A 114,650-nucleotide genomic window follows, 5' to 3' on the forward strand; every position below is an offset into this window, starting at 1 on the left:
AGGACCACGCCCATGCTTTGATCGCCTGTGCGCGCGTGCATGAGGTCCCGGCGCGCTATGTCTCGGGTTATCTCTTTGCTGATGCCTCGGGTGCGGCGCATGAGGCAGCGCATGCTTGGGCCGAGCTTTTCGTGCCGGGCCTTGGCTGGGTGGGCTTTGACCCGGCCAATCGCTGCTGCCCGGATGATCGCTATATCAGGCTTGGCTCGGGCTTTGATGCCAGCGCCGCCGCACCCATCCGCGGCATCGCGCGCGGCATGGCGGGCGATGGCGCATTGGATGTGCGGCTGTCCGTCGTGGCCGCGCAGCAGTAAGAGCGCGGACGGACAGGGCGGCGTCATTGGCCCGTGCACTGCGAAATGCTGTGGTGCGGCGACCCTACGTCGGACCCCTTGTCACGCAGCGGCAGTTGGGGTTTTCTCGGGCCGGGCAAGGCGCTAGCTAAAACGCTTGGTGCAGTATCAAGCAGGCTGAGGGTGAGATGACGTATTGTGTGGGACTATTGTTGAACGAGGGTATCGTCTGCCTGTCGGACACGCGCACCAATGCTGGGCTCGACAATATCTCGACCTATCGCAAGATGTTCACCTTTGAAGAACCGGGCGAGCGGGTGATTGTGATCATGACCGCCGGCAGCCTTTCGGTCAGCCAAACCACTTTGGCTTTGCTGCGCGAGGCGATTGATGCGCCCGATGCGACGCCTGAGACCAGCATCATGCTGGCACCCACCATGTTGCAAGTGGCCGGAATTGTTGGCGACGCTCTCGCCGGGGTGCGCGAAGAGATCGACCACAAGCTCTCGGCCAGCCAGGGGGCGAGTGCGAGTATGATTGTGGCGGGGCAGCGCAAAGGGGGCGCCATGCGGCTCTTCTTGATCTATCCCGAGGGCAATTTCATCGAAGCCACCGAGGACACGCCCTTCCTCCAAATTGGCGAGCATAAATACGGCAAGCCGATCCTGGACCGGATTGTGCGGCCCGACAGCTCTTTGGCCGATGCGCAAAAGGCAGTGCTTTTGAGTATGGATTCGACCCTGCGCTCGAACCTCTCGGTGGGGATGCCGCTGGATCTTTGCGTGATTGAGCGCGACCGCTGTGTCATCACCGAACGCCGCCGGATTGAGGCGGGGGATCCGCAATTCCGTGCGATGTCCGAAGCTTGGTCCAACGCATTGCGCGAAGGCTTCCAACGTATCCTCCTTTAAACACGTGGCTGCGCGCCGCCCGATCTAAGCCCTAAGCCCTAAGCCAGCGAAGACCTGCCGATCACAGAGTGTTGTGAGGGCATACGGGAACCTTGCCGCCATCTCAGCGTTTCCAGCCGAGCATTGCTCTGCCGGTTGCCTGTCCTTTTGGCCCCCGAGGCAATGCCATTGATATTCTTTGGTGTTTTGGGTGGTTCATGGATCTGCAGCTTCTGAAAACCTTTCTGGAAGTGGCCGCGACGGGCTCTTTCGGGGCGGCCGCGGGTCGGCTTTTCGTCACGCAATCCGCGGTGTCCTTGCGCGTGCAGCGGCTGGAGGATGAGCTTGGCCGCGCCTTGTTTGAGCGTGGCAATGGCGGGGTTGCCTTAACCGCAGCCGGCCGCGAATTCCGCAGCTCTGCCGCGATGATCCTGACCAATTGGGAGCAAGCCCGGCAACGGGTAAGCGCGCTTGATGATATGCCGGCCTCGATGGTGATCGGCGCACAAGGCTCGCTTTGGCCCCGCTTTGGCTTTGGCTGGCTTGACCGGCTGCGCGCAGCATTGCCGCAGGTGCAGATCCGCGCCGAAATGGGCCGCAATGAGGCGTTGAACGAGACGCTGCTCTCGGGGGCGGCGCAAGCGATGCTGTGCTTTGAGCCGATGAACCGGCCCGGTCTGGTCAATGAGCGGCTGATGGAGGATCGGCTGGTCATGGTCAGCTCTTGCCCCGATGCCACGATAGAAAGCGTCGGCGACAGTTATGTCATGGTCGATTGGGGCCCTGAATTTTGCCGCTTCCACCATGAGGCCCTGCCGCAGCTTTCCGAGCCGCGATTGGTTTTGGCCTTGGGGGCCGTGTCGGCCTGGTATCTCGCCAGCAGGTCTTTGGCTGCTTACTTACCTGAGCGTTATTTGCGCGCGCCTTTGGGGCAAATGGACAGCGATGAGGCCGCGCAATCTGGGGCTTTGCTGCGGGGGGAGCCGCGCGAATTGGCTCAATTCGGGCCGCGCCAGCTTTATCCCGTGCAAGGCGCGCCCAGTTTTACCCAGACGGCATGGGTGGTTTGGCGCGAAGATATGGCGCAGCAATTGCGCAATGTTGCGGCCAAGACACTGTTCGACACGGTGAAATGCAGCGAAAAAGCCGCTTTTAACCAGTTCGAAATGCACTGAAACAGTCCGTAACACGCTGTTATTGGCCGCAACGTCCTGAATTCACTGCATACATATCTGTTATCGCCGCTCAAAACCGGCGACGGCGACATTGCCAAAAGATTCAAGAGAGGGGGTCACGAGAAATACTTGGAGGGGGTGTCAAGTATTCCAAAAGTTTCCATTCATCCACCCCTGACATACCTCAGTGTCACACAAGTGCAGTGCCCGATTGGTTCTGCGTTCCGAGTGAAAGGATTACGTTATGAAAGCTATCAAGCTTGTTTCCGCATCGGTTCTGGCACTGGCCATTGCCTCGCCGACTTTCGCCCAATCGATCCTGGTTGGTGCAGACTCGGTGGATGACCGCATCGACGACATCGAGCGCGATGTTTCTGAAGATATGGCGCGCGCCAATGACAGCTACCGCTATGGCCAGCCCGAAGGCCAAGACGGTCTGACCGGCAGCGTCTCTTTGGGCTTCTCGGGTAAAACCGGCAACAACGAAAGCCAAGACCTCGCGGTCGGCTTCCGTATCCGCCACGTTGGTGGCCCGCTGGTTCAAACCATCGGCGCAGTTCTGGACTTCCAAGAGTCTGACGTCGCTGGTGTAACCACCAAGACCAAAGAAGACATCTTCGTGGTCTATGATGCGAACTACTACGTCAACGACCGCTTCTACATCTTCGGTCTGGCTCGTTTGGACCAAGACGGTCTGGCTCAGGACGCTCTTGTCCCCGCTGACGCTGTTTACCGCGAAGGCTTCATTGGCGTTGGCCCGGGCTACCGGATCATCAACACCCCGGACATGACCTGGCGTGTGCAAGCGGGTGTGGGCATCAGCTACACCGCCTATGGTGACGACACTTCGGTGACCGAATCCGCTGGTATCCTGGGTTCGCGTTTCTACTCGAAGATCAACGAGAACGTCTTCTTGACCAACGACACCGACATCATTGACTCGGACGTTGGCCTGCGCGCCAACAACGACTTCGGTGTGAACGTCAAGCTGTCGGATACCTTCTCGACCCGGATCAGCTACCTGACCGAATATAACGAAAGCCGCGCGATCCGCACCGACAACCGTCTGGGCGTGTCGCTGGTGATGGGCTTCTAAGCCCAAGCCCATTCGACGCCTAACGTTGATTCAAGGCTAAACTTAGGGGCAGGGAAACCTGCCCCTTTTTTCATGGGCTACGAAGAGGGAGGGGAGAATTAGGATCGGAAGCTGTCTGTGGACAACATCTTGCCTTTAAAAGCGGGATAAGGTGGCGGGCCCGCAGCGGCCGTGAGGGCCGGGGTTTCCCGAGAGCCAGAGGTCTCAGGTGGGCGCCAGATACCCGGACCAGGATCCGGGCAGAGCCAGCCCCCATTCGGTTGCTTATCGGCCACTGGAAATTGGGCCCGAACACGAGAAGAGCAGCACCCGCCGTTCGTGAATGTAAGCACCGCAACCGCCCGCCGCAAGGCGCGATGCAAAGGCCACACGATCTGGACAAAAGTTCTCTTTTCGTTCATGTATTTTTTATGCGCAATCCGACACTCTCTTCGCATCTGACCAACGAACCAGCCTTGAGCGAGGCCCAGGCCGGGGCACCCAAAGGGGCCGAGGGGCTTGGCGGTGCAGATCCGGTGCTTGAGGCCGCTCTGCCATTGCTGCCGGGGCAACGGTTGGCGCGAGGGGTGGCGCGGGGCCTGCGCGATCTGGGCTTTGCTTGCGTGGACGAGCTGGTCTTGGCCACCGGTCTTCGGGTCGATCTGATGGCGCTTGGCCCCAAGGGTGAGCTGTGGATCATCGAATGCAAATCCTCACGCGCGGATTTTCGGTCAGATCGGAAGTGGCAGGGGTATCTGGACTATTGTGACCGCTACTTCTGGGCGGTCGACAGTGCCTTTCCGCAAGAGCTTTTGCCAGCAGAGACCGGTCTGATCTTTGCCGATGCCTATGGGGCCGAGGTGATGCGGATGGGCAGCTTGACCCCTTTGGCTGGGGCGCGTCGCAAGGCCGTGACCCAGCGCTTTGCAAGGGTGGCGGCCTTGCGCTTGCAAGGTTTGCGAGATCCCGGTCTGCCCGATCCGGGGGCGCTGGATTTGGCCGCCGCAGCGGCCAAACCGGCTTAGCGGCGCTTGCCGCGGGTTGCTGCCATCTCGCGGGCTGCTTCGGCTGCGATTCGCAATTCTTCTGCGATTTCCTCGGCTTCGTCCGGATCGAAGTCCAGCGGCAGCTCGATTCCACCATCAGCTTCGATATAGATTCGCACCATGCCCTGATCGGTCGGGCCGATCTGGATATCAGCCGAAATATTGCTTTGTTTGTTGATGCTCATGTCGGCCTCCAGGCTGATCTGACCGGCATTCCGGCCTTTAAAATGGGGCTAACGTGGCTCTGATCGGGGTGCAAGCAAAAATGCCTGCAATGTTCTGTCGAGACGCTCTTGCAATCCCCGCACGAGGGGGCTAAATCCGCCTCGTGTGCAGCTTTAGCTCAGTTGGTTAGAGCGCTAGATTGTGGATCTAGAGGTCCCCCGTTCAAGCCGGGGAAGCTGTACCACCTCCCTCCCCACTATTGGTGTGAACATAGCGCATTGCGCAGTAGCCAATGCTGGTGCGCGCATTTTTATGGGCCGCCGTTCAGACGAGTCTCGGCGCGATGCATGGGTTTACACCTAGTAGTTGAAAATTACTCGCAGCGCTCTCCCTGAGATATTGCAGCGTTACGTTAGGGAAATTAATCTCAGAAGCCATCTAACACGATGGATTCGCTTGATGAAACTTACCTCTACATTTCTCAGTTCTTTGGTGGTTTTCGGTGCAGCCTCCTCGGTCCAAGCCCAAGACTGGGCTTCGTCCGTCGAGACCGGCTTCTTTGCAACTGATCGCTTCAGTGATGATACCGATATCGGAGAAGCACCCTTCTATGGGGTCTATATCGCTGCTGACACGACCCGCGACTTTGGCGCTTTGAAGTTCAGCTTGGATGCCCGTCTTGAACTTATGTCTGACAAAGGCATCGATGACGTTTACCAAACCGGCCCGCTGCACACCGGTGTGATCGGCGCGCATTTGGGTCGTCAGTTGGGTGCCACCTATCTTGGCGGCTATGCGGCCTTTGGCCTCTTCGACGGTTATGACAGTGAAGATCCGATGAAGGGCTACACGATTGGCGTTGAGGCCGAGCATCAGCTTGTTTCTGGCATCAGCCTCTTTGGCCAGGTCGGCTATGCCGAGGCGATTGGCGATGAATACGACAATGAGTTCAAAGGCACCTCGGCCCGTATCGGTGTGGCGGGGGATCTGAATTCGGCTGTCAGCTACCAGCTGGCTGCGGAATATGCCTATTCCGCCGATTGCTTTGAAGACTGTGGCGACCAATGGGGCCGCTACACCGCGGTCTCGCTGGAAGTGTCTTATGACCTGAGCGAGAAGATGGAGCTCGTTGGCGTGGCACGTCACGCTAAGATCACCGCCAATCGGGAAAACAAAGCCGAAGAGACCAACCTCTATGTCGGCGTCCGCATTCCCTTTGGCGCGACGAAGCGCAACAATCTGACCACCCCGATGGGGGCCTTCCAAGGCGCGGGCTGGATGCAGCCGCTCGATTGATCCTTATGATCTTAATCGCGGAGAAGGGGGCCAGTCGGCCCCCTTTTTCTTAAGCTTCGGTCGGGGCGACAGTCCCTGCCCAAGATGTCGGGTTCAATCCGCGAGAGGCTGACGATATGTTCGCCCCCTGACCTTGGAGGATTCGAATGACCAGTGCCGCCATGCCCCGCATTTCCCAGATCATCGCTGCCGAGATTGGCGCTGCCGCCTCGCAGGTGAATGCCGCGGTTGAGCTTTTGGATGGCGGCGCCACCGTGCCCTTCGTGGCCCGTTACCGCAAAGAGGTGACGGGGGGGCTGGACGATACCCAACTGCGCAAGTTGGAAGAGCGGCTGTCCTATTTGCGTGAATTGGAAAGCCGCCGCGCGGCGATCCTTGAGTCGATCAATGGTCAGGGCAAGATGACCGAAGCTTTGGCAGGTTCTATCGCCAAAGCCGTCACCAAGGCCGAGCTTGAGGACATCTATCTGCCCTATAAGCCCAAGCGCCGCACCAAGGCGATGATCGCCCGCGAAGCCGGGTTGCAGGGCTTGGTCGATGCGATCTTGGCCGACCGCTCGGCGGATCCTTTGGCTTTGGCGGCAGGTTTCCTGACCGAGGGCTTTGCCGATGCCAAAGCCGCGACCGAGGGCGCGCGCGACATCTTGGCCGAAGGTCTGGCCGAAGATGCCGCCCTTCTGGGGCGGTTGCGCGATCATATGCGCAAGGTCGGCCGTCTGACCGCAAAAGTTGTGGCGGGTAAAGAGGCCGAGGGCGCGAAGTTCTCGGATTATTTCGCGCATGACGAAGCCTTTAGCGGCGCGCCGTCGCACCGAGTGTTGGCGATGTTGCGCGGCCGCAATGAAGAAATCCTTTCGGTGGATCTTGAGATCGACGCCGAGGCCAAGCGCGGCGAAAGCCCGGCCGAACGTGCTTGTGGCGCAGCCTTGGGCGCGGCGGGGCAGGGTGCTGGCGACCGTTGGCTGCGTGATGCGGCGGCTTGGGCGTGGCGGGTGAAGCTGAAAACCTCGCTCTCGCTTGATCTGATGGGCGAGCTGCGCGAGGCAGCCGAGGCCGAAGCGATTCGAGTTTTTGCGCGCAACTTGAAGGACTTGCTTCTGGCAGCTCCGGCTGGGGGCAAGGCCACGATGGGGCTTGATCCCGGCATCCGCACCGGGGTGAAGGTCGCAGTGGTCGATGCCACCGGCAAGCTTTTGGCGCATGACACGGTCTATCCGTTCCAGCCCAAGAACGATCCGCGCGGCGCGCAGGTGGCGATTGCCAAACTGATCGGCTCGCATGGCGTGAAGCTGATTGCGATCGGCAATGGCACTGCCAGCCGTGAGACCGAAAAGATGGTCTCGGACCTCTTGGATCTGCTGCCCGCGGGTGAGGCGAAACCGGTGAAAGTGGTGGTCTCTGAGGCCGGTGCTTCGGTCTATTCTGCCTCGGAATTGGCTGCGCGCGAGTTTCCTGAACTTGACGTTTCCATACGTGGCGCTGTCTCAATCGCCCGCAGATTGCAGGATCCGCTGGCAGAACTTGTCAAAATCGAACCTAAGAGCATTGGCGTCGGTCAGTATCAGCATGACGTGGACCAGCACCGTTTGGCGCGTCAGTTGGACGCCGTGGTCGAGGATGCGGTGAACGCAGTTGGGGTGGATTTGAACACCGCCTCGGCGCCGTTGTTGGCGCGGGTTTCCGGCGTGGGCTCGGGGCTTGCCGAAAGCATCGTGGCGCATCGCGATGCCAATGGCCCGTTCCAAACCCGGCGCGAGCTGTTGAAAGTCGCGCGGCTGGGGCCGAAGGCCTTTGAGCAAGCGGCGGGTTTCTTGCGGATCACGGGTGGCAAAGAGCCGCTCGATGCCTCCTCGGTTCACCCCGAAGCCTATGATCTGGCGCGGAAAATCGTCTCGGCCTGCGGGCGCGATATCCGCAGCTTGATGGCCGATGGCGCGCCATTGAAGGCGCTGAACCCGGCCAGTTTTGTCGATGAAAAGTTCGGTCTGCCCACCGTGCGCGACATTTTGGGCGAGTTGGAAAAGCCCGGCCGCGACCCGCGCCCCAGCTTTAAAACCGCGACCTTCACCGAAGGTGTCAATGAAATCAAAGACCTGAAGCCCGGAATGGTGCTGGAAGGCACAGTGACCAACGTTGCCGCCTTTGGCGCTTTTGTGGATGTGGGCGTGCATCAGGACGGGTTGGTGCATGTCAGCCAACTGGCCGACCGTTTTATCAAAGACCCGCATGAGGTGGTGAAGGCCGGCGATGTCGTGCAGGTCCGGGTGACCGAGGTTGACGTGCCGCGCAAACGCATTGCTTTGACGATGCGCAAAGATGGTGGCGCCTCGGCCGCATCGGCGCGGCAAGAGCGTGGAGCGGAACGCCCGAAAGGCCCGGCGCCCAAGGCGCGGATGGAGGCCGCCCCCAAAGTCGAAACCTCGTCCAACGCCTTCGCCGATGCGCTGAAAGCCAAGTTCGGCAGATAAATTTGAAAAGGCGCGGGGGGTTAGCCTCCGCGCCTTATTCTTATAGTTTCGAGCCGCCCACCGTCAGCCCGCCAATCATCAGCGTCGGTTGCCCCACACCCACCGGCACCCATTGTCCGGCCTTGCCGCAATTGCCGATGCCGGGGTCCAGCTTCATATCATTGCCGATGCCGCGAATGCCCATCAGCGCGGTCGCGCCATCGCCGATCAGGGTTGCGCCAGTCAGGGCCTCGCAGACTTGTCCATTGCGGACGCGGTAGGCCTCGGTGCAGCTGAAGACGAACTTGCCCGAGGTGATATCGACCTGACCGCCGCCAAAGCCCACGGCGTAGATCCCGTCCTTCAGATCGGCCAAGATCGCTTCAGGCGCGTCCGAGCCGCCCAACATATAGGTGTTGGTCATCCGCGGCATCGGGATATGGGCAAAGCTTTCGCGCCGCCCGTTGCCGGTGGGGGCCACACCCATCAGCCGCGCGTTCTGGCGGTCTTGCATGTAGCCGGTCAGAATTCCGTCCTCGATCAAGGTGTTACGGGCCGAAGCTGTACCTTCATCATCAAAGGTGATGCTGCCGCGACGATCGGGCAGGGTGCCATCATCCAGCACCGTCACACCTTTTGAGGCGATCTGTTTGCCCATCAGCCCGGCAAAAGCCGAGGTGCCCTTGCGGTTGAAATCGCCCTCCAGCCCGTGGCCAATCGCCTCGTGCAGCAAGATGCCCGGCCAGCCCGGCCCCAGGACCACATCCATCATCCCCGCAGGGGCGGGGACGGCGGAAAGGTTGACGCGGGCGATGCGCAACGCCTCATCGACCATAGGTTTCCAATGGCTGGGCTCCAAGAGCCCCGCCAGCCCGTGCCGCCCACCCGCACCAGTGCCGGCAGATTCGCGGCGACCGTTTTCTTCCAAGATCACCGAGACATTCAGCCGCGCCATCGGGCGCATATCGCTGAAGCGCAGACCTTCGGGACGAAGGATTTCAATCTCTTGCAGGCTGGCCGAGAGGCTGGCGCTGACCTGCACCACGCGCGGATCGGCGGCGCGGGCATAGGCGTCAATCTCGCGCAGGATGTCGATCTTGGCGGCGAAGGTCGCATCGGCCAGCGGGTCGACCTCGGCGTAAAGGTGGCGATTGGTGCGGGTCGGCGCATCGGCCAAAGTGCCGCCGCCATCGCCCACGGCCAGACGGGCGGTGTCGGTGGCGCGCTTCAAAGCGGCTTCGCTGATTTCGGTCGAATGCGCATAGCCCGCGACTTCGCCTTTCACCGCGCGCAGGCCAAAGCCTTCCGAGGCATCATAGCTGGCGGTGCGGATGCGGGCATCGTCCAAGACAAGGCTCTCGCCCCGGCGGCGCTCGAGGAACAATTCACCATCTTCGGCCCCGGCAGTGGCCTCACGCAGCCGCGCCAAAGCGGCGGCTTCGTCGAGATGGGTCTCGAAGGGGCGGAACGGAGCATCGGTCATCTAAAGAGGCCTTTCAGGGAACCCAACCAACCTAGGCGCGGCGGGCCTGACCCGCAAGGCGGGGCGGCGCATCGTCGTCACGGTCGTAAATAAGCCTGCCAGATAAAACCAATTTCCTGCTGCCAAGTGGCGGGATCGTAGATCGCCCCATGGCCGCGACCGGGGGCCGGGGACAGCTCTTTTGGCGCGGGAGCAGCTTCAAATAGGGCCAATCCCAACTCAAAGGGGATCAGCTGGTCAGCCTCACCGTGGAAGACGAAAAGCGGGGTGTTGATCTCAGCAATCCGATCGATCGAGCGATATTGATCCCACATCAGCCAACGCACAGGCAGCCAAGGGTAAAGCCGCGCCGCAGCATCGGCGGTGGAGGTATAGGGGGCTTCAAGCACCAAAGCCGCAACCGGAGCATCAGTAGGTTGGTCAGCCGCCAGCCGCACCGCAACGCCGGTTCCCAGCGACTCGCCCACCAAGGCGATGTCACGGGGGGCCAAGCCTTGCTCGAGCAAGAAGCCGAAAGCGGCGGCGGCATCTTGGTGAAATCCCTCCTCACTGGGAGAGCCTTCGCTGCTGCCATAGCCGCGATAATGCAAGAAGGCCGTGCCAAACCCTGCGTCGCGATAGGCGGTCCAGCGATCGCGCCGGTCTGCAATCTCTCCGCCATTGCCTTGAAAATAAAGCACAACAGGCGCGCCATCCGTGGGAGGCGCATACCAAAGCTGCAGTTTGGTACCATCCTTTGCCGTCAGTTCATAATCTTGGGCATCCGCAAAGCCCGCCACCTCGGGCGAGGGGCCGCGTTGGCTTGGGAAATATTGAAACTGGCGTTGAAAGAGCAGCATGGCCAGAACCGCAGCAAGATAGGCGGCCGCCAAAACGGCAATGGCAATTACGGCGTAACGCATCTTAAACCCTCCGGCTTAAGGCCTTTGCTAACGGGGCAGGGCAGGGGGGCGCAAGGGCGGCTGACCTGCGCCAAAGGGTTTGGGTGCGAAATGCCAAGGCGGGCAAACTGCCTTGGATCACCGCTGGCACGCGCTACCCGGAGCCGCGCCTTGCTGCGACATCGGTGGCCCCGCCACGGCCTTGGCTGCCAGTGCCGATCTGTCGCAACGGTTTCTCTTGTCGTTCCCCGCCCGATATGGTTTTACAGGGGCTGGAAACTACGGGATTTCGGGGGATTCCCCCGACTACCCAGGGACAAGCGACACGGGTCGCTCCGGCAAACGGGAAGAGATATGCGTCTTTCGACTTACCTCAAGGGAACAGGGGCTCTGGCCCTCGCGGCAACCACCTTTCCCGGAGCGATTCTGGCTCAGGGTCTGGAGATCGTCGGCCAGCCGATTGACAAGGAAATGCACTTCCAGCCCGCCGCAACCAGCCTCGCGGTTGAGCAGCAGTGGCTGGACAACATGACCCTTTATATCATCACAGCTGTGGTGATCTTCGTCTGTGCGCTGCTTTTGTATGTGATCTTGCGCTTCAACCAAAAAGCCAATCCGACGCCGCGCAAATTCACCCATAATACGCCGCTTGAAGTGGCATGGACTTTGGTGCCGATCGTGGTGCTGATCTTCATCGGCTTCTTCTCGCTGCCCGCGCTGTTCAGCCAGCAAGAAATGCCCAAAGGCGATGTGGTCATCAAAGTGACCGGTCACCAGTGGTATTGGAACTACGAATACCCCGGTGAAGACGTCAGCTTCGACAGCTACATGATCGGTGGCATTCCGCTGGACGGCAACAACACCCTGACCCCGAAGGTTGAAGAAGAGCTGGCTGCCGCTGGCTACAGCCGTGACCAATGGCTCTTGGCGACCGACACTGCGATGGTGGTTCCGGTTGGCAAAGATGTCTTGCTGCAGATCACCGCTGCGGACGTGATCCACAGCTGGAAGATCCCGGCCTTTGCCGTGATGCAAGACGCTGTGCCGGGCCGTCTGGCGCAAGCTTGGTTCCGTGCGGACCGTGAAGGCGTCTATTTCGGTCAGTGCTCGGAACTTTGCGGCAAGGACCACGCTTTCATGCCCATCACCGTTAAGGTGGTTTCGGAAGCGGCTTATGCCGATTGGTTGGCCCAAGCCAAAGGTGGCAACGTGATCTTCGGCGCTGCTCCGGCTGTTGAAGCCGCTGCAGAAGCTCCGGCCGCTGAAGCTGCTGCTCCGGCTGCTGAGGTCGAAGCTCCGGCTGCTGAGGTCGAGGCCGCTGCGCCTGAAGCTGCAGCTCCTGCCGCTGAAGTTGAGGCCGCTGCGCCTGAAGCTGAAGCTCCGGCTGCTGAAGCCGAAGCTGCAAACTGACGTTCTCTGCCTTGGCTTTCTCTGAAGCCAAGGCAACAGGATCCAAGGCTGGCGACGGGGCGCGCCCAAGGGGCGTGGCCCGTTCAAACCGAGGTATAAGATGACCGATATCAGCACATTCGAACAACCCAAAGGCCTGCCGCATGAGGCGGGCTTTGGTGACTATGTGCAGCTCTTGAAGCCGCGCGTGATGTCGCTGGTCGTCTTCACGGCCTTCGTGGGGCTTATGGTCGCGCCGGTGTCGCTGCACCCGGTTGAGGCATTTGCCGCGATCCTCTTCATCGCTCTTGGGGCAGGGGCCTCGGGCGCTTTGAACATGTGGTGGGACGCCGATATCGACGCCATCATGAAACGCACCCAAAGCCGTCCGATCCCCTCGGGTCGCATTCCGGCGGGTGAGGCGGCGGCGATCGGCTTGACGCTTTCTTGCATCGCGGTTGTGATGCTGGCTTTGGCCACCAATATTCTGGCCGGCGCGCTTCTGGCCTTCACGATCTTCTTTTACGCCGTAATTTACTCGATGTGGCTGAAGCGCTGGACGCCGCAGAACATCGTGATCGGCGGCGCGGCTGGCGCTTTCCCTCCGATGGTGGGTTGGGTTGCTGCCACCGGACATATCGGCATCGAGGCGGTGCTGATGTTCGCCTTCATCTTCATGTGGACGCCGCCCCATTTCTGGGCTTTGGCGCTCTTTATGAAATCCGACTATAGCGCGGCGGGCGTGCCGATGTTGACGGTGACCCATGGTCGCAAAGTCACCCGCGCCCATATCCTGGGCTATACGCTTGCTCTGGTTCCGGTGCCGGTTGCCGCTGCTTTCACCTCGATCGGCGGCCCCTTGTCGCTGGCGGTGGCGATCGGTTTGAACATCTGGTTCGTGATCGGCGCCTTCCGCATCTGGTTCCGCCCTGAAGCTGCGGCCGAGGCCGATGGCTATAAGGTTGAAAAGCGCTTCTTTGCGTTCTCGATCCTCTATCTCTTCTTGCAGTTCGGTGCTTTCCTCGCGGATGTGCTGCTGCGTCCCTATGGTATTGGTGGTTGGTAAATGGCGATCCACGTCACTCATGAACTGCACAAGCGCCGCTTTAGCCGCAATCTTGGCCTTGGCCTTGTGCTGGCGGCCTTTGTGGTCTTGGTCTTCGCGTTGAGCGTGGTCAAAGTCACCCGGGGTGACCCGATGAAGGGCTATGACCACACGCCGTCGGCAGGCCATCTGCCGCGGGTTGATGCCGAGCCGGCGGCCGTCGATTCGGGAGTGCAGCCATGAAACGCCCGGCTTTTTGGCTGCGCATGTCGCCGCAAAATCGCACGATGACCGGCCTTTTGGGCGTCGCGGCTGTGATGACCTCGCTCTCCTTTGCCGCAGTGCCGTTCTACGACTGGTTCTGCCGCGTGACCGGCTATGCAGGTACCACCGCAGTGGCAACGTCGGAATCCGATGTTGTGCTCGACCAGACGATGCTTGTGCGCTTTGATGCTTCGACCAGCGCGGGCATGCCGTGGGAATTCAAGCCGGTGCAGAAAGAGATGGAGGTGCAGATCGGCGCCACCAATCTGGCTTTCTATGAGGCCTATAACCCGACCGATCGGGTGATTGCGGGCACCGCTGGCTTCAACGTCGCCCCCGATACTGCGGGCGGCTACTTTGCTAAGATCGAATGCTTCTGCTTTACCGAGCAGGTGCTGCAACCCGGTGAACGGGTGTCGATGCCGGTCAGTTTCTATATTGACCCGGCGATCGTTGACGACCGGGAAGGAAAGTTCGTCAAAGCGATCACCTTGAGCTATACATTCCATACCACCGCTTTGCCCGACCAGCAGGCCGCGCTGGATTTGGACAACGTGGCGGCCCCAGCGGCCGTGCGCAACTGAGCTAGAATAAGACGGGAAACGAGGGAAGCTAACACGCCATGGCCCACGAAAAGAATCACGACTACCACGTCCTGCCGCCCTCGATATGGCCGTTCCTCGGCGCCCTTGGCGGTTTCATCATGCTGTTCGGAGCTGTGCTCTGGACCTCGCCGCAGGTGCCCTCGGACAGCTTCTGGAGCCAGCCTTGGCTCTTCATGATGGGCGTTGCCTTGGTGCTTTACGTCATGTTCGGCTGGTGGAGCGATGTCACCCGTGAGGGCAACAACGGCGTCGACCACACCCCGGTTGTGGGCATTGGCCTGCGCTATGGCATGCTGCTCTTCATCACCTCGGAAGTCATGTTCTTCGTGGCATGGTTCTGGGCCTTCTTCAAACAGCGCATGTATCCGATGGGGCCGGAAAGCCCGATGGTTGACGGCGTCTACCCGCCGGTTGGCATCGAGACCTTCGATCCTTGGCACCTGCCGTTCATCAACACGCTCATCCTGCTGCTTTCGGGCTGCGCTGTAACTTGGGCGCACCACGCTCTGGTGCATGAGAACAACCGCAAAGACCTGATCACCGGCCTCAGCATTGCTGTCGCTTTGGGGGTCATCTTCACCGGTCTGCAAGCTTACGAATACAGCCACGCGGCCTTTGACTTTGCGGGCAGCATGTATGCAGGCGCCTTCTACATGGCGACCGGCTTCCACGGCGCGCACGTCATTATCGGTACCGTCTTCTTGGCTGTTTGCTTGATCCGCGCGATCAAGGGCGACTTCACCCAGAAGAACCACCTCGGCTTTGAAGCTGCCGCTTGGTACTGGCACTTCGTGGACGTGGTCTGGCTCTTCCTCTTCTTCGCCGTCTACGTCTGGGGCCGCGGCTAATCTCACTTCGCCTTTCGGGGCATGCGCGGGCCCTCGGGCCCGCGTTTTCATTTCAAGAGGCTGGTAAGCATGTTTTGGCGGATGTTGTTTCCGTTCGTGATGGGGATCGTTGGCTGTGCGATCCTGATCAGCTTGGGGGTCTGGCAGCTGGGGCGAGCCGAATGGAAAGAGGGGGTGCTGGCCCAGATTGATGCCCGCATCGCCGCCGCACCCGCGACCCTCTCGGCTGAGTTGACCGAGGCCGAGCATGAATACCTTGCCGTCAGCGTGGCGGGCCGCTTCACCGGCGCGTTTGTTGAACTGCTGGCCGGCCAAAAGGGCACCGGTCCCGGCGTGCGGATCATCGAGGCCTTCGAGACCGACACCGGCCGCCGCATCCTGATCGACCGGGGCTTCCTTGAGGACGCAGCCCGCAAGACCCCGCGCACGGCCGCAGCCGCCACGGTGACCGGCAACCTTCTCTGGCCCGATGACGATGACAGCTACACCCCGCCGCCGGATGCCAAGACCGGGCTTTGGTTTGAACGCGATCTGCCGGCTATGGCGGCCAAACTTGGCAGCGAAGAGATCCTGATCGTCGCAAGCCAACCCACCGGCGATGCGATCACCCCGGTGCCGGTCGACAGTTCCTCGGTGCCTAATTCCCACATGGGCTATGCCATCCAATGGTTTTTATTGGCTTTGGTCTGGGGAGTAATGACTCTCTACCTGCTCTGGCGTATCAGACAACGGACGGTTTGAAGGGGCGGGCCGGAGACGGCCGGGGAATGATATGAAGTATATCTCGACGCGGGGCCAAGCGCCCGAGCTGGGCTTTGGCGAAGCGATGATGACGGGGCTCGCGCGCGATGGCGGGCTTTATGTGCCGCAAAGCATCCCGACCATGACCAAGGCGGAGATCGCCGATCTGGCAGGGCTTTCCTACGAAGAGGTCGCCTTCCGCGTGATGCGCCCCTTTGTGGCCGGTTTCTTCTCGGATGATGAGCTGAAGGGCCTTTTGGCCAAAGCCTATGCTGGCTTCGGCCATGCGGCCCGCGCACCCTTGGTGCAACTGGCCCCGAACCATTTCCTCTTGGAGCTGTTCCACGGCCCGACCTTGGCCTTCAAAGACTTCGCCATGCAGATCATCGGTCAGATGATGCAGGCCGCTTTGGCCAAAACCGGCGAGCGGATCACCATCGTCGGTGCCACCTCGGGCGACACGGGCTCGGCCGCGATTGAGGCCTTCCGCGGCCTTTCCAACGTCGATGTCTTCATCCTCTTCCCGCATGGTCGGGTCTCCGAGGTGCAGCGCCGTCAGATGACGACGCCCTCCGAGGCGAACGTGCATGCCTTGGCGATGGATGGTGATTTTGACGATTGCCAAGCCCGTCTGAAAGACATGTTCAACGATTTCGACTTCCGCGATGGGGTGCGGCTGGCTGGGGTCAACAGCATCAACTGGGCGCGGGTGTTGGCGCAGGTGGTCTATTACTTCACCTCCGCCGTCTCTTTGGGCGCGCCGGATCGTGACGTAAGTTTCACCGTGCCAACCGGCAATTTCGGTGACATTTTCGCCGGTTACATCGCCAAGCAAATGGGCCTGCCGATTGCCGAGCTGGTGATTGCCACCAACCAAAACGACATCCTCGACCGCACGCTGAAGGGTGGCGAGTATCGCACCAATGGCGTGAAGCCCTCGATCAGCCCCTCGATGGACATTCAAGTCAGCTCGAACTTCGAGCGGGCCTTGTTCGATGCGCTTGGCCGTGACGGTGCTGCGGTGCAGGGGCTGATGAACAGCCTGCAGCAAGGCGGCGGCTTCGCGATCCCCGAATCCGCTTTGACGGCTTTGCGCGCCACCTTCGCCTCGGGCGCTTGCTCGGAAGAGGAAACCCGCGCCACCATCGCTAGCGCCTTGGCCGCAACCGGCGAGCTTCTTTGCCCGCATTCCGCCGTGGCGGTGAAAGTGGCCGAAGAGAACCTTGGTGACACACCGATGATCACGCTTGCCACGGCGCATCCGGCGAAATTCCCCGATGCGGTGGAAGCGGCTTCGGGCATCCGCCCCGGCCTGCCGAAGCGCATGGCCGATCTTTTCACCCGCGAAGAGCGCGTCACCCGCGTCGCCAACGACCTTGGCGCGCTGAAGGCGCTGATCCACGAGCGGCTTGCCGCGCGGGGCTGAACGATCAGCGGGCAGGGGCCTTTCGCCTTTGCCCGCAATCCCTTGCGACCGACCGGCTTTAACCCCGCGTCGACCCTTCCGCAAAACCTGTCCTCATTGTAAGAGGCTGGGGTAACGCAACTTCCGAACGGATGATGACTTGACGGTCAAACTGCACACTCTGCCCAATGGCTTGCGCATCGTAACCGAAGCGATGCCCGGTCTCAAATCCGCCTCGATCGGCCTTTGGGTCGGCGCGGGCGGCCGCCATGAGACAGCTCCCCAGAACGGCATTGCGCATTTCCTTGAGCATATGGCCTTCAAAGGCACCGCCAAGCGCTCGGCCTTGCAGATTGCCGAAGAGATTGAAGATGTGGGCGGCTATATCAACGCCTATACCTCGCGCGAGATGACGGCCTATTACGCCCGCTGCCTGACGGCGGATGTGCCGCGCGCGCTGGATGTGATCTGCGATATCGTGCTGAACCCGGTGTTCAATGCCGCCGATATCGAGACCGAGCGGCATGTGATCTTGCAAGAGATCGGCCAAGCGGCGGATACGCCGGACGATATCATCTTCGATTGGCTGCATGAGGTATCCTACCCCGATCAAGCCTTTGGCCGCACCATTCTCGGCCCGGAAGAGCGGGTCTCGAACTTCAATGCCGATGATCTGCGTGGCTTCACTGCGGCGCATTACGGCCCCGACCGGATGATCCTTTCCGCTGCGGGTGGGGTCGATCACGATGAGATCGTGGCGCAAGCCGAGGCGATCTTTGGCGGGCTGAAAGCCGTGGGCGATCGCAGCGCCGATGCCGCCCGCTTCATCGGCGGCGAGCGGCGCGAGGTCAAAGACCTTGAGCAAGCGCATTTCGCCTTGTCCTTTGAATCTCCCGGCTATCGCAACGACGACATCTACACCGCGCAGATTTGGTCCACTGCGATGGGAGGCGGCATGTCGAGCCGTCTCTTCCAGAAGATCCGTGAAGAAAATGGCCTGTGCTACACGATCTATGCCCAAGCCGCCGCCTATGATGACACCGGCCAGATCACCATCTACGCCGGCACCTCGGGCGAAGAGATCGATCAACTGACCCAGCTCACCGTTGCTGAGATCAAGCGCGCCGCGGATGATATGTCCGAGGCCGAGGTCAACCGCGCCAAGGCGCAGATGAAAGCCGGGCTCTTGATGGGCCTTGAAAGCCCGACCTCTCGGGCCGAGCGCAATGCTCGCCTGCTGGCCATCTGGGGCCGCATCCCCGATCTTGACGAAGCGGTGACCCGGATCGATGCCGTGACCACCGCAGGTATCCGCCAATATGGCGGCAGCCTGCTGACGCCCAAAGCTGCGCTGGCTCTTTATGGTCCGGTCAGCGCCGCGCCGGGTGTTGAGGAGATCCTGAAGGGGCTCTCGGCATAATGTTGGGCCTGCGCCGTCGCGTCCGGATCGAAACCGAGCGGATGTCGCTGCGCCTGCCTGTGCATGGCGATTTTCCGGCGTGGGTCGATCTACGCCGCGACAGCATCGGCTTTTTGCAACCTTGGGAGCCGGTTTGGGGCGCGGATCATTTGTCACGCCGCTCGTTTACCAACCGCGTCTATTGGGCCAACCGGGCCGAGGCGCAGGGCACAGCGCTGCCTTTGATGATGTTCCAGCGTCAAACCGGCGCGCTTCTGGGCGCGATCACGCTTGATAATATCCGGCGCGGCCCGGCGCAGGCGGGGACGGTTGGCTATTGGATCGGCCAGCCCTATGCCCGCCAAGGCTACATGCGCGAAGCGATTTTGGCGCTGGTGCATCACGCTTTTACGGTGATGGACCTTAGCCGGATCGAGGCGGCTTGCCTGCCCGAGAATGCGGCCTCGCGCGGGGTATTGGAAAAATGCGGCTTCAAATATGAAGGCGTGGCGCAAAGCTATCTGCAGATCAACGGCCGCTGGCGCAATCACGTGCTTTACGCCAATCTGCGTGGCGACCGGCGCGGCCGCACCGATGTGGGCCAAGCCTAAGGGCCTGACTTTGCACCGCTAAGCACCTCATGACGCTGGACGCAGCGCCCTCTCAGGCGCTACTTATGGCTTAAGGAGGCACCCATGTTGAACCCTTGCGACACGGCTTTTCTGGAAACCTTGGCCGCTTTGCTGCCGCCCGATACCCTGCGCCCGCCCGCGCCGCGCTATCTCGAAGAGCCGCGCGGCCTTTGGCAAGGGCAGGCGGGGGCCGTGGCGCTGCCGCGCTCGACCGAAGAGGTTGCGGTGATCGTACGCGCCGCTGCGCAGGCCCGTGTCGGGCTGGTGCCTTACGGCGGTGGCACGGCGCTGGTCGGTGGGCAAGTGATGCCCGATGGGCCTCTGCCGCTGATCCTGTCGCTCGAACGGATGAACCGGCTGCGCGAGGTCTCGGTCGAGGATGCGGTCTTGGTCGCCGAAGCCGGGGCGACGTTGCAATCAGTGCAAGAGGCGGCTGCAGCAGCGGGACGGATCTTCCCTTTGTCGCTGGCCTCGGAAGGCACCGCGACAATCGGCGGCAACCTTTCGACCAATGCCGGTGGCACCGCAGTGCTGCGCTACGGCAATGCGCGTGAGCTTTGCCTTGGGCTTGAGGCGGTGCTCGCCGATGGCACGATTTGGCATGGGCTAAAGCGGCTGCGCAAAGACAACACTGGCTATGATCTGCGCGGCCTGTTGATCGGGGCTGAGGGGACCTTGGGCGTGATCACCGCCGCCACTTTGCGGCTCTTCCCGCAACCTGCCCACCGCTTGGTGGCGCTTTTGGTGGTGCCCTCGCCCAAGGCAGCGCAAGAGCTGCTCGCTTTGGCCGAGGCGCGGCTCTCGGGGCTTGTCACGGCCTTTGAGCTGATCCGCGGCACCGGTCTTGATTTTCTGGCCGAGGTCGGACCTGAAGTCCGCATGCCCTTTGCCGAGCGGCCCGATTGGTCAGTGCTGGTGGAGCTGGGCCTGCCGCAAGCGATGGAGCCGGAACTGGCTTTGGCCTCGCTTTACGAAGAGGCCGCCGATGCTGGACTGGTCCTCGACGGCGTCATCGCCAATTCGGAAACCCAAGCCCATGAGCTTTGGGCGCTGCGCGAGTCGATCCCCGAGGCGAACCGGCGCATCGGCGCGATCTCCAGCCACGATATTTCACTGCCTTTGTCTTCGATCCCGGCCTTCCTGACTGAGGTGGAAGCCGCCCTGACCGCGCAAGCTGCGGTGAGGATCAATGCTTTTGGCCATCTTGGCGATGGCAATCTGCATGTGAACATCTTCCCAAATCCCGGCCGCAGCCGCCAAGACTACGCCGCTCAACGCGGCGATTTGCAGCGGCTGATGCATGATCTGGTGGCTGCAATGGGCGGATCAATCTCCGCCGAACATGGCATCGGCCGTGGCAAAGTGGTTGAGCTTGAGCGTTACGGCGACCCGGCCCGGCTCGCCGCAATGCGGGCGATCAAGCAAGCGCTGGATCCACAAGGCATTATGAACCCCGGTGCTGTCCTGCGCCTGCCTTAAGACAAAGGCGCGCCTAACGGCGCAAGCTTTTTTCTCGCCTCTGCGCGGTGCCCGCGCAACCGGCTCGGCGCTGCCTCCGGCGGGGATATTTATGGACAAGAAATACCGGAAGCTTTCATTTTCTGTCTCTAAATATCCTCAGGGGGTCTGGGGGCAGAATGCCCCCAGCGTCTGACAAAGCCCCCGTGGTCAGAGCCCTTCGAAGGCGCAAAGCGCATGGACATCCATGCCCATTGCCTCAAGCCGTTTGCGCCCGCCGAGTTCGGGCAGGTCGACCACGAAGGCGCAGCCGACCACTTTGGCGCCCAGGCGTTCGATCAGGCGAATGCCGGCTTCAGCCGTGCCGCCGGTGGCCAAGAGGTCATCGACCAAAAGCACCTCTTCGCCGGGCTGGAAGGCATCGTCATGCACTTCGATCACCGCCTCGCCATATTCCAACTTATAGGATTGGCTCAGGGTTTGGCCGGGCAATTTGCCCTTTTTGCGGATCGGCACGAAGCCGGTCGAGAGCTGATGCGCCACAGCACCGCCTAAGATGAAGCCCCGGGCTTCGAGACCGGCGACTTTGTCGATGCGCAGCCCCGCATAGGGGGCGAGCAATTGATCCACGCACATCCGAAACCCGCGCGGATCGGCAAAGAGCGTGGTCACATCGCGAAAAAGGATCCCCTCATGCGGGAAATCGACGATGGTGCGGATGTAGTCCTTGACGGTCTTTTGCATGGGGCCCTCGGAAATCTCTGCCGTCTCGATAGCATTTGGCAGCGGCTGCCGACAAGCTTTGCGGGGCAGGGGGCCCCAGTGCCGCAGAGTGTTGATTTGCGCCTTTGCTTCAGAGACTTGACCAAAACGTGTTTTGCCATGAGGGCCGTCATCTTTGAAAGAGAGCGGATGATTTCGCGGATTTGCATCCTCATCGCCTTAGTTCTCAGTCTGGCATTGCCGGGTTTTGCGGCGATGCCTGGGCCTGGGGCGCTTTGCCCCTCGCAAGCGCCTGAGCTGACTTGTCCCTTGCCCGTTGCGATTGGGGTTTTGCCCGCGCGTCAGCTTCAAGAACCGCCGTGTTTTGGTAAAGCGGTTTTGGCAGAGGCCCTTTCGCTTATCCGCCCGTTAAAGCGCCTTGATCTGCGCTTCATTCCGCAAGACGATGCACCTTGGCGTGGCATCTCTCCGACGGGGCTTGAACGCCCGCCCCGCCAGCTCTGAGCCTTGATCGGCCCGAGATTGGGCCAAGCCACCAATTTTACGTTTTGCCTTGCCAAAGAAGCGTCGCGCCAGCGCCGCCCAAAGTGCAAGATTATGAAAGTATGTAACATGTCGAACAACCATACCCCGATTGCGGACCGTATCCCCGCCCTGCGCCCGATCTATGCGGGCCTGCATGACATTGCTGAGACCCTTATGCGCGTGGTCTGCGGTGGCATTTTGGCGGTCCACGGCTATCCTAAGATCCTGAACCCCTTTGGCGCCACCGAGATGGTGGAAGGCTTGGGCTTCTATCCGGGCTCCTTCTGGTCACCTGCGCTGTCGATCACCGAATTTGTGGTCGGGATCATGTTGATGATCGGCCTTTTCACCCGCCCCGCAGCTGTCGCGGCCTCGGTGATTTTGGCGGTTACCGTCTATGCCCATTGGGTTGCCTTTGGTCAGGGTTACGCGGGGTCAGAGAAGTCGATCCTTTGGCTTGCGATGACGCTCTTCTTTGCGGTGCGCGGCTCTAACCGGCAGTCGGTGGACGCGGCTTTGGGCCGCCAGTTCTAAGGCCAAAGAACGCTAAGACCCAAGAACCGGCGCAATGCGTTTGCGCCGGTTTACCTGTCGCCGAAGGGGCGGCATTAGCGCCAAGATTTCGCTGCGCCAGAGCTGGCCTTTGCGATGCTGGGGGCGGGTGTATGGCGCTCAACTGTTGGTCAGGCGCAGGGCTTTGCGTTGTTTGAACCTGAGCTATTCGCATGTTACGGGGCGCTAAGGCGCCAGCAGGGCGGCGAGAGATTCGGCTTTGGTTTCGGGGGCAGTGCTTTGGCCTATCGGTTGGAAGAAGAGACTGAGGCCGACTGGTGGGAGGTCGAGGCGCTTTATGATCTGTGCTTTGCGCCCGGCCGTACGGCCCTGTCGTCTTACCGGCTGCGCGAAGGTGTGCCGACCGTGGCACCGCTCTGCCTGACCTTACGGGATGATGAGGGCACGCTTGCCGCAGTGATCCGCTACTGGCCGGCGCAGATTGGCGAAGTGGATGTCCTTTTGCTGGGGCCGGTTGCCGTCCATCCAACCCGCCAAGGCGAGGGGCTGGGCGGGCTTTTGATCAACGAAAGCCTAGCCGAGGCGCGCCGCTTGGGCTGGGAGCGCGTGCTCTTGGTTGGCGATGCGCCTTATTATTCACGCTTCGGTTTTCGCAAGCTCGAGGCCGTTGAGATGCCGCCCCCCACCAATCCCGAGCGGGTCTTGGGCTTGGCACTGAAGACCGGGGCTTGGGACAATGTGACGGGAAAAGTGAGCCGCGCGACGTAAGGTCCGCGCCCGCCGGGCGCCTTGCGAAGCAGTGTTGCGATCCCAATATGGCAAAGCATGGCAGACAGATCTTTGCGACATTCCCGAACTCTCCCTACCGCTCCCGCCGCGGCACTTGATCCGCAAATCGCCGCTTTGGCGCGGCGCTACCGCTGTGCCGGTGGTCCGGTTGTGACCCTGATGACCAAACTCGGCAGCAGCTTCGAGCGGCAATTGTCGGCCTTGCCAAAGGGCCTGCGCGACCGGGTCGGGCGTTTGACCGAGACGGCACTCAGCGGTGCGTGGCTGGTTGCGGACCGGGGCGCGCGGGCGTTGCCGCAGCCGGGGCGGCGGGTCACGACTTTGGCGGTGCTCGCCTCGGGGGCGGCAGGAGGAGCAGGGGGCCTTGCGACCTCGCTGGCGGAGGTGCCGGTGACGGTCACGGTGATCTTGCATGCGATCCGGGCCGAGGCGATCGCTGCAGGATTTGACCCGAATGCGCCCGAGATCCGTGCCGAATGTTTGCAGGTCTTTTCGGCCGGCAGCCCACTTTCGGGGGATGATGGCATTGACACCTCGTTCCTGTCGGCGCGGCTAAGCCTGACCGGACCGGCCGTGCAGCAGTTGATCCAGCAAGTTGCGCCGAAACTTGCGGCCGCGCTAAGCCAGAAGCTGGCCGCGCAAGCCGTGCCGGTTTTGGGGGCCGCAACGGGGGCTGCGCTGAATGCGGCCTATCTGGGCTATTACCGAGAGCTGGCGGCGGTCCGCTTTGCCTTGCTGCACCTGTCGCAAGACTATGGCACAGCCGAGGTGTTGGAGGCATTCCAGCGGGCTGCCAATCCGAAGGGCGCGCTCAAAACGTCGTAAGATTGAGCGGCTTGTCGCCGCAAGTTTGGTCTCTCGCCTCTGCGCCTTGCAGGCGCAACCGGCGAGTGCGGCCTCCGGCGGGGATATTTAAGGTTCTGAAAGAGCAACATCTTCTCTCTTTCAGAACAAAATATCCTTAGGGGGCATAGGTTCGCAGAACCTGTGGCTTTGGGGGGCAGAATGCCCCTTTTACTGCGGTAAGCCTGCGAGATAATCCATTAAGGCTGGCCGCGCGCTTTCAGCGCCGCTGTCGCGGGCTGCCTCGATCACGGCGCGGATCTCATGCAAGTTGACGCGCCGGATCAGTGCCTTGACGGGACCGACCGAGGCCGGGCGCATCGACAGGCCTTGGACGCCAAGCGCGGCCAGGGCCAAAGCCTCAACGGGGCGGCCCGCATCCTCGCCACAGAAGGACAGCGGCGTGTTCGAGGCGGCACAGCGCTGCGCGATCTGTTGCAAGAAGGACAAGAAGGACAAGTTCAGCGTGTCGTATCGACGGCGCACCCGTTCATTCTCACGGTCGGCTGCGAAGAAGAACTGCTTGAGGTCATTGCCGCCGATCGAGACGAAATCCACCAGCTCAAAGAAGGCTTGCGGGGCATAGGCAAGGCTTGGCGTCTCGCACATTGCACCAATTTCGACCTTTTCGGGCACGACATGCCCCAAGGATCTTTCGCGATGGATCTCACGCAGCACATGGCCGCGGGCTTGGGTAAACTCTCCAAGCTCGGTGATAAAGGGGAACATGATGGTCAGCGGGCGGCCATTGGCGGCGCGCAAAAGCGCCTGCACTTGCATCCGCAGCACACCGGGTTTGTCCAATCCCACCCGGATCGCGCGCCAACCCATCGCCGGGTTCGGCTCATCATTGGGCTTCATATAGGGCAGGACTTTGTCCGAGCCGATATCGAGGGTGCGGAAGGCGATGCGCTTGCCCTTCGCCGCATCCATCACGCGGGCGTAAAGCGCTGCAAGTTCAGCGCGTTTGGGCATTTGGTTGCGCACCAAGAACTGCAACTCGGTGCGGAACAGCCCCACACCGTCGGCCCCAGAGCCCTCAAGCGAGGGCAGGTCGGCCATCAGCCCCGCATTCATCTGCAGCGAGACCACTGTGCCGCACAGCCCCTGCGCCGGCAGGCCGCGCAGCGAGGCATAGCGCTTTTGCGCCTCGGCCTGCATGGCGATTTTATCGCGGAAGGCGCGGGCCACGGTTTCCTCGGGGCGCAGATGCACGAAGCCTTGATCGCCATCGACCATGATATGGTCACCGTTCAGCGCCTCGGAGGTGATCCGCCCGGCATGGATCACCAGCGGAATCGCCAGCGCGCGCGCCACGATGGTGGCATGCGAGCCGACCGAGCCCTCTTCGAGCACCACGCCTTTTAGCTTGCGGCCATATTCCAAAAGCTCTGCCGGGCCGATGTTGCGTGCGACCAGCACCGGGTTTTCCGGCATTTGCGCGCCGGTATCGGCGCCTTGACCGGTCAGGATACGCAAAAGCCGGTTGGAGAGGTCATCGAGATCCTGCAACCGCTCGCGCAGATAGGCATCTGGAACTTGCTCCATCCGCGCCCGTGCGGCGGATTGCTCTTTCTCGACCGCAGCCTCGGCCGAAAGGCCTAGCATGATGTCTTCTTCCATGCGCCGAAGCCAGCCACGGGACTGGGCAAACATGCGGTAAGCTTCAAGGACTTGCTTTTGCTCTTTGTCGAGCTCTTGGGCGACAAACAGGTCATCGATCGACACGCGCAGGACGCTCACCGCCGCGCGGATCCGCTCGATTTCGGTCAGCGGGTCATCGGCCACCGGGTTGGTGACCACAACGCGCGGCTCATGCAGCCAGACGTGACCCTCGGCGGCGCCCTCTTGGCCGGTACCGCCACGGAACATCACCGATTGCTTGTGACGCGCTTTCATCGCGCCATCCTCGCCCGAGATGAAGGCGCCAAGCTCGGTCATCTCGGCCAGCACCATGGCCACGACCTCGACGGCATAGACCTCATCTTCGGAGAAGCTGCGCGCGGTGCGCGATTGCACGACCAATACGCCGAGCTTTTCGCCAACCCGTTGGATGGGCACGCCGAGGAAGGAGGAGAACACCTCTTCGCCGGTCTCGGGCATGAAGCGAAAGCCGCGTTCATTGGGGGCGTCGGCGGTGTTGACGGGCTGGCCCTGCCGGGCCACGCGGCCGACGAGGCCTTCGCCAAGCTTCATGCGGGTCTGGTGCACGGCAGTCTTGCGCAGACCTTCGGTGGCGCAGAGCTCTAACGTCTCAGGGTCGCGGAAAAGATAGATCGAGCAGACTTCTGTCCCCATCGAATCCGCGATCAGATGGGTGATCCGGTCCAGCCGATCTTGCCCCTGTCCGGGGACGGCGAGGACATCGCGCAGGCGGCGCAACAGTTTACGGCTTTCACTCTCCGTCCGCTCGGTCATGATCTGGGGTCGATCTCCTGACATTGGGTTGGGTTGCTTAGACCACAGGATCGCACAAAACGAAATGTCTCAGATGCGCGTCAGGGGCGCTTTCGAAGGTATGAATTCCGCTCGCACGCCTGAAACCATCAAGCCGGCACCTTAGAAAAGGTCCGGATGCGAAGCAAAAGCCGCCGCTGAGAGACCCAGCGGCGGCTTGAAAAAGGGTGATACCCTTAAGCGAAACCGAAAAAGGGTCAGGCTTTATCCAGCTCGAAGGCGTCGTGCAGCGCTTGCACGGCCAGCTCCAGATATTTGCGGTCGATCAGGACGGAAATCTTGATCTCAGAGGTGGCGATCACCTTGATATTCACATTCTCAGCTGCCAGGGCCGCGAAAGTCTTCGCCGCCACGCCAACTTGGCTGCGCATGCCGATGCCCACGACCGAAACCTTGGCAACCTCGGTGTCTTCCACCAGATCACTGTATGAGACGATGCCGGCCGCGCGGGCCGCTTCCATCGCCTTGCGGGCGCGCTCGACCTGATTGATCGGCACCGAGAAGGTCATATCGGTGGTGTTGCCGCTGTGACCAGCCGCTTGCTCCGAGATGTTTTGCACGATCATATCGACGTTGACGCCGGCTTCGGCCAGCGGCCCGAAGATGGCCGAGGCGACACCGGGGCGATCTGCCACGGCGATCAGGGTCATCTTCGCTTCGTCACGGCTATAGGCGACGCCAGAAACGACTTTCGATTCCACGATATCCTCCTCGTCGCAGACCAGAGTTCCAGAAGTCTCATCCGTGTCTTCAAAGGACGAGAGAACCCGCAATTTCACCTTGTAACGCATCGCCAACTCAACCGAGCGGGTTTGCAAGACCTTTGCCCCAAGCGAGGCCAGTTCCAGCATCTCCTCGAAGGCGATACGGTCCAGCTTGCGCGCCTTGGGGCTGATGCGCGGGTCGGTGGTATAGACGCCGTCCACATCGGTATAAATATCGCAGCGCTCGGCGCCAAAAGCGGCGGCAAAGGCGACAGCGGTGGTGTCCGAGCCACCCCGGCCAAGCGTGGTGATCCGGCCCTCGGCCGAGATGCCTTGGAAGCCTGCGACCACGGCGACTTTGAAGCCTTCCGCGAATTTCGCATCCAGATTCTCGCGCGGGATCGAGATGAACCGCGCCGAACCATGCGCCGAAGTTGTGTTGATCGGCACTTGCCAGCCCTGCCAAGACCGGGCGGGGATGCCCATCTCTTGCAGGCGCAAAGCCATCAGACCTGCCGTGACATTCTCACCGCTCGAGACCACGGCGTCATATTCGCGCGCGTCATAAAGCTTCGAGGTGCCCTCGACCCAACCGACCAATTCATTGGTCTTGCCCGACATCGCGCTGACAATGACGATCACGTCATAGCCGCGTGCGACCTCGGCTTGCACTTTTTTGGCAGCATTTTCGATCCGCGCGATATCGCCGACCGACGTGCCTCCGAACTTCATCACCAGAAGCGGCATGGATACCTCCCACGGCCCCTTAAATCCGCGGGTGTCTTATGCGGCGGTGCGGTTGGGCGCAAGGGCTGGTGTGGCGCATATTGTTGCCGTTGAGCCTCCGGCGGGAGTATTTTCGTCAAGATGAAAGCGCAGCGGAGCACTGTTTCTTTCATCTTGATCTAAATACTCACCTTGCGCGGCCCGCCACGGGCACGGCAGGGGGGCGGCGCTTAAAGCGCGCGCCAGCCGATGTCGCGGCGGCAAAAGCCCTCGGGCCAGTCGATCGCATCGACCATCGCATAGGCGGCATCGCGGGCCTCTTGCAGGCTCTCGCCCCTTGCGGTGACGTTCAGCACCCGACCGCCGTTGGCGGTGATCTTGCCGTCAACGGCCTTGGTGCCGGCGTGGAAGAGCATGTGGCGGCTGTCTTCGGGCAAAGCCTCAAGCCCGCCGATCACGCTGCCTTTGGCATATTCGCCCGGATAGCCTTGCGCGGCCATGACCACGGTCAGCGCATGATCCTCGGCCCAGTTCGCCCGCGCCTCATCCAAACGGCCTTCGGCACAGGCCAAAAGCAGGTCCAGCGCTTGCGCCCCAAGGCGAATCATTAAGACTTGCGTCTCGGGGTCGCCGAAGCGGCAGTTGTATTCGACAAGGCGAGCGCGACCGTCCTCGATCATCAACCCGGCAAAGAGCACGCCTTGATAGGGGGTGCCGCGCCGCGCCATCTCGGCGATGGTCGGGCGGACGATCTCGTCCATCACTTGCGCTTGCAGGGCCTCGGTGAAGACGGGGGCAGGGGAATAGGCGCCCATGCCGCCGGTATTGGGGCCGGTGTCGCCGTCTCCGACGCGCTTATGGTCTTGTGCAGAGCCGACGGGCAAAGCGTTCACCCCATCGGTAAGGATGAAGAAGCTGGCCTCTTCGCCCGACATGAACTCCTCGATCACGACTTCTGCGCCAGCCGAGCCAAACTCGCCGCTGAACATGTCGTCGACGGCGTCGAGCGCCTCTTCAAGCGTCATCGCCACGATGACGCCCTTGCCGGCGGCAAGGCCATCGGCTTTGACGACAATCGGTGCGCCTTGGGCGCGGATGTAAGCGCGGGCGGGCTCGGCTGCGGTGAAGCGGGCATAGGCCGCCGTGGGCGCGTTGCAGGCGTCGCAGATCTCTTTGGTGAAGGCTTTCGAGGCCTCCAGCCGGGCAGCAGCGGCCGAGGGGCCGAAGGTCAGGATCCCAGCGGCGCGGGTGGCATCGGCCACACCGGCGGCGAGCGGGGCCTCGGGGCCGACGATGACGAAATCAATCGCTTGGGCCTCGCAGAAAGCCACCACATCGGCACCGTTCAGGATGTCGAGATCGGCGCATTCGGCGATCTGTGCGATCCCTGCATTGCCCGGGGCCACGATCAGCCGGTCGGTTTTCGGGTTTTGCTTGACCGCCCAAGCCAGCGCATGTTCGCGCCCGCCAGACCCAAGGATCAGGATGTTCATCGCGGTCTCCATGTGGTTTTGCGCCTCATAGGTCGCAGGGCGGGCGCTGGCAAGGCGCAGGTGGCAAAAGAGAGGGCTCTGCCCCGGCCCTGCGGGCTTATCGGGGATAATTTTCTTCTGAAAGCGGGGGAGACCGCGTGGGCATGGCAGGGGTGGTTGCCTTAGCGGGCGGCCTTCGGCAAGAAAGGGGCATGGATATGTTTGAAGATACAGCCCCCGGTCCCGGCAATGCGCCGGAATATTCGGTGTCAGAGCTTTCTGGCGCAGTGAAACGCGTCATTGAGGGCGAGTTTGGCCTGGTGCGTGTGCGGGGCGAGATCGGGCGGGTCAGTCGTCCGGCCTCGGGGCATCTTTATTTCGACCTCAAGGATGACCGCTCGGTCATTGCCGCGATCAGCTGGAAGGGGCAAGTCGCGCGGATGCAGGTGCGGCCCGAGGAGGGGATGGAGGTCGTTGCCACCGGGCGGATGACCACTTTCCCGGGCCAGTCGAAATATCAGCTGATCGTCGATGATGTGGCGCCAGCCGGGGCTGGGGCCTTGATGGCGATGCTGGAAAAGCGCCGCGCGGCTTTGCAGGCCGAGGGGCTTTTTGATCCGGCGCGTAAGCAGGCGATCCCCTATCTGCCCGGGGTGATTGGGGTGATCACCTCGCCTTCGGGGGCGGTGATCCGCGATATCTTGCATCGGTTGCGTGACCGATTTCCGCGCCATGTGTTGATCTGGCCGGTGGCGGTGCAGGGCCAAGCCTGCGCACCCGAAGTCTCGGCGGCGATCCGTGGCTTCAATGCCATGCCGGCGGGCGGCCCAGTGCCGCGGCCCGATGTGATCATCGTGGCGCGGGGTGGCGGCTCGTTGGAGGATCTTTGGGGCTTCAACGAGGAAATCGTGGTGCGGGCGGCGGCCGAGAGCCGGATCCCGCTGATCTCGGCGGTGGGGCATGAGACGGATACCACGCTGATCGATTACGCCGCCGATCTGCGGGCGCCGACGCCGACAGCCGCCGCCGAGTTGGCTGTGCCGGTGCGGCTGGATCTACTGGCGACGGTGGCCGATCTCGCGGCGCGGCAGGGCCGGGCGGTGGGGTACGGCGTTGAGCGACGGGGGCAGCGCCTGCGCGATCTGTCGCGCGCTTTACCGCGCCCCGATGCGATGACCGGGGCGGCGCAGCAGCGGCTGGATCATGCGACGGCCAAGCTTGGCGGCGCTTTGGGGCTATTGGTCAGCGCCAAGCGCGGCGGATTTGAGCGTGTGGCGGGGCTGATGCGGCCTGAGCTCTTGTTGGGCTTGGTGGCGCGGCGCGGTGAGGCTGTGAAGAGCCAAACCTCGCGGCTGCACGACCGCGCTGAGCGCGGGTTTGAGCGGCGGCAACTGGCCTTTGACAACTGGTCAGCACGTCTGTCTCCGGCTTTGGCGGGGCTGTTGCGCCGCTCGGATGATCAGATTGCGCGTGGCAAAGAGCGGGTTTTGCAGGCCGGTGAGCGGCTTGAGCGGGCGCAGGCGCGGCGGATGGCTGACCTTAAGCGCCAGCTGGAAGAGCGCGACCGGATGCGGCTGACCTTGGGCTATGATGAGACTTTGAAGCGCGGCTTTGCGGTGATCCGGGGCGATGGGCAGGTGATGACCAGCCGGGCCGAGGCTGCAAAGGCCGTCCAATTGGAAGCGCAATTCCACGATGGGCGTCTGGCTTTGGGCCAAGGTCAAATGGTCGATCTGGGCAGCACTGCGCCTGTAGCGGCGCCCGCCAAGCCAGCCCCCACGCGGCCGCGCAAGGCAAAGCCCGAGGATGACAGCGGGCAGGGCAGCTTGCTCTGAGGCTCTGAATATCAGCGGGGCTTAGGCCCCGAGATATTCATTGCAGGTCATAGTGTAGGCTGAGGGCGTGAGGTAGATCGGCGCGGCCTCGGGGTTGCCGTCGAGCTGCGCGGAAAGCCCCTCCTCGGTCTCGAAATAGGTCCAGCAATCGGGGGTGCTGGGATCATCCTCATAGCTGAAACAGATCATCTCACCCACCTGCTTCCAAGTGCCATACATGCAGCCGCGCTGATCCTCCCAGATCGAGCGGCCGCCGGGGAGGAACTTCTCTACCCCGTAGATCTGGCCGCCTGACCAAGTGTCCATGACCTTGCCACGGGTCAGCGCGTCAAAAGCCTCGGCATTGAGCGGCTCTTGCGCAAGCGCGGGGGCGGCAAGCCCGCAAAGCGCCAAAATCGGCAGCCATTGGCGCATCATCACACCCCCACATCGAGATCAGGACAGTTAAGGCCGACCTCTGCATCTTTGACCTCGGACAATGGCTCACCGGCCAAATCATCGGTGGTCAGAGCACGAAGAAGACCGTCCTCTTGCCAAAAGGTCCAACAATGCTCGCCTTGCGCATATTCGTAAGTGAAGCAGATCAGCCCGGATTTTTCGTACCAATGGCCATATTGGCAAAGATCGCCCGTGACTTGCCAGCGCACGCGGCGACCGGGAAGATATTCCTCGGTGCCATAAATCCAATCGTATTTTGAGTAGGTGAGCACCTTGCCGGTGACATAGGCGTCAAACTCGTCCGCCGTCATCGCGGGGCCGGTGGGCCGGGGGGCGCTCAGGAGGGGATCCGAGGGGGGCGCTTCGACGAGCGGGGGATTGGGGGCAGTCTCGGCTATTGCGGGTGAGGCCATCAACGCGGCCAAGGCCACTGCCACGAGAGATTGGGCGGGGAAGGCAAGGCTGCACATCAAGGGCGACTCCGGGGGCACATACTGTCAGCAGCCTGTCAGAGTTCCTTGGCCTTGGCCAGTCAGGGTGCTGTGACCAAAGCCTGCTCAGCGAGGTGGCTTGGCTTGCGCTGCGGGTTTGGGTTGCCATTGCCGCAGATGCGGGCGGATGGCGCGACGCCAGAGGGGCGGGAAGAGCGCGATGGTGCAGGCGATGGGCAGGGGCCAAGGCAAGCGCGGTGCGGCCTCGGGCGCGGGCAGGCGCAGGCTGGGATAGGGGCGGTTTGGGTGGCTGTGGTGGTCCGAATGGCGCGGCGCGTTCAAAGTCAGCGCCGAGGAAAACCACGGGCCCCCGTTCCAGCTGTGCGCTGGGCCGACGGGGAGAGGCTTGCCGTCCTCAGCCAGCGACCGGCGCAGGCCATAATGCTGCACATAATCGGACAGCAGGATCTGGATCTGCGCAAGGCTGGCAAGCCCCAGCCACGCTGCCATTCCCGCCGCTCCGGCGATCCGATGCGCCACAAGCAGCGCCAGCAAAGTGCCGATCAGATAGATCCAATAGGGGTGCAGGCTGGGCTTTGCCCCAAGCGAGCGGCGGCGACGCAGGGCGGTCTCGGCGCGGTGCCCGGCGCGGAGGCTTCCCAGCCAAGCCCTTGCCGCGAAAGCGTAAAACCCCATCCCCTCGGGCGCGGAATTGGGGTCTTGCGCGGTTGCGACATGGCGATGATGCACCAAGCGATGCGCGCTGGCATGCTGGCCGAAAAGCATTGCAATGTAGCAGGCTTTGCCTAAGCGAAAGAGCCAGATCTGGCTGCGGTGGATCAACTCATGCGCGGCCGGGTGGCCGACTTGACCAAGCCACAGCGCCACGCTGGCAAAGACCACAGCGCGCGCCAACGGGCTAAGCCCCGAAGGCCCCGCTACCGCAAAGACCGCCAGTGGCACCAATGCCAGCAGGCAAAGCCCCACCGTGACCAAGACCGCATCCGAGCCAGGAAATTCTTGCCCCGGCGCGGGCTCACCCGCGACATGCGGGATCAGCCGGTCGATGATTGCTGACAAAAGGAACATATAGCCAAAGCCGGGCAGTACCCACAGGCCCTGCTGCCAAAGCCCCAAGCCGATAAGCGGCAAGGGGGCCAGCGTGACCACGGCAAAGGTCGCGGGGCTGAGGGCTTTGGACAAGAGGCGCGGCTTGGTCATGGCGCAAAGGAAGCATGAATTGCGCAGGCGCGAAAGGCCGCACGGGGGCAGGGGGACTGGCGTCTTGGCCTTTGAACGGGCCTTGGTAGACGCAGATCACCCGTTAGCATTGAGGTTTACGCGGCTCTGGCCCGCCTGATCCTCTTCCCATTGCGGGTCTGAGGCATTAGGTGGGAAGGAACCGACCACAGGGGGCCCTATGGCATTTTTCAGCAAGCTTAAGGACCGCATGTTCCGGTCTTCGTCGAAAATCGGCGATGGCTTGGATGCTTTGGTCTCGGATGGGGCGACGTCTGCGGGCGTTGAAGTTCCGGTCGAAGCTCCGGTTGCTGCATCCCCTGAGGCTGTTGCAGAAGCTGCCGCCCCGCAAACCCCGCATGTCGAACCGCCTCAGGCCCCAGCCAAATCGGGCCTTTTCGGCCGGATCTTCGGCGGCTCTGGCGTCGTGGCGGAAGAGCCGCGCCGGGTCTTGGATGATGCGATGCTTGAAAGCCTGGAAGAGGTGCTGATCGAGGCCGATATGGGCCCGGCCACCGCCGTCCGGGTCACCGCCAATATTGCAGAAGGCCGCTTTGGCAAGCGCCTCACCACCCGTGAGCTGAAGTCGGCCTTGGCGGATGAGGTGACTCGGATCATGACCCCCGTCGCCAAGCCGCTTCCGCTTTACCAACAAAAACCGCAGGTTGTGCTGGTTGTGGGCGTCAATGGCTCGGGCAAAACCACCACGATTGGCAAGCTTGCAAGCCAGTTCAAAGCTGGCGGCAAAAGCGTGATGATCGCTGCGGGTGATACGTTCCGCGCCGCGGCGGTTGAGCAGTTGCAGGTCTGGGGCAATCGCGCGGGCGTGCCGGTGCTGACCGCTCCGGAAGGCAGCGATCCGGCCTCGCTGGCCTTTGACGCGCTGACACGGGCGACGGCGGAAGGCGTTGATCTTTTGATGATCGACACCGCCGGTCGGCTGCAAAATCGCGCTGATTTGATGGAAGAATTGGCCAAAATCATCCGGGTGATCCGCAAGGTCGACGCCACCGCGCCGCACAACACTTTGCTGGTGCTGGACGCCACCACCGGCCAAAATGCGGTGACTCAGGTCGAGATCTTCCGCAAGATCGCCGATGTTTCGGGTTTGGTGATGACGAAGCTCGACGGGACCGCTAAGGGCGGCGTTTTGGTGGCTTTGGCTGACCGTTTCGGCCTGCCGATCCATGCCATCGGCGTGGGCGAGCAGATCGATGACCTCTCTCCTTTCGACCCTGAAGATTTTGCCCGCGCCCTTGTTGGGCTTGAAGAATAAGGCGCTGACATGACAGAGAAAAAGATCAACCCATTCCTGAAGATGGTCCTTGAGTTGGGGCCGATCGTACTCTTCTTTGTGGTCTTCGGGCGGCTGAAAGACCAAACCTTTGAGATCGCGGGCGGCAGCTATTCCGGCTTTATCGTCACCACGGCGATCTTCATCGGGCTGATCATGGTGACCACCGGCATCCTTTGGGCGCTGACCGGCAAGCTGTCGCGGATGCAACTGATGACGCTGATCTTGGTCATTGTGATGGGCGGTCTGTCGGTTTGGCTGAATGATGAGCGCTTCATAAAGATGAAGCCGACGCTGCTTTATGCGGCCTTTGCGGTGATCCTTGGCATCGGGCTTTTGCAGGGCAAAAGCTATCTTTCTGCGGTGATGGAAGGGGTTATCCCGATGACCGCTGAAGGTTGGATGATCCTGACCAAGCGGATGACGGCGTTTTTCGTGGTGCTTGCTGTCGCCAATGAACTGGTCTGGCGGCTGATGTCGACTGAGGCTTGGGTGAATTTCAAGACCTTCGGCCTGACGGCGGCGCTGTTTGTCTTCATCATGACGCAAGGCAAGCTGTTTGAGACCTATTCCTCGGAACCTACCGAGAAGGAATAGGTCTTTTCGGGGCCTGCTCGCTGGCGTTGACCTGAGCCAAAAATGGGCGTAACCCGAACGCCGTGGCACTTTGTTACCGGATTGCGGGCCACGTTAAATAAGCCGCTAAAGAGGTTCGGGCATCGGCCCCGGTACCTCTTATGAGGCCGGGGCTTTTTCATTGGCCGGAGGGCCTGACGATGACCAAGGGTTGGAAAACACGCACGAAACTTGTCCATCAGGGCATCCGCCGCAGCCAATATGGCGAGATGGCCGAGGCGATTTTTCTGACCCAAGGCTTCGCCTATCCCGATGCAGAATCCGCCGAAGCGCGGTTCGTGCAGGCCGGTGCGGATGAGTTCATCTATGCCCGCTACGGCAATCCGACCACCCGGATGTTCGAAGAGCGGATCGCCGGGCTTGAGGGCACCGAGGACGCTTTTGCCACCGCTTCGGGCATGGCGGCGGTCAATGGGGCGTTGGTTTCGGGCTTGAAGGCGGGGGATCATGTGGTCTCGGCCCGGGCGCTCTTTGGGTCGTGTCTTTACATCCTTGAGGATGTGCTGGGGCGCTTTGGCGTCAATGTCACCTTTGTTGATGGCGAGGATCTGGAACAGTGGAAAGCTGCTGTAAAACCAGAGACTAAGCTGGTGTTCTTCGAGTCGATGTCGAACCCGACCCTGCAACTCGTCGATATCAAATCCGTGGCCGAGATCGCCCATGCGGTGGGGGCTTTGGTGGTGGTCGACAACGTCTTCGCCACGCCGATCTTCTCGCGTGCGGTCGAGCAAGGTGCTGATGTTGTTATCTATTCTACCACAAAGCACATCGACGGTCAGGGCCGGGCTTTGGGCGGGGTGATCTGCGGCACGCGTGAGCATATCCGCAAGGTGGTTGAGCCTTATATGAAGCACACCGGCGGCTCGATGAGCCCGATGACGGCTTGGATGCATCTGCATGGCCTTGCCACGCTGGATCTGCGCTGCCGGGCCATGGCCGATGGCGCGCTGAAGATCGCCAAAGCGCTGGAAAGCCACGATAAAATCTCGAAGGTGATCTATCCGGGGCTGGAAAGCCACCCGCAGCATGCTCTGGCGATGGAGCAGTTGGGCGTGGGTGGCACTTTGGTCGCCTTTGAGGTCAAGGGCGGCAAAGATGCGGCCTTCCGCTTCCTCAACGCTTTGGAAATTGCCTGCATTTCCAATAACCTCGGCGATGCCAAGACCATTGCGACCCATCCGGCGACCACCACCCATCAGCGTCTGCCGCAAGATCAAAAGGACGCTTTGGGCATCTCGCCGGGGCTGATCCGCTTCTCGGTCGGGATCGAGGATGCCGACGATCTGGTTGCCGATCTGATGCAGGCTTTGGAAGAGGTCTAAAGCCTGAAATCCGACAGCTGGTTTTCCGCTGGCTTAGGTATGGCAAAGGTATGGTTTCGGTCGGGCTGTGATCCCCCGGCGGGTTTGGCGTCTTTCAGGCGCAACCCGTCGGGAACCTCCCTTGTCTTGGCGGTGAAATTGACTATCTCTGAGGTCTTCGCGCATCGACCAGGGTGATCCTTGCGCGGGCCTTCATCGCCATCTGGCAGCAACTCTCCATCCGGAAATTGACGGCAGTCCTGCCCGAACCGAAAGGATCCGCCCTATGAACATCCATCACCCCGCGCCCAGCCGCGAAGAGGCCGAGGCCGCTTTGGCGCTTTTGCGCCACTGGGCCGATGCTGCCAGCCGCGAAGAGGTGGCAGCCCTCGACCCCGCGCTTGGGCCGGTGCTTGCCGGGCAAAACGCTGCTGGATACCCGGAGCTGAACCGGAGCTATCCGGCTGACTTCCAGCCTGATGCCGCCTATCGCGCCTCGATGCCGGATTTGCAGAACGGGCCTGCGAGCCTGATCCGAGGCGCCAAGGCGCTGATCCAGCATGTCGGGATTTCGAACTTCCGCCTGCCGATCCGCTACCACACCCGCGACGCGGGCGAGATCACTTTGGAGACCTCTGTCACCGGCACGGTCAGCCTGGAATCGGAGAAAAAAGGCATCAATATGAGCCGTATCATGCGGTCATTCTATGCCCATGCCGAGAAGGATTTCTCCTTTGCGGTGGTTGAGCATGCGCTTGAGGACTACAAGCGCGACCTTGGCTCTTTCGATGCGCGCATCATGATGCGGTTTTCCTTCCCGGTGCGGATTGAGAGCCTGCGCTCGGGGCTTTCGGGCTGGCAATATTACGATATCGCGCTGGAGCTGGTGGATGTGGCGGGGGTGCGCAAGCGCTTCATGCATCTTGATTATGTCTATAGCTCGACCTGCCCTTGCAGCTTGGAGCTCTCCGAACATGCCCGCATGACCCGTGGCCAGTTGGCCACGCCGCATTCGCAGCGCTCGGTGGCGCGGCTTTCGGTGGAGCTGGCGGGCGGCAAGCGGCTTTGGTTCGAAGATCTGATCGAGCTTGCCCGCTCGGGCGTGCCGACCGAGACGCAAGTCATGGTCAAACGCGAGGATGAGCAGGCTTTTGCGGAACTTAACGCCGCAAATCCGATCTTCGTCGAAGATGCCGCGCGCAGCTTTGCCCGGGCCTTGAAGCAAGACCCGCGGGTGGGCGATTTCCGCGTGCTGGCAAGCCATCAAGAAAGCCTGCACAGCCATGATGCGGTGAGCCTTTTGACCGAAGGCCCGACCTTTGCCGCCGAAAGCCTTGACCCGCGTCTTTTCCAAAGTCTGTTCCACGTCGGCTAAGCGCGGAGCCTCCGGCGGGGATATTTAGATTCTGAAAGAGCCGTAAGATGAGGCTCTGCCTTCTTTCCCTCTTTTAGAATGAAAATATCCTCGGGGGTCTGGGGGCAGACAGCCCCCAGCCTTTGGCCTCCAGCGAGGCGTTGAAAATTTCGCGCGAATTTGACGCAAGGCCGAGAACCCCCTAACAGTTCGGGGATGATTGACCTTCGCCCCGTGGCCTATGTGATCGGACGCATTCTTGTCGTCCTTGCCATTTTGATGCTGGCACCCGCGATCATTGATTGGCGCGCGGGCGACGCCAATGGCGTTGCCTTTGCGCAATCGGCGATCATCACCGGATTTGTCGGCGCGGTCTTGTCGCTGGCGACGGTGAACGGGCTTTCGACCTCGCTTGATGTGCGGCAGGCCTATCTTCTGACCATCGGCATCTGGGTGCTGACCCCGGCCTTCAGCGCTTTGCCCTTTTGGCTGGGCGCGCCGCATCTGACCCCGGTTTACGCCTATTTCGAGGCGGTCTCGGGGATCACCACCACCGGCGCTTCGGTGATCGTCGGGCTTGAGGTCTTGCCGGAAGGCGTGAACCTCTGGCGCGGCATGATGCATTGGGTGGGCGGCCTTGGCATCGCCTTTATCGCGATGATCTTTTTGCCGATCATGCGGGTGGGGGGGATGCAGTTTTTCCGCACCGAGGGCTTTGACACTTTCGGCAAGGCCTTGCCGCGCGCCACCGATATCGCGCGGCAACTGTTGGTGCTTTATTGTGGGCTGACCTTGGGCTTTGCTTTGGTCTATGCCGCTTTGGGGATGCCGGCTTTGGAGGCGGTGGTGCATGGCATGTCCACGGTCTCGACCGGGGGGTTTGGCACGCGGGACGATAGTTTTTCCAGCTATTCTGCGGCGATGCTATATGCGGCATCGCTCTTCATGATCCTGTCGTCCTTGCCCTACATTCGCTATGTGCAACTGATGAACGGCCAAGCGACGCCGCTGTGGCGCGACAGTCAGGCGCGGGCCTATTTGCGCTGGCTGCTGAGCGCGGTGGTCTTTGTCGCGGGCTGGCAGGTTTGGTCCACCGGGATGGGGGTGGAGCTGGCGTTTCGCGAGAGCCTTTTCAACCTGACCTCAATCATGTCTTCGACCGGGTTTTTCGCAGGCTCCTTCCCGGAATGGGGCGGGGTGATGCTGGTGGTGGCCTTGGTCTTGGGCGTGGTGGGGGCTTGTTCGGGGTCATCCGCCTCGGGGCTGTCGGTCTTTCGGGTGCAGATCGCGATGGCGCTGTTGCGGCGGCAAATCCGCCAGATCACCAGCCCTTCGGCGGTGGATCCGGTGAAATATGACGGGCGGACGGTGGGCGAGGATGTGATCTCGGCCGTGATCATGTTCATCTCGGGGTTTATCTTGATCTTCGGCGTGTTGACCGTGGCGATGACGCTGACCGGGGTGGATATTGAGAGCGCATTGTTCGGGGTTTGGCAGGCTTTGGGCAATGCGGGTTACGGCTTTGGCCCCTTGGTGTCGCGGACCGGCACCTTCATCGATTACCCTGAGGCGGCGATCTTGATCATGACTTTGGCGATGATCATGGGGCGGTTGGGGTTGATGGCGGTCTTGGTGCTGCTGCTGCCGCGGTTCTGGCGCCGTTAGGTTAAGCGGCGCGGCTGGTTGCTTCGTCCGGGGGCTGAAAAGAAAAAGCCGCGCTTGGGGGCGCGGCTTTTGCGTTTTAGGGGCCTTTGGCCGCTTGCTTAGTCTTGCCAGCAGGAGACGAGGACGGTCATGCCGGTGGCCGCTTCGGTGAGTTTCACCGGGGCGAGGCGCTCGGTTAGCTCGGATTGGGCCGGCGTCACGCCCGCGCTTTGCAAAAAGGCGGTGAGCGTGGCGGCGGAGGCGGCAAAGGAGGTGCCAGCGGGGAGCTGCTGTGCGCCGACCGAGGCTTCGGGCAGCAGGAGGCCAGTAACGGCGCCGCTTTCGTCCAAGACCGGGCCACCGGCATCGCCGGGCAAAGCGGTGAGGGCAAGGCGGTTGATCCCGGCTTCGCCGCGTAGGCCTTCGGAGGCCTCAAACGTGCCGAAGGTCAGCACTGGGGCGGGCAGGCGGTCTTCATAGGAATATCCCGCCACCGCGATCTCGGCGCCAAGGCGGTCGGGGGCGGTTTGGAAGCGCGCCGTGGCGGGCGGGGCCAGGCGGGTGGCGGGGGTCAGGAGCGCCAGACCCTCGGCGCTGGCACTGACCTTCGCCTCGGTCTCGTGGTCAAGCGTGATGCGGCTGCAGGCCTCGACCGCTGCGGCGCTGGTCAGCACAGAACCTGTCTCATCGACGTAGAAGCCTGAGCGGCTGAAGGCGGGGCGGCGCAGCTCAAGCCCGGCCAGAAGGCCGCGACGGGTGCTGTCGGACAGGGCCACCATGCCGGGGTCCAATGCGGTTGAGCCGGTGGAGCGGAAGCTGGCCTCGAGCACCTCGCGCAGGCGGGCGTCGCGGGCGGCATTTTCCGGCGTGCCGACCAGCATGAAGCCTTTGACGGTGCTGTTCGACTGCTGCGCCCAAGCGTGGCTGTCTTGGCTGGCAGAGGTGCCGTGGATGCGGAAGGATTTTTCCGTCAGCTCACGCGCACCAGTGGCGGGCATGGCATCAAGCCGTTGCAAGATATCGTAAAGACCCGCCAAAGCGGCTTTGTCGCCGGGCTGCGAGATCAGCACCAAGCTGAGGTCCGAGCCATTCTTCGCGCGATAATGCACGAAGGGCGGTTGGTAGCGGTCGAATTCCACCAAGGCCAGCGGCAGGGTGGCTTGAATGCCCGCCTCGGCCTCTTCGACGGCGGCAAAGCCAAATTCGGTGACTTCGGCTTGGTAGTTCGCAACCAAAGTCGCGCGTTGACGGCTGGTGAGCACACCCGTCGGCTCAATCGCCATTGCCGCCTGCCAATTGGCCATGGAATTGCGGGTGCCGCTGCCGAAAGCGCCGTCGATGCCGCCGGAATAATAGCCAAACCATTGCAGAGCGGTCTGCAAAAGCTGACGGTCTTCGAGGGAGAGGGCGGCTTCGGAGGCGCGGGCTTCGGCCAAGGTCTCTTCCGGCTCATAGATCTCGGGCGAGATCGGGGCCGGGGGCTCTTCATGAGTGGCGAGGCTCTCGGGATCCGCTTCGGGCGTCTCAAGCGCCAAGGGGGCGGTGTCGATATCGGGAATGGTGACGCCTTCGACGTCAGGCTCGATCAGCGGCAGGCCGGTGACGCCGGGATCAATTGCGAAGCTTTCTTGTGGCCAGAATTGCGCGGTGAAATCTGAGGCCACAGCGATATAGCTGTCAGCCGGGATCATCATCTCAGATCTGAGGAAATTGAGCCGCGCCGCGCCTTCGGCCACCGAATAGGGGCCAAGCACGATGGCATACCAGCCCGAGCGCAGCTGAAAGCCGTTGGTTTCGGGAAAAGCGGTGGAATAGGCGAAGGCGCGCTCTTGAGCGACCTCGAGCGTGGGCTGCGCCTCAATCTGCAGCCAAACTTGATCCTGAGCTTGCGCGGGGGACAGATGGAGAAAGACGGCGACCAGACAAAGAACTGCGCGCAAAGCTGCTTGCATCGTGAAACACATTCCAATGAGAGGGGCGCGGCGCAGGAGCCCGCCCGGCTGTGGCGAATTGTCCAAGGCACCTTAAAGCGCGGCCTTGCGGGGGCAAGAGCTAAGGCGGGGCGATTTCGGGGAATTGACCGCATCGGGGCCAGTGGATAGGGAAGGGGCCACATCTGACATGGTAGGACAGGGGCAGGGACGATGGCCGAGACGGTAGCCACTCCGCGCAGTTTTCAGGAAATCATCCTGCGGCTTCAGGCCTATTGGGCCTCCAAGGGCTGCGCCATCCTGCAACCCTATGACATGGAAGTGGGCGCGGGCACCTTCCACCCGGCAACCACCTTGCGCAGTCTGGGCAATAAGCATTGGGCCGCGGCCTATGTGCAACCCTCGCGCCGCCCGACCGATGGGCGCTATGGCGAGAACCCCAACCGCTTGCAGCATTACTATCAGTATCAGGTGATCATTAAGCCCTCGCCCCCGGATATGCAGGCTTTGTATCTGGGGTCTTTGGAGGCGATTGGGATTGACCTGTCGCTGCATGACATTCGTTTCGTCGAGGATGACTGGGAGAGCCCGACTTTGGGCGCTTGGGGTCTGGGCTGGGAAGTGTGGTGTGACGGGATGGAAGTCTCGCAATTCACCTATTTCCAGCAAGTTGGCGGGCATGATTGCAAGCCAGTCTCGGGCGAGCTGACTTACGGGCTTGAGCGCTTGGCGATGTATGTGATGGCGGTCGATCACGTCATGGATATGCCGTTCAACGATCCGTCGAGCCCGATCCCGCTGACGTACGGCGATGTGTTCCGCCAGACCGAGGAAGAATATTCGCGCCATAACTTTGATGGGGCGACGACCGAGATGCTTTTCCGGCATTTCGAAGATGCCGAAGCCGAATGCCAGCGTCTCTTGGACTTCCCGGCGGAAGATCCCAAGACCGGCAAGACCATTATCATGGCGCATCCGGCCTATGATCAGACGATCAAAGCCTCGCATTTGTTCAACTTGTTGGACGCGCGGGGCGTTATTTCGGTGACCGAGCGGCAGGCCTATATCGGCCGGGTGCGGGCCTTGGCGAAGAAATGCGCCGATGCGTTCCGCTTGACCGAAGCGGGCCGGGATGCGGCATCGGGAGATGCGGCGTGAGTGCTGGGAAAATTGCAGCGGGGTCGATCGTGGTATCTGCTTTAGCCGCCGCAGGGCTGATGTATTACCTGCAAGTTTATGCGTTCTATGATGAAGTTGCCTTTGAAAAAGGCAATGAAATCCGCATGGTGCCGATCGCCTCGGGCGTGCCAGAGCCGATCTTGGTGGAAGGTATCAAGGGGATTGACGGCGAGGCCTCGCCCTTGAAGTTCCGGGCCTGTTTCACCACGCCAATGTCGCTGCCGATGTTGACCGAGACCTATCAGATGTACCAAGGCCAGCCCGAGCCGAATTTTGCGCCCGGCTGGTTTGACTGCTTTGACGCCGCGCAGATTGGCGCGGATCTGGAGGCGGGCACGGCTTTGGCCTTCTTGTCCGAGCCGACGAAAAGCTATGGCATCGACCGCGTTGTGGCGGTTTATGACGATGGCCGCGCCTTTGCTTGGCATCAGATCAATGCCTGCGGCAAAGCGCATTACGATGGAAAAGACTTGCCGGCCGATTGCCCGGCACCGCCTGCCGCTGCCGAAGGGAGCAACTGATGCCGGACCTGTTGATCGAACTCTTCTCAGAAGAAATCCCGGCGCGGATGCAGGGCATGGCCCGCGACGAGCTGAAAAAGCGCGTGACCGACGGGCTGGTCGAGGCCGGTTTGACCTATGCCTCGGCGGGTGCGTTTTCGACGCCGCGCCGGCTGGTGCTGGCTTTGGAAGGGCTGACGGCAGAGAGCCGTCCGGTGCGCGAAGAGCGCAAAGGGCCGAACGTCTCGGCCCCGGCTGCGGCTTTGGAGGGCTTCTTGCGCTCGACCGGGTTGACGGTGGAGCAGTTGGAAAAGCGCGCCGATAAGAAGGGCGAGGTTTGGTTCGCCGTGGTCGAAAAGCCCGGTCGCCAAGCGTCTGAGATTGTTGCCGAAGTGCTGGAAGCCACGATCCGCAACTTCCCTTGGCCAAAGTCGATGCGCTGGGGCGCGGGGGCTTTGCGCTGGGTGCGACCCTTGCACTCGATCCTGTGCATCCTGACCGACGAAGCGGGGGCTTCGGTGGTGCCGATGACGGTGGAGGGCATCACCTCGGGCAATGAGACTGAGGGGCATCGCTTCATGGGGGCGGGGCGCTTTGCGGTCAGCTCTTACGACGATTATGTGGTGAAGCTGCGCCGCGCAAAGGTGATGCTGGACACCGGCGAGCGGGAGCAGGCGATCTGGACCGCCGCACAAAATTTGGCGTTCGCGCAAGGGCTTGAGCTGGTCGAAGACCGCGGGCTTTTGACCGAAGTGGCGGGGCTGGTGGAATGGCCGGTGCCGTTGATGGGCCGGATTGCCGATGAATTCCTTGGCCTGCCGGCTGAGGTGTTGCAGACCTCGATGAAAGAACATCAGAAGTTCTTCTCGGTCAAAAACCCAAAAACTGGCCGGATCGAGGGCTTTGTCACCGTCGCCAATATTGAAGCGGCGGACCATGGCGCGACGATCCTGAAGGGCAACCAAAAGGTGCTGGCGGCGCGTCTGTCGGATGCGCGCTTCTTCTGGGAAAACGATCTGCGCGTGGCCAAATCGGGCATGGCGGAATGGGCCGATGGGCTGAAAGTGGTGACCTTCCACAATAAACTTGGGTCTCAGGCCGACCGGATCGACCGCATTGCCGCTTTGGCGCGGGAGATTGCGCCCTTGGTTGGCGCCGATGCTGCGCAGGCGGAGCGCGCAGCGCGGATCGCCAAGCTCGACTTGCGCTCGGCGATGGTTGGTGAATTCCCGGAGCTGCAAGGCACGATGGGCCGCTATTACGCGCTTGAGGCCGGTGAGACGGAAGCCGTCGCCAATGCGGCGCGCGACCATTACTCGCCGCTTGGCCCCTCGGATGCGGTGCCGTCGGAGCCGGTGTCGGTGGCCGTGGCTTTGGCCGATAAGCTGGATACGCTGACCGGCTTCTGGGCGGTGGATGAAAAACCGACGGGGTCGAAAGACCCCTTCGCGCTGCGTCGTGCGGCTTTGGGCGTGATCCGGCTGGTGCTGGGGAATGGTGTTCGGCTGGGGCTTAGAGCACCGTTAACCATCGAAATCGTTCGGCAGATGGCTCACTATTCCGCGCGACGTGACACGCCGGCACTTTCTACGGCCTACGTTTCGCTTAGTAAGCTTGGGCAACAAGAGATTGCAGGCGACTTGTTTGATAAAATCCTCGCCGATGCGAACGCTGAGAAGACACCGGAAGAACTTCGTCAACTTAACGAGGAATTCGCAAGTAAATCCGCTGACCTCCTTTCCTTCTTCCACGACCGTCTGAAAGTTTTCCTGCGCGATCAAGGCATTCGTCATGATGTCATCGATGCTTGCTTGGCGATGCCGGGCAATGATGACCTGACACTTTTGGTCAAACGGGCCGAGGCTTTGGCGGCGGTTCTGAAGACCGAGGATGGGGCGAACCTGATCCAAGGGTTTAAGCGCGCGAACAATATCCTTTCCCAAGCCGAGGCGAAGGATGGGGTCGAATATTCCTTCGGCGCCGATCCGAAATTCGCCGAAACTGCCGAGGAAAGCGCGCTCTTTGCCGCGCTTGATGCGGCCGAGGCTAAGATCGGCCCGGCCATGAGCGCGGAGGATTTCCCCAGCGCGATGGCGGCGATGGCGGAGCTGCGCGGTCCGATCGACGCCTTCTTCACCGCGGTGCAAATCAACACCGAAAATGAGATCATCCGTCGCAACCGCTTGAATTTGTTGCACCGGATCCGTTCTATCTGTTCGGGGGTTGCGGATCTAACGCGCCTCGAAGGCTGATCCGGCGCCATATGTAACGCTTGCGCGAAAGCGCAAGCGGCGTATGCTGCGCTTGCAAAAGGTGCTGCAGTGCAGAAAATTGATCCGATTCTGGAATTTGTTGAGATCACCCCTACCGCCAGAATCGTGCCGGATGAGCATGGCTGGCGGTCGAAATGTTTGCAGCGCCTGATCCGGCTAGACCTGCCCGTGCCGAAAACCGTGGCTTTGCCTGCGGCCACGGTGCGCGCGATAGCCTCGGGTCATGTCGTTAATGCCCGCGCGATGCTTGAGGTTTTTGGCGATGGGCCGCTGGTCTCGGTGCGGCCAAGCCCGGCCAATCCCGATTGGGGCGGCCCGGCGACGATCCTGAATATTGGTTTGAATGACGCGCGGCACGCGCAACTGGCCCTGACGCATGGCGAAGCGGCGGCTGACGCGCTTTATGTTCGTTTTGTGCAATCTTACGCCATTCATGTCGCCCGTTTAGACCCTGACGCGTTCGAAGAGATCAAGCCGGGGCCGGGCGCCTTGGCCGAGGTTTTGCGGCTTTATCGCAATGAGACCGATGATCCCTTCCCGCAAGATCCCGCTCAGCAGCTGTCGGAAGTGCTGCGCTCGATGGCGCGGGCCTGGGAGGGCACCTCAGCGCGGCTCTTGCGTCAGGTAAAGGGCGCGCCGCCCGAGGCGGGGTTGGGCCTTGTGGTGCAGGCGATGGCGCAGGGCATCGGGCAGGGGATTTCCGGCTCGGGCGTCATTCAATTTGTCGATCCGGTGACGGGCCTGCCGCAGGTGACGGGGCGCTATCTGGGCCAAAGTCAGGGCCGCGATGCTCTGAAAACCGAAGCGGCTTTGTACCTCACCTGCGACAAGCGCGGGCCGTCTTTGGAAGAGGTGGCGCCAGAGCTTTTTGCGGAATTGCTGCGCTTTGGTGCGGTCTGCCGTCAGCGGCTGCGCGAAGAGATGCAGATCGAATTCACCATTGAAGACGGGCGCTTGGCGGTTCTTGATGCGGTGAAAGTGCAGCGCTCGGTGCGGGCTGGCTTGCATATTGCGGTGGCTTTGGCGCGCGACGGCGTGATCCCGCCACAAGAGGCGGTGCTGCGGGTTGAGCCGCGGGCCTTGTCGGAATTGCTGCACCATCAGGTCGATCCGCGCGGGCCGCGCGATGTGATTGCGCGCGGCATTGCCGCCTCGCCGGGGGCGGCTTCGGGAAAATTGGTCTTCACCTCGGATGCGGCACAAGCCTCGGCGGCGCGGGGCGAGGCGTGCATTTTGGTGCGGCGGGAAACAGCACCGGAAGACATTCGCGGGATGCATTCTTCAGCCGCCGTGCTGACCGAGCGGGGCGGGATGACCAGCCATGCCGCTGTTATTGCTCGCGGTTTGGGTCTGCCCTGCGTGGTGGGCGCTTCGGACATGCGGCTTGATATGCGCGAGCGCAAGCTGACCGCTTCGGATGGGCGCGTCTTCCATGAAGGCGATGTCATCACCTTGGATGGCTCGAAAGGGCAGGCTTTGGCGGGGGTGGCCGATATGCTGCCGCCCGCTTTGGACGATTCTTTCCGCCAGCTTTTGGCTTGGGCGGATGCCTTCCGCGACATCGGCATTCGGGCCAATGCCGACACGCCTTCGGACGCGGCCACGGCGCGGCGGTTTGAGGCCCAAGGCATCGGGCTTTGCCGCACCGAGCATATGTTCTTCGAAGAAGAGCGGCTGGTGGTGATGCGTGAGATGATCTTCGCCAATAGCCCCGAAGAGCGTGCGGCGGCCCTGGCCCGGCTTTTGCCGATGCAGCGCGATGATTTCGTGCAATTGTTCGATATTATGCAAGGATTGCCGGTTTGCATCCGGCTTTTCGACCCTCCATTGCATGAATTTCTACCGCATGACCGCGACGGGTTGCGCGGACTTGCCGAGGCTTTGGACCGGCCTTTGTCGGAAGTGACCCGCCGCGCCGATGCCCTGCGCGAGGTCAATCCGATGCTCGGGATGCGCGGCGTTCGGCTGGGTGTGGTTCTACCCGAAATTTACAATATGCAGGCGCAAGCGATCTTTGAGGCGACGATTGAGAGCGCGCAACGTGGCGCGCCGATCGTGCCCGAGGTGATGATCCCGCTGGTCTCGGCCAAGCGCGAGGTCGAGATGGTGAAGGCCCGGATCGACGCGGTCGCGGCGATGGTGCGCACCCATGCCAAGGTCGATTTCGACTATAAGCTGGGGGTGATGGTCGAGACGCCACGGGCGGCTTTGCGGGCGGGGGAGATCGCCCAGCATGCGGGCTTTTTGTCTTTCGGCACCAATGACCTGACGCAGATGACCTATGGGCTAAGCCGCGATGATGCGGGGCGGTTCATGAATTCCTATGTCCAGCTTGGCGTTTTCCCTGAGGATCCGTTCCATATTTTGGACGTGGATGGCGTGGGCGAGCTGCTCCTGATGGGCGCCGAGCGCGGTCGGGCGACGCGAAAAGATCTGACGTTGAGCATCTGTGGCGAGCATGGCGGCAACCCCGAATCGATAGATTTTTGCCGTCGAGCGGGCTTTGACTACGTCTCATGCAGCCCCTATCGGGTGCCGATGGCGCGACTGGCGGCAGCGCATTTGGCGCTGCGCGATCAGGCCAGTTCTCGGTAAAACTACATAAATACATAGCGTTGCGATTGTTTCTTAATTTAATACATTAACCATTTCGGCAGAAACCCGCCGATGCGATGCAAGAATGCGTGGCATTTTTGCATCGCTGCATGGACCCCCAAGCTGACCAGCGACTATGCCCGGCGGCTGTTGCGCGGGGGAGCCTTTCCTTGCGTGGGGATGAAACGGAAAACGGGAACTGCCATGAACCGCCTCGTGAGGCACGCGGCACCTGCACTTGTGGTCTTGTCTATGGCCCTTGCAGCAACCGCCAACCAAGCAGCGGCCGATATTGCGGTCAGCTCGAAGAATGCACCGTCAGGCCAAGCTGGTCTGCAAATGACGGCCCTTTTGGGCTTTGAACGCAAGGGGCTGCAACGGCTTTCGGAAGGGGATCTGGGGGCGATTGCCTCGGGTCCGGCCAAAGCCGAGCCTGCGCTGAAAGCCCCGCCTGCGGTGAAAAAGAAAACCGAACCCAAGATCGATCCGGGCCTGCGCTATAGCGATGCCTGGCTGGCGGCCCAGCCTGCGCCGCAAGGCGGGGCGGATTGGCAATGCCTGACCGAGGCATTGTATTTCGAAGCCCGCGGCGAGAGCCTTGAGGGCCAGTTCGCTGTGGCTGAGGTGATCTTGAACCGCTTCGAATCGGGCCTTTATCCGCGCTCGGTTTGTGCGGTGATCAAACAGCGCGGCAGCGGCTCTTGCGCTTTCTCTTATGTCTGCGACGGCATCTCGGACCAGATGCGCGACCGCACCAGCCGCGACCGCGCGGCGCGGATTGCCCGGGTGATGCTGGACGGCGCGCCGCGGCTGCTGACCGATGGCGCCACGCATTTCCACACGCGGGCGGTGAAGCCGTCTTGGTCGCGGAAGTTCCCGCAAACCGCCGCGATCGGGGCACATATCTTCTACCGCCAACCTGGCGCCTAAACCTTGCAGCGCCGGGGCTTCATGTCGCGGCGCTTGCCTTAGAGGCCGGGTTCGGGCAAGGGCAGGCGGGCAGGGCGCGCTAAGCTCTGCCACGCCGGGCAGGTCCCGACGCGTCGGGAAGGGACCAGAATGACGACCGATACCAAGCTTGCTTTTGCCCATCCTGAAGAGCGGGCGGAAGCCTCGGCCGGGGCGGATCCGCGGGACCGCATCAGCCTGCGCGACCATGTGGTCGAGGCCGATATCGGCGCTTTCCAGAAAGAACGCGGTCAAAAGCAGAGGTTGCGCTTTAACGTTGTGGTCGAAGTGCGGCCCGCGCCCGAGCCGCTGGAGGATGATGTTGACCGCATCCTCTCATACGACCGGATCACCGAATCCATCGCCACGGAGTTGGCGGATGAGCGGCTGAACCTCTTGGAAACATTGGCAGAGCGGCTGGCCGAGCGGATTTTGGCAGAGCCGCAGGCGATGCGGATTTTCATTCGGATCGAGAAGTTGGATGTTGGCCCCTATGTCTTGGGGGTTGAGATTGTGCGCTCTCGTGCGGCGATGCCATCGCGGGTCGGCGACGATGCCGTGCATCCTTTGGTGGTCTATTTCGACAATGAGACCGCCGAGGGGCCAGAGCTTTCGGCCAAGCTGGATGCGGTGTTGGCACGCGGGGTGCCGGCGGTCTTCTGCGTCGGTCTGCCGGATTTCCCGCGCGCGGTGACCGGGCATAAGCCCACCCAGCGCCGGATTGACCTTTTGGCGATTGAACAAAACGCTTGGGCCTTGGCCGCGCGCGATCCGCGCTGCGTGGTGGTTTCTAGCCGGACCGAGATTGATTGGGCGCTGAAGCGCGGCCGCTCGGTCGTTTGGGCGCCCTCGAAGATTGTGCTGGATGCGGTGGACGGGCCGAAGACCTCGGATCCGGTGGCCTTGGCCTTGTGGCTCGCCGAGGAATTGGCGGCGCAGGCTCTGATCGTTCACGGCTCTGTTACACTGCCAGCAGGAAGCCGCGTCCCGGTCGAACGCGGCTGATCCTTCCCCCTTGCCAAGGCGGGCGCGCTAAGGCTAGGCCGCTGGGATGATATACTGGCGTCCTCTTGTGCAATCTGGTGCGGTGCGGCCGAAATCGGCGGTGCCTTTGGCAGGCTCATCCTTATGGTTTTCCGAAGTGGAGCGCTTGGAGCGCGGCCGGGCCTCGGAGGTGGTGCCTGCGGCTGAGGCGGGGGCGGCGCTTGAGGCGCTAAGCGCGGCGCGGGCGGATTTCGCCGGGCTGTCGATGCGAAGCCCGCAAATCATGGGGATTTTGAACGTCACCCCGGATAGTTTTTCCGATGGCGGGCGGTTCTTAGCATCTGACGATGCTTTGGCGCAGGCGCGGGCGATCGCGCGGGATGCCGATATCTTGGACATTGGCGGCGAGAGCACGCGGCCCGGCTCGGCTGCCGTGGCGGTTGAGGAAGAGATTGCGCGCACCGCCCCGGTGATCGCCGCCTTGCGGGCGGATGGGGTGGAGACGGTGATCTCGGTCGATACCCGCAAAGGCCCGGTGGCGGCGGCGGCGCTGCAAGCCGGGGCGCAGATCGTCAATGATGTGGCGGCGCTGAGCTATGATGCTGAGATTGGCCCTTTGGTCGCGGCGCGGCAGGCTCCGGTGATCTTGATGCATCATCAAGGCTCGCCCGAGACGATGCAGCTTGAGCCGCGTTACGACGATGTTTTGCTGGATGTTTACGACTGGCTGGCCGAGCGGCTGGCAGCGGCTTTGGCGCTTGGCATTCCGAAAGAGCGGATCGCTTTGGATCCGGGCATCGGTTTTGGCAAAACGGTCGAGCATAATCTGACCCTGCTGCGCGGGCTGTCGCTGTTCCATGCTCTGGGCTGCCCGGTGCTTTTGGGCGCGAGCCGTAAACGCTTTATCGGAACGATTGCGCAGGTCGGTGAGGCGCGGGACCGGATGCCGGGCTCTGTCGCGGTGGCGCTGGCCGGGGTGGCGCAAGGAATGCAAATGATTAGGGTTCACGATGTGGCCGAGACGCGGCAGGCGCTGCGTTTGTGGCAAGCGGTGAACGGGGAGAGCGTATGAGCCGGAAACTCTTTGGCACCGATGGCGTGCGTGGGCGCGCCAATTCCTATCCGATGACGGCGGAAGTGGCCTTGAAGCTGGGGGCTGCGGCGGGGCGGTATTTCCGCCGCGATGGCGGCTCGGCGCATCGGGTGGTGATCGGCAAGGACACGCGGCTTTCGGGCTATATGCTGGAAAATGCGCTGACCGCCGGCCTGACCTCGACGGGGATGAATGTGCTTTTGCTGGGTCCGGTGCCGACACCGGGGGTGGGGTTCCTGACACGCTCGATGCGGGCGGATCTGGGGGTGATGATCTCGGCCAGCCACAACCCGCATCAAGACAACGGCATTAAGTTCTTTGGTCCCGATGGGTTTAAACTGTCCGATCAGGCCGAGATGGAGATTGAGGCGATGCTGGAGGGCGAGATCCGGCTGGCGCAGGCCGAGAATATCGGGCGCGCCAAAAGGATCGAGGATGGCCGCGGCCGCTATCAGGAGTTTGTGAAAACCAGCTTCCCCTCGGGCCTGCGGCTTGATGGGCTGAAAGTGGTTTTGGATTGCGCCAATGGGGCGGCCTATAAGGCGGCGCCCGAGGTGCTTTGGGAGTTGGGCGCCGAGGTGATCCCGGTGGGCGTCAGCCCCAATGGCACCAATATCAACGACCGCTGCGGTTCGACCTATACGCAGACGGCGGCTGAGGCGGTGGTGGCGCATGGCGCGCATGTGGGCATTGCGCTTGATGGTGATGCCGACCGGGTGATGATCTTGGACGAGCATGGCCGGGTGGCCGATGGCGACCAGATCATGGCCTTGCTTACGGCGCGTTGGGCCGACGAGGGGCGGCTTCAGGGTGGCACTTTGGTGGCCACGGTGATGTCGAACCTTGGGCTGGAGCGCTTCTTGGATGCGCGCGGCCTGCGGCTGGAACGCACCGCTGTGGGCGACCGCTATGTGGTCGAGGCGATGCGGGCGGGTGGCTTTAACCTTGGCGGCGAGCAATCGGGTCATATCGTGATGACCGATTACGCCACCACGGGCGATGGTCTGATCGCAGGGTTGCAATTCTTGGCCGAGATGGTGCGCAGCGGCGAGAAGGCCAGCCAGTTGATCCGCCAATTTGAGACCGTGCCGCAGCTTTTGAAGAATGTGCGCTATGAGGCCGGGAAGGCTCCGCTTGAGGCGGCAAGCGTGCAGGCGGTGATCGCGGCCAATGAGGCGCGGATTGCCGGTAAGGGCCGGATCTTGATCCGTAAATCCGGCACGGAACCGCTGATCCGGGTGATGGCGGAATGCCAAGATGCCGCTTTGCTGCAAAATGTGGTCGAAGAAATCGTCGCGGCGGTCGAGGCTGCGGTGTAACCGAATTTCGGCGCGACAGATCGCTTTGGCGCGCCCTTGTTTCACATAATGAGGCGTGCATGACCTTTTCGCTTGGCAAAATCCTTCCCCTGAGCCTGCCCTTGCTGGCGCCCTTTGCAGCTTTGGCGCAAGCGGCCGATGAGCGCTTTGATCTGGGCGGGCATGAGGTTTTGCTGCGCGCGACCGAGGATTTCACCAGCGCGGTCATCATGGGCGGCGAAACGCTGCATGAAGATGCGCAGGTCTTGCTCGATCCGGTGCTGGATCTGGCGGGCACGCCGGTGCTCTCGGGCCTGAGCGGCGCGGGCGGCAATGCTTGCAGTGCGGCCCCCTTTGTTCTGGCGCTGAAGAATGGCCAGCCCGAGTTGGATGGGCCGGTCGAGACCTGCACCTATCTGGAGCGTTCGATTGAAGGTGATGCGCTGGTTTACAGCAATACGCCTTTGCCGGGCGTGCCTTCTGAAGTTTGGCGTTGGACGGTGGCCGGCGGCTGGTCGCAGGAAGACGGGCAGGAATTCCAGCCGCTCGCGGGCGAGACTTGGGCCGATAGCGCGGTGCTGGCGGGCAAGCATCCGATCGAGGCTTTGGGCTTTGCACCGGTCTATGCGATCTTCAAGCAAGGTATGAGCCCGGTCGATTTTGCGGCCTATACCAATGCCTTGGCCGAAATGGGCTCGGGCGATCTGGGGGCGCTCGGCTATCAGGGGGAGGCGTGCTGGCAGGTCGATTGCGAGGGCGTCTGGGCGCGGCTTTGGATCGATCCGGCGACCAAGACGGCGGTGGCGATCTGGCAGGCGGCCGAAGATGACGCGCCTCGGTTCTTCCCGGAAGCGGCAGAGACTTGGCCCGCGTGGATTCAGGACGCGGCGCAGTCGGTGCTTGCCTTCGACTGAGCCGGGAGGCGGAATGTAAAAAGGGCCGGAGCGTGGATGCTCCGGCCCTTTTTCGTTGCGGTTGTCCGCAGGTTAGATCGCCTTGCGGCCGGTTGCGAAGATGCAAGCCAAGGTGATCAGCGCCGATGCGCCAAGGTAGTAGCCGACCGATTCCATACCGTGGTTGGCTTGCAGCCAAGTCGCGGCATAGGGGGCGAGCGATGCGCCAAAGATCGACGCGAAGTTGAAGGTCAGCGACGAGCCGGTGTAGCGCACCTCGGCCGGGAAGGGGGCGGCCAGAGCGGCACCGATCACGCCATAGGTTTGGCCCATCAAGAACATGCCGATGGTGACAAAGACATAGAGCCAGCCGATGCCATTGGTCATCAAGGGCGCAAGGAAGAAGGAGAAGACCGCGATGGCCAGCGAGACCACGATCAAGAAGAGATAGCGGCCCATCCAATCGCCCAGCTTGCCGGCGATGACGATGGAAATCCCGAAGATGACCGAGCCGTAGATCTGCATTTGCAGCGCTTCAAGCAGGGTCAGGCCGACGGTCTTGGTGTTGTAGGACAAGAGCCACGCCGTGCAGATGTAGAAGAGCACGAAGGTCACCAAGGCCACGAAGGTGCCAAGGAAGAGGCTCATCTTATGCTTGCGCAGCACTTCCATCGCCGGGACTTTGACGTCTTGCTTTTTCTTCAGCGCTTCCGAGAATTCGGGGGTTTCGGTGATGGCAAGACGCACCCACAGGCCAATGGCGATCAGCAGGATCGAAGCGAGGAAGGGCAGGCGCCAGCCCCAAGACATGAAGGCCTCGGGCGAGATGTAGTTCAAGAGCACCCAGAAGAAGCCCGACGACAGGAAGAGACCCACCGGCGCGCCCAATTGCGGGAACATGCCATACCAGCTTTTCTTGCCGGGCGGCGCGTTCTCGGTGGCAAGAAGCACAGCCCCGCCCCATTCACCGCCCAGACCGAAGCCTTGGCCGAAGCGGCAAAGCGCCAACAGGAGCGGTGCCAGAAGGCCGATTTGGCTGTAGGTCGGCAAAAGGCCGATCACCACGGTCGAGATGCCCATGGTCAGCAGTGCTGCAATGAGGGTGGCCTTGCGGCCGATTTTGTCGCCGTAATGGCCGAAGACCAAAGCGCCGAAGGGGCGGGCAAAGAAAGCGATGGAGAAGGTCGCGAAAGAGGCCAGAAGGGCGGCCGTGTCATTGCCTTGCGGGAAGAACAGCGCCGGGAAGACCAGCACTGCCGCCGTGGCATAGACGTAGAAGTCGAAGAACTCGATCGTGGTGCCGACAAGGCTTGCCGTCAGCACGCGGGCCGGTGAGTTCACCGCTTTGCCGCCCGCAGGAGTGGTTTGTGACATGTTACTGGTCCGAGCAATTTTATTTCAAAGGGCGGGCCGTTTTGGCAATTGCCCCTACGCCTTTGGCGGTAACGCTTTGACAATGGTTGCGAAAGCGGGAAAGCCCAAGTGAATGGCTGACCTGACGCCGGTGCATAGCTTGGCGCGGGCAGGCTTGGCCGTCGAGGCGGTTATTGCGGCGGTTTAGCCCAAGAAAAAAGGGCCGGAGCAATGCTCCGGCCCTTTTATAGGTGATGTCGTAAGATCGAGATGCGGGCTTAGTTGCGCGCTTTGTCGACCATTTTGCCTTTGGAGATCCAAGGCATCATTTCGCGCAGCTTTGCGCCGACTTGCTCGATCTGATGCTCGTCATTGGCACGGCGCGAGGCTTTGATGGTCGGCTGGCCAACGGCGTTTTCGAGCATGAAGTCGCGGACGAATTTGCCTTGCTGGATGTCTTGCAGCACGGCTTTCATGCGGGCTTTGGTCTCGTCGTACTTCAGAATGCGCGGGCCGGTGACATACTGGCCGTATTCTGCGGTGTTCGAGATCGAGTAGTCCATGTTGGCGATGCCGCCTTCATAGATCAGGTCGACGATCAGTTTCACTTCGTGCAGGCACTCGAAGTAAGCCATTTCCGGCGCGTAGCCCGCTTCGACCAGGGTCTCGAAGCCGCAACGGATCAGCTCAACCAGGCCGCCGCAGAGAACAGCTTGTTCGCCGAAGAGGTCGGTTTCGCATTCTTCGCGGAAGTTGGTCTCGATGATGCCCGAGCGGCCGCCGCCGATGGCGGAGCAGTAGGACAGACCGATTTCCAGCGCTTTGCCGGAGGCGTTGGTGTGGACAGCCACCAGGCAGGGCACGCCGCCGCCTTTGGTGTATTCGCCGCGCACGGTGTGGCCCGGGCCTTTCGGCGCCATCATGATCACGTCAACGCCGGCTTTCGGCTCGATGAGGCCGAAGTGCACGTTCAAACCATGGGCGAAAGCGATGGCTGCGCCTTCACGGATGTTGTCGTGGACGTATTTTTTGTAGGTTTCAGCCTGCAGCTCGTCGGGCATGGTGAACATGATCACGTCGGCCCAAGCCGCGGCTTCGGCGATGCCCATGACTTTGAGGCCTTCGCCTTCGGCTTTCTTAGCGGAGGGCGAGCCTTCGCGGAGTGCCACCACGAGGTTCTTCGCACCCGAATCGCGCAGGTTCAGCGCATGGGCGTGGCCTTGGCTGCCGTAGCCCAAGATCGCAACCTTGAGGTTCTTGATCAGGTTCACATCGCAATCGCGGTCGTAGTAAACGCGCATGGCACGCTCCTTTTGGCTTAAGATGATGGCAAAGTAGCAAAAACGCCGTCTCGATCCGTGCAATATTTGACCAATTTTGCGGTTTGTGCGAATAGCCATGCGCAGAATATGCTAGTTGTGAATTTATCATGCTTGATGACAGTGACAGGCGGATCTTGCGGCATTGGCTGGCCGAGCCCGGCCTCGACCGCGCGGTGCTGGCCGAGCGGGCAGGGGTGACCCCGGCCACGCTCTGGCGGCGGATCGAGAAGATGAAAGCCTCGGGTGTGGTCAAGGCCGAGGGCGCGGTGATCGACTGGCGCGCCTTGGGCTATGCGGTCGAGGTCTCCTTGCGGTTCACCTTGGATAAGACCGAGCCGCGCGCCTTTGATGAATTTATCGCCGCGGCAAGGGATGTGCCCGAGGTGATCGGGATTGAAACCTTCCTTGGCCGTGTTGACCTGCGTTTAAATGTGATCGCCCGCGATATGGGCCATTGGACCATGATCTACCGCGAGCGGATCTTGGCTTTGCCGCATATCGCCGAGGTCGAGGCTTTGATGCTGGTTTCAACCATCAAGGAAAGCGCGGGGTTGCCGCTGTGAGCGTGGGGCCGATTGATCTTGATGACACCGACCGCGCCATCCTGCGGGCTTTGTCCTTGGATGGCACGCTTTCGGCCGGGGAATTGGGGCGGCGGTTTGGTCTGAGCCAGCCGGCGGCTTGGCGGCGGGTGCGGCGCTTGGAAGAGGCGGGGGTGCTGGCGGGCCGTAGGGTTGAGGTCGACCGCGAGCAGCTGGGTTTTGGCGTGACGGTGTTTTTGGGGGTGAAGCTCGCCACCAAAGGCCGGGTCAGCCTTGAGGATTTTGAGCGCGCGGTAACGGCGATCCCCGAGGTTCAGGTGGTGCAGCACGTCTTGGGGCTTTTCGACTACCGTTTGCGCGTGGTGGCGCGCGATCTTGCGGATTTTGAGCGGGTTTTGCGCCGGCGGGTGATGACTTTGCCGGGTGTCGGCTCGGTCGAGGCCAATGTGCTTTTGACCGAAGAGCGCCGTCCGGGGCCATTGGGGCACGGATAAGCCTTGAAGCGCCGCCACTCTAAGGCGTCGCACATCTTTTGACCTGCCGATCTTGCTGCGGGCCTCGATAACCTGTTCTACATCTTGCAGTTAGGCCAGGAAGGTCCGACAATTGGCGCAACCTAAAGTTAAGGAAGGATCCTCCATGCCCGGTTTGCACGCTCATATCGACCCCGAGGGGCTTGAGGAATTTTCGGTCGTCTTTACCGACCGCAGCCTCAATCACATGTCGGCCAAATTCCAAGGCGTCATGCGCGATGTCTCGGCCTTGGTGAAAGAGGTCTATAATGGCAGCGCCGTGGCATTGGTGCCGGGCGGTGGCACCTATGCGATGGAATCGGTGGCGCGGCAGTTCGGGCGCGGCAAGGCGCTGGTGATCCGCAACGGCTTCTTCTCGTTCCGTTGGAGCCAGATCTTCGACATGGGCGGCTTTGCTCAGTCGGTTGAGGTGGTGATGGCGCGGGCCAATGGCAATTCGGCCACTTCGGCCTTTGCACCGCCGCCGATCGATGAGGTCGTGGCCAAGATCCATGAGCTGAAGCCCGATGCGGTTTTCGCGCCGCATGTGGAAACCGCTTCCGGCATCATCCTGCCCGACGATTATATCAAAGCTGTGGGGCAAGCGGCGCGGGATGTGGGCGCGCTTTTCGTTCTGGATTGCATCGCGAGCGGCACGATCTGGGTCGATATGGCCGCGAACAACGTCGATGTGCTGATCTCGGCGCCGCAAAAGGGCTGGTCGGCCTCGCCCGCCGCCGGGATCGTGGTCATGGGCCCGCGCGCCGAAGAGCGTCTGGCGGCGAGCGAGTCGAACAGCTTTGCCGTTGATCTGAAGAAATGGCGCGCCATCATGGCGGCCTTTGAGGGCGGCGGTCACGCCTATCACGCCACCATGCCGACGGATGCGATCCTTGGCATGCGTGATGCGATGTTTGAGACCAAAGCCATGGGCTTTGAGGCCGCAAAAGCCGCGCAATGGGATCTGGGGCGAAAAGTGCGGGCCTTGCTCGAAGCGCGCGGCGTGAAATCGGTCGCAGCCGAGGGCTTCCAAGCGCCGGGGGTGGTGGTGAGCTACACCGAGGATCCGGCCGTGCAAAATGGCGCCAAGTTCCGCGAAAAGGGCGTGCAAATCGCCGCGGGCGTGCCCTTGCAAGTGGGCGAGGGCGCCGAGTTCCGCACCTTCCGTTTGGGGCTTTTCGGCTTGGATAAGCTTAAAGACGTGGACGGTACCGTGGCGCGGCTGGAACGCGCTGTTGAGGGCGTGCTTTAAGCGCATCGGTTTGAACAAGAGGGCGAGGCCGCAAGGCCTCGCCCCAAGAATTTTACGAAAAATTCTTGGGCGCCTGAATGGCTTAGCGCAGCCCCAGACCCGCCCGCATCATGGTGCGGCGCAAAGGTGCGATCGAGTAAAGCGTATCCAGCATCCCCGCGCGCAGGTCGCGCAGGCCTTGCGCGCCAACCATCGAGGCGCGGTTCAACGCATCAATCCCCGTGACGCGCAGCTGCACATCGTTGTGGCGCTTGCGGTGATAGCTTTCCAGCATCTGCGCAGATCCCAGCTCATGCGGCTTGGCGGTCGCCAGATCCAAAAGGCAGGCCAGATCGGCCAGACTCATGTTGAGGCCCTGCGCGCCGATGGGGGGCAGCACATGCGCAGCCTCGGCCAAGAGAGCCGTGCGCTCGCCCGACATGCGGCTTGCGACTTGGGCGATGATCGGCCATGCGGTCAGCCGCGAGATTAAGGTGAGCTCGCCCAAAATGCCGCAAGAGCGGGTGTTGAGGGCTTGGGCGAAATCTTCGGGCGGGAGGGCGGCGAGGCGGGCGACCTCGGGTCCGGTTTCCATCCAGACCACGGCCGAGGCCGGTTGGCCGTTGCGGTCGGGAAGAGGCACGAGGGTGAAGGGGCCGCCGGAGCGGTGGATCTCGGTCGAGACATTGCCATGCGGGATCGGGTGATTGACGGCAAAGGCCAAGGCTTTCTGGCCGTAGCGCAAGGTTTTAACAGGGATATCAAGCGCTTGGCGCATGGTGGAATTGCGCCCGTCGCAAGCAATCACCAGTTTCGCCTCGACCATCGTGCCGTCGGAGAGCGTGACCAAGGCTTGCGCCTCTCGGGTTAAAAGCCCGGTGGTGGCCATGCCAGGGCGGAAGCTGACATTCGGGAGTTCGGCCAGCCGGGCGGCGATTTCACGGCGCAAGAGCCAATTCGGAAGGTTCCAGCCAAAGGGCTGGTCCGAGATCTCGGCGGCGTTGAATTCTTTGATGATGCGCGGCTCGGGCTGCACGCCTCCGGCATCAATGATGCGCATGATTTGCAAGGGCGCTGCAAAGGGCAGGAGCCGGTCCCAAAGGCCCGCGGCGCGGAGCACCTCGATCGAGGGTTGCAAAAAGGCGGTGCTGCGCAGATCGGAACCTGCAGCTTCTTCGCTGGTCACGGGCGGCTCGGGGTCGACGCAGATCACGCTGAACCCCGCCATGCCGAAGGCCGCAGCGGCGGTGAGCCCGGCGATACCGCCGCCGGAAATCAGGATATCGGTTTGCTGTCGCATCAGGCTTCCCCTCTGGCCTCGATATAGGGGCAAGTTGGGAGCTTGGCGAGGTGGCATTCTGCCGCTTGGCGGGGGGCGGGCGGTTGGTATTGGTTAACGACCGGTGAGCTTTCCGAGAAACTCTGTCAAATCAATGGTATGATGGTGGATATGCGGCTGGGTGAGCGGCTCGGGGGCCACCAGCACGGTGCGCATACCAAGCGCATGTGGCACGGCCAGATTGCGCGGATCATCTTCAAACATCGCGGCTGTGCTGGGGTCAAAGCCGTCCAAGGCCAGCACGGCCTCATAGGCTTGCGCGCCGGGTTTGGGGTGAAAGAGCGTCTCTTCCACGCCGTAGATGGCGTCGAAAAGCCCGTCGAGACCGCGGGCCTGCAAGACCTTGGCGGCATAGGCGGCATCGGCATTGGTGTGCACGATGCGACGACCGGGCAGGGCTTTGAGGTGCTCGGTGAGCAAAAGGTCGGGCTGCAGCGCGGCAAAGTCGATGTCATGCACCGCCGTCAGATAATCGCCGGGGGTGATGGCATGCTCGGCCATCAGGCCCGCCAAAGTGGTGCCATATTGGCCCCAATAATGGCTGCGCAGATGGTCGGCCCGGTCGCGATCGACGCCCAGCTTTGTCATCACCCAATCGGTCATCTTGCGCTCGATCTGATCGAAGAGCCGGGCCGAGGGCGGGTAAAGCGTGTTGTCGAGGTCGAAGACCCAGGTGGTCACATGATGGAAATCTGGCTGGAGCATGGCTTGGTGATAGGCGCTGCGGCGCGGTTTGAAAAGGGTTGAGGGGGGCTATTGGCAAGCCCGCTTGATCGGCGCGCGGTGCGCGGCTAGGGTCGCGGCTTTAGAATGCGCGTCATGGTTGCCATGACGATGGGCCAGAAGGGACGAGAGAGCTGGTGCAGAAGGATGCCTATACGCTGATCCTTGAGGCGATCGAGGGGGGGACTTACAAGCCCGGCGATCGGTTGGTGGAAAGCGAGCTGGCCGAGCGGCTGGGCGTGTCGCGCACGCCTGTGCGCGAGGCTTTGCAACGGCTTGAAACCCAAGCCATGCTGACCCGCGACGGCCGAAGCCTGATCGTCTCTTCCTTGGATCACAACCAGTTGGCCGAGCTTTACGCGGTGCGGACCGAGCTGGAGGGCTTGGCGGCAAGGCTGGCGGCGCGGCATGCCACGGAAGAGGAATTGCGGGTTTTGCAAAGCATGGTCGCCGAGGATCATGCATTGGCGGGCGGCGATCCACGGGCGCTGAGCCGGGCCAATAAGCGCTTTCACAAGCAGATCCATCTGGCCAGTCACAACCGGTTTTTGGTGCAGCAGTTGGACCTGGTGCACCGCTCGATGGCGCTGATGGCCAATACCTCTTTTGCGGCCGAGGGGCGCGATGAGGTGGCTTTGGCTGAGCATGATGTGATCGTAGATGCCATCGCGCGGCGGGACGGCGATGCGGCCTATCTCGCGCTGAAAAACCATATCAGCCAAGCCTTTGAGACGAGGCTTCGGGTTGAGGCGGGGGAGATCCGCACGCGATAAGGGGGGCGGCGCCCTTTGGGCGCCGGTTACGATGCCTCTGCCGGGGATTATTGTTCTGAAAGAGCGCCCTTGTGCCAGACTTATTTGGCGAGGTCGGCAGGGTCGAAGATGCCGTGCAGGGTTTTGTCCCAGTAAAACGGACGCGTCAGCATCTCCCAAAAGCCTTTATAGGCGGCGACGGCAGCGAGCATGAAATAGAGGTGCAGGCTGACCACCCAGAGGGGGGCCAGAGTTTGACCACTGCGTTTCAGCGCCACCAGCGCGAGCGCGATATTGGCCACCTCGGACAGGATGAAAAACGCGATCATCAGGTGAAATATACCACTCGGCAGCGCATCGGCCACCGGATGGGGCAGGCCGAGGACTAAGAGCCAAAAGCTCCACATCAAAGGGGCGAGGAGGGCTTGCAGGACCGAGCCAAGGAACATCACCTGAAAACCGGTGAAAGCTTTGGGACCGAGCTCTCTGAACAGTTGGCGCGGGCTGCGCATATGCACGACCCAAGTCATCATATAGCCCTTGATCCAGCGTGAGCGCTGTTTGATCCAAGGGACGGCGCGGCAATTCGCTTCCTCGGCGGTGACGGTTTCCACAAGCTCTGTCCGGTAGCCCCGGCGGGCGAGGCGGATGCCAAGATCGGCGTCTTCGGTGACGTTATAGGCGTCCCAGCCGCCCAGTTCTTCAAGCACTGAGCGGCGGAAGAAGAGGGTGGTGCCGCCCAGCGGCACGGCAAGGCCAAGCCGGGCAACGCCGGGCAGCACCAGTCGAAACCAGGTGGCATATTCCAGCGTGAAGCAGCGCGAAAGCCAGTTGGTGCGCGGGTTATAGAAGTCGAGCATGCCTTGCAGGCAGGCGACTTCGGGGCCGCGGCTGTGAAAACGTTCAACAATCTTGCGGATTTGGTCGGGGTTGGGGGCGTCTTCGGCATCATAGACGCCGATGATGGTGCCGTGGCAATGATCCAGCGCGAGGTTCAGCGCCCTTGGCTTGGTTTTGACCTTGCCGGGCGGCACGACAATGACCCGCATCCAAGGCGGCAGCGCGGTTTTGGTCAAAGCCTCACGGGTCAACCTGTCGTGCTCTTCGACCGCCAGAAGCACCTCAAGCAGGTTATGGGGGTAATCCAGCCGCGACAGGCGGCGGATGAGGCGCGCGGCAATATCATCTTCACGGTAAAGCGCCACGATGATGGAGACCATGGGCAGCCGGGCCAAGGCCGGGGGCGGGCCTTCGCGCAAGGGGCGGCGCAGGGCCGCAATGGCTGCGGCAAGTTTGAGCGCGGTGCCAAGAAGAAGTGACAGCAGCGCAAGGGCGAGCAGGGTGAGCGCGGCGACCATCGGCCAGAGGGCGGCGAGAAGCGTGAGCATGAGCACCACGACCAGCCCCCGCGAGCGGCCAAAGCCACGCGCACTTTCGGCCAAAGCGACGCGGGTTTCCGCTGCGAGGGCCAGGCGAGCCCCGCGTCTGGCGTGCAGCGCCGTCTCAATCGCCTGAGCCGAGGCGACCGTCATCGCCACGGGACCAAGCTTTTGCTGCAACCACGGCTGGAGCTTGGCGAAGTCCTCAGGCCGAGAGGTGGCAATGATGGTAAGGCCCCCTGCGCGTTGCCAAGGCACCAGGCCCAGACGCAAGCATTCCACCGTGCCAAGGGCATCGATCAGCGCAGGGTCAGGCAGGGGGGCGCTTGGGTCTGCGCAGGCCACGCCGTAATGCCGCGCCGTTGCTTGCAAAAGTTGCGGCGCGGCCGCGCAATCTTTGGCCAAAAGCTGGTCTAAAAGCCGCTCGCTTTGGCCGGACTGGGCGGAGAGCGTGCCGACAAGATCTTCGGGGCCCAGCATGCCTTCGCGCAAAAGCGTGATTGCAAGGCCAGAAGCGCCCGCCGCCGCTTTGGACGGGGCTGGCTGCGAGGCGAGCCTTATTTGTTGAGCCAGAGCTGTCATGCGACCTCCAGCATGCAGCATCGGGGCGCAGGGTTAATGAGCTGTTAAGCGGCATAGAAAAAGGGCCGGAAATCCCGGCCCTTTTTCACGAAAGATTGCGCTTTGCGCGGTTCACCATTCAGGCCGAGCGGCGAGCTTTCATCGCGGCTGCAAAATCCTCAAAGAGGTAGAAGCTGTCTTGCGGGCCGGGGCTTGCCTCGGGGTGGTGCTGCACCGAGAAAACCGGCTTGTCTTTGATTGCAATGCCACAATTGGTGCCGTCGAAAAGCGAGACATGGGTCTCGATCACGCCCTCGGGCAGGGTGTCGGCATCGACGGTGAAGCCGTGGTTCATCGAGGTGATCTCGACCTTGCCCGAGCGGACATCTTTCACCGGGTGGTTGGCACCGTGGTGGCCGTGGTTCATCTTGCGGGTCTTGGCGCCAAGCGCCAAAGCCAGCATTTGGTGGCCCAAGCAGATGCCGAAGACCGGCAGTTCAGCTTTGAGCACGCCTTGGATCATCGGCACGGCATAGGCGCCGGTCGCGGCCGGATCTCCGGGGCCGTTCGAGAGGAACACGCCCTCGGGGTTCAGCGCCAAAACGTCCTCAGCCGTGGCCGAAGCCGGCAGCACCGTCACATCGCAACCGGCCGAGGCGAGGCAGCGCAGGATGTTGCGCTTGGCGCCGTAGTCGATGGCGACCACTTTGAAGCCAGCTTCGGTGCGGGCGGTGTAACCCTCGGGCCAAGCCCAACGTTTTTCGTTCCACGTATAGCTTTGCGCGCAGGTCACGTCCTTGGCGAGGTCAAGGCCGACAAGACCTTTCCAGCCGCGCGCCTTGGCGACCAAAGCTTCGATGTCGAAATTGCCCTCGGGATCATGCGCCAAAGCGACATGCGGCGCACCTTGCTGGCGGATCGCGCGGGTCAAGCGGCGGGTGTCGATGCCGCCAATGCCGATACGGCCGATCTTCACGAGCCAGTCTTGCAGATCACCGGTGGCGCGCCAGTTCGACGGCTCGGTCGGGTCCCATTTCACCACCATGCCAGCAGCGGCGGGGGTGGCGGTCTCGTCATCCTCGGCGGTGACGCCGGTGTTGCCGATATGGGGGAAGGTGAAGGTCACCACCTGGCCCGCATAGGACGGGTCGGTCATGATCTCTTGATAGCCGGTCATCGAGGTGTTGAAGACCAGTTCAGCCACCGTCTCGCCGGTGGCCCCAAAGCCTTTGCCGTAAAACAGCGTCCCGTCGGCAAGAGCAAGGCAGGCGGTTGCATTCTGCGGCGCAGGCATGGCTGAGTCTCCGATCGGGCGAATTTGGCGGAACCTAAAGGCGCAGGCGCGCGGGGTCAAGGTCCGGCGGGAAATGGTTTATGTCCTTTTATCAATGGCTTGCTGCAGTGCGGCGCAGTTGCGGCTTGGGCGGCTTTCCGATATGATGCGCATTCTTGCATGAAGGAGTGGGTGAATGTCCCTGCGTGACCGTTTGCAGCTGGCGCTGAAAGACGCGATGAAGGCAAAGGATGCGGCGCGTTTGTCGACGCTGCGCCTGATCAATGCTGCCATCAAGGACCGTGAGATTGCCGCGCGTGGCGATGGCGGAGAGGCTATGGTCTCGGATGCGGATATCACCGGCATCATGGGCAAGATGGTCAAACAACGCCAAGAATCGGCGCGCGCCTATGAAGAGGGCGGGCGGCTGGAGCTGGCAGAGAAAGAACTGGCCGAGATCGTGGTCATCCAAGACTTCCTGCCGCGCCAAATGAGCGAGGCCGAAGTGGCTGCCGCAGTGGATGCGGCGGTGACGGAGACCGGCGCCACCAGCATCCGCGATGTGGGCAAGGTGATGGGCGTGCTAAAGGGCAAATATGCCGGTCAGATGGATTTCGGCGCCGTGGGCGCTTTGGTGAAAGCGCGCTTCGGTTGAGCGTTCAGACGGCGCGGCCTTCAGCAAGGATCGCGCCGTAATCCGCCTCAAGCCGGGCGGCTAAGGCAGGCCCGGCAAGCTTTTCAAGCGCGGCAAAGGCGGCGCGTGATTGCGGCCAAGCAGCAAGGTATTTCCAGCGATGATAATGGATGAGCGCAGGCTGGGCTTGCGGCTCATAAGCCCTGTCCGAGATTGAGAAATTCAACTCGGCCTTTGCGGCGAGATAGTCATATCCAAAGCGTTTTACCGTCAGCGGCAAGGTGATCTGATCCAGCCAAGGCCGCTTGTTGCGCATGGCGCAATGCCAGTCGAAATGAAGCGCGGTCTCCAGCCAAAGCGATCCAAAGCCGTGGCTTTGGCCGGGGGGAGGCTTTTCAGGAAACATCACCATGCCGGCGTTGAAATAGGGCGGATTCTCGCGCCGTCGGCGGCGGGTTAGGCGCACGGTCTCGGTCGGCATCGGTAGGTCGAAATGCGCATAGGCGCGGGGCCATTGCTCGGGCTCTTTACCCCAACTCGGCACGCCTTCGGGCACCATGACGATGCGGTTCGGGCTTTGCAGGGCGCTAAGGTTCAGCGGCGCGGTGCAGATCATATCTGTATCAAGGAAAACGCCCCATTCGCTGTCACGGGGCGAGGCCGCGGCGAGGATTTTATTGCCATGCGGATAGGGCTTGGCCCAGCCTTTTTGCGGCAAAGTTTCGGGCGGAGGGGCTTTGGGGAACTGGCGCGATCTCGCGCAGATCAACCTCGGCACGGGCATAGAGATCGCGCAAGCTTGAGGGCAGGTCATGCAAGCTCTGCGGCGGAGCGTAACCGATCAGGCATTCATCTCTGGCGCGGTATTGGGCCAGTGATGCCACCAGAAGCGCCGATTGCGCCTGCAGCCTTGGGCCGTCGACAATGAAAAATATGGCGGTCATCCGCGCTTGGCCTTGTGCGACAGGGCTGTTGATCAGTCACGGGAGAGGCACGGCGCTGTGTCGAGGGGCACGGCACGGGCTGCGGGTCGCTCGACCTGCCAGAGGTGGCGGTGGCGTGATGCGCAGATGGAGGTATCGTCGGAGGAAAGCGCGCCTTTGGCAAGGCCCGCTTGGCGGAAGGGGAGCTCACCGCTTGCCGCGCCGGGGGGGGAGGGGGGGCGAGTTGCGCGGATACCGACACAAAGAAAAAGCCCCGAGGTGACCTCGGGGCTTTTTTAGATTTCTACTGTCGCTTGGGATCAGTGCGCGTGGCTTTTGTCCCAGTCGGACTGCTTCGGCAGCTGCTCGAAGGTGTGCTCCGGCGGCGGCGAGGGCAGGGTCCATTCCAGCGTGTCAGCGTATTCATTCCAGTAGTTGTTCTCGGTCACTTTGCGGCCGAAGAACATCGCGTAGAAGATGATCACGATGAAGAACAGGAACGAAGCGAAGGAGATATAGGCACCGACCGAGGACCACCAGTTCCAGTAGGCGAAGGCCTCCGGATACTCGATGTAACGGCGCGGCATGCCCTGACGGCCCAAGAAGTGCTGCGGGAAGAAGGTCAGGTTCGCACCGATGAACATCGCCCAGAAGTGCAGTTTACCAGCCCATTCCGGGTAGTGACGGCCGGTCATTTTGCCGAACCAGAAGTAGATGCCGGCGAAGATACCGAAGACGGCACCAAGCGACATCACATAGTGGAAGTGGGCAACGACGTAGTAGCCATCGTGGTACACGCGGTCCAGCGGAGCCTGGCTCAGCACGATCCCGGTCACACCACCAACGGTGAAGAGGAACAGGAAGCCGAAGGCCCAGAGCATCGGAGTTTTGAACTCGATCGAGCCGCCCCACATGGTGGCGATCCAGGAGAAGACCTTGATCCCGGTCGGCACGGCGATGACCATGGTGGCCATCATGAAGTAGCTCTGCTGGGTCAGCGACATGCCAACGGTGTACATGTGGTGCGCCCAGACGACGAAGCCAAGAACACCGATACCCACCATCGCATAGACCATCGGCAGGTAGCCGAAGATCGGCTTGCGCGAGAAGGTTGCGATGACTTGGGAGATGATGCCGAAGGCCGGCAGCACGATGATATACACTTCCGGGTGGCCGAAGAACCACAGGATGTGTTGGTAAAGGATCGGGTCACCGCCGCCAGCCGGATCGAAGAAGGTGGTGCCGAAGGAGCGGTCGGTGATCAGCATGGTGATTGCACCCGCCAGCACCGGCAGCGCCAGAAGCACAAGCCACGCGGTGACGAAGATCGACCAAGCGAACAGCGGCACCTTGTGGATGGTCATCCCCGGAGCGCGCATGTTGAGGAAGGTGGTGATGATGTTCACAGCACCCAAGATCGACGAGATGCCCGACAAGTGGACGGCGAAGAGCGCCAGATCCATCGAGAAGCCCGATTCTTTCACCGAGAGCGGCGGGTAAAGCACCCAACCCACGCCCGAACCGGTCTGCACCGAGCCGTCAGCCCAAGTGCCGCCACCCGGAGCGAAGAGCGAAGCAACAGCCAGCGAGGTCCCGGCCACATAGAGCCAGTAGCTGAGGTTGTTCATCCGCGGGAAAGCCATGTCCGGCGCGCCGATTTGCAGCGGCATGAAGTAGTTGCCGAAGCCACCGAAAAGGGCCGGAATAACCACGAAGAACATCATCAAGATGCCATGCGCGGTTACGGTTACGTTCCAGAGGTGACCGTTCGGCGTGCAAGCTTCACCGGCGGTTGCGGCGATGAAGCGCATCCCCTCGTCGCACATATATTGCACGCCGGGGTTCATCAGCTCCATCCGCATATAGACGGTGAAGATGACCGAGATCAGACCAACAAGGCCCCCGGTGAACAGATAAAGGATCCCGATGTCCTTGTGGTTCGTCGACATGAACCAACGAACGAAGAAGTTCTTCTGTTCGTGGTCATGGCCGTGGATGGCTGCGTCGGCCATTGGCTACTCCCGCTACGATTCCGTTTTATGCCTGATCGGTCACCCGAAAGGCATTTGCGTTACAGAACCGGTTTAGCCTTAGGGGCGGTTGCCCGCAATCGGTGACTTTGACGCAGATTGAGAATTGATGGGGGGTTGTGGCCCTATGACCCCCTCCAAAACTGGGAAAAACCGCAGCTGAGGGGGGCGAGGGGGCCGCGGCCACGCTCATGGCGGCAGCGGCTGCCTATCTTATGGGGGCGCGCGGCTTTGGCAGAGCCTTCATCGCTTTAGCGCCTGCTTGGCCCGTTCGGGCGCCGCTTAGCCGCCGACCGAGGCAAGATAAGCTGCGACATCCTCGGCTCCAGCGCCAAGCCGGAAGGTCATTTTGCTGCGCGCGCCAGTGTCTCCCAGCGTTTCCTTCAGCCAGCCTGCGGGATCGGCAATATAGGCGGCAAGAGAGGATTCGTCCCAGGTCCGACCACTGGCGCCCAGCGCCAAAAGCGACGGGCCATAGATGTAGTCGGGATCCGAGGCGACGCCGCGACCCACGATGCCATAAAGGTTCGGCCCATTCTTGCCGCCCTTTTGAAAAGCGGTCCCATCGGGGGCGATGATCGAATGGCAAGCTTTGCATTTCTTGAAATCCGCCTCACCCGCGGCCGGGTCGCCCGCGAAGGCAGGGCCTGCCATAGCCAGAGCTGCAAGGGCGGCAAGTACGGTTTGCTTGGTCATGTTATCCTCGTCAGGAAGGGCGAGCACGCGGTCGTGCTCTTCGCTCTACATGGGGGCTAGGGGGCGTGTTATGCAATAGCAGCAGCATTGCTGCGCCATTACGTCCCAGATTTATCGCCCATTTGCATCAATTTTGGCCCGACTGATGGCAGGCAGCCGAGCCCGGCCCGAAAGCTTGATCGAAGGTGGCCATAAGCGCAGCATCAAGATCGGTCATGCTGACCGGCAGACCCAGATCGACAAGGCTGGTCACGCCATGCTCGCGAATCCCGCAAGGCACGATGCCTTGGAAATGCGACAGCTCGGGTTCGACATTGATCGAGATGCCGTGAAAGCTGACCCAGCGGCGCAGCTTGATTCCAATGGCGGCGATCTTGTCCTCGGGCACCGAGCCATCGGGCAAAAGCGGGCGGTCGGGCCGAGGCACCCAGACACCGACGCGGCCGGGGCGAATCTCACCTTTGATGTTGAACTCGGCCAAAGTGGCGATCACCCAGTTTTCCAAAGCACGCACGAAGCAGCGCACATCGGCTCCGCGAGCTTTGACATCCAGCATGGTGTAGATCACCCGCTGGCCGGGGCCGTGGTAGGTGTATTGCCCACCGCGACCGACGGCGTGCACGGGAAAGCGGTCGGGCTCGACCAGATCCTCGCGCTTGGCCGAGGTGCCGGCGGTGTAAAGCGGCGGATGCTCAAGCAGCCAGATCGCCTCGGGCGCTTCGCCGCGCGCAATGGCTTCGGCCCGCGCCTCCATGGCGGCAAGGGTTTCACCGTAGGGGGCGAGGCCGGGGATATGGGTCCATTCCACCATGAGGCAGTCCTTATAACGAAAGCCGCGCCGGTTCGGCCCAAGAGCGGGCCAAGGCGGGCAGGTCTCTGCGTCGACCTTTTCGCTGATTGGAGCGGGGATGCAATCTCGATTGCGCGCAAGGATCGGCCGGGATTGGGCGTCGCGCGCGGGTCCGAAAGGGGAGGTTGCTGCCGGACGACACGCCGCAAGGCTTTGGAAAGGTGGAAAGATAGCGGTTTTTAAGGAAATTTTCGGTACCGCGCAGGAAAAGCAACTTTAGGCGTAAAATCCCCCTTTTAATCCCCCGCGAGTGCAGCTAGATAGCCCTCACCCGGAAGCTGGTACCGTGCGGATGTGGCGGAATTGGTAGACGCGCAGCGTTGAGGTCGCTGTTCCTTAACCGGAGTGAAAGTTCGAGTCTTTTCATCCGCACCACCAGCCCGGGGTTTCTAACCCCGGGTTGTTTCTTTTTTAGGCCATCGGTTTTCGTGCCTGCGCCCCTGGCCCTCCGCTGACTATGGGGAATCACCCTAAGAGCGGCATGCGGACAACTTATAGGCGCAGCTTGATCGGGCTTGCGCGCAAGGGTTGCTTGCTAAACGCCGAGATTCGCAGCGAAACCTCAAAGTCTTTACTGTTTTTTAGGCATTCCGACCTTGTGTCTCTGCCGCGCCATTTGGACGTTGCAATGCAAATTGGCTTTTGCTTACCTTCCTTTCAATGAAGTGCAGGAACACCTGCCGGACGACAGGGAGACAAAGCTTGGCCGCAGCAGCCGAGGGTGACGCCTACGTCGCATTCGATCATGTGCAAAAGAGTTACGATGGCGTTTCGTTGGTGGTCAAAGACCTCAACCTTTCGATCGCCAAGGGAGAATTCTTGACGATGCTTGGGCCATCAGGCTCGGGCAAAACCACATGCCTGATGATGTTGGCCGGATTTGAGACGGCGACTCATGGGGAGATCCGGCTTGATGGGCGCAACATCAATCTGGTGCCGCCGCATAAGCGCGGCATTGGCATGGTGTTTCAGAATTATGCCCTGTTCCCGCATATGACGGTGGGAGAGAATCTTTCCTTCCCGCTGGAAGTGCGCGGCATGGGCAAGGATGAGCGTGAGACGCGGATCAAGCGCGCGCTGGATATGGTTCAGATGGGGGCCTTCGCCTCACGCCGCCCCGCGCAGCTTTCGGGCGGCCAGCAGCAAAGGATCGCTTTGGCGCGGGCCTTGGTGTTCGATCCCGCACTGGTCTTGATGGATGAGCCTTTGGGCGCGCTGGATAAGCAACTGCGTGAGCATATGCAGTTTGAGATCAAGCATTTGCATGAGCGGCTGGGCATCACGGTGGTCTATGTGACCCATGACCAGGGCGAAGCTTTGACCATGTCGGACCGAGTGGCCGTCTTCAATGACGGGCGCATTCAGCAGCTCGCCCCTCCGGCCGATCTTTATGAACGGCCCGAAAACAGCTTCGTGGCGCAGTTCATTGGCGAGAACAACAAGCTTCCCGGCACGGTCGAGGAACTGAGCCAAGGCAAGGCCTTGGTCCGGCTTGCCACGGGCGAGTTGATCGATGCCACCCCGGTCAATGTGACCGAGAAGGGGCAGAAGACTTTGGTCTCCATCCGGCCCGAGCGGGTCGAATTCAAGCCCGAGATGATGCCTGCGGGCGCCCATACCATCGGCGCCGAGGTGCTTGAGGTGATCTATATGGGCGACATCCTGCGCGCGCGGCTGCGGGTCGCCGGCTCGGACGATTTCGTCATCAAGATGCGCAACACCCTTGGCCAGACCAAATTGGACCGAGGACAAAAGATCAATGTGGGCTGGCATCCGCAAGATGCCCGCGCGCTTGACCCGAGCTGACGCCGGAGAATGCGGCAGACCAAAACGGCCCCAAAAAAAGGGGCCATTAAAAAAACCAACGGGAGAAGTTCGCTATGAAGAAGATTCTGATTCTCTCCACCGCCTTGTGCGGCTTTGCCGCTTCGGCGCAGGCCGACATCACGGTGATGGGCTGGGGCGGCGCTTATGCCAACAGCCAGATTGAGGCCTATTTCAAACCCTTCACCGCCGCGACCGGCAAAAAAGTGGTTTCGGTCGATTCCGACAACCCCGCAACCCCGGTGAAATCGCAAGTCGAAGCCAATAACGTCACCATCGACGTGGCGGTTTTGGAAATCGCCGATGCGGTGCGGCTTTGCGACGAGGGCGCGTTGGTGCCTTTTGACTTCTCGGCATTGCCCAACGGTGCCGATGGCACGGGCGCCGAGGATGATTTCATCGCCGGCACTTTGACCGAATGCATGATCCCGACGGATATTTTCTCGACCGTCGTGGCTTATGACGCGTCGAAATTCCCCGATGCTCCGCCGACCTCGATCGCCGATTTCTTCGATTTGGAGAAATTCCCCGGCAAGCGCGGTATCCGTAAGAATGCCAAAACCACGCTGGAAATGGCTTTGATGGCGGATGGCGTGCCAGCAGCCGAGGTTTATGCCTTGCTGGAAACCGATGAGGGTGTGGACCGCGCCTTTGCCAAGCTCGACACCATCAAGAAGGATGCGGTCTTCTGGGAAGCGGGCGCACAGCCGCCGCAATTGCTGGCCGATGGCGAGGTGGTGATGACCACAGCTTACAACGGCCGGATCTTCAATGCGGTGCAGTTGGAGAGCAAGCCCTTTGCCATCGTTTGGGATGGTCAGGTCTTTGAATGGGAAGGCATGGCGATCCCGAAAGGTGCCCCGAATGAGGCTGACGCTTTGGAGTTGATCCATTTCGCCACCGCCTCGGAGCAGTTGGCGAAAGCGGCAGAGTTCATCTCTTACGGCCCGCCGCGCAAATCCTCGGCTTCGCTGGTTGGCAATATCCAAGGCAAGGAAGAGCCGATGGGCCCGAACCTGCCGACCGATCCGGCGAATATGACCAATGCGCTGGGTTCGTCGTTGGACTTCTGGGTCGACCGCGACATTCAGCTGAATGAGCGTTTCAACGCCTGGCTCGCCTCGAACTAAGGGCTTGCCGATGGACTGGGGGCTGCAGGACGCAGACCCCAGCCTGAACGACCGGGGCAGGGCGCTTTGGCGCATTGCCCCGGTATGAGATGCGATGATCCCGCCGCAAGGATGCCCCCTTTCGGCCTTTCGAACCAGCGAGGCACAGCCCTTGACCCCTGCGGCCCCTATCACACCCGCGATGCTGACCACCGCAGATGGACGCCCGCTAAAGGCGGCTTTGGCAGCGGCGCAAGCCCGCTCAAAACGCCGGGCTTTGTTCTTGGTGCTGCCATTGCTTTTGTTCGTTGTGATCAGCTTCGTGATCCCAATTGGGCAGATGTTGCAGCGGTCGTTCTACCATGACGGTTTTTCGAAATCCGCCCCGGCCTTGCAGGCTTGGTTTGCCGAAAACCCGCTGGGCACCGAGCCGGATGAGGCGGCCTATGCCGCTTTGGTCGCGGATCTTGCTTTGATGCAAGAGACGCGGGCTGCGGGTGATGCTGGCACGCGGATCAACTATACGCTGCCGGGGGCGCGGTCGCTTTACACCTCGGCCGCGCGGGGGGCCAAGAAGCTGGAGCCACCCTTCAAAGAGGCTTTGCTGGCCGAGGATGCCAAATGGGCCGATCCGCGGCTTTGGGTAGCGATGCGTTCGGCTGCCTCGCCTTGGACGGCGGATTTCTACATGATCGCTGCCGATTTGCAGCTGGCGGCCGATGGCGGCGTGGAGCGCGCGCCTGAGACGCAGCGCGTCTATGTCGCGCTTTACATCAAGACGATTTTTCTGGCGGCTTTGATCACCGGCATTTGCCTGCTTTTGGCCTTTCCGATCGCGCATTTGCTGGCGACTTTGCCAATGGCCAAGGCCAATCTTTTGCTGATCTTGGTGCTGCTGCCGTTCTGGACCTCGCTTTTGGTGCGGACGACCAGTTGGATCGTTCTTTTGCAAGATCAAGGGGTTATCAACTCATTCTTGGTCTATCTGGGAGCGATTGGCGATGATGGCCGCCTGCGGATGATCTATAATCAGACCGGGACGATCATCGTGATGGTGCATATCTTGCTGCCCTTCATGGTGCTGCCGCTTTACTCGGTCATGCGGGTGATCCCGCCCAGCTACGCCCGGGCCGCGCGCTCTTTGGGTGCCACGAGCTGGACCACGTTCCGGCGGATCTACCTGCCGCAAACCCTGCCCGGCATTGGCGCAGGCGCGCTTTTGGTCTTCATTCTGGCGGTGGGCTATTACATCACCCCGGCCTTGGTCGGCGGCGCTGATGGGATGCTTTATTCCAACATGATCTCCTTCCATATGAACAAGGCCAATTGGTCGATGGCGGCGGCTTTGGCCACGCTTTTGCTGCTGGGCGTCTTGGTGCTTTACTGGCTTTATGACCGCCTTGTTGGCATCGACAACCTCAAGCTCGGATAAGGAAACGCACAATGGCCCTGCCAACCTATGCCTCTCCGCTCGAGCGTCTGTGGCACTATGCTTATCTGGTGATCTGCACGCTGATCTTCATCTTCCTGATCGCCCCGATCTTGGTGATCATGCCGCTTTCGTTCAACGCTGAGCCTTATTTCACCTTTACCGAAGCCATGTTGCGCTTGGCTCCAGAGGGCTTTTCGCTGCGCTGGTATGAGGCTTTGCTGACCACGGGTATGATGAACCCCGAAGCCGTGGCGGGCTGGTGGTCAGATGTCTGGGCCAATGCGGCTTGGGTGAAGGCGGCGAAAAACTCGTTCATCATCGGCTTCTGGGCGACCGTTTTGGCGACGACTTTGGGCACATTGGCGGCGCTGGGCCTGTCGCGCCCCGATATGCCCTATCGCCGCGCGATCATGGCGATCCTGATCTCGCCGATGATCGTGCCGATCATCATCATCGCGGCGGGGACCTTCTTCTTTTACTCGGCACCTTGCGGGGTGATCGGGGTGGATTGTGGCCGGCTGACTTCGACCTATTCGGGGGTGATCTTGGCCCATACCACATTGGGCATTCCCTTCGTGATCATCACCGTGACGGCGACGCTTTCGGGCTTTGACCAAAGCCTTGTGCGGGCGGCGGCCAGCCTTGGGGCCAATCCGCGCGCGACCTTCTTCCGGGTGATCTTGCCCTTGATCTTGCCCGGCGTGATCTCGGGGGCGTTGTTCGCCTTCGTCACCTCGTTTGATGAGGTGGTGGCGGTGCTTTTCATCGCTGGACCCGAGCAGCAGACCATCCCGCGCCAGATGTGGAACGGCATCCGCGAGCAGATCAGCCCAGCGATCTTGTCGGTGGCGACGATCCTTGTGGTGATCTCGATCGCGCTTTTGGCCACGGTTGAGCTGTTGCGTCGCCGTTCGGACCGGCTGCGCGGGGTCACGGGGCGGTAGGTTTCTGGCCTTTGGGGACAATGGCAGGGGCGGCGCAGGTTTTGCGCCGCCTTTTGTTTGGAGCCGTCGCATCTGGCGCTGTTAAAAGGTGACAGCTGCGTGGAAGCCACTAATCTACCTAGTTAATACGTTCATCATATTGCTCGGGAAGGGCAAAGTATGAGTGCAGAGCTGCGCGCCGCGCCACCCGCTTATAGCGCCTCCATCCAGCGTCAAGGCGAGGCTTTGGCCCGCCGCCTTCAGCCGCAGATGCAAGGCGAGGTGACAGCGGCGGCCTTTGACCGCGGCCGCTATGCCACCGATGCCTCGATCTATCAGATCATGCCTTTGGCGGTGGCTTTCCCGAAGGATGCCACGGACCTGCAAGCGGCTTTGAGCGTGGCGCAAAAGACCGGCGTGCCCGTCATCGCGCGGGGCGGTGGCACCAGCCAAAACGGCCAGCCTTTGGGCGCTGGGCTGGTGTTGGATTTCAGCCGGTATTTCAACGGATTGCTGGAGCTTGATACCGGATCTCGGCAGGTGGTGGTGCAGCCGGGCATGGTGCTCGAACGGCTGAACACCCGGCTGCGGGCTGAGGGGTTGTTCTTTCCGGTGGAGCCGTCGACCGCCAGTCGCTGCACTTTGGGCGGCATGGCGGGCAACAATTCCTGCGGCGCGCGTTCGCTGGCCTATGGCAAGATGGTCGACAATGTGCGGGCGGTCGAAGGGCTGATGGCCAGCGGTGAGGCGGTCCGCTTTGTCCTGCAAAGCCCAGCCCACCCGGCTCTGAGCCGCGCCCAAGCTTTGGCCGAGGTCGAACGCGCCGAGATTGAGGCGCGTTTCCCGAAGGTGCAGCGCCGTGTCGGCGGCTATAACCTCGACGCGCTTTTGGCACAGACGCCCAATCCGGCGCATCTGATGGTAGGCTCCGAAGGCACTTTGGCGCTGACGACGGCGCTGACGCTGCAACTCGCGCCTTTGCCCGCGCGTCGCGTGATGGGCGTCTGTCACTTCCCCAGCTTCCGCGCCGCGATGGAGGCGACGCGGCATATCGTGGCTTTGGGCCCGACAGCGGTGGAGCTGGTCGACAATAATGTGCTGACTTTGGGGGCCGAGATTGCGCTGTTCCAGCGCACGTTGAGCAAGATCACCAAGGGCCACCCGGATTGCCTTTTGTTGGTGGAATTCGCCGGTGAGTCCGAGGGCGCTTTGGCGCAAGAGCTGAAGCGCTTGGACCAGTGCATGTCCGATCACGGGTATTCCGGTGCAGTGGTCGAGATCACTGAAGCCGCCGCGCAGCGCGAGGTTTGGGAGATGCGCGAGGCTTGCCTCAACATCATGATGTCGGCGACGGGCGATGCAAAACCCGTCAGCTTCATCGAAGATTGCGCGGTGCCGCTGGAGCATTTGGCCGATTACACCGATGAAATCACCGAGCTTTTTGCAAGGCACAACACGCGCGGCACATGGTATGCCCATGCCTCGGAGGGCTGTCTGCATGTGCGGCCGATCCTGAATCTGAAAGACCCGCGCGGGCTTGCCGCGATGCGGGCCATTGCCGAAGAGGCCTGCGCTTTGGTGCGCCGCTTCAAGGGCTCGCATTCCGGCGAGCATGGCGATGGCATCTCGCGGTCGGAATTCCACCGGATGATGTTTGGTGATCGGATTGTGGCGGCGTTTGAGGGCGTGAAGGATGCCTTTGATCCCAAAGGCCTTCTAAATCCCGGCAAGATTGTGCGGCCCTACCGGATGGATGATCCGGCCTTGATGCGCTTTGCCCCGGGCTATCATGTGGCCGAGCCTGTGCAACAGGCCTTGGATTGGTCCGACAAGGGCGGCTTTGGCGGTGCGATCGAGATGTGCAACAACAATGGCACCTGCCGCAAGCTGGCGGGTGGGGTGATGTGCCCAAGCTACCGTGTCACCGGGCAAGAGCAGCATCTGACGCGCGGGCGGGCCAATGCTTTGCGGCTGGCGATCTCGGGCCAGTTGGGGGAAGGGGCGCTGACCTCAACGGCGATGAAGGAAAGCATGGCGCTTTGTGTTGGCTGCAAGGGCTGTCGGCAGGAATGCCCGACGGGCGTTGACATGGCCAAGATGAAGATCGAGGTGCTGCATCACTATCACGCGCGCCACGGTCTGCCTTTGCGCGAGCGGTTGGTGGCTTACTTGCCGCGCTATGCGCCTTTTGTGGCGCGTTTGCGGGGCTTGGCCAATCTGCGCGACCGGGTGCCGGGGCTGGCTTGGCTGTCTGAGAGGCTTTTGGGTCTGGCCGCCGACCGGCCCTTGCCGGTTTGGGCGAAACCTTGGGCCGAGGGCGGGCGGGTCTCGACCCCAGAAGACGTGCAGGGCGATGGCCGAGATCTGGTGCTCTTTGGCGATACGTTCAACCGGTATTTCGAGCCGGAGAATCTGACCGCCGCGACGCGGGTTCTCAGCGCGGCGGGATACCGGCTGCACCGGGTGCCGGTGCAGGGCAGGCCTTTGTGCTGCGGGCGCAGCTTCATGGCCTCGGGCCAGACCACCGAAGCGCGCAAAGAATTGCAGCGTAGCCGCGACGCCCTTTTGCCTTATGTTCAGCGCGGCGCGCGGGTGGTGGGGTTGGAGCCTTCGTGCCTTTTGACCTTCCGCGATGAGGCGCTTAGCCTTTTGCCGGGGGATGAGAGCCAAAGGCTTGCCGAGGCGACGCAGCTGATTGAAGAGGCTTTGGCGCAGGATCTGCGCGCGGGGCTGGTGGCGCTGGATCTGGACGCGCTGCCAAAGGTGGCGCATCTGCATGGCCATTGCCACCAAAAGGCCTTGGGCGCGATGGGCGCGGTGGAGCAGGTGTTGCGCGCGGTGCCAGAGCTGCGGGTCGAGACGATCCCCTCAAGCTGCTGCGGTATGGCAGGCGCCTTTGGCCATCAGGCCGAAACGCTTGAGTTCTCGCGCGCTATGGGGGAGCTGAGCCTCTTGCCAGCGGTGCGGGCGGCGGGGGCCGAGGATTGGATCATTGCCGATGGCACCAGTTGCCGCGCCCAGATCAAGGATGGCAGCGGGCGGCAGGGCCGGCATGTGGTGCGGCTGTTGGAGGCCTGTCTGAAGGGGCCTGCGTGAGGCGCGGTGTCGCGCAGCTTAAGCCAAGCGGCGCGCGGGGCCTTAACTCTCGCTGAGTTGCGGGATCGAAAGCTCATCCGCGATGCGGTCCAGCTCGGCCTGCAGAGCTTGGTGCAGGGGGATGCCTTCGGTCAGATGTTTGGCGCGCAAGGCGGAGCGGCCCTCTCCGGGGATACGGGGGGGCTCATGTCCGGGCAGGGGCGTTGAGGCGCGCAACTCGGCAAAGCTGCGGGTCGCGGCGGCGATGAAATCCCCCAACTCGCCGAAAGCGGCAATGTCGATGGCGGCGACGAATTGGCCGGTGTTGGTGGGGGTGGCGGTGTCGGTGGTGAAATCCACCACATCAGAGCCAAAGGCCGCCCCGTTCAGCACCCCCGCCAAGAGGCCGATTGCGGTGGCAAGGCCGTAGCCTTTTGGCCCGCCGATGGGCAGCAAAAAGCCCTCATCGCGGCGGTTTGGGTCGGTCAAAGGCTGGCCGTCACGGCCGACCATCCAGCCCTCGGGCATCGGTTCGCCACGTTGGGCGAGGGTCTTGATCTTGCCCACCGCCGCCACGGTGGTGGCCATGTCGAGCACGAAAGCATCCTTGTCACCGGGCGTGGCAATGGCGAGCGGGTTGGTGCCAAGCAGCAGATCAGTGCCGCCCCAAGGCGCCACATGATTGGCGCTGCCAACGGCGGCACAGATGCCGATCATGCCGCTCTCTGCCTGAGGTCGCACATATAAAGCCGCAGGCCCGGCGTGATTGTTGCCGCGCAAACCCACCCAGCCGATCCCGGCCAGCCGCGCCTTGGCCATCGCCAGATCGCAAGCCATCGCCATGCCAAGATGACCAAGGCCATTGTCACCATCAATCAGCGCGGTCGCAGCGGTCTCGCGCAACACTCGGGGCGTGGCGCTTGGATTGCAGCCGCCGCCCTTCAAGCGGTTCACATATTGCCGCAGCCGGAAAAGCCCGTGGGTGTCGTAGCCCAAAAGATCCGCCTCGACCATCAGACCGGCCACCTTGGCGGCATCGGCCTGAGGCACGCCCAGCGTGGTAAAAGCGCGGGTGACAAAGCGGGTGAGCGCGGATGCGGGAAGCGGGGCCATGGTTAGCCCTCGCCCCCAGTGCTGACGCGGTCTTTTTGCCAAAAGACGATGCGGCGTTGGGCAAAGGAGACCAGCGTGAAGATCGCAAGCCCGATGATCGACAGGTACAGGATCAGCGAGAAGACGCGCGGCGTGTTGAGCTGGCTGGCAGCGGTGCGGATCAACTCACCAAAGCCTTTGCCGCCGCCGAGGAATTCGCCGGTGATCGCCCCGGCCATCACGCCGACCGAGCCGATTTTAAGCCCGGTGAAGACCTGCGGCAAAGCCATTGGCAGCTTCATCTTGATCAGGGTTTGCCAGCGGCTCGCGCCCATGGTGCGGAAAAGGTTGCGGCTGTTCACATCGGCGGAATGTAGCCCCGCAGCGGTGCCGACAACGATCGGGAAGGTGGCGATGAAGGCCGCCAGCGCCACTTTGCTGTCGATGTCAAAGCCAAGCCACGCCACGAACAAGGGCGCGAAGGCGACTTTCGGCATCGTGTCGATGGCGACGAGATAGGGCATGATCGCCTGTTCGCCAAAGGCGGTCTCGCCGACGATCACGCCAAGGGTGAAGCCAATCAGCATGGCCAAAAGGAAGCCGTAAAACACTTCTTTGAGGGTGATCCACAAAGCGCCCAGCATATATTGGCCGGTGAGAAGGTTTTTGCCGACAAAGATAAGGTCTTTAAGGGTTTCGTAAGGGGTTGGCAGGATGATCCGGCTGACCATGCCAAAGCGCGTGACCAAATCCCAAAGGAGGATGAAGACCGCAAAGACGAAAAGCATTTTGGCCGCGCGCGGCACCCGGTCCAGCCAGCCGGTCTCTTCTTTCCAGACAGTGTCCTCTTCGGTGGCGGGACTGCTGTCGGCAATGCGTTCGAGGCTCATATGAAGGCCTCCTTATCCAGACGGCTGCGGATATGTTCGACGATGGCGCCGAATTTCGGCGTGGTCATCATGTCGAGCGTGCGCGGGCGCGGCAGATCAATCTCGACCACCTCGGCAATATGGCCGGGGCGGGGTTTCATTACATAGACCACATCCGACAGGATCACCGCCTCGGGGATGGAATGGGTAACAAGGAAGGCTGTGGCATTGCGCGAGGTGCAGATGCGCTGAAGTTCCATATTCATGAAGTCGCGGGTCAATTCGTCCAAGGCGCTGAAGGGCTCGTCCAACAAAAGCACCGCAGGTTCGGTGATCAGCATCCGGCAGATCGAGGCGCGCTGGGCCATGCCGCCAGAAAGCTCACCCGGATAGGTGTTCTCAAAGCCTTTGAGGCCCACGAGTTCCAGCAAGGCACGGGCCTTGTCGCGGGCGGCTTTCGCGGCGGCTTTGCCGTCGCGGATCTCGATTGGCAGGACAATATTTTCCAGCGTGGTGCGCCATGGGAAAAGTGTCGCCTGTTGGAACATCATGCCGATGTCGCGGCGCGGGCCGGTCACCGGCTTGCCTTGTAGAACCACTCGCCCGGTTGAGGGCGGGATCAGTCCCGACATGATCTTGAGAAGGGTGGACTTGCCGCAGCCGCTAGAGCCGATGACAGAAGAAAAGCTGCCTTGGGTCAGGGTTAAATTCACCGAATCCAGTGCTTTGATGGCATTGCGGGCATAGGTTTTGCCCACGTTGCGCAGCTGGTAAACGGGGGCGCCCAGAGGCGGGGTCTCGGTGAGGGCTGCGGCAGCCGGCATCAGTTCTGGCTCCCGTTAACCTTGAGGGTGAACTCATTGGTATAGGCGGCGGTCAGATCGGGCAGGGGGGCGGTCAATTCACCAGCGGCGAGTTGGACCTGCTGCCATTCTTCCCAAACCTCGGGCGGCTGGTAGCCGTAACCATTGGTCATATCGACGGGAATGGTCTTGGAGCGCACTGCATCAAACAAAGCCGCCGCAAAGGCCGGATCTTCGCTTTCCTGCGGGTTGCCCGCGGCCATATGGGCCAGAACCTTGTCGCGATTGGCATCATCCAGCGCGAAGATATGGCCGCGATAGATGGCGCGGACAAACTTCTCGACCAGCTCGGGATTGTTGCGGATCGTATCGCCCATGGTGATGAAACCATTGCCGAAGAAGCGCGCATATTCGCCCGGGGTGATGTCCCGCACCGCAACACCGCGCTGGTTCAGGATCGCCGCATCGGCGGTCGAGGCGGAATAGGCCTGCATTTCCCCCGAAGAGAAGGCCGCCGTCGCCGGGCCACCGTCACCGACCGTGAGGAAGGTGTAATCGGTGCCCTCCTCGAGCCCCGAGCCCTTCAACACATTGCGCGCAAAGCCAACTTCGGCGCCATCTGCCGTGCCGGTGCCGATGACGGTGCCTTTCAGATCGGCCGGGCTTTGCACGGCGCTGTCATTGGGCACAACGATGCCAAAGTTCGACTTGGCGGCGAAGTTGTAGATGAAGACCGCATCCACATCGCGGCCACGGGCGGCCAGAACCGGCCCCGGACCGGGACGGCCAAATTGCGCTTGGCCCGAGGAGAGCGCTTGCAGAACCGGGCCCGAGCCGTTGATGGATTCTACCGTTACATCAAGACCTTCTTCGGCGAAAAAGCCCTCGCCAATCGCCACGAAGACGTTGAACGAGTTGATTGCCGATGGGCTTGGCTGCACGAAAGTAACCTTGGTCAGCTCTTGCGCCGATACAGCGCCAGCGCCAAGTGCCAAGGGGGCCGCGAGCAGAGCCGCGGATAAAGTGGTAAACGTCCGTCTCGTCAGCATGTGAATTCCTCCCAGAATAGTGTGTTCCGTCTGTCGCATGCCCGGCTCTGACGGCCGGTTGTCTCAGGCGTTGCGGACCGGATTGGCCAGCCGCCCAATTCCGTCGATCTCGCAAACCACCTCATCGCCGTCCTTCAGGAAGGCGGGCGGCTCCATCGCATAGCCCACGCCCGAAGGCGTGCCGGTGGCCAAAATGTCGCCCGGCTCCAAGGTCAGACCTTCGGAGAGCGAGGCGACCAGCGTCGGGATGTCGAAAATCATCTGCGCGGTGTTGGAGTTTTGGCGCACCTCGCCATTCACCAAGCTGCGCAAGCCAAGGTTCTGCGGATCTGCGATCTCGTCTGCGGTGACGACGATCGGGCCAAGTGGGCAGGAACCGTCGAGGCCTTTGCCTTTGAAATATTGCCCGCCATGACGGCGCTGCACATCCCGCGCCGTGATGTCATTGAGGATCGTGTAGCCCCAAATATGGTCATAAACGCGGGCTTTAGGGATGTCGCGACCGGGTTTGCCGAAGATCAAAGCCAGCTCAACCTCATAGTCGATTTGGGTCGAGACATGGGTGAAGATCGGCACATCGGTACCCGGCCCAATCACGGCAGTGCGGGGTTTTGTAAAGAAAACAGGTACTTCGGTGATGGCGACGGTGGTCTTCTGCGCCCGTGCGCCTTCGGCAATGTGATCGGCATAATTGCGACCGACGCAAAAGACGTTCTTTTCAGGGCGGGGCAGCGGGGCGAGCAGCTTTGCCTTTTGCGCCGCGATGATCAAAGCGGGATCAGCTTTGGCTGCAAGCGACTTCACCTGCGCCAATGCAGCGTCACCGCCTTCGATCAGCGCTTGCAGGCTGCCCTCGGTCAGCGCCCGATCGGTGAGGCCTTGGGCCTTTGATGCCGCCGCTATCGGCAGGAAATCTCCGTTTTCAAGCTGCAAAGCCGCGGTGGAGCCGGTCGGGGTGGCGATTGTGGCGAAGCGCATGGGCGAAGTTCCTAAAGCTGATTGGGCTGCAAAGGGCACTGGCTGTGCAGCGGCAGATGGGGCGCGGACGGCAGCACTCATCAAGCAAACGGCCAAAAGTTTTGGCCCGGGGCGGCAAGCGGCTTTCTGCCCCGCTTCCACGGGCAAATGAGCCAGCGGAATCGGGGTCTATCTAAAGATGCTAGACAGCTTTGTTGGTTGTGCCTAGAAATTTGGATTAACCAATGTTCGGATTGGTTTGGGTATGGATGACAAGCTGCCTTTGCCTTTGGACGAGCAGATCCGGCTCTGGATCGCAGAGAATAAGTTTAACCATAATGACCGGCTGCCGCCCGAGCGCGCGCTGAGCCAGCGCTTTGGCGTCTCGCGCGGGGAGCTGCGTAAAGCACTGGCTGCGCTGGAGGGCGATGGGTTGATCTGGCGCCATGTCGGGCGCGGCACCTTTATTGGCGCGCGCCCGGTTTTGAACCTCGCCGACGTGGCGTTCTTGGGAGAATTGGCAAGCCCTGCGCAGGTGATTGCGGCCCGCTTGGTGATCGAGCCCGAGCTCGCCCGATTGGCGGCGCTTTACGGCACGCGCAGCGATTTTGACGAAATTCTGTCCTGCGCGCAGCGCTGCAGAGAGGCCTCAACCTGGCGCAGCTATGAGGCTTGGGACAACAATTTGCATTACGCGGTTGCCAAGGCTACCCACAACAAGCTGTTGGTATATCTATTTGATATCCTGAATGTGGTGCGCCGCTCGACGGTTTGGGGCCAACCGCGCATCAGCAAATTGCCGCCCCGAGACCACCGCAGCTTTGCCGAGCATGACGCATTTTGTGCGGCGATTCAGGCACGCGACGCGCAGGCTGCTTCGCAAAAGATGCGTGATCATCTGATCTCGGTGCGCGAGCGTGTTTTGCCGGCGCTTGGGCGCTAGGCCCAAGGCCGGCAGCCGAAGCTTAGACCACCGTGACGGTCAGATCGCCAACGCCCGCAACATGGCATTCCATCACATCGCCTTTGACCACCGAGGCAACGCCCGCCGGGGTGCCGGTCATGATGATATCGCCGGGGGCGAGCTCAAAATACTCGGAGAGATAGGAGATCATCTCCGGCACTTTCCAGATCAATTGGTTAAGATCGCCGGTCTGTTTGGCGACGCCGTTCACCTTGAGCTGCACCAAGCCAGCATCAGGATGGCCGACGTCCGAGACCGGACGCAGCGCCGAGCAGGGCGCCGAGAATTCAAAAGATTTGCCGGTTTCCCAAGGCCGACCCATGTCTTTGGCTTGGGATTGCAGATCGCGCCGCGTCATGTCGAGCCCGACGGCATAGCCCCAGACATGATCCAGCGCCTGATCCACGGGGATGTTCACTCCTCCCGATTTCAGTGCCACCACCATCTCAATCTCATGATGGACGTCAGAGGTTTTCGGCGGGTAGGGGAAGGTGCCATCGGTGATTAAGTTATTGGCATTCTTTTGGAAAAAGAACGGCGGCTCACGGTTGGGGTCGTGGCCCATCTCGATGGCATGGGCGGCGTAATTGCGGCCGATGCAATAGACGCGGCGCACGGGGAACAGGGTTTCAGACCCGGAAATCGGCAAGGTTACAACAGGCGGCGGGGTGATCGCATAATCTGCCATCTTGGGACAACTCCTCTGTCGGACTGCTTTTGCATCCCAGATTCGCTCTGGCTAATCAATCCTGATCATTCTAGAATCTGCGAACCAATCCGGACCAAGTTGTTATGCCCGATGATCTGACCCCTGTATCCGTGTCGTCCCCAGCTGCGCTGCCTGTTGAGCCCGCAGTCTCGGGCCATGCGGCCTTGGCGCAGTTGCGCGCCTATATTGCCGACCGCGCCTTCAAGCCTGGTGAGCGCTTGCCGCCCGAGCGGGTTTTGGCGGTGGATCTGGGGCTCAATCGCGCCGATCTGCGGCGCGCGCTTGAGGTTTTGGTGCAAGAGAACCGGCTTTGGCGTCATGTCGGCAAGGGCACCTTCCTGACCGATGTCGATCCCGCGGCCGCGATGCCCGGGCCCTTTGAGCAATTGGCGCAACAGGTGAGCCCGGCCGATGTTTTGCGCGCCCGCGCGGCTTTGGAGCCTGCGATTGCGCGCGAGGCGGCTTTGCATGCCTCGGCTGCGGCGATTGCCAAGCTGCGGTTGAATGTCGATCGCGCGCAACGCGCCGCAACTTGGCGCGAATATGAGGCGCTGGACAATGAGTTCCACCGCCAAATCGCCGAGAGCAGCGGCTCGACCACGCTTTTGGCGCTGTTTGACCAGTTGAACACTTTGCGCCGCACGGTGACATGGGGGCGGATGACCCGCGCTGGGATTAAACCGCCGGCGCAGCATTCCAGCTTTGCCGAACATGCCCGCATTGTCGATGAGATCGCGGTGCGCAATCCTGAGGCGGCGCAGGTGGCGATGCGGCAGCATTTACGCTCGGTCGAGACGCGGTTATTGGGGTGATCTCGGCCGAGTTCAGGCGATTGTATGCCTTTGTATGCAATCAGGTGCTGACGCCGCGCCCGCACTCTGCTAAGGCCAAGGAAACCCCGCTTTTCACCTTTAGCTAGACAGGTTGATGACATGGCTGATCAGACCGTCCCCGACATCATTTACACCAAGGTTGACGAGGCTCCGCAGATCGCCTCGGCCTCGCTTTTGCCGATTATTCAAGCCTTTGCGGCTCCGGCAGGGGTGTCGGTCGGCACGCGGGACATCTCGCTTGCGGGCCGGATCATCGCGGCTTTCCCAGAGGCCTTGACGGAAGCGCAGCGCCAATCTGATGATCTGGCTGTGCTGGGTGAGCTGGTGAAAACGCCGGACGCCAATGTGATCAAGCTGCCGAATATCTCGGCCTCGGTGCCGCAATTGGTGGCGGCGGTGAAAGAGCTGCAAGCCAAGGGCTATGCGATCCCGGATTACCCTGAAGAGATCCATTCGCCTGAAGAAAAGGCGATCCGCGCCAAGTTTGACGCGATCAAAGGCTCGGCGGTGAACCCGGTTCTGCGCGAAGGCAACTCGGATCGTCGCGCGGCGATTGCGGTGAAGAACTACGCCAAGGCCAACCCGCATTCGATGGGCAAATGGTCGAAGGACAGCAAGACCCGCGTCTCGACCATGGGGGCCAATGACTTCTTTTCCAACGAAAAATCCGGCACGCTGACCGCCGCTCAGGCAGGTCCGGCGCGGATTGAGCTTGTCGGCAATGATGGCTCGGTCACCGTTCTGAAGGACAAGCTGAACTACCCGGCTGGCACGGTTCTGGATGCGACCTTCATGTCGGCCAAAGCGCTGGCCGCCTTCTTGGATGCAGAGCTTGACTCCTCGAAGCGCGACGGCATCCTGTTCTCGATCCATCTTAAAGCCACGATGATGAAGGTCTCGGACCCGATCCTCTTTGGCCATGCGGTGAAGTCCTACCTGCGTCCGGTTTTCGACAAATACGGTGATGAGCTGGCTGCGGCTGGTGTCGATCCGAACGCCGGTCTTGGCACCTTGTTCGAGCGCGTTGCGGCTTTGCCCAATGTCGCCCCGATCAAGGCCGAGATTGACGCCGTCATGGCCGAGCGCGCGCCGATGTATATGGTGAATTCCGACAAGGGCATCACCAACCTGCATGTGCCTTCGGATGTGATCATTGACGCCTCGCTGCCGGCGTTGCTGCGTGCAGGCGGCAAGGGCTGGGGCCCGGATGGTCAAGCGGCAGACACCAATTGCGTGATCCCCGACAGCACCTATGCCCCAGTTTATGAAGAATCGGTGCGCTACTTCAAAGAGACCGGCGCTTTGGATCCCTCGACCGCTGGCACGGTGCAAAACGTTGGTTTGATGGCCCAAAAGGCCGAGGAATACGGCTCGCACCCGACGACTTTCGAGATCCCGAAAGACGGCACGGTGCGTGTGGTACTGGCCAATGGCGACGTGCTGCATGAGCATAAGGTGGAGGCGGGCGACATCTGGCGCGCGGCTTCGACCCGGCAAGCGCCGATCGAAGACTGGGTGCGTCTGGCGATCTCGCGCCAAAAGGCCGAAGGTTGCCAAGCGATCTTCTGGCTGGATGAGACCCGCGCCCATGACGTCGAGCTGATCAAATATGTGAAGCCGATCTTGGCTGAGGCCGGGGTGTCGGACAAGTTCCAGATCCTTGCCCCGCGTGAGGCGACCCGGCTTTCGCTGGAAACCATCCGCGCCGGCAAAGACAGCATCGCCGTCACCGGCAACGTGCTGCGCGACTACCTGACCGACCTTTTCCCGATCTTGGAACTTGGCACCAGCGCCAAGATGCTCTCGATCGTCAAGCTGATGCAGGGCGGCGGGATGTTTGAGACCGGGGCAGGTGGCTCGGCGCCGAAACACGTCCAGCAAATCCTTGAGGAGAACCACCTGCGTTGGGATTCCTTGGGCGAATTCTGCGCCTTGGGCGAAAGCTTCAAGTTCTTGGCCGAGACCAAGGGCAATGCCAAGGCTAAGGTTTTGGGCGATGCGGTGGATGTGGCGACGCAAGGCGTGCTGGACCACAACCGCTCGCCCTTGGGCAAGGTGGGGCAGACCGACAACCGCGACAGCCATTACTACTTCGCACTCTACTGGGCGCAGGCCTTGGCCGCGCAAACCGCGGATGCCGATCTGGCCGCGCATTTCGCGCCGATCGCTGCGGCTTTGGCCGAGAATGAGGCCAAGATCGTGGCTGAACTGGCTTCCGTGCAGGGCAAGCCGGCCGATCTGGGCGGTTACTACCACACTGACCCGGCCAAGGTGGCAGCGGTGATGCGGCCTTCGGCCACGCTGAACGCCATCATCGGCTAAAGCCTAGGCCTGTGCCGCAACAAGGTGACATGAGCCAGCGCCGGGGCAACCTGGCGCTGGTTTTTTCGTGCTGCACAGCCGTTGCATGGCTCTTGGCTTGGCCGATCCGGAAGTAAAAAATTCCGATGCGGTTTGATGCGAAATTACGCGTAACGTCTATTAATCATTAGAAAAATGCAGACGCGCAACTATTTCACTGCGCTGCTTGCTGCCGGCAGGTCGTGTTGCCTATCCGGCACCGCTCGTCAGAACGCTTGACTCATTTCCGATTCGGAAAAATGATCGAGCGTGAGGGGAAGATTCGGAATATTCATGACACAGCGCTATATCCTCGACGACCTTGATCGGCAGATCATCGGCTATCTGACCGAGGATGGTCGGCTTTCCGCTGCCGAGATTTCTGGGCGGATTGGCACCGTGTCAGAGCGCACGATCCGCAACCGGATTGCGGGGCTTTTGCAGGCCAAAATGATCGTGATTGGCGCGATCCCGGACCCAGTTGCACTGGGGCGCGATGTGCAGGTCGAGCTGATTATCGATGTGGAGCCCGGCCGGCGCGAAGAGGTGGCGATCCAACTCGCTGAATATGACGAGATTGGCTACCTTGCTGCGATCAGCGGCAGAAGCGCGCTCAGCGCGTCCCTTTTTGCCGAAGATCACAACGGCGCCTTGAGCTTTATCGAAGAAGAGCTGGGCCGGATCGAGGGCGTGGCGCGCATCGAAAGCGCTGTCGTTCTCAGACTTTACAAAGTGTTCGGCACAAGGACCACCGCGCTGGGCGGGGCGGATCTTGCGTCCAAGAAAAAGGGATAGACCTATGCTGCGGATTGGGGTGGATGTTGGTGGGACCAACACGGATGCCGCTTTGCTGCGTGGCGCTGAGGTGCTGGCGACGGTGAAAACCGCGACCACGGCGGATGTCACCGGCGGTGTTGGCGCGGCGATCCGCTCGGTGCTGGCCTCGGCGGGGGAGGCCGCAGGCGATGTCGCCGGCGTCATGATCGGCACGACGCATTTTCTGAACGCCGCGGTTGAGGGGCGGCATCTGGAGCGCGTCGGCGTTTTGCGGCTTTGCGGTTCGTCGAGCCGGTCTTTGCCACCGATGATCGACTGGCCTGACCATCTGCGGGCATTGGTTGATGGCGGTGCGGCGTTGGTCGATGGCGGGGTGAATTACGACGGCTCTGAAATCGCGCCTTTGGACGCCGATGCGATCCGCGCCGCTTGCGCCGATTGGACGGCGCGCGGCATCTCGTCGATTGCGATCTGCTCGGTCTTTGCGCTGGTTGATGCGACGATGGAGAATGACGCCGCTGCGATTGTGGCCGAGACGATGCCGGGCGCTGCGATCAGCCTGTCGCACCGGGTTGGGCGCACAGGGCTTTTGCCGCGAGAAAATGCCACGATCTTGAACGCCAGCCTGCGCCGTTTGGGGGTTGAGACGGTGGGGGCCTTCCGCTCGGCTATTGCCGAACTGAACCTCAACTGCCCGCTTTATCTGACGCAGAACGACGGCACCTTGATGTCGGCTGATTTTGCCGAGCGTTATCCAGTGTTTACGATGGCCTCTGGCCCCACGAACTCCATGCGGGGGGCGGCGTTTCTGACCGGGCTGAGCGATGCGGCGGTGATCGATATCGGCGGCACCACCACCGATATAGGCATGCTTGTCGCCGGCTTCCCGCGCACCCGCAGCGAGGGCGCTTCGATCGGTGGCGTGCTGACCAATTTCCGGGTGCCGGATGTCTTTTCCTACGGTTTGGGCGGTGGCAGCATCGTGCGAAACGAGGAGGAGTTGACCATTGGCCCGGATTCAGTGGGCTTCCATCTGCCGCAAAAAGCTTTGTGTTTCGGTGGGGATACGCTGACGGCGACCGATATAGCCGTGGCCTCGGGGCTGGCGGAGATGGGCGACAAGAGCAAGCTTGCCCATATCACGCCAGAGCTGGTCGCGCGCGGTTTGGCGCAAATGAAATCCAGCATCGAGGCGGTTCTTGACCGAATGAAACCCAGTGCCGATCCAATTCCGGCGATTTTGGTCGGCGGTGGCTCGGTCTTGGTGGATGGATTGCTGGAAGGCACCTCAAGCTCGTTGAAGCCGGACCATTTCGGCTCAGCCAATGCCATTGGCGCGGCGATAGCGCAGATCTCGGGCGAGGTCGATAGCGTCGTCTCGCTCGAAGGCATCACCCGTGCCCAGGCGCTTGAAAGCGTGGTGGCCGAGGCCACCGCGCGGGCGGTTGAGGCAGGGGCTGCGCCTGCCACGATCACATTGGTCGAAGTGGAGGAGACGCCGCTGGCCTATCTGCCGGGCAATGCCATCCGCATTGCGGCAAAAGTCATCGGAGATTTGCAGGCATGACATATTGGACCCTGACGGAGGCGGATCTGGACCGCATCGCCCTTGGCTGTGGCATCCTTGGCACCGGCGGCGGCGGCAGCACCTATCATGGGCTGCTGCGTGCTAAGGCCTTGTTGCGGGAAGGAAAACGCATCCGCATGGTGCGTCCGGCCGATATGGAGCCCGATGCCCGTATCCTTGGCATCGGCGGCATCGGCGCCCCCACAGTTGGCATCGAAAAAATCGCCGAGGGCGGCGAAGGCGTGCGGCTTTTGAAGGCGGTTGAGCAGCATCTGGGTCGCAAGGTCGATGCTTTGCTGGGCGATGAAGTCGGCGGCGGCAATGGCATTGCGCCGATGCTAACGGCGGCAATGGTCGATCTGCCGGTCGTCGATGCCGACGGCATGGGCCGCGCCTTCCCCGAGGTGCAAATGACCTCGTTCTTCATTCATGGCCAAGACGTTAAACCCGCCGCTTTGGCCGATTCTGACGGCAATGTGCTGATCGTGACCGAAGCGACTTCGCCCAAGATGCTGGAAAAGCTGTTGCGGGCGGGCACGATTGCGATGGGCTGCTCGGCGCTGATGACCACGGCGCCGATGACCGGAGATTTTGTGCGGCGCTTCGGCATTCCGCACACCACCAGCCAAGCTTGGACGCTGGGCGATGCGGTGATCAACGCCCGTGCCGCCAAGGCCGATCCGGTCGAGGCGATCATGGCGGCCTCGGGCGGGATCCGGTTGATGCGCGGCAAGGTCACCGATATCGGCCGGCAAGTGATGGCCGGCTTTAACCGCGGTACGCTGACGGTGGCAGGGCTGGATCACGATCAGGGCCGCACCGTAACCGTTGATATTCAAAACGAATATCTGATCGCTTTTGAGGGTGAGCAGGCGTTGACGATGGTGCCGGATTTGATCTGCATCGTCGATTCCGAGACTGGCCGCGCCATTGGCACAGAAGAGCTGCGTTACGGTTTGCGCATCGACATCCTGTCGATCCCCGCGCCGGTGCTTTTGCGCAGTGAGATCGCCTTGGCCTCGGTCGGGCCGCGGGCTTTTGGCTATGATCTGGATTTCATTCCCACCGGTATCTCGGCCGATGCGCCGCCGGTGGCGCATTACGACATCGCTTCCTGACCAACCCATTGCCGAACCAAAAAAACAACCGGGAGACTGCCATGAAACGTCGCGATTTTATGAAGACCTCTGTGCTGGCCGCGTTGGCCACTGCCGCCAGTTCGGGCTTTAACCTTGCGATGGCGCAGGGCAATGGCATCTTCACGCTGGCCTATCCGACCAGTTTCCCCGATCTGGACCCGGCGACCTCTTTCTCCAACGATGGCGCGGTGCTGGCCAATGCCTATGAGGGGCTGACCCGCTATATCTCGGCCACTGAGACCGAGCCGTCGCGGATCGAGCCTTTGCTGGCGCAAAGCTGGGAGGTCTCGGAAGACGGTCTGACTTGGACCTTCAAGCTGCGTGAGGGCGTGACATTCCACGACGGCGAGGCGCTGACGGCAGCGGCAGTCAAAGGCTCGATCGAGCGGACGCGGCAGATTGGCGGCGGCGCCTCGTTCATCTGGAGCCCGGTGGTTTCGATCGAGGCGCCTGACGCGATGACTGTCGTCTTCGTGCTCTCCGAGCCGCAGCCTTTGGACCTGATCGCCTCGGCCGGCTTTGCGGCTTGGATCCAGTCGCCGGCCTCGCTCAGCCAAGACAATGCTTGGTTCAACGCTGGCAATGACGCGGGCACCGGCCCCTTCCGCATCGTGCGATATGAGCCCGGCCAGCGCTTGGTGATGGAGCGGGTCGAGGGCTATTGGGGCAATGTGCCCGAGGGTGCCTTCCAGACCGTCGCCTTTGAAATCGTCGAAGATGTGACCTTGATCCAGAACATGCTGGAAAGCGGGCAGGCCGATTGGGGCTATTCGGTCCCATTCGAGAACCTTGATCTGATGAAGGAAAATCCGGATCTGAAGGTCGTGGTGAACCCGTCTTTCGAGACACTCTTTGGCCTTTACAACACCAAGCGCGCGCCTTTGGACAATCCCAAAGTCCGTTTGGCATTGTCGATGGCCTTTCCCTATGACGATGTGATCATGGCTGGGACGGCGGGTCTTGGGACGCGCGCCAAGGGCGTGGTGCCGACGGGCATCTGGGGCCATGACGCCGATGCACCGATTCCGCCGACCGATCTGGAAGCGGCTGCCGCCATTCTGGCCGAAGAGGGCGTCTCGGGGCTGGAACTGGTGATGACCTATTCCACCACGCAAGAGATCTCGGCTTTGGCAGGCGAGCTGTGGAAGGCCAATCTTGAGACGCTTGGCGTCACGTTGACCTTGCAGCCGATGGCTTGGGAGGCGCAATGGCAGATGGCGAAATCCGATCCAGCCTCGGCGCAAGACATCTTCGTGATGTATTGGTGGCCGACCTATGTCACGCCGCATGACTATCTGCTCAGCCTTTTCCGCAGTGAGGATGAGCCGCTCTTTAACCTTGGCTACTACTCGAACCCCAAGTTCGACGAGGTGCTGGATGAGGCGGCGCGTCTGTCGGGGGTGGACCGTCCGAAAGCCGAAGAGATGTTTATTGAAGCGCAGCGCATCGTCGTCGAGGATGCCGCAGCGGTCTTCATGCTGGACCGCCCGAACGTCCATATCATCCGCTCGGATATCAAAGGCTACACCGACAATCCGGCTTATGGGCATGTCACCTTTGTGGGCGACATGAGCCGCTAAGGCTTTGAGAAAAGGGGGGATTGGATGAATATCATCCGCTACATCCTGCGCCGCATGGTGTTGTCTGCCTTTGTGGTGGTCGGCGTGACCTTTTTGGTCTTCACCGTGGCTCAGGTGGTCCCTTCGGACCCGGCGGCGCTTTACGCCGGGCCACGCCCTTCGGCAGAACAAATCGCAAAGGCGCGGGTCGAGTTGAACCTCGATGCGCCTTTGCCCACCCGCTTTCTGACCTTTGCCAGCGCGATGGCGACGGGGGATTTCGGGGTCTCGTATAAATCCCGGCGGCTGATCTTGGAGGATCTGAAGGCCTATCTGCCTGCAACGCTTGAGCTGGCGGTGTTCTCCACCGCGATCGCTTTGCTCTTCGGCGTGCCCTTAGGTGTGATGGCCGCGGCCCGTCAGGGGCGCTGGTTTGACCGGCTGGCCAGTCTTAGCGCCATTGCCTCGGTTGCGATGCCGACCTTCTTTTTGGCGATGCTGTTGCAGCTTATCTTCTCGCAATGGCTGGGGGTGATGCCGCTGTCGGGCCGCACTTCGCGCGAGGTCGGCATCACCGATCCTGTCGCGCAGGTCACCGGGTTCCTCTTGATCGACAGCCTGCTGGCGGGGCGACCTGCCGCCTTTGGCAATGCGATGCTGCATCTGATCCTGCCCGCCTTGACGCTGGCTTCTTACCCGGCGGGGGTGGCGATGCGGCTTACCCGCTCGGCAATGATCGAGATTTTGCAGCGCCGCCATATCACCGCTGCCCGCGCGCTGGGCCTGTCGCAGCGGCGCATCCTTTTTGGCCATGCTTTGCCCAATGCGATGGGACCGGCGCTGACGGTGATTGGCCTGTCTTTTGCTTTCGCGCTGACCGGCGCGGTGCTGGTTGAGATCATCTTCGCTTGGCCCGGGCTCGGCCGCTATGTCTCGGAGGCGATCTTGGCCAAGGACTTCCCAGTGATTGCCGCCGTCACGATGGTGGTGACGATCTGCTATGTGGTTATGAACCTGATCATCGATGTCGCCCAAGCCTTGGTCGACCCAAGGGTGGCCCTGACATGAGACGCGTGATCTACCGCCTTGGCTGGCCCGGCACCATCGCTTTGCTATGTGTGATGGGTTTTATCTGCATGGCGCTTTTTGCGCCTTGGCTGGCCCCCTATCCCGCCCAAGGGGCAGGGGCACCAAATGTGGTGGCCAAACTTTCGCCGCCCTCGGCCGATTATTGGTTCGGCACCGACCATCTGGGCCGCGACGTGCTCAGCCGAGTGATCTATGCCACGCGGATTTCGCTGTCGAACGGCATCCTGATTGTTGGCTTTTCGCTGCTGATCGGTCTGCCGATTGGGCTGGCGGCGGGCTATTTCGGCGGCTGGGTGGATGAGGCGCTGATGCGCGTCACTGATGTGTTTCTGGCCTTCCCGGCGCTGCTTCTGGCGGTGTTGATGGCGGCGGCTATGGGGCCGGGCTTTCTCAACAGTGTGATCGCCGTCGCGGTCACTTGGTGGCCTTGGTATGCAAGGCTGGCCCGCGCTGAAGGCATGGTGTTGCGTGGCCAACCCTATGTCGAGGCGGCGCGTCTGGCCGGGGTCTCGCATCCGCGCATCATCTTGCGCCACATTCTGCCCGCGACCGGACGGCCCTTGACGGTGCAGGCGGCCTTGGATGTCGGCCCCGCTCTTCTGACGGCAGCGGCTTTGTCCTTCCTGGGCTTGGGCGTGCTGCCTCCGGACGCCGATTGGGGCCAGATGGTCGATGCGGGACGCAAGTTCTTCCCGGCGCGCTGGTGGTATTCGGTCGCGCCCGGATTGACGATCTTTCTTGTCGCACTCTCTTTCAGCGTGCTGGGCGATGCCTTGCGCGACCGCACGAAAGGGCCCTCCCGTGCCTCTGCTTGAGATCCGTGGCCTGTCGATCACCATCCCAACGCCGAAAGGCGATGTCCGAGCCGTGCGGGCGGTCGATCTGAGCGTCGAACGTGGCGAGATCCACGGCGTTATTGGCGAATCTGGTTCGGGCAAAACCATCACTGGCACCGCCATGTTGGGCCTTTTGCCGCAAGGCACCAAGGTCGAGGCGGAACGGTTCCATTTTGATGGCGAGGATTTGCGGCAGTCGGCAGATCGGCTGCGGGGCAATCGGATTGGATTGATCTCGCAAGATCCGGCGGCGGCTTTAAACCCGGTGCTGCGCATCTGGCGGCAGATGGATGATGTTCTGCGGCTGCACCGCAAAGCGCCACGCGCCGAACGTTGGGCCGAGGCGGTGGCGCTCTTGGCCTCGATCGGGCTCAATGATCCTGAAAAAGTGCTGCGCAGCTATCCGCATGAGCTTTCGGGCGGTATGTTGCAACGTGTTGTGATCGCTCAGGCTTTGGCGACGGGGGCGGATTTCCTCATTGCCGATGAGCCGACGACCGCTTTGGATGTGGCGGTTGCGATGCAGGTCTTGGAGCTTTTGCGCCAACTGGTGGCGACGCGTGGGCTGACGGTGCTGCTGATCACGCATGACATGGATGTCATCGCCGAGGTTTGCGACCGGGTGACGGTGCTTTACCACGGACGTTCGCTGGAAAATGGCCCGGCCGAGCAGGTTTTGCAGCGCCCAGAGCATCCCTACACGCGGGCCTTGCTGGCGGCCTTGCCCGATGCCGCCCCGCGCGGCGAAAGGCTCGCCACGGTCGAGGGGCTCTTCATCGACCCAGAGACGGGTGCGCTTTTGCAAGGGGACCAGCCATGACCGGAACCCCCATGCTGGAGGTGCGCGATCTGGTGATCCGCTACCGCTCGGGCCTATTTGCGCCGCGCGCCAAACCGGCCGTCAATGGCGCAAGCTTCCAGCTGATGCCCGGCGAGACCTTGGGCATCGTGGGCGAAAGCGGCTCGGGTAAGACCAGCCTTTTGCGGGCGATCTTGCGGCTTTTGCCGGTGGAAAGTGGCAGCATCGAGATGTCGGGCCAAGATTGGTTGGCGATCAAGGGCCGCAGCTTGCGCCAAGCCCGGCAGGCCATCGGTGTGGTGTCGCAAAACCCCTTTCTGTCGCTGAGCCCGCGGCTCAGCGTCCGAGAGATTTTGGCCGAGCCGTTGCAGGCCGCGGGCCAGAGCGCCGGTGCGGCGCTGAACGCGCGGATCGAGACCCTGCTGGGCGATTGCGGACTGCCTGCCAATTTCCGCGACCGCCGCGCGCGTGAGCTTTCCGGCGGACAAGCGCAACGGGTGGCGATTGCCCGCGCTTTGGCCTTGGAGCCGCAGCTTTTGGTGCTGGATGAACCGACCTCGGCGCTGGATGTCTCAGTTCAGGCGCAAATCCTGAACTTGCTCGCCGATCTCAAGCAGCAGCGCGGGCTGTCGATGCTGTTCGTCACACATAACCTGAAGGTCGTCGCCCATATCGCCGACCGCCTGATGGTGATGCGGCGCGGCGATGTGGTCGAGCTGGGCGCGACAGAAAGGATCGTCGCGGCCCCGGCGCAAGACTACACTCGGCAGCTGTTGTCCTTTGGCCTGAACGCGAAAACGCACTGGGCCAAAGGGCAGGGCGTTCAGGCGCGATAGCGATCGACCATTGCCGTGATCCGCCGTACGGCGGCCAAGGCGGCACTGCGGTCTTGGCTGAAGTTGAGCCGTATGCTTTGGGCGGCATGCGGGCTAAACTCGGTTCCCGGCGTCACGCTGACCCCGGCTTGCAGGCGCAAAAGTTTGACGAAATCGCCCGGCGCGATGCGCAATTTCGGCAAGTGCGGGAAGAGGTAAGACCCCGCCTGCGGGCTGCGGACCAAGACGCCCTCGCAGCCAGCGAAGACCGCCAGTAGATCGTCGCGGATCGCTTGATGCTGGGCAATGCGGTCTTCCATCCAGCCGGGAGCCTCATCAAACCAGCTGCGCAGCACGGCTTGGCTGTAGCCCGGCGCGCGCAGCGAGACGATGGCTTGCAGCTTCTCCATCCGCGCGATCACCGAAGCCGCGCCAAAGGCGACGCCCAAGCGGTAGCCCGAAAGCGATTCCGTTTTTGACGGACCCATGATGGTCACGACCTTCTCAGGATCGATCGCCCCCGCGCGCAGATGGGTGTAATCCGCCCCTACATAACGCAGCCGCGAATAAAGCTGATCGACGATCACCGTGGCGCCGTATTGGGTGGCCAAAGCGGCGATCTGGGTGATTTCATCTGCTGAATAGACCACGCCGGCGGGGTTGTTGGGATTGGAGAAGAGAAAGACCTTCGCCCCGGCCTTTAAGGCCGCCTCAAGCTCGCCCAGATCAAGACCCGCGCCAGTTTTGGTTCCAAGATAATCCATCTGCACCGGGATCATCTCGGCCTCAAGAAACTCAACCAATTTGCGATTGGCGAAGTAATCGGGCTGCACGATGGCCACTTTGTCGCCGCGCGTTACCGTTGCGGCCAGGGCAAGGAAAAGCGCGCCTTGCGTGCCGGGGGTGATGATGAGCCCGTCCTTGGCATCGACCGGAGCCCCGGTGAAACGCGCCAAACGCGGCGCGATCATCTCACGAATGCCGATATCGCCGCGATATTCGGTATAGGCCTGCGCGCCGCCCATCTCGTATCCCGCGGAGAAGAGGTCAAAGCTGCCCGGCGTGGGCGGATGCGCATCAACATCGCCATGCGAGAAATCGACCGGGCGCCCCTCAAGTGGCCCGCCGATCATTTGCGCGGCCAGGCCGTCTGCACTTTGCCGCAGCTCTTGGCCGGGGGCGTTGTCGGTGGCCAGTCTTTGAAACTTCGCGTCAATCGACAAGATGGAATTCCCTGTTTCTGGCTGACATGTGGTCGGTTTAGATGATTGATTTTGCTGGGATTTGCGCAGGTGCCGTCAGTTTGGTCGCTCTTGGAGAAAAAGTCATTCTCTTTCGTCAATCTCGGCGCGAAGCTTGGCGTCGATGATGGCGCGCCTTTGCGGGGGGGACGGCGGTGAACGTTTCAATCAACGCGCAGGTTTAGGGCTGGTTTTGCAGCCAAGATATGCGGCAAGCTGACAACATTGCAGCTATCGATTTCAGCGAAACTGGGGGGAAGCATGAGTCATGTCCTTTGTCTGGGCGCCGTCCCCGATTGGCTGATCGCCGAGGTTAGGGCGGCTGGTCTCACCGTTCTCATCGACGATCCGCAAGGGCATGAGGCGCAAGTCACCGGCATCCTGCGCCGCTCGGGCGGGGTAAGTGCGGCGCTGATGGACCGGTTTCCGGCGCTAGAGGTGATCTCAAGCCTTGGCGTTGGTTATGATATGATCGACACCGAGGCGGCGCGGGCGCGGGGCATTGCGGTGGGCCATACGCCGGATGTGCTGAATGAAGAGGTGGCCGATCTGACGATGGCGCTTCTCTTGGCCACCTTGCGACAGATCCCGCAAGGCAATCGCTATCTTTTGGACGGCAAATGGCCGGGCGGGCAATTCCCGCTGACGCCCTCGCTGCAGGGGCGCACCATTGGCATGATTGGCATGGGCCGGATTGGCAGCTGCATCGCGCGACGCTTGGCAGGCTTCGATGTGCCGGTCGTCTACCACAGTCGCTCGCCCCGTGCGGACAGCCCGCTGCGTCATTATCCCGACCTGATGGAAATGGCGCGCGATGTTGATACTTTGATCGCCATTGTCCCCGGTGGCCCTGAAACCCGACATCTGATCGACCGCGCGCTTTTGCAGGCACTTGGCCCGCAAGGCGTGGTGATCAATGTGGCGCGCGGCTCGGTCTTGGATGAGGAGGCTTTGATCGGGGCGCTGACCAAAGGCGAGATCTTGGCCGCAGGCTTGGATGTGTTTGAAAATGAGCCGAGCCCCGATCCGCGTCTGTTCAACCTGCCCAATTCTTTGGTCACGCCGCATCTTGGCTCGGGCACAGTGCCCACCCGCCATGCGATGTGGGAATTGGTGCGCGACAACCTTTTGCGCTGGTATCAGGGGGAAGTGATGCCCGCCGTGGTGCCGGGCTCGGTACGGCGCAGGCTGAGCTAAGCTGCACGGGGCAGAAATCGCGCAACCCATAGAGGGGCGCTTGGGTTGCCCCGCGCCAAAGCTGGCGCGGGACGGTGATGCGAAGGGCAGAGGCCCGAGTTTAGCCGCGCGGCACGCTGTCTTTGTGGCTGCTTTGGAAGACGGAAGTGTCGCCCTCCCAAGCCTCGGTGTGCTGCTCGATGTGCAGATGATCGGCGTCGCCCCACATCGAGGTGACAACGCGGGTTCGCACTTGCCAGTCGCCGCGGCCATAGGTGCGGTTCCAGGTGATATCGACCCGCGCGCTGGCCGGGTCGTCCTTGTGGATCGCATAGACCTTCTCGACCGCTTCCGAGGTCCGCACCCCATGCGTCAGATCCTCGGTCAAGGCGCCGGCACCATAGGTCGTGATCTTGGTCACGCCGGTGGTCATATCGGTCTCGATCCGCTTGAACTCTTCGCCTTCGCTGTGCTCTTTCTTCGGCAAAGCGGGCGCGGTGACGGGTTCGGGGAAGCTGGTCTCGTCGCCTTGCGCGGTCGGACGCACCGGCAGATCCAGCCAGCCACCGCTGATCGTGGCGGTGACGGGAACAGCCTCGGGCCAGACCAGCGGCCAATAGCTGGTCGAGACGGCAATGCGCAGCCGGTGACCGGCGGGCAGCCGATAGGCGATCTGGTCCAGATCCAGCGAGACCTCATAAACCTCACCCGGCACCAGCGGCTCGGCCACTTCATGGCTGTTGCGGTGGCGCAGGTTCAGCATGCCATAAGAGATCATCGCCGAGGTGCCATCGGGCCGCAAGTCATTGAGACGAACGATGATTTGCCCGCGCGCCTGGTCCGAGGCCAGTCGCAGAGTGACGCGCGGCGCGCCAACGATATCGGTGATCTCGCTGGTCTCGGCGCTGTCGAAACAGGCCGACAAAGCGTCATCGGCGCGCTGGTCATCGGGCAATTCGCCCGGGCCAAAGCCGAAGGGGAAATACTCGCCGGTGCCCATGCCGACAGCGGTCGAGGGCACAGCCTTTTGGCTGAAAGCGCCGGCTGCTTCGGCGCCAAGCGTCTCAAAGCCCAAGGCCATGCGGCGATTGGCGATGCTGGGCGAGGGCCAGACCGCTTCGGTGATCCAGCGGCCGGGGCGGTGGGTGAAGCTTGTCTCGGGCTTCACGCTGTCCATCAGCCAAGCGGTGTATTGCGGATCTTTATCGGCGCCATTGTCGATGCCTTTCAGCCAGTGATCCCACCAGCGCACGGCCTCTTGCAGAAAGCCGATCCGCGGGCCGGGCACGGCGAAATGCGGGTATTTGTGGTTCCAAGGGCCGACCACAGCGCGGACCGGAGCCTTCACATTGGCCGCAAGATGCGCGGGCGTGTTGCGATAGCCGTCATGCCAGCCGCCGATCGAATAGACCGCCGCGCTGATCGCGTCGTAATCTTCGCAGACCGAGCCATGCTTCCAATAAGCGTCGCGCTGCGAATGCTCATGCCAAGTGCGGGCCAGGAACGGCGCCTCTTCCAGCCGGTTGAGCCAAATGTCGCGCCACTTGTCGCCGACCAATTCGGGGTCCGGCGGCACCGAGAACCATGAGGCAGCGGTGGCAGCCCAAGAGATGTTCTCGCTGATTAGGCAGCCGCCCTTGTAGTGGATGTCATCGGCATAGCGGTCGGTCGTCGAGCAAAGCGAGATCACCGCTTTCAGCGCCGGAGCCTTGTTGTAGGCCGCTTGCAGGCAGTTGAACCCACCCCATGAGATGCCCATCATGCCGACTTTGCCGGTGGACCAAGGCTGCTCGGCGAGCCAAGCGATGACCTCAAGCCCGTCCGACATCTCTTGGGCGGAATATTCGTCGTCGAAAAGCCCCTCGGATTCGCCGTTGCCGCGCTGGTCGACGCGCACGCAGGCATAGCCCTGTGCCGCCATCCAAGGATGGGTCAGCTGGTCGCGCGCCGCGGTTCCGTCGCGCTTGCGGTAGGGCAGATATTCCAAGACCACCGGCACAGGATTGGACGCCGCATCTTCGGGCATCCAGACCCGGGCAGAGAGCCGGGTCCCGTCGGCCATGACGATGGCCATGTCAGGGATTTCAACGATTTGCACAGTCATAGTCTAAACTCCAAGCGACTGCGCCGAGATAGGCCAGACGCCCTTAGCTTGCCAATTGCGCGGCTTTGCTTGGATTTGCGCTATTTTGCGCGAAGGTGCTGAAAGGCGCGCAGTTTCGTCACCCTTGGCGCTGGGCGCGCAACGGTTTTTTTGCAGCCTGAGGAGAGGCGGTGCGCGCGCTTAGCGGTCCTTCGGTCTTTGCAACGCGGCGGCGAGACAAAGGAGTAGGGTCGAAGCCAAGATCAACAACACGGCAGCGGCAGCAATGGCGGGGCTGATCGACTCGCGTAGGCCTGAGAAGATCACGCGGGGCAGGGTGCGCTGCTCGGCGGTGGTCAGGTAGCTTGCAATCACCACCTCGTCGAAAGAGATGACGAAGGCGATGATCGCCCCCGCCAGAACGCCGGGGGCCACCAGCGGCAAGAGCACGCGCCGAAAGGCCGTTAAGGGCGGCGCACCCAGCGAGGCGGCGGCCCGCATCAGCCCAAGGTCAAAGCCGCGCAGGCTGGCGAGAATCGTGATCAGCACCACGGGGGCGGAGAGCCCGGCATGGGCCAAGATGAGCCCCAGCCGCGAGCCCAGAAGCCCGGCCGAGGCGTAAAAGCTGAACGAGGCCACGGCGAGGATCACGATCGGCAGCACCAAAGGTGTGGCGATGAGCGCCAGTGCGAACTGCCGTCCGGGGAATTTTCCCCAAGCCAGCGCCACCGCCGCCGGAGTGGCCAGCAGCACCGCCAGCAGGGTCGATCCAAGCCCGACGATCAGCGAATTGCCAAGCGCGTCAAGCCAGCGCGGATCGCTCAGCACCAGCTCATACCAGCGCCATGACCAGCCCGGTCCCGGCAGGGTAAGGTTGCTGCCCGAGGTCAGCGACATCGGCAGGATCACAAGGAGCGGGGCCAGCAAATAGGCCAGCACCAGCCCGGTCAGGATCCGCGCAATCCGGATGCGCCAAAATTCGGCCCGCATCAACGCACCCGCCCTGTGGTTAAGCGGTGCAGCCCGGCGAGGAGGCCTGCTACCAAAGCCAGAATGACCAGAAGTTGCAGCGACAGCGCCGCCGCCAGCCCCCAGTTCAGCGTCTTATCGGTGTAGAAGACGATGAAACTGCTGAGCATTTGATCTTTCTCGCCACCGATCAGCCGGGGCGTGATGTAATAGCCCAAGGCGAAGGTGAAGGTGAGGCCCGCGCCGGTCATCAGTCCCGGCCATAAAAGCGGCAGCTGCACCCGGCGCCATGCCATCCACCAAGGCGCCCCCAGCGAGCGGGCCGCGCGCATCTGCTCGGGAGGGATGCGCTTCAGCACCGCCAGCACCGGCAGGATCATTAGCGGCAGAAGGACTTGCACCATGGTCACAATCAGGCTGCCACGGGTGTAGACCAGCCGCAAAGGCTCCGTCACTGCGCCAAGCCATTGCAGCGTGGCATTGACCGGCCCCTCGCCTTGCAAAAGGATGATCCAAGCGACCGTGCGCACCAAGAGCGAGGTCCAAAGCGGCAAGAGCACCATGGCCAGCAAGAGCGTGGCCATGCGGGGGCGGGCGGCGGTGATGACATGGGCGACCGGCAGGGCGAGAAGGGCGCAAATCGCGGTGACGCTGAGGCTGATGGCAAGGGTGCGCGCAAGGATGGTCAGGAAAAGCGCCTCTTCTGCGGGGAGGCGCTGGAGTTGCCCTTCAGGGCCGCGTTTCAGGTCCAGAGTGGTGAGGATGTAATAGCTGGTGAAGCGGCCAGTTTCATGCGCGATCACCGACCAAAGGGCAGGGTTATGCCAAGCTTTCCCTTGGTCTAGCACGTCTTCGCGGAGAGAAGCGCCTTGCAGATCGGCCGTGGCGGCCCATTTGGCGGTCTTGATCACCGTGCTGCGGCTGCCCGGCACGGCTTGATTGAGCCGCGCGGCAAGGGCGGCGGCTCGGCCTTCTTCTTGCGCTTTGGCCAGGTCGAAGATCAGGGCGGCAAAGGCAGGCTCGGGCGGCAGGCCTTGGGCTTGGCTCCAGCCGGAAAGGGCGGCGGCGGTTTGCGGAAAGCCCGCTTGCAGCTCGCGATTGTCGATGGCGCGGAAGAGGAACAAAGCCACCGGCACGACCACGGTGACCAGCACGAACATCACCAGCGGTGCCAGCATCAGCAGGTAAGGCACTTGCCCGCGCAGGGCGCTTGGCCGCAGGGGCTGCGGCGGTCGCATTACTGCGACTGCCAAACCTTGAAGCGCTGCTCCAAGCTTTCCAGATTTTCCGCCCAGAAGGCGTCATTGTAGCTCGCGCCATAACCGATCACATCGGGCGAGGTCGGCAGGCGGCTGCGCTGGGCTTCGGTCAGGTGGTCATAGACACGGGCGTCGCCGGTGCCATAGCCGTAAAGCCGGGGAAAACCTGCCTGGTTTTCCGGCACCGCAAAGAATTCAAGGAAGGCAGCGGCCCCTTCGGGATTGGGTGCATCTGCGACCAAGGCCCAAAGGTCGGTGCCGTAGAGAAAGCCGGCCTCCCAGACGATGCGATAGTCTTTGCCGTTGTTTTCATTGTCGAAAGTGACGCGCCCATTGTACATGTCGGTCATCACGACCTCACCCGCATCAAGGTTTTGCAGCGCAGTTGAAGAGCTGCTCCACCAGACGACATGCGGCTTGATCTCATCCAGTTTGGCGAACGCGCGGTCAACGCCCTCGGGCGTGGCGAGTACGGTGTAGATGTCGGATGGGGCGACGCCATCGGCCAAAAGCGCGTTTTCCAACGTGTAAAGCGCCTGACCACCAAGGCCGCGCTTGCCGGGGAAGGCCTTAACATCCCAAAAATCGGCCCAGCTTTTCGGGCCATTCGTAAGCTTCGTGCCGTCATAAACCAAGACCGTGGCCCAAGTGTCCGAGGCGATGCCGCAGTCATGCAAAGTGCCGGGCAGGTAATGCGGGGCTTGCGCTGTCACCGAGGCGGGAAGCGGCAGGAACAGCCCCTCATCGCAGCCCATTTCCAGCTGCGGTGCCTCAATCGAGACGAGATCGTAGCTGACCGCGCCAGCCTCAACCATCGCGCGGACCCGTGCCAAAGAGCCGTCCCATTCGTCCAAAACAACCGAAATTCCGGTCTTTTCGGTGAAAGGATCGGTGATGCCGGTCTTATAGGCCTCATTCCAAGTGCCACCCCAGCCTGCCAAGGTGATCGCACCTTCAGCATAGGCCGCGCTGCCAAGGTTGGCTGCGGACAGAAGGGCAAACTTATGTAGCCATCGCGCGGTCAGCATTGCGGCGCCTTTCCTGAAAGCGGGCCGAGGCATGCCCCCATCGTTCATCACCGGGCTGCTCGTGTCAATTCGGCGCTTTTGTGGGAAAATCACCCAAGATGCAACGGCTTGGCGATAATGCAATTTGACAGAAGGGCGGGCGGCGGACAGGCTTTGGTAACCATTTTTCAGGGGGCGATTTTGCTGCGAAATTCAGATCTTGAGCTGGCTTTGGCCGATGCGACCGCGCGCTATACCGCAGCCAACCCAGCCAGTCTGGCGCGCCATGAAGCGGCTAAGGCCAGTCTGCCGGGCGGCAATACCCGCTCGGTCATGTGGTATGAGCCTTTCCCGGTTGGCATCGCCAAGGGCGAGGGCGTGCAGCTTACCGATCTGGACGGCCACAGCTATACGGACTTTGTCAGCGAATATTCGGCGGGGCTCTACGGTCATTCCAACCCCCTGATTCAAAACGCGATGCGTGAGGCGATTGCCAATGGTGTCGCCTTGGGCGGCCCCAACTCTTATGAGGCTTTGCTGGCCGACGAGCTGTGTGCGCGCTTTGCCGCGCTGGAGCGGGTGCGGTTTACCAATTCCGGGACCGAGGCCAATATCATGGCGATCTCAGCCGCGCGGGCGATCACCGGGCGCGACAAGGTGATGGTGTTCCGCGAGGGCTATCACGGTGGCGTGCTGCTTTTTGGGCACGGCGGTTCGGTGCTGAACCTGCCTTTTCCTTATGTGATGGCGGATTACAACGACATTGAGGGCACCGAGGCGCTGCTTCGGGCGCATAAGGACAGCATTGGCGCGGTGATCTTGGAGCAGATGCTGGGGGCGGGCGGCTGTATCCGCGCCTCGGACGCGTTCTTGGCGATGCTGCGGCGGGTGACGCAAGAGACCGGGGCCTTGTTGATTTTCGATGAGGTGATGACCTCGCGCCAGCATTTCAATGGCTTGCAGGCGGTGACCGGGATCACGCCGGATCTGATGACTTTGGGTAAATATATCGGCGGCGGGGCCAGCTTTGGTGCCTTTGGCGGACGGGCCGATCTGATGGCGCGGTTTGATCCGGGCGCGGAAGGCTGTTTTGGCCATGGCGGCACATTTAACAACAATATCATCAGCATGAGGGCTGGCTATACCGGGCTCAGTCAGGTGTTGACGCAAGAAGCCTCGGCCCTGTTCAACGCTTTGGGGGCGCAGTTGCAGACCCAGATCGACGGGCTTTTTGCAGCCCACGGATTGGCGGGCTGCACCGCGGGCTATGGCTCGCTTTTCGCGGTGCATTTCATGCCGCGCGAAGCGGTGACGCCACAGGCGGTGGATCAGGCCGACCGGCGGGTGCAGAAGCTTTGGCATCTCGAGATGATGCTGGCCGGGCAATATGTCACGCCGCGCGGCATGATCGCTTTGGCCTTGCCGCATAGCGAGGCGGATTGTGCGGGCCTTGTGGCGGCGATGGACCGCTTCTTGGCCGATCACGCGGCGATCTTGCCAAAGCTGCAAGGCTAGATGGGCAGGGGGGCTTCGGCCCCCGCTGCCTTTAGGGAGGGTGCTTTAGAGCACGACGCAATCGGCCGGGGCGAAGCCCAGTTCCATCGCCGCCCCCTCTGCCGCCAAGGCGCCAGAGATCGCGGTGTTGACGCGGATCAGCGCCGGTTCTCCGATATCCACCTCATAGATCACCCGGCCGCCGAGGTAAGACGAAGACACGACCTTTCCGCGCAAGGGGCTTGCGCCGGGCGGGGGCGGGGTGGTGAGCATTTGCGGGCGCACCACCACGGTCACCGCCTCACCAACGCTCAGCTGCCGAGGCGAGGTGATTTGCACGGATTGGCCGCCGGTGAGGGTGACACTGGCGACAGAGCCTGTCACCGTCGCGACCTTGCCCTCTAACATATTGGCTTTGCCCAAGAAATCCGCGACGAATTTGGTGGCGGGCCGGTCATAGACATCTTGCGGCGTGCCGATCTGCTCGGCCCGTCCGGCATTCATCACCACGATGCGGTCCGACATCGACAAAGCTTCTTCCTGATCATGGGTCACGAAAAGCGCGGTGATGCCGGTCTGCTTTTGGATCTTCTTGATCTCGACGCGCATCTCTTCGCGCATATTGGCGTCCAGCGCGGAAAGCGGCTCATCAAGCAAAAGAACCTCGGGCTCAAAGACGATGGCACGGGCCAAAGCGATGCGCTGTTGCTGGCCACCTGACAGTTGCGACGGCAGCTTTCTCTCAGACCCCGGCAGACGCACCATCTCAAGCGCGCGGGTGACGCGGGTGGCGATCTCGGCTTTCGGCACGTTGCGGTATTTCAGACCAAAGGCCACATTGTCGAAAATGCTCTTATGCGGGAACAGCGCGTAATTTTGGAACACCAGCCCGATGTTGCGCTGGTAGATCGGCACGTCGTCGATCCGCCGCCCGCCGATCGAGATCTGCCCGTGGGTGATGTCGACCAGCCCGGCGATTGAGCGCAGCAAGGTGGTCTTGCCACAGCCTGAAGGGCCCAAAAGCGTGGTGAAGCTGCCTTTCTCGATCGACAAAGAGAAATCCTGCACCGCCACGAACTTGCCGTAAGCAACTTCGACATTGCGGAATTCGACCGCCGGAGGGGCGGTAGCGGGGGCGGGGGAAGCCCCGGCCAATGGCCGGGACTCCGTCAGGTTCATTGCATCAGGCACCTTTGGCGATCCTGTCCCATTGTTTGGCCCAATCGGTCTCATGCTCGGCCCAATAGATCGGGTCAGCGAAGGTCAGGCTTTCCATTTTGCCGGTGGGGTCGAAGGCTGGCATCGCCTTGATCTTATCGGTCAGCTCGACCTTGGTCGGATCCAGCGAGGGCGGATAGCTTTGACCTTCCGAGACGGCGATCGAGGTCTCAACATCCAGCATGAAGTTGATCAGCTCTTCACATTCCGCCATCGGCGACCCTTTGAGAACCAGAAGATCCTCCATCCAAGCGTAAGAGCCGGGCGGGTCGATATAGCCAATCGGATGGCCCTGCTGCTGCAAGGCGGCGACGCGGCCCGACCATGCTTCCGAGACCACGATCTCGCCTTTGGACAGAAGGTCCATCAGCTCGGCGCCCGAGGCCCAGAACTTCTTGGCCAAATCGCGCTGCTCGCGCACCTTGGCCCAGACGGCCTCGATGTCTTGGATGTTGTTGGGGTCTTGGCCCGACCCCAAAGCGCCATACCAGACCCGGGTGGTCATGCTGTCATAGCCGCCAATTTTGCCCTTATAGGCCGGATCGGTCAGCAGCGCGGCGCCTTTAGCTGCCGCTTCTTCGGGCGAGATCACCGTGGTGTTATAGGCAATCCCGGTGGTGCCGTAGTTATAGGGCACGGCAGAAAGCTTCGGCGTGATCTTGCGGAAAGGATCGATCATCGCCTGCATGACATTGGCCATGTTCGGGATATTGGCCTCGTTGATTTCCGAGGTCAGGCCCGAGTTCACATAGCGAACGTAATATTCCACGCCGGACGAGTGGACGATCTGGAAGTCGCCGGGGGCAGAGGTCTTGGCCTTGGCGATGATCTCCGTTTCATCGCCAAAGGTGCCTTGCACCACACTGATCGAGGTTTTTGCGGTGTAGGGTTGGAAGGCGTATTTATCCATCGCCTCTTGCACGGTGCCGCCCCAGCCGTCGAAGCGCACGTTCTTCACTTGCGCCAAGGCCTTGTTGCCCCAAGGCAGGAAGATCCCAGCCGAAGCCGCTGCAGCGGCGGTCAGGCCGAGGAAGCGGCGCCGATCAAGGTCGCCTTGCTGATAGCGGTCTTTCAGCCGCTCTAATCTGGTGGTGCTGGACAGTTTCATTTTGCGGTCTCCCTTGTTGTTCGTTTTTTCAATCGTGAAACAACTTGAACCAGGATGCCGCCGATCAGCGGGATGCCGACGGTCATCACAATCATCACCGTGCCAAGCGCGTTGACCTCGGGACTGATCGAGGTTTTCAGCATCGACAGGATCTGGGTGGGCATGGTCTCGACCCCGGCAGGCCGCCAGAACAGGCTGGCCGAGGTGTTGTCGAAGGAGATGGTAAAGGCCAAAAGCGCGCCCGCGACCACGGCGGGCAGCAGAAGTGGCAAAGTGATGGCACGGAAGGTTGCAAGGCGCGAGGCGCCAAGTGACATGGCCGCCTCTTCATAAATCCGCTTCACCCCGACCATGCGGGCTTGGGCGATCAGCACCACATAGGGCAGGGCCAGAAGGATATGGCCGAGCACGAGGATGCCCAAACTGCGCGGGGTCTCGATCGCCTTAATCAGGATCAGCAGGCCAACGCCCAAGATTGTCTCGGGCACCAAAGCGGGCAAGATCACCACCGTGCCCAAAATGGATTTTCCAAGAAAATCAAAGCGTACCAGCGCGAAGGCGGTCACGATGCCAAGAAGCGTGGTCACCACCGCCGTCACCAGCGCGATCCAGAGCGAGATCTGGAAGGCCTCGATCACCCGCGCATTTTGCCACAAAACCTCGTACCAGCGCAGCGAAAAGCCGGTCATTGGGAAGCCACCAAACTGCGAGGCGTTGAAGGACAGCACGACCGTCGCGACGATGGGCGCGAACATGAAGATGTAAACGAGAAGGGTGATAATCCGGGTCAGGGCCCAAGCGAGCCGCCCTTCTGAAGACCAGCTCTTCCGGCGGGGGCGGCTCATCCTCCCAATCCTTTCACGATTTGCGACATGCCCATGAAGCGGGTGTAGATCGCGGCGACAGAGCCCAAGATGAAGAAGAGTACGATGGAAAGCGTGGCCCCCATCGGCCAGTTTAACTGCCCCATGATCGTGTCATAGATCAGATTGCCAAAGAGCGCGTCGCGGCCCGAGCCAAGGAGTTGCGGCGTCACATAGCTGCCCGCGGCCAGCACAAAGCACAGCATCAAGCCCGCGGCCAAGCCGGGAAGTGAGAGCGGCAATGTCACCTCGCGGAAGGCTTGCGCATTGGTGCAACCCATTGATCTCGCGGCCTGCACAAGGGTGCGGTCGATGCCCTCAAGGCTGACATAGATGTTCAGGATCATATAGGGCAACAGGAAGTGCAGCAGGCCCATGATCACCGCGCCTTCGGTGTAAAGCATCTGCATCGGCGCTTCGATCAGGCCCAGTTTCATCGCCCAAACGTTGATGAGGCCCTGCTCGCCAAGAATGTGGATCCACGAAAAGGTGCGGATGGTGAAGCTGATCCAGAAGGGCACGATCAAAAGCAGCAACAAAAGCCACTTTTGCCGAAACGCCGTCGCCCAGATGAAATAGGCCGGGAAATAACCGACGACGGCGCAGATCAGGGCTGTCACCATGCCCACCCGCAGCGTTTTGAGCAAGAATCCGTGATAATAGCTGTCGGTGAAGAATTCGTGCCAATTGGCGACGGTGAGACTGGCTTCTTCCACCCCGGCGGTGACGAAGGTGTAGAAGGTGTAAATTCCCATCACCACGATCGGTAAGATCATGAAACAAATCAGCAAAAGGGCGGCAGGGGCCACCAATAGCCAGGCCAGTCGGGGGTCATAAAGGCTCCAGCCGCGTTTGGCAGTGGCTGGCAGACGGTCTGCGGTCATTGCGGTTCTGATGCTCCCCTGAAGACCGGGACGCGTGGGGCGGCCAACGGCCAATGGCCGCTGATTCAGTCTCCGCATTTCCCTGTCGCGTCATTATTTTTACTCACGCTAGCGGCAGGTTCTGGCAGCTGTAAAATATCGTTTAACCATCCTGTTATTCATTGTTGATATGAGAGGCGGGTTTGATCCTTTCAAATCAACTCACGCGCCGTCAGGCGCTCAACAATATCGTCCAAGGTTTGGCGAAGCGCATCCATAAAACCAGCGCTCCATTGGCTCTGCCGGACCGGATCGGGTTGCCAAATATTCAGGCTGTAGGGAATGGTTTTTGCCAAGGGGCGAACCGTTAAGTTATTGCCCTCAAAGGCTAATGCGGTCAGTGGATTGACAATCGATATCCCAATCCCTTGCGAAACCATGCCGCCGATTGAGGTGGCGGTTGTGGTCTCGACCATAAGATTGCGGCTGACACCGGCGGTGTCGAATAAGGCGTCGATCTGCCGCCGATAGCTGTCTTCTTCCGAATAATAAATAAAATCTGAGCCTTCCATCTGCTCGACTTCAAGGCATTTATAGCGAGAAAGCGGGTGATCGGCCGGCATGACGCACAATAGATTGCCCAGATCGCGCTGCTCAAGACTGCCCAAACCGCCCGGCACACGGCCCTCCACCACACCCAGATCAAAAATCTTGTTCAAAAGTTCACGCGTCAGCACCGATTCCTCGATGGAATGCACCTTGATCGCGGCGTCTTTATGCAGGGCACGAAACCGATCAATCGTTTGCGGCATCAGGGCATGAGCAAAAGCGGGCAGGCAAGCCACGGCAATTCTTTGCAGCCGGTCGCCTCGAATGGCATCCGCCGCGCGGCCGATTTCATCCAAGCTGACGAAAGAGCGTTGGACAATGCTATGCAGTGCAATGGCGCGCGGTGTGACTTCAAGCCGGCGCTTGTCGCGCAGAAAAAGCACAAAGCCCAAGCTGTCTTCGAGCGCCTTTAATTCGCGGCTGATTGTGGGTTGAGAGGAATAAAGTTCCGCGGCCGTCTCTGTGACGCTGAGCGTCTGCATAAGCGAGCGAAAGATCTCGAGCTGGCGATGGGTCAGGCGCATGGGTTTCTTATATCAAGGGTGAATGAATTGTAGATTTTATTGAATTTGACAGCATGTTTAACAACCGTGCAACACATCATTCTGCAATGATGCGAGGTGCCCATGCCGTCTCTGGAGCCTTCAGAAAAGGACCTGCGTTTCGCTGCCGTCCAGCAGGCGATGGCGCTTGTGGATGGCTTTGTGAAAATGCACGGGGCGGGGAATGATTTCGTTCTCATTGACGGAAGGACGCGACGCTTTCGTCCATCTGCTGCGCAAATATCCGCAATCTGTGATCGCCATTTCGGCGTAGGCGGGGACCAACTTTTGGTGCTTGAACCCGGCGAAGAAGCCGCTGATTTGCGTTTGCGCATTTACAATATCGACGGGCAAGAGGCGGAAACTTGCCTTAATGCAACCCGTTGTGCAGCTTGGATAATCCTGAATGAAACTGGTGCATCGTCGGTGCGGATCGCCACGATGGGCGGGCTGATTAAGGCCTCTGCCGCCGCTCCGATGCAGGTCACTCTTCGCCAGCCAGAGCCTCGTTTCGAATGGCAGTCGGTGCCCTTGGCCGAGCCGCGCGATACGTTGAATCTTGGCTTGCAGGCGGGGCCACTGACGGCTCAGGGCGCACTCAGCATGGGCAATCCGCACCTGACCTGTTTCGTTCCGGATCTTGATGCGATCGACGTGCCGCGATGGGCGGATCAACTGCAGAAGCACCCACTTTTGCCGCAGGGGGCAAATGTCGGGGTGGCGCAGATCCTGTCGCCGGAAGCGATGCGGCTGGTTGTATGGGAGCGGCCGGGCATCTTGACGCAAGCCTGTGGCAGTGGTGCCTGTGCCGCTTTCACGGTGGCGCGGCGCTTGGGGTTGATAACGGCAGATCGCGCGGAAGTGGCCATGCCGGGCGGGAAGCTCTTTGTCGAAGAGACGCCGGAGGGCGCACTTTTGCTAACCGGCCCAGTGGCGGTGGCCTTCTGGGGCCAATTGCCATGAGCAAGCTGCGCATCGCCATCGGCGGAATTCAGCATGAAACCAACAGCTTCGCGCCGGTTCTTACGAGATATGCCGATTTTGACTCGACGGGCTCTTCACCGCCGATCCTGCGCGGAGAGGCGCTGCTTGCGCATGACGGAGCGGGGGCTCTAGGCGGCATATTGCGGGCATTGCGGCAGTCTGATGCGCAGATTCTGCCGCTGATCTGGGCCGAGGCGCAGCCGGGCGGCATCATCGAGCGTACCGCCTTCGACGCTTTGACGGAGGGGCTGTTTGAGGCTTTGGATCAGGCGGGGCCTTTGGATGCAGTGGTGTTGGATCTGCATGGCGCGATGGTGGCGCAAGGCACGCAGGATGCCGAGGGGTGGCTTTTAACTGAGCTGCGCCAAAGGCTTGGACCGGATTGCTTCATCGCTGCAGCTTTGGATTTTCACGGCAATCTCTCGACCCAGATGGTGGCACAGAGCGATTTCCTGCTCTCTTACCGGACCTATCCGCATGTCGATATGGCCGAGACCGGCGCGCGGGTGGTTGAGGCGGCCTTGGGCTGGTTGGCGCGCGGTCAGCGCCCCGCTAAGGCCTTTGCGCAAGGCGATTTTCTGATCCCAATCCATGCCCAATCTACCCTGATTGCGCCTATGACGAGGCTTGCAGCGTTGCAAAGACGCGCAGAGCGGGATGGCGCGGTATCCAGCTTTTTGCCGGGGTTCCCGCCGGCAGATGTCGCAGATTGTGGCCCCTCGATCTTGGCTTATGCGCAGGATCAGGCCACCGCGGATGCGGCGCTTTCGGTTTTGCGGCAGGGGCTGCATGAGGCTGAGGCTGATTTTGCGGCAATCGGCTTGCTCGATGGCCCTGCGGCCGTGGCGCAGGCCTTGCGTCCGGGGGCTGTGTCTCCGGCTATCCTCGTGGATACACAGGATAATCCGGGTGCCGGGGCCAGCTCTGACACCACGGGGATGCTGCGCGCTTTGTTGGCGGTTAACGCGCCCGATGCGGTGGTCGCAGTGCTTCACGATCCGCAAGCCGCCGCCTTAGCGCATGAAAAAGGCGTCGCTGCACATTTCGATCTGGCTTTTGGCGGAAGCGGCGATCAACCTTGGCGGGGAGAGGTGACGGTTGAGGCTTTGGGCGATGGCAGCTTTGCCGGAACCGGGGGCTATTACAACGGCAACCCCTTGAATTTTGGCCCAATGGCGCTTTTGCGGCTGAGGGGCAGCGGGGTGCAGGTGATTGTCGGTTCGGTCCGCGCGCAGGCGGGAACGCGCGCGATTTTCCATCATCTCGGTCTTGATCCCGCCAAGATTGCGGTGATTGGCTTGAAAAGCTCAGTGCATTTCATGGCGGACTTTGCTGAAGTGGCGGGCGAAGTGATCTATGCTGCTTTCCCCGGCCTGAACCGCGCTGATCCTTCTGAATTTCCGTATCAAAACCTAAGGCCGGGGCTGCGGCTTAAGCCGCAGGCCTAGTGGAAATCGCGCGAGTTCGGGATCACGCGCGCGTTTCGCGGATGGCTGCGCGAGGGCGAGGGCAGCGGGTTGCGCACATGGTCCGCGCGGGCAAGCGGGGTCGCAAAGCTGCGGTCGGCCAGCCGCAACAAAGCATCGCTGCGGTCGCGCAGATCCTCGGCCACCACATGGGTCACGCCTGAGCGCGGATCGCGCTGCATTCGGCCGGTTACTTGCATCAGCCGCGCGGTCATCACCACCTTGCGAAACTGCTCCATCACCTTGGGCCAGAGCACCAGATTGGCGACGCCGGTCTCATCCTCGATCGTGATGAAACAGACGCCTTTGGCGCTGCCGGGACGCTGACGAATGAGCACAAGCCCCGCCAGCCGAAGGTGCTTGCCATTGGGCAGGATCTCTAATTCTGACGCCGTTACAAAGCCTTGCCGCTTCATGCTCATGCGCAAAAAGGCCATCGGATGGGCCTTCAGAGACAGGCGCAGGGTTTGGTAATCGGCAACCACCGATTCCGCCAAAGGCATCTGTGGCAAGCGGACGGCAGGCTCGACACCCTCATCCTTTCCTGCTTGGAACAGCGGCAAATCAGGCGCGTCGCGCAACGCCCTTGCGTCCCAAAGGGCGGCCCGTCGCGTCAGTCCGGCGGAGCCAAAAGCATCCGCCGCCGCCAGGGCTCGGATGCTGCTTGCGCCAAGCCCGCTCCGACGGGCAAGATCGTCCAAGCTTTCATAGGGCGCATCGCGCGCCGCCATCAGCCGGGCCGCAGCCTCAGCCGCCAGACCGTCCAGCTGCCGCAGGCCCAAGCGCAGGGCAAAGCCCGTGCCCTTCGGCTCTAACGTATTGTCCCAATTGCTGAAATTCACATCCACAGGCCGCACCTCAACCCCGTGGGTCACCGCATCGCGGACGATTTGGGCAGGAGCATAAAACCCCATCGGCTGCGCGTTCAGCAAGGCGCAGGCAAAGGCCGCCGGGTGGTGGCATTTGAGGTAGGAGGAGACATAGACCAGCCGCGCAAAGCTGGCGGCATGGCTTTCGGGGAAGCCATATTCGCCAAAGCCTTTGATCTGGTCAAAGCAGCGCCGGGCAAAGGCCTCATCATAGCCGCGTTTGACCATGCGCCCGACCATGCGGCTTTGCAAAAGCTCGATGGTGCCGCGCGAGCGGAAGGTGGCCATGGCTTTGCGTAACTCATTGGCTTCTTTCGAGGAAAATTCCGCCGCCTCCATCGCAATCTGCATGGCTTGCTCTTGGAAGATCGGCACGCCAAGGGTGCGGCCAAGGATTTTGACCAGCTCATCTTGCGGGTGTTCGCGGCCCGGCGCGGGGTAGATCACCGGTTCTTCGCGGTTGCGGCGGCGCAGATAGGGGTGGACCATATCGCCTTGGATCGGGCCGGGGCGGACGATGGCGACCTCGATCACCAGATCGTAGAATTCGCGCGGTTGCAGGCGCGGCAGCATGTTCATCTGCGCCCGGCTTTCGACCTGAAAGACGCCAAGGCTGTCGCCCTTGCAAAGCATCTCATAGGTCGCCTTATCCTCTCGCGGCAGCGTGGTCAGATCATAGTCAATGCCGTAGTGATTTCGCAGCAAATCAAAGCACTTGCGGATGCAGGTCAGCATGCCAAGCGCCAGAATATCGACCTTCAAAATGCCCAAAGCGTCGATGTCATCCTTGTCCCATTCGATGAAACTGCGCTCTGGCATGGCGCCATTGCCAATCGGCACCGTCTCATGCAGCGGGCCTTCGGTCAGGATGAAACCGCCGACATGCTGGCTGAGGTGGCGCGGCATGCCGATCATCTGTTCGGCGAGTTTAAGGGCGCGCGAAAGCAGGGGATCGCTGAGATCCACCCCGGCTTCGCGGCTGTTCGCCTCTCCCATGCTCGAGCCCCAAGAGCCCCAGACGGTTTTGGCCAAGGCGGCGGTCACATCCTCGGAAAGACCCATGG

98 protein-coding genes, 2 tRNA genes, 1 pseudogene and 1 riboswitch (2 of these 102 only partly in view) are annotated in these 114,650 nt (G+C 61.6%); of the genes and pseudogenes, 62 read left to right on the top strand and 39 right to left on the bottom strand.

Annotation, left to right across the window (positions count from 1 at the left end; genetic code table 11):
• The 5 genes from Q9295_RS05460 to Q9295_RS05480 all read left to right on the top strand — a co-directional run.
• Positions 1-314, top strand: the 3' portion of a protein-coding gene (locus tag Q9295_RS05460; RefSeq protein ID WP_306679604.1) for a transglutaminase family protein. Its footprint begins 496 nt before the window's first position; the window shows 314 of its 810 coding nt (coding positions 497-810); its start codon lies beyond the left edge, outside the window; the stop codon is at positions 312-314.
• A 167-nt stretch (positions 315-481) separates the two neighbouring features.
• Entirely contained in the window at positions 482-1,204 is a 723-nt protein-coding gene (locus Q9295_RS05465; protein WP_306679499.1) for a proteasome-type protease, read from the top strand.
• A 197-nt stretch (positions 1,205-1,401) separates the two neighbouring features.
• Positions 1,402-2,358 carry a LysR family transcriptional regulator gene (locus Q9295_RS05470; protein WP_306679500.1) on the top strand — a complete coding sequence of 319 codons (957 nt, stop codon included), beginning with the start codon at positions 1,402-1,404 and terminating at the stop codon, positions 2,356-2,358.
• Between the two features lie 244 nt (positions 2,359-2,602).
• Positions 2,603-3,454 (top strand): DUF481 domain-containing protein, encoded by an 852-nt coding sequence (locus Q9295_RS05475; protein WP_306679501.1) that lies wholly within the window; start codon positions 2,603-2,605, stop codon positions 3,452-3,454.
• 515 nt (positions 3,455-3,969) lie between these two features.
• Positions 3,970-4,458 (top strand): MmcB family DNA repair protein, encoded by a 489-nt coding sequence (locus tag Q9295_RS05480; RefSeq protein WP_306679605.1) that lies wholly within the window; start codon positions 3,970-3,972, stop codon positions 4,456-4,458.
• Here Q9295_RS05480 and Q9295_RS05485 read toward each other — a convergent pair.
• The gene (locus Q9295_RS05485) at positions 4,455-4,664 is read right to left on the bottom strand and encodes a DUF6324 family protein (RefSeq protein WP_306679502.1); all 210 of its coding nucleotides are present in this window, start codon (positions 4,662-4,664) and stop codon (positions 4,455-4,457) included. The two genes, Q9295_RS05480 and Q9295_RS05485, sit on opposite strands and share 4 nt — an antisense overlap.
• A gap of 147 nt (positions 4,665-4,811) precedes the next feature.
• Between Q9295_RS05485 and Q9295_RS05490 the strand changes: the two genes are divergently transcribed.
• From Q9295_RS05490 to Q9295_RS05500, 3 genes are all read left to right on the top strand, one after another.
• Positions 4,812-4,888, top strand: a tRNA-His gene (locus tag Q9295_RS05490).
• A gap of 215 nt (positions 4,889-5,103) precedes the next feature.
• Positions 5,104-5,940, top strand: a complete 837-nt coding sequence (locus Q9295_RS05495; RefSeq protein ID WP_306679503.1) for a hypothetical protein — start codon at positions 5,104-5,106, stop codon at positions 5,938-5,940.
• Positions 5,941-6,086: 146 nt separating this feature from the next.
• A complete protein-coding gene (locus Q9295_RS05500; RefSeq protein WP_306679504.1) occupies positions 6,087-8,408 on the top strand; it encodes a Tex family protein in 2,322 nt (773 codons plus the stop codon).
• A gap of 40 nt (positions 8,409-8,448) precedes the next feature.
• Here Q9295_RS05500 and tldD read toward each other — a convergent pair whose 3' ends face one another.
• The gene (gene tldD, locus Q9295_RS05505) at positions 8,449-9,870 is read right to left on the bottom strand and encodes a metalloprotease TldD (RefSeq protein ID WP_306679505.1); all 1,422 of its coding nucleotides are present in this window, start codon (positions 9,868-9,870) and stop codon (positions 8,449-8,451) included.
• A 77-nt stretch (positions 9,871-9,947) separates the two neighbouring features.
• A complete protein-coding gene (locus Q9295_RS05510) occupies positions 9,948-10,772 on the bottom strand; it encodes an alpha/beta hydrolase (protein WP_306679506.1) in 825 nt (274 codons plus the stop codon).
• Positions 10,773-11,105: 333 nt separating this feature from the next.
• On the opposite strand from Q9295_RS05510, the pseudogene coxB reads away from it, so the two are divergent.
• From coxB to Q9295_RS05560, 10 genes and pseudogenes are all read left to right on the top strand, one after another.
• Positions 11,106-11,963: pseudogene (gene coxB, locus Q9295_RS05515) on the top strand (cytochrome c oxidase subunit II); the annotation flags it as partial.
• A 298-nt stretch (positions 11,964-12,261) separates the two neighbouring features.
• Positions 12,262-13,206, top strand: coding sequence for a heme o synthase (gene cyoE / locus Q9295_RS05520; protein WP_306679507.1), 945 nt, complete (start codon positions 12,262-12,264; stop codon positions 13,204-13,206).
• Positions 13,207-13,428: a cytochrome c oxidase system small membrane protein gene (locus Q9295_RS05525; RefSeq protein ID WP_306679508.1), complete on the top strand. Its 222-nt coding sequence runs from the start codon at positions 13,207-13,209 to the stop codon at positions 13,426-13,428.
• Positions 13,425-14,033 carry a cytochrome c oxidase assembly protein gene (locus Q9295_RS05530; protein WP_373457427.1) on the top strand — a complete coding sequence of 203 codons (609 nt, stop codon included), beginning with the start codon at positions 13,425-13,427 and terminating at the stop codon, positions 14,031-14,033. The genes Q9295_RS05525 and Q9295_RS05530 overlap by 4 nt, the downstream gene beginning before the upstream one ends.
• 38 nt (positions 14,034-14,071) lie before the next feature.
• Entirely contained in the window at positions 14,072-14,902 is an 831-nt protein-coding gene (locus Q9295_RS05535; protein ID WP_306679509.1) for a cytochrome c oxidase subunit 3, read from the top strand.
• A gap of 81 nt (positions 14,903-14,983) precedes the next feature.
• Positions 14,984-15,643, top strand: coding sequence for an SURF1 family protein (locus Q9295_RS05540; protein WP_306679510.1), 660 nt, complete (start codon positions 14,984-14,986; stop codon positions 15,641-15,643).
• 31 nt (positions 15,644-15,674) lie between these two features.
• A complete protein-coding gene (thrC, locus tag Q9295_RS05545) occupies positions 15,675-17,069 on the top strand; it encodes a threonine synthase (protein WP_306679511.1) in 1,395 nt (464 codons plus the stop codon).
• A gap of 139 nt (positions 17,070-17,208) precedes the next feature.
• Positions 17,209-18,468, top strand: a complete 1,260-nt coding sequence (locus Q9295_RS05550; RefSeq protein WP_306679512.1) for a M16 family metallopeptidase — start codon at positions 17,209-17,211, stop codon at positions 18,466-18,468.
• A complete protein-coding gene (locus Q9295_RS05555; protein WP_306679513.1) occupies positions 18,468-19,058 on the top strand; it encodes a GNAT family N-acetyltransferase in 591 nt (196 codons plus the stop codon). Before Q9295_RS05550 ends, Q9295_RS05555 begins: the two co-directional genes overlap by 1 nt.
• A gap of 84 nt (positions 19,059-19,142) precedes the next feature.
• Entirely contained in the window at positions 19,143-20,558 is a 1,416-nt protein-coding gene (locus Q9295_RS05560) for an FAD-binding oxidoreductase (RefSeq protein WP_306679514.1), read from the top strand.
• 189 nt (positions 20,559-20,747) lie between these two features.
• Here Q9295_RS05560 and Q9295_RS05565 read toward each other — a convergent pair whose 3' ends face one another.
• Positions 20,748-21,281, bottom strand: a complete 534-nt coding sequence (locus Q9295_RS05565; RefSeq protein WP_306679515.1) for an adenine phosphoribosyltransferase — start codon at positions 21,279-21,281, stop codon at positions 20,748-20,750.
• Between the two features lie 576 nt (positions 21,282-21,857).
• On the opposite strand from Q9295_RS05565, the gene Q9295_RS05570 reads away from it, so the two are divergent.
• From Q9295_RS05570 to Q9295_RS05580, 3 genes are all read left to right on the top strand, one after another.
• On the top strand, positions 21,858-22,319 hold the full coding sequence (locus tag Q9295_RS05570; RefSeq protein WP_306679516.1) for a DoxX family protein: 462 nt from the start codon (positions 21,858-21,860) through the stop codon (positions 22,317-22,319).
• Between the two features lie 258 nt (positions 22,320-22,577).
• Positions 22,578-23,066: a GNAT family N-acetyltransferase gene (locus Q9295_RS05575; protein ID WP_306679517.1), complete on the top strand. Its 489-nt coding sequence runs from the start codon at positions 22,578-22,580 to the stop codon at positions 23,064-23,066.
• Between the two features lie 57 nt (positions 23,067-23,123).
• On the top strand, positions 23,124-23,912 hold the full coding sequence (locus tag Q9295_RS05580; protein WP_306679518.1) for an EcsC family protein: 789 nt from the start codon (positions 23,124-23,126) through the stop codon (positions 23,910-23,912).
• 189 nt (positions 23,913-24,101) lie between these two features.
• Here Q9295_RS05580 and ptsP read toward each other — a convergent pair whose 3' ends face one another.
• The 3 genes from ptsP to purD all read right to left on the bottom strand — a co-directional run bounded on the left by ptsP (position 24,102) and on the right by purD (position 29,310).
• Entirely contained in the window at positions 24,102-26,348 is a 2,247-nt protein-coding gene (gene ptsP / locus Q9295_RS05585; protein WP_306679519.1) for a phosphoenolpyruvate--protein phosphotransferase, read from the bottom strand.
• 236 nt (positions 26,349-26,584) lie between these two features.
• Entirely contained in the window at positions 26,585-27,838 is a 1,254-nt protein-coding gene (locus Q9295_RS05590) for an aspartate kinase (RefSeq protein ID WP_306679520.1), read from the bottom strand.
• Between the two features lie 209 nt (positions 27,839-28,047).
• A complete protein-coding gene (gene purD / locus Q9295_RS05595; protein WP_306679521.1) occupies positions 28,048-29,310 on the bottom strand; it encodes a phosphoribosylamine--glycine ligase in 1,263 nt (420 codons plus the stop codon).
• A 191-nt stretch (positions 29,311-29,501) separates the two neighbouring features.
• Here purD and xseA point away from each other — a divergent pair, with 191 nt between their 5' ends.
• Positions 29,502-31,124: an exodeoxyribonuclease VII large subunit gene (gene xseA, locus Q9295_RS05600; protein ID WP_306679522.1), complete on the top strand. Its 1,623-nt coding sequence runs from the start codon at positions 29,502-29,504 to the stop codon at positions 31,122-31,124.
• Positions 31,125-31,145: 21 nt separating this feature from the next.
• Here the strand turns inward: xseA and Q9295_RS05605 are convergent, their stop codons facing one another.
• The 3 genes from Q9295_RS05605 to Q9295_RS05615 all read right to left on the bottom strand — a co-directional run bounded on the left by Q9295_RS05605 (position 31,146) and on the right by Q9295_RS05615 (position 33,214).
• Positions 31,146-31,538, bottom strand: coding sequence for a hypothetical protein (locus Q9295_RS05605; RefSeq protein ID WP_306679523.1), 393 nt, complete (start codon positions 31,536-31,538; stop codon positions 31,146-31,148).
• 2 nt (positions 31,539-31,540) lie between these two features.
• Positions 31,541-32,032, bottom strand: a complete 492-nt coding sequence (locus Q9295_RS05610) for a hypothetical protein (protein ID WP_306679524.1) — start codon at positions 32,030-32,032, stop codon at positions 31,541-31,543.
• 87 nt (positions 32,033-32,119) lie between these two features.
• Positions 32,120-33,214, bottom strand: a complete 1,095-nt coding sequence (locus tag Q9295_RS05615) for an alkane 1-monooxygenase (RefSeq protein ID WP_306679525.1) — start codon at positions 33,212-33,214, stop codon at positions 32,120-32,122.
• Positions 33,215-33,413: 199 nt separating this feature from the next.
• Here Q9295_RS05615 and ftsY point away from each other — a divergent pair, with 199 nt between their 5' ends.
• The 5 genes from ftsY to Q9295_RS05640 all read left to right on the top strand — a co-directional run bounded on the left by ftsY (position 33,414) and on the right by Q9295_RS05640 (position 39,482).
• Positions 33,414-34,508: a signal recognition particle-docking protein FtsY gene (gene ftsY / locus Q9295_RS05620; RefSeq protein WP_306679526.1), complete on the top strand. Its 1,095-nt coding sequence runs from the start codon at positions 33,414-33,416 to the stop codon at positions 34,506-34,508.
• A 9-nt stretch (positions 34,509-34,517) separates the two neighbouring features.
• Positions 34,518-35,123 (top strand): inner membrane-spanning protein YciB, encoded by a 606-nt coding sequence (locus Q9295_RS05625; protein ID WP_306679527.1) that lies wholly within the window; start codon positions 34,518-34,520, stop codon positions 35,121-35,123.
• A 52-nt stretch (positions 35,124-35,175) separates the two neighbouring features.
• Positions 35,176-35,253, top strand: a riboswitch (SAM riboswitch).
• Positions 35,254-35,302: 49 nt separating this feature from the next.
• Positions 35,303-36,484 carry an O-succinylhomoserine sulfhydrylase gene (gene metZ, locus Q9295_RS05630; RefSeq protein WP_306679528.1) on the top strand — a complete coding sequence of 394 codons (1,182 nt, stop codon included), beginning with the start codon at positions 35,303-35,305 and terminating at the stop codon, positions 36,482-36,484.
• Positions 36,485-36,749: 265 nt separating this feature from the next.
• On the top strand, positions 36,750-37,838 hold the full coding sequence (gene folE2, locus Q9295_RS05635) for a GTP cyclohydrolase FolE2 (RefSeq protein WP_306679529.1): 1,089 nt from the start codon (positions 36,750-36,752) through the stop codon (positions 37,836-37,838).
• Positions 37,839-38,033: 195 nt separating this feature from the next.
• A complete protein-coding gene (locus tag Q9295_RS05640) occupies positions 38,034-39,482 on the top strand; it encodes a TrkH family potassium uptake protein (protein WP_306679530.1) in 1,449 nt (482 codons plus the stop codon).
• A gap of 98 nt (positions 39,483-39,580) precedes the next feature.
• Here the strand turns inward: Q9295_RS05640 and Q9295_RS05645 are convergent, their stop codons facing one another.
• Complete coding sequence (locus Q9295_RS05645; RefSeq protein ID WP_306679531.1) at positions 39,581-41,413, bottom strand: serine protease; 1,833 nt, start codon at positions 41,411-41,413, stop codon at positions 39,581-39,583.
• Positions 41,414-41,605: 192 nt separating this feature from the next.
• On the opposite strand from Q9295_RS05645, the gene Q9295_RS05650 reads away from it, so the two are divergent.
• The 9 genes from Q9295_RS05650 to Q9295_RS05690 all read left to right on the top strand — a co-directional run bounded on the left by Q9295_RS05650 (position 41,606) and on the right by Q9295_RS05690 (position 53,176).
• Positions 41,606-42,550, top strand: a complete 945-nt coding sequence (locus Q9295_RS05650) for a glycine--tRNA ligase subunit alpha (protein WP_306679532.1) — start codon at positions 41,606-41,608, stop codon at positions 42,548-42,550.
• A complete protein-coding gene (locus Q9295_RS05655; RefSeq protein ID WP_306679533.1) occupies positions 42,547-43,092 on the top strand; it encodes a DUF6446 family protein in 546 nt (181 codons plus the stop codon). Before Q9295_RS05650 ends, Q9295_RS05655 begins: the two co-directional genes overlap by 4 nt.
• Positions 43,092-45,323, top strand: a complete 2,232-nt coding sequence (glyS, locus tag Q9295_RS05660; protein WP_306679534.1) for a glycine--tRNA ligase subunit beta — start codon at positions 43,092-43,094, stop codon at positions 45,321-45,323. The genes Q9295_RS05655 and glyS overlap by 1 nt, the downstream gene beginning before the upstream one ends.
• A gap of 69 nt (positions 45,324-45,392) precedes the next feature.
• On the top strand, positions 45,393-47,939 hold the full coding sequence (locus Q9295_RS05665; RefSeq protein ID WP_306679535.1) for a putative PEP-binding protein: 2,547 nt from the start codon (positions 45,393-45,395) through the stop codon (positions 47,937-47,939).
• A gap of 252 nt (positions 47,940-48,191) precedes the next feature.
• A complete protein-coding gene (locus Q9295_RS05670; protein WP_306679536.1) occupies positions 48,192-48,869 on the top strand; it encodes a cell wall hydrolase in 678 nt (225 codons plus the stop codon).
• Between the two features lie 129 nt (positions 48,870-48,998).
• Positions 48,999-49,892, top strand: a complete 894-nt coding sequence (locus Q9295_RS05675; protein WP_306679537.1) for a dihydroneopterin aldolase — start codon at positions 48,999-49,001, stop codon at positions 49,890-49,892.
• Between the two features lie 46 nt (positions 49,893-49,938).
• Positions 49,939-50,943, top strand: a complete 1,005-nt coding sequence (folP, locus tag Q9295_RS05680; RefSeq protein ID WP_306679538.1) for a dihydropteroate synthase — start codon at positions 49,939-49,941, stop codon at positions 50,941-50,943.
• Positions 50,940-52,283 carry a phosphoglucosamine mutase gene (gene glmM, locus Q9295_RS05685; RefSeq protein WP_306679539.1) on the top strand — a complete coding sequence of 448 codons (1,344 nt, stop codon included), beginning with the start codon at positions 50,940-50,942 and terminating at the stop codon, positions 52,281-52,283. The genes folP and glmM overlap by 4 nt, the downstream gene beginning before the upstream one ends.
• A 59-nt stretch (positions 52,284-52,342) precedes the next feature.
• Positions 52,343-53,176, top strand: a complete 834-nt coding sequence (locus tag Q9295_RS05690) for an Ivy family c-type lysozyme inhibitor (protein ID WP_306679540.1) — start codon at positions 52,343-52,345, stop codon at positions 53,174-53,176.
• A 72-nt stretch (positions 53,177-53,248) separates the two neighbouring features.
• Here the strand turns inward: Q9295_RS05690 and Q9295_RS05695 are convergent, their stop codons facing one another.
• Together Q9295_RS05695 and ilvC are read right to left on the bottom strand one after the other, a co-directional pair.
• The gene (locus Q9295_RS05695; RefSeq protein WP_306679541.1) at positions 53,249-54,529 is read right to left on the bottom strand and encodes an MFS transporter; all 1,281 of its coding nucleotides are present in this window, start codon (positions 54,527-54,529) and stop codon (positions 53,249-53,251) included.
• Positions 54,530-54,786: 257 nt separating this feature from the next.
• Positions 54,787-55,809, bottom strand: coding sequence for a ketol-acid reductoisomerase (gene ilvC / locus Q9295_RS05700; RefSeq protein ID WP_306679542.1), 1,023 nt, complete (start codon positions 55,807-55,809; stop codon positions 54,787-54,789).
• Positions 55,810-55,937: 128 nt separating this feature from the next.
• Between ilvC and Q9295_RS05705 the strand changes: the two genes are divergently transcribed.
• From Q9295_RS05705 to Q9295_RS05715, 3 genes are all read left to right on the top strand, one after another.
• Positions 55,938-56,393, top strand: coding sequence for an Lrp/AsnC family transcriptional regulator (locus Q9295_RS05705; protein ID WP_306679543.1), 456 nt, complete (start codon positions 55,938-55,940; stop codon positions 56,391-56,393).
• Positions 56,394-56,395: 2 nt separating this feature from the next.
• On the top strand, positions 56,396-56,866 hold the full coding sequence (locus tag Q9295_RS05710; RefSeq protein WP_306679607.1) for an Lrp/AsnC family transcriptional regulator: 471 nt from the start codon (positions 56,396-56,398) through the stop codon (positions 56,864-56,866).
• Positions 56,867-57,011: 145 nt separating this feature from the next.
• Positions 57,012-58,136 carry an aminotransferase class V-fold PLP-dependent enzyme gene (locus Q9295_RS05715; RefSeq protein ID WP_306679544.1) on the top strand — a complete coding sequence of 375 codons (1,125 nt, stop codon included), beginning with the start codon at positions 57,012-57,014 and terminating at the stop codon, positions 58,134-58,136.
• Between the two features lie 82 nt (positions 58,137-58,218).
• Here Q9295_RS05715 and Q9295_RS05720 read toward each other — a convergent pair whose 3' ends face one another.
• Both Q9295_RS05720 and Q9295_RS05725 read right to left on the bottom strand, forming a co-directional pair.
• Positions 58,219-59,418: a UbiH/UbiF family hydroxylase gene (locus Q9295_RS05720; protein WP_306679608.1), complete on the bottom strand. Its 1,200-nt coding sequence runs from the start codon at positions 59,416-59,418 to the stop codon at positions 58,219-58,221.
• Between the two features lie 90 nt (positions 59,419-59,508).
• Entirely contained in the window at positions 59,509-60,159 is a 651-nt protein-coding gene (locus Q9295_RS05725; RefSeq protein ID WP_306679545.1) for a pyrimidine 5'-nucleotidase, read from the bottom strand.
• A gap of 155 nt (positions 60,160-60,314) precedes the next feature.
• Here Q9295_RS05725 and Q9295_RS05730 point away from each other — a divergent pair, with 155 nt between their 5' ends.
• Complete coding sequence (locus tag Q9295_RS05730; protein WP_306679546.1) at positions 60,315-60,950, top strand: GntR family transcriptional regulator; 636 nt, start codon at positions 60,315-60,317, stop codon at positions 60,948-60,950.
• Between the two features lie 80 nt (positions 60,951-61,030).
• On the opposite strand, the gene Q9295_RS05735 is transcribed toward Q9295_RS05730, so the two are convergent.
• Together Q9295_RS05735 and carA are read right to left on the bottom strand one after the other, a co-directional pair.
• Positions 61,031-62,890, bottom strand: a complete 1,860-nt coding sequence (locus Q9295_RS05735; RefSeq protein WP_306679547.1) for a glycosyltransferase — start codon at positions 62,888-62,890, stop codon at positions 61,031-61,033.
• A 118-nt stretch (positions 62,891-63,008) separates the two neighbouring features.
• Positions 63,009-64,163 (bottom strand): glutamine-hydrolyzing carbamoyl-phosphate synthase small subunit, encoded by a 1,155-nt coding sequence (carA, locus tag Q9295_RS05740; protein WP_306679548.1) that lies wholly within the window; start codon positions 64,161-64,163, stop codon positions 63,009-63,011.
• A gap of 175 nt (positions 64,164-64,338) precedes the next feature.
• On the opposite strand from carA, the gene Q9295_RS05745 reads away from it, so the two are divergent.
• Positions 64,339-64,797 carry a GatB/YqeY domain-containing protein gene (locus tag Q9295_RS05745; protein ID WP_306679549.1) on the top strand — a complete coding sequence of 153 codons (459 nt, stop codon included), beginning with the start codon at positions 64,339-64,341 and terminating at the stop codon, positions 64,795-64,797.
• A 4-nt stretch (positions 64,798-64,801) separates the two neighbouring features.
• On the opposite strand, the gene Q9295_RS05750 is transcribed toward Q9295_RS05745, so the two are convergent.
• The 5 genes from Q9295_RS05750 to lipB form a co-directional block, all read right to left on the bottom strand.
• A complete protein-coding gene (locus tag Q9295_RS05750; protein ID WP_507028626.1) occupies positions 64,802-65,560 on the bottom strand; it encodes a GT-B fold glycosyltransferase domain-containing protein in 759 nt (252 codons plus the stop codon).
• Positions 65,451-65,720 (bottom strand): hypothetical protein, encoded by a 270-nt coding sequence (locus Q9295_RS05755; RefSeq protein ID WP_306679551.1) that lies wholly within the window; start codon positions 65,718-65,720, stop codon positions 65,451-65,453. Before Q9295_RS05755 ends, Q9295_RS05750 begins: the two co-directional genes overlap by 110 nt.
• 299 nt (positions 65,721-66,019) lie before the next feature.
• On the bottom strand, positions 66,020-67,711 hold the full coding sequence (gene ctaD, locus Q9295_RS05760; protein WP_306679552.1) for a cytochrome c oxidase subunit I: 1,692 nt from the start codon (positions 67,709-67,711) through the stop codon (positions 66,020-66,022).
• A 300-nt stretch (positions 67,712-68,011) separates the two neighbouring features.
• Positions 68,012-68,425, bottom strand: coding sequence for a c-type cytochrome (locus Q9295_RS05765; RefSeq protein WP_306679553.1), 414 nt, complete (start codon positions 68,423-68,425; stop codon positions 68,012-68,014).
• A 127-nt stretch (positions 68,426-68,552) separates the two neighbouring features.
• A complete protein-coding gene (gene lipB, locus Q9295_RS05770) occupies positions 68,553-69,236 on the bottom strand; it encodes a lipoyl(octanoyl) transferase LipB (protein WP_306679554.1) in 684 nt (227 codons plus the stop codon).
• Between the two features lie 327 nt (positions 69,237-69,563).
• On the opposite strand from lipB, the gene Q9295_RS05775 reads away from it, so the two are divergent.
• From Q9295_RS05775 to Q9295_RS05800, 6 genes are all read left to right on the top strand, one after another.
• A tRNA-Leu gene (locus Q9295_RS05775) sits at positions 69,564-69,650 on the top strand.
• A gap of 327 nt (positions 69,651-69,977) precedes the next feature.
• Positions 69,978-71,081 (top strand): ABC transporter ATP-binding protein, encoded by a 1,104-nt coding sequence (locus Q9295_RS05780; RefSeq protein ID WP_306679555.1) that lies wholly within the window; start codon positions 69,978-69,980, stop codon positions 71,079-71,081.
• A gap of 74 nt (positions 71,082-71,155) precedes the next feature.
• Positions 71,156-72,229 carry an ABC transporter substrate-binding protein gene (locus Q9295_RS05785; protein WP_306679556.1) on the top strand — a complete coding sequence of 358 codons (1,074 nt, stop codon included), beginning with the start codon at positions 71,156-71,158 and terminating at the stop codon, positions 72,227-72,229.
• A 181-nt stretch (positions 72,230-72,410) separates the two neighbouring features.
• Positions 72,411-73,640, top strand: coding sequence for an ABC transporter permease (locus Q9295_RS05790; protein WP_306679557.1), 1,230 nt, complete (start codon positions 72,411-72,413; stop codon positions 73,638-73,640).
• Between the two features lie 11 nt (positions 73,641-73,651).
• The gene (locus Q9295_RS05795) at positions 73,652-74,584 is read left to right on the top strand and encodes an ABC transporter permease (RefSeq protein ID WP_306679558.1); all 933 of its coding nucleotides are present in this window, start codon (positions 73,652-73,654) and stop codon (positions 74,582-74,584) included.
• Between the two features lie 159 nt (positions 74,585-74,743).
• Positions 74,744-77,659, top strand: a complete 2,916-nt coding sequence (locus Q9295_RS05800; protein ID WP_306679559.1) for an FAD-binding and (Fe-S)-binding domain-containing protein — start codon at positions 74,744-74,746, stop codon at positions 77,657-77,659.
• Between the two features lie 42 nt (positions 77,660-77,701).
• Here Q9295_RS05800 and Q9295_RS05805 read toward each other — a convergent pair whose 3' ends face one another.
• From Q9295_RS05805 to Q9295_RS05825, 5 genes are all read right to left on the bottom strand, one after another.
• Positions 77,702-78,751, bottom strand: coding sequence for an Ldh family oxidoreductase (locus Q9295_RS05805; protein WP_306679560.1), 1,050 nt, complete (start codon positions 78,749-78,751; stop codon positions 77,702-77,704).
• 2 nt (positions 78,752-78,753) lie between these two features.
• The gene (locus tag Q9295_RS05810; RefSeq protein ID WP_306679561.1) at positions 78,754-79,620 is read right to left on the bottom strand and encodes an ABC transporter permease; all 867 of its coding nucleotides are present in this window, start codon (positions 79,618-79,620) and stop codon (positions 78,754-78,756) included.
• On the bottom strand, positions 79,617-80,423 hold the full coding sequence (locus Q9295_RS05815; protein ID WP_306679562.1) for an ABC transporter ATP-binding protein: 807 nt from the start codon (positions 80,421-80,423) through the stop codon (positions 79,617-79,619). The genes Q9295_RS05810 and Q9295_RS05815 overlap by 4 nt, the downstream gene beginning before the upstream one ends.
• Entirely contained in the window at positions 80,423-81,451 is a 1,029-nt protein-coding gene (locus Q9295_RS05820; protein ID WP_306679563.1) for an ABC transporter substrate-binding protein, read from the bottom strand. Before Q9295_RS05820 ends, Q9295_RS05815 begins: the two co-directional genes overlap by 1 nt.
• A 63-nt stretch (positions 81,452-81,514) precedes the next feature.
• On the bottom strand, positions 81,515-82,429 hold the full coding sequence (locus Q9295_RS05825) for a fumarylacetoacetate hydrolase family protein (protein ID WP_306679564.1): 915 nt from the start codon (positions 82,427-82,429) through the stop codon (positions 81,515-81,517).
• Positions 82,430-82,673: 244 nt separating this feature from the next.
• Between Q9295_RS05825 and Q9295_RS05830 the strand changes: the two genes are divergently transcribed.
• Positions 82,674-83,351, top strand: coding sequence for a FadR/GntR family transcriptional regulator (locus tag Q9295_RS05830; RefSeq protein WP_306679565.1), 678 nt, complete (start codon positions 82,674-82,676; stop codon positions 83,349-83,351).
• 22 nt (positions 83,352-83,373) lie between these two features.
• Here the strand turns inward: Q9295_RS05830 and Q9295_RS05835 are convergent, their stop codons facing one another.
• On the bottom strand, positions 83,374-84,060 hold the full coding sequence (locus Q9295_RS05835; RefSeq protein WP_306679566.1) for a fumarylacetoacetate hydrolase family protein: 687 nt from the start codon (positions 84,058-84,060) through the stop codon (positions 83,374-83,376).
• Positions 84,061-84,164: 104 nt separating this feature from the next.
• Between Q9295_RS05835 and Q9295_RS05840 the strand changes: the two genes are divergently transcribed.
• The 10 genes from Q9295_RS05840 (at position 84,165) to Q9295_RS05885 (ending at position 95,856) form a co-directional block, all read left to right on the top strand.
• Complete coding sequence (locus tag Q9295_RS05840; RefSeq protein WP_306679567.1) at positions 84,165-84,893, top strand: FadR/GntR family transcriptional regulator; 729 nt, start codon at positions 84,165-84,167, stop codon at positions 84,891-84,893.
• 120 nt (positions 84,894-85,013) lie between these two features.
• Positions 85,014-87,236: an NADP-dependent isocitrate dehydrogenase gene (locus Q9295_RS05845; protein WP_306679568.1), complete on the top strand. Its 2,223-nt coding sequence runs from the start codon at positions 85,014-85,016 to the stop codon at positions 87,234-87,236.
• Positions 87,237-87,548: 312 nt separating this feature from the next.
• Complete coding sequence (locus Q9295_RS05850; RefSeq protein WP_306679569.1) at positions 87,549-88,049, top strand: Lrp/AsnC family transcriptional regulator; 501 nt, start codon at positions 87,549-87,551, stop codon at positions 88,047-88,049.
• 4 nt (positions 88,050-88,053) lie between these two features.
• A complete protein-coding gene (locus Q9295_RS05855) occupies positions 88,054-89,598 on the top strand; it encodes a hydantoinase/oxoprolinase N-terminal domain-containing protein (RefSeq protein WP_306679570.1) in 1,545 nt (514 codons plus the stop codon).
• Positions 89,595-90,716 (top strand): DUF917 domain-containing protein, encoded by a 1,122-nt coding sequence (locus Q9295_RS05860; protein WP_306679571.1) that lies wholly within the window; start codon positions 89,595-89,597, stop codon positions 90,714-90,716. Before Q9295_RS05855 ends, Q9295_RS05860 begins: the two co-directional genes overlap by 4 nt.
• Positions 90,717-90,757: 41 nt before the next feature.
• The gene (locus tag Q9295_RS05865) at positions 90,758-92,317 is read left to right on the top strand and encodes an ABC transporter substrate-binding protein (protein WP_306679572.1); all 1,560 of its coding nucleotides are present in this window, start codon (positions 90,758-90,760) and stop codon (positions 92,315-92,317) included.
• A 24-nt stretch (positions 92,318-92,341) separates the two neighbouring features.
• Positions 92,342-93,364 carry an ABC transporter permease gene (locus Q9295_RS05870; RefSeq protein WP_306679573.1) on the top strand — a complete coding sequence of 341 codons (1,023 nt, stop codon included), beginning with the start codon at positions 92,342-92,344 and terminating at the stop codon, positions 93,362-93,364.
• Positions 93,361-94,200: an ABC transporter permease gene (locus Q9295_RS05875; RefSeq protein ID WP_306679574.1), complete on the top strand. Its 840-nt coding sequence runs from the start codon at positions 93,361-93,363 to the stop codon at positions 94,198-94,200. The genes Q9295_RS05870 and Q9295_RS05875 overlap by 4 nt, the downstream gene beginning before the upstream one ends.
• Entirely contained in the window at positions 94,187-95,041 is an 855-nt protein-coding gene (locus tag Q9295_RS05880) for an ABC transporter ATP-binding protein (protein WP_306679575.1), read from the top strand. The genes Q9295_RS05875 and Q9295_RS05880 overlap by 14 nt, the downstream gene beginning before the upstream one ends.
• On the top strand, positions 95,038-95,856 hold the full coding sequence (locus Q9295_RS05885; protein WP_306679576.1) for an ABC transporter ATP-binding protein: 819 nt from the start codon (positions 95,038-95,040) through the stop codon (positions 95,854-95,856). The genes Q9295_RS05880 and Q9295_RS05885 overlap by 4 nt, the downstream gene beginning before the upstream one ends.
• Here Q9295_RS05885 and Q9295_RS05890 read toward each other — a convergent pair.
• Positions 95,844-97,058 (bottom strand): pyridoxal phosphate-dependent aminotransferase, encoded by a 1,215-nt coding sequence (locus Q9295_RS05890; protein WP_306679577.1) that lies wholly within the window; start codon positions 97,056-97,058, stop codon positions 95,844-95,846. The genes Q9295_RS05885 and Q9295_RS05890 overlap by 13 nt on opposite strands.
• Positions 97,059-97,337: 279 nt before the next feature.
• On the opposite strand from Q9295_RS05890, the gene Q9295_RS05895 reads away from it, so the two are divergent.
• Complete coding sequence (locus Q9295_RS05895) at positions 97,338-98,273, top strand: 2-hydroxyacid dehydrogenase (protein WP_306679578.1); 936 nt, start codon at positions 97,338-97,340, stop codon at positions 98,271-98,273.
• A 100-nt stretch (positions 98,274-98,373) separates the two neighbouring features.
• On the opposite strand, the gene Q9295_RS05900 is transcribed toward Q9295_RS05895, so the two are convergent.
• The 4 genes from Q9295_RS05900 to Q9295_RS05915 all read right to left on the bottom strand — a co-directional run bounded on the left by Q9295_RS05900 (position 98,374) and on the right by Q9295_RS05915 (position 103,591).
• On the bottom strand, positions 98,374-100,356 hold the full coding sequence (locus Q9295_RS05900; RefSeq protein WP_306679579.1) for a CocE/NonD family hydrolase: 1,983 nt from the start codon (positions 100,354-100,356) through the stop codon (positions 98,374-98,376).
• A 180-nt stretch (positions 100,357-100,536) separates the two neighbouring features.
• Complete coding sequence (locus Q9295_RS05905; RefSeq protein ID WP_306679580.1) at positions 100,537-101,325, bottom strand: ABC transporter permease; 789 nt, start codon at positions 101,323-101,325, stop codon at positions 100,537-100,539.
• Positions 101,325-102,542 (bottom strand): ABC transporter permease, encoded by a 1,218-nt coding sequence (locus Q9295_RS05910; RefSeq protein ID WP_306679581.1) that lies wholly within the window; start codon positions 102,540-102,542, stop codon positions 101,325-101,327. The genes Q9295_RS05905 and Q9295_RS05910 overlap by 1 nt, the downstream gene beginning before the upstream one ends.
• Positions 102,542-103,591, bottom strand: coding sequence for an ABC transporter substrate-binding protein (locus Q9295_RS05915; RefSeq protein ID WP_306679582.1), 1,050 nt, complete (start codon positions 103,589-103,591; stop codon positions 102,542-102,544). Before Q9295_RS05915 ends, Q9295_RS05910 begins: the two co-directional genes overlap by 1 nt.
• 180 nt (positions 103,592-103,771) lie before the next feature.
• Between Q9295_RS05915 and Q9295_RS05920 the strand changes: the two genes are divergently transcribed.
• Positions 103,772-105,085, top strand: coding sequence for an aspartate aminotransferase family protein (locus Q9295_RS05920; RefSeq protein WP_306679583.1), 1,314 nt, complete (start codon positions 103,772-103,774; stop codon positions 105,083-105,085).
• A 45-nt stretch (positions 105,086-105,130) separates the two neighbouring features.
• Here the strand turns inward: Q9295_RS05920 and Q9295_RS05925 are convergent, their stop codons facing one another.
• From Q9295_RS05925 to Q9295_RS05945, 5 genes are all read right to left on the bottom strand, one after another.
• Positions 105,131-106,243, bottom strand: a complete 1,113-nt coding sequence (locus Q9295_RS05925) for an ABC transporter ATP-binding protein (RefSeq protein ID WP_306679584.1) — start codon at positions 106,241-106,243, stop codon at positions 105,131-105,133.
• Positions 106,244-106,247: 4 nt separating this feature from the next.
• The gene (locus Q9295_RS05930; RefSeq protein ID WP_306679585.1) at positions 106,248-107,390 is read right to left on the bottom strand and encodes an extracellular solute-binding protein; all 1,143 of its coding nucleotides are present in this window, start codon (positions 107,388-107,390) and stop codon (positions 106,248-106,250) included.
• The gene (locus Q9295_RS05935) at positions 107,387-108,235 is read right to left on the bottom strand and encodes an ABC transporter permease (protein WP_306679586.1); all 849 of its coding nucleotides are present in this window, start codon (positions 108,233-108,235) and stop codon (positions 107,387-107,389) included. Before Q9295_RS05935 ends, Q9295_RS05930 begins: the two co-directional genes overlap by 4 nt.
• Positions 108,232-109,137: an ABC transporter permease gene (locus Q9295_RS05940; protein ID WP_306679587.1), complete on the bottom strand. Its 906-nt coding sequence runs from the start codon at positions 109,135-109,137 to the stop codon at positions 108,232-108,234. Before Q9295_RS05940 ends, Q9295_RS05935 begins: the two co-directional genes overlap by 4 nt.
• Positions 109,138-109,328: 191 nt before the next feature.
• On the bottom strand, positions 109,329-110,249 hold the full coding sequence (locus Q9295_RS05945) for a LysR substrate-binding domain-containing protein (protein ID WP_306679588.1): 921 nt from the start codon (positions 110,247-110,249) through the stop codon (positions 109,329-109,331).
• A 186-nt stretch (positions 110,250-110,435) separates the two neighbouring features.
• On the opposite strand from Q9295_RS05945, the gene dapF reads away from it, so the two are divergent.
• Together dapF and Q9295_RS05955 are read left to right on the top strand one after the other, a co-directional pair.
• Complete coding sequence (dapF, locus tag Q9295_RS05950; RefSeq protein ID WP_306679609.1) at positions 110,436-111,230, top strand: diaminopimelate epimerase; 795 nt, start codon at positions 110,436-110,438, stop codon at positions 111,228-111,230.
• The gene (locus Q9295_RS05955) at positions 111,227-112,699 is read left to right on the top strand and encodes a M81 family metallopeptidase (protein WP_306679589.1); all 1,473 of its coding nucleotides are present in this window, start codon (positions 111,227-111,229) and stop codon (positions 112,697-112,699) included. Before dapF ends, Q9295_RS05955 begins: the two co-directional genes overlap by 4 nt.
• Here the strand turns inward: Q9295_RS05955 and Q9295_RS05960 are convergent.
• Positions 112,696-114,650, bottom strand: the 3' portion of a protein-coding gene (locus tag Q9295_RS05960; RefSeq protein ID WP_306679590.1) for an error-prone DNA polymerase. Its footprint extends 1,330 nt past the window's final position; the window shows 1,955 of its 3,285 coding nt (coding positions 1,331-3,285); the start codon falls outside the window, past its right edge — the gene reads right to left on this strand; its stop codon occupies positions 112,696-112,698. The genes Q9295_RS05955 and Q9295_RS05960 overlap by 4 nt on opposite strands.

The sequence above is a fragment of the Pseudogemmobacter lacusdianii genome (assembly GCF_030848395.1).
Lineage (GTDB): Bacteria > Pseudomonadota > Alphaproteobacteria > Rhodobacterales > Rhodobacteraceae > Pseudogemmobacter > Pseudogemmobacter lacusdianii.

Bases quoted from the DNA above. Each gene is read 5' to 3' on its own strand.
- Q9295_RS05465 (WP_306679499.1), top strand. From the start codon at position 482: ATGACGTATTGTGTGGGACTATTGTTGAACGAGGGTATCGTCTGCCTG.
- Q9295_RS05470 (WP_306679500.1), top strand. From the start codon at position 1,402: ATGGATCTGCAGCTTCTGAAAACCTTTCTGGAAGTGGCCGCGACGGGC.
- Q9295_RS05475 (WP_306679501.1), top strand. From the start codon at position 2,603: ATGAAAGCTATCAAGCTTGTTTCCGCATCGGTTCTGGCACTGGCCATT.
- Q9295_RS05485 (WP_306679502.1), bottom strand. From the start codon at position 4,664: ATGAGCATCAACAAACAAAGCAATATTTCGGCTGATATCCAGATCGGC.
- Q9295_RS05495 (WP_306679503.1), top strand. From the start codon at position 5,104: ATGAAACTTACCTCTACATTTCTCAGTTCTTTGGTGGTTTTCGGTGCA.
- Q9295_RS05500 (WP_306679504.1), top strand. From the start codon at position 6,087: ATGACCAGTGCCGCCATGCCCCGCATTTCCCAGATCATCGCTGCCGAG.
- tldD (WP_306679505.1), bottom strand. From the start codon at position 9,870: ATGACCGATGCTCCGTTCCGCCCCTTCGAGACCCATCTCGACGAAGCC.
- Q9295_RS05510 (WP_306679506.1), bottom strand. From the start codon at position 10,772: ATGCGTTACGCCGTAATTGCCATTGCCGTTTTGGCGGCCGCCTATCTT.
- cyoE (WP_306679507.1), top strand. From the start codon at position 12,262: ATGACCGATATCAGCACATTCGAACAACCCAAAGGCCTGCCGCATGAG.
- Q9295_RS05525 (WP_306679508.1), top strand. From the start codon at position 13,207: ATGGCGATCCACGTCACTCATGAACTGCACAAGCGCCGCTTTAGCCGC.
- Q9295_RS05530 (WP_373457427.1), top strand. From the start codon at position 13,425: ATGAAACGCCCGGCTTTTTGGCTGCGCATGTCGCCGCAAAATCGCACG.
- Q9295_RS05535 (WP_306679509.1), top strand. From the start codon at position 14,072: ATGGCCCACGAAAAGAATCACGACTACCACGTCCTGCCGCCCTCGATA.
- Q9295_RS05540 (WP_306679510.1), top strand. From the start codon at position 14,984: ATGTTGTTTCCGTTCGTGATGGGGATCGTTGGCTGTGCGATCCTGATC.
- thrC (WP_306679511.1), top strand. From the start codon at position 15,675: ATGAAGTATATCTCGACGCGGGGCCAAGCGCCCGAGCTGGGCTTTGGC.
- Q9295_RS05555 (WP_306679513.1), top strand. From the start codon at position 18,468: ATGTTGGGCCTGCGCCGTCGCGTCCGGATCGAAACCGAGCGGATGTCG.
- Q9295_RS05560 (WP_306679514.1), top strand. From the start codon at position 19,143: ATGTTGAACCCTTGCGACACGGCTTTTCTGGAAACCTTGGCCGCTTTG.
- Q9295_RS05565 (WP_306679515.1), bottom strand. From the start codon at position 21,281: ATGCAAAAGACCGTCAAGGACTACATCCGCACCATCGTCGATTTCCCG.
- Q9295_RS05570 (WP_306679516.1), top strand. From the start codon at position 21,858: ATGAAAGTATGTAACATGTCGAACAACCATACCCCGATTGCGGACCGT.
- Q9295_RS05580 (WP_306679518.1), top strand. From the start codon at position 23,124: ATGGCAGACAGATCTTTGCGACATTCCCGAACTCTCCCTACCGCTCCC.
- ptsP (WP_306679519.1), bottom strand. From the start codon at position 26,348: ATGACCGAGCGGACGGAGAGTGAAAGCCGTAAACTGTTGCGCCGCCTG.
- Q9295_RS05590 (WP_306679520.1), bottom strand. From the start codon at position 27,838: ATGCCGCTTCTGGTGATGAAGTTCGGAGGCACGTCGGTCGGCGATATC.
- purD (WP_306679521.1), bottom strand. From the start codon at position 29,310: ATGAACATCCTGATCCTTGGGTCTGGCGGGCGCGAACATGCGCTGGCT.
- xseA (WP_306679522.1), top strand. From the start codon at position 29,502: ATGGATATGTTTGAAGATACAGCCCCCGGTCCCGGCAATGCGCCGGAA.
- Q9295_RS05605 (WP_306679523.1), bottom strand. From the start codon at position 31,538: ATGCGCCAATGGCTGCCGATTTTGGCGCTTTGCGGGCTTGCCGCCCCC.
- Q9295_RS05610 (WP_306679524.1), bottom strand. From the start codon at position 32,032: ATGTGCAGCCTTGCCTTCCCCGCCCAATCTCTCGTGGCAGTGGCCTTG.
- Q9295_RS05615 (WP_306679525.1), bottom strand. From the start codon at position 33,214: ATGACCAAGCCGCGCCTCTTGTCCAAAGCCCTCAGCCCCGCGACCTTT.
- ftsY (WP_306679526.1), top strand. From the start codon at position 33,414: ATGGCATTTTTCAGCAAGCTTAAGGACCGCATGTTCCGGTCTTCGTCG.
- Q9295_RS05625 (WP_306679527.1), top strand. From the start codon at position 34,518: ATGACAGAGAAAAAGATCAACCCATTCCTGAAGATGGTCCTTGAGTTG.
- metZ (WP_306679528.1), top strand. From the start codon at position 35,303: ATGACCAAGGGTTGGAAAACACGCACGAAACTTGTCCATCAGGGCATC.
- folE2 (WP_306679529.1), top strand. From the start codon at position 36,750: ATGAACATCCATCACCCCGCGCCCAGCCGCGAAGAGGCCGAGGCCGCT.
- Q9295_RS05640 (WP_306679530.1), top strand. From the start codon at position 38,034: ATGATTGACCTTCGCCCCGTGGCCTATGTGATCGGACGCATTCTTGTC.
- Q9295_RS05645 (WP_306679531.1), bottom strand. From the start codon at position 41,413: ATGCAAGCAGCTTTGCGCGCAGTTCTTTGTCTGGTCGCCGTCTTTCTC.
- Q9295_RS05650 (WP_306679532.1), top strand. From the start codon at position 41,606: ATGGCCGAGACGGTAGCCACTCCGCGCAGTTTTCAGGAAATCATCCTG.
- glyS (WP_306679534.1), top strand. From the start codon at position 43,092: ATGCCGGACCTGTTGATCGAACTCTTCTCAGAAGAAATCCCGGCGCGG.
- Q9295_RS05670 (WP_306679536.1), top strand. From the start codon at position 48,192: ATGGCCCTTGCAGCAACCGCCAACCAAGCAGCGGCCGATATTGCGGTC.
- Q9295_RS05675 (WP_306679537.1), top strand. From the start codon at position 48,999: ATGACGACCGATACCAAGCTTGCTTTTGCCCATCCTGAAGAGCGGGCG.
- folP (WP_306679538.1), top strand. From the start codon at position 49,939: ATGATATACTGGCGTCCTCTTGTGCAATCTGGTGCGGTGCGGCCGAAA.
- glmM (WP_306679539.1), top strand. From the start codon at position 50,940: ATGAGCCGGAAACTCTTTGGCACCGATGGCGTGCGTGGGCGCGCCAAT.
- Q9295_RS05690 (WP_306679540.1), top strand. From the start codon at position 52,343: ATGACCTTTTCGCTTGGCAAAATCCTTCCCCTGAGCCTGCCCTTGCTG.
- Q9295_RS05695 (WP_306679541.1), bottom strand. From the start codon at position 54,529: ATGTCACAAACCACTCCTGCGGGCGGCAAAGCGGTGAACTCACCGGCC.
- ilvC (WP_306679542.1), bottom strand. From the start codon at position 55,809: ATGCGCGTTTACTACGACCGCGATTGCGATGTGAACCTGATCAAGAAC.
- Q9295_RS05705 (WP_306679543.1), top strand. From the start codon at position 55,938: ATGCTTGATGACAGTGACAGGCGGATCTTGCGGCATTGGCTGGCCGAG.
- Q9295_RS05715 (WP_306679544.1), top strand. From the start codon at position 57,012: ATGCCCGGTTTGCACGCTCATATCGACCCCGAGGGGCTTGAGGAATTT.
- Q9295_RS05725 (WP_306679545.1), bottom strand. From the start codon at position 60,159: ATGCTCCAGCCAGATTTCCATCATGTGACCACCTGGGTCTTCGACCTC.
- Q9295_RS05735 (WP_306679547.1), bottom strand. From the start codon at position 62,890: ATGACAGCTCTGGCTCAACAAATAAGGCTCGCCTCGCAGCCAGCCCCG.
- carA (WP_306679548.1), bottom strand. From the start codon at position 64,163: ATGCCTGCGCCGCAGAATGCAACCGCCTGCCTTGCTCTTGCCGACGGG.
- Q9295_RS05745 (WP_306679549.1), top strand. From the start codon at position 64,339: ATGTCCCTGCGTGACCGTTTGCAGCTGGCGCTGAAAGACGCGATGAAG.
- Q9295_RS05750 (WP_507028626.1), bottom strand. From the start codon at position 65,560: ATGCCCGTGCCGAGGTTGATCTGCGCGAGATCGCGCCAGTTCCCCAAA.
- Q9295_RS05755 (WP_306679551.1), bottom strand. From the start codon at position 65,720: ATGACCGCCATATTTTTCATTGTCGACGGCCCAAGGCTGCAGGCGCAA.
- ctaD (WP_306679552.1), bottom strand. From the start codon at position 67,711: ATGGCCGACGCAGCCATCCACGGCCATGACCACGAACAGAAGAACTTC.
- Q9295_RS05765 (WP_306679553.1), bottom strand. From the start codon at position 68,425: ATGACCAAGCAAACCGTACTTGCCGCCCTTGCAGCTCTGGCTATGGCA.
- lipB (WP_306679554.1), bottom strand. From the start codon at position 69,236: ATGGTGGAATGGACCCATATCCCCGGCCTCGCCCCCTACGGTGAAACC.
- Q9295_RS05785 (WP_306679556.1), top strand. From the start codon at position 71,156: ATGAAGAAGATTCTGATTCTCTCCACCGCCTTGTGCGGCTTTGCCGCT.
- Q9295_RS05790 (WP_306679557.1), top strand. From the start codon at position 72,411: ATGCTGACCACCGCAGATGGACGCCCGCTAAAGGCGGCTTTGGCAGCG.
- Q9295_RS05795 (WP_306679558.1), top strand. From the start codon at position 73,652: ATGGCCCTGCCAACCTATGCCTCTCCGCTCGAGCGTCTGTGGCACTAT.
- Q9295_RS05800 (WP_306679559.1), top strand. From the start codon at position 74,744: ATGAGTGCAGAGCTGCGCGCCGCGCCACCCGCTTATAGCGCCTCCATC.
- Q9295_RS05805 (WP_306679560.1), bottom strand. From the start codon at position 78,751: ATGGCCCCGCTTCCCGCATCCGCGCTCACCCGCTTTGTCACCCGCGCT.
- Q9295_RS05810 (WP_306679561.1), bottom strand. From the start codon at position 79,620: ATGAGCCTCGAACGCATTGCCGACAGCAGTCCCGCCACCGAAGAGGAC.
- Q9295_RS05815 (WP_306679562.1), bottom strand. From the start codon at position 80,423: ATGCCGGCTGCCGCAGCCCTCACCGAGACCCCGCCTCTGGGCGCCCCC.
- Q9295_RS05820 (WP_306679563.1), bottom strand. From the start codon at position 81,451: ATGCTGACGAGACGGACGTTTACCACTTTATCCGCGGCTCTGCTCGCG.
- Q9295_RS05825 (WP_306679564.1), bottom strand. From the start codon at position 82,429: ATGCGCTTCGCCACAATCGCCACCCCGACCGGCTCCACCGCGGCTTTG.
- Q9295_RS05830 (WP_306679565.1), top strand. From the start codon at position 82,674: ATGGATGACAAGCTGCCTTTGCCTTTGGACGAGCAGATCCGGCTCTGG.
- Q9295_RS05835 (WP_306679566.1), bottom strand. From the start codon at position 84,060: ATGGCAGATTATGCGATCACCCCGCCGCCTGTTGTAACCTTGCCGATT.
- Q9295_RS05840 (WP_306679567.1), top strand. From the start codon at position 84,165: ATGCCCGATGATCTGACCCCTGTATCCGTGTCGTCCCCAGCTGCGCTG.
- Q9295_RS05845 (WP_306679568.1), top strand. From the start codon at position 85,014: ATGGCTGATCAGACCGTCCCCGACATCATTTACACCAAGGTTGACGAG.
- Q9295_RS05850 (WP_306679569.1), top strand. From the start codon at position 87,549: ATGACACAGCGCTATATCCTCGACGACCTTGATCGGCAGATCATCGGC.
- Q9295_RS05855 (WP_306679570.1), top strand. From the start codon at position 88,054: ATGCTGCGGATTGGGGTGGATGTTGGTGGGACCAACACGGATGCCGCT.
- Q9295_RS05860 (WP_306679571.1), top strand. From the start codon at position 89,595: ATGACATATTGGACCCTGACGGAGGCGGATCTGGACCGCATCGCCCTT.
- Q9295_RS05865 (WP_306679572.1), top strand. From the start codon at position 90,758: ATGAAACGTCGCGATTTTATGAAGACCTCTGTGCTGGCCGCGTTGGCC.
- Q9295_RS05870 (WP_306679573.1), top strand. From the start codon at position 92,342: ATGAATATCATCCGCTACATCCTGCGCCGCATGGTGTTGTCTGCCTTT.
- Q9295_RS05875 (WP_306679574.1), top strand. From the start codon at position 93,361: ATGAGACGCGTGATCTACCGCCTTGGCTGGCCCGGCACCATCGCTTTG.
- Q9295_RS05885 (WP_306679576.1), top strand. From the start codon at position 95,038: ATGACCGGAACCCCCATGCTGGAGGTGCGCGATCTGGTGATCCGCTAC.
- Q9295_RS05895 (WP_306679578.1), top strand. From the start codon at position 97,338: ATGAGTCATGTCCTTTGTCTGGGCGCCGTCCCCGATTGGCTGATCGCC.
- Q9295_RS05900 (WP_306679579.1), bottom strand. From the start codon at position 100,356: ATGACTGTGCAAATCGTTGAAATCCCTGACATGGCCATCGTCATGGCC.
- Q9295_RS05905 (WP_306679580.1), bottom strand. From the start codon at position 101,325: ATGCGGGCCGAATTTTGGCGCATCCGGATTGCGCGGATCCTGACCGGG.
- Q9295_RS05910 (WP_306679581.1), bottom strand. From the start codon at position 102,542: ATGCGACCGCCGCAGCCCCTGCGGCCAAGCGCCCTGCGCGGGCAAGTG.
- Q9295_RS05915 (WP_306679582.1), bottom strand. From the start codon at position 103,591: ATGCTGACCGCGCGATGGCTACATAAGTTTGCCCTTCTGTCCGCAGCC.
- Q9295_RS05925 (WP_306679584.1), bottom strand. From the start codon at position 106,243: ATGAACCTGACGGAGTCCCGGCCATTGGCCGGGGCTTCCCCCGCCCCC.
- Q9295_RS05930 (WP_306679585.1), bottom strand. From the start codon at position 107,390: ATGAAACTGTCCAGCACCACCAGATTAGAGCGGCTGAAAGACCGCTAT.
- Q9295_RS05935 (WP_306679586.1), bottom strand. From the start codon at position 108,235: ATGAGCCGCCCCCGCCGGAAGAGCTGGTCTTCAGAAGGGCGGCTCGCT.
- Q9295_RS05940 (WP_306679587.1), bottom strand. From the start codon at position 109,137: ATGACCGCAGACCGTCTGCCAGCCACTGCCAAACGCGGCTGGAGCCTT.
- Q9295_RS05945 (WP_306679588.1), bottom strand. From the start codon at position 110,249: ATGCGCCTGACCCATCGCCAGCTCGAGATCTTTCGCTCGCTTATGCAG.
- dapF (WP_306679609.1), top strand. From the start codon at position 110,436: ATGCACGGGGCGGGGAATGATTTCGTTCTCATTGACGGAAGGACGCGA.
- Q9295_RS05955 (WP_306679589.1), top strand. From the start codon at position 111,227: ATGAGCAAGCTGCGCATCGCCATCGGCGGAATTCAGCATGAAACCAAC.